At 61.6% G+C, this 109845-nt stretch carries 121 protein-coding genes, 1 tRNA gene, 2 pseudogenes and 1 riboswitch; of the genes and pseudogenes, 69 read left to right on the top strand and 55 right to left on the bottom strand.

Annotation, left to right across the window (positions count from 1 at the left end):
- Positions 1–158: 158 nt before the first annotated feature.
- Positions 159–1007 carry a serine O-acetyltransferase gene (gene cysE / locus NKH03_RS13500; protein ID WP_352968748.1) on the bottom strand — a complete coding sequence of 283 codons (849 nt, stop codon included), beginning with the start codon at positions 1005–1007 and terminating at the stop codon, positions 159–161.
- A 147-nt stretch (positions 1008–1154) separates the two neighbouring features.
- On the opposite strand from cysE, the gene NKH03_RS13505 reads away from it, so the two are divergent.
- Complete coding sequence (locus NKH03_RS13505) at positions 1155–1757, top strand: HD domain-containing protein (RefSeq protein ID WP_352968749.1); 603 nt, start codon at positions 1155–1157, stop codon at positions 1755–1757.
- Between the two features lie 33 nt (positions 1758–1790).
- On the opposite strand, the gene NKH03_RS13510 is transcribed toward NKH03_RS13505, so the two are convergent.
- Genes NKH03_RS13510 through NKH03_RS13520 form a run of 3 tightly spaced genes read right to left on the bottom strand, consistent with a single transcriptional unit; the run spans position 1791 to position 3764 of the window.
- On the bottom strand, positions 1791–2558 hold the full coding sequence (locus tag NKH03_RS13510; protein WP_352877317.1) for an alpha/beta fold hydrolase: 768 nt from the start codon (positions 2556–2558) through the stop codon (positions 1791–1793).
- Positions 2559–2578: 20 nt separating this feature from the next.
- A complete protein-coding gene (locus NKH03_RS13515) occupies positions 2579–3142 on the bottom strand; it encodes a DUF192 domain-containing protein (protein ID WP_352968750.1) in 564 nt (187 codons plus the stop codon).
- Positions 3143–3167: 25 nt separating this feature from the next.
- Positions 3168–3764 (bottom strand): cold-shock protein, encoded by a 597-nt coding sequence (locus tag NKH03_RS13520; protein WP_502910899.1) that lies wholly within the window; start codon positions 3762–3764, stop codon positions 3168–3170.
- Between the two features lie 219 nt (positions 3765–3983).
- Here NKH03_RS13520 and NKH03_RS13525 point away from each other — a divergent pair, with 219 nt between their 5' ends.
- Together NKH03_RS13525 and NKH03_RS13530 are read left to right on the top strand one after the other, a co-directional pair.
- Positions 3984–4424 carry a VOC family protein gene (locus tag NKH03_RS13525; RefSeq protein ID WP_352968751.1) on the top strand — a complete coding sequence of 147 codons (441 nt, stop codon included), beginning with the start codon at positions 3984–3986 and terminating at the stop codon, positions 4422–4424.
- A 130-nt stretch (positions 4425–4554) separates the two neighbouring features.
- Positions 4555–4848 (top strand): DUF2218 domain-containing protein, encoded by a 294-nt coding sequence (locus tag NKH03_RS13530; protein ID WP_352968752.1) that lies wholly within the window; start codon positions 4555–4557, stop codon positions 4846–4848.
- A gap of 5 nt (positions 4849–4853) precedes the next feature.
- Here NKH03_RS13530 and NKH03_RS13535 read toward each other — a convergent pair whose 3' ends face one another.
- Positions 4854–5414 (bottom strand): DUF1697 domain-containing protein, encoded by a 561-nt coding sequence (locus NKH03_RS13535; RefSeq protein WP_352968753.1) that lies wholly within the window; start codon positions 5412–5414, stop codon positions 4854–4856.
- Positions 5411–6667 carry a threonine ammonia-lyase IlvA gene (gene ilvA, locus NKH03_RS13540; protein WP_352864151.1) on the bottom strand — a complete coding sequence of 419 codons (1257 nt, stop codon included), beginning with the start codon at positions 6665–6667 and terminating at the stop codon, positions 5411–5413. The genes NKH03_RS13535 and ilvA overlap by 4 nt, the downstream gene beginning before the upstream one ends.
- 418 nt (positions 6668–7085) lie before the next feature.
- Between ilvA and NKH03_RS13545 the strand changes: the two genes are divergently transcribed.
- Both NKH03_RS13545 and NKH03_RS13550 read left to right on the top strand, forming a co-directional pair.
- Positions 7086–8159, top strand: coding sequence for an alpha/beta hydrolase (locus NKH03_RS13545; RefSeq protein ID WP_352968754.1), 1074 nt, complete (start codon positions 7086–7088; stop codon positions 8157–8159).
- Between the two features lie 143 nt (positions 8160–8302).
- The gene (locus NKH03_RS13550) at positions 8303–9466 is read left to right on the top strand and encodes an alpha/beta hydrolase (RefSeq protein WP_352968755.1); all 1164 of its coding nucleotides are present in this window, start codon (positions 8303–8305) and stop codon (positions 9464–9466) included.
- A gap of 160 nt (positions 9467–9626) precedes the next feature.
- Here NKH03_RS13550 and ade read toward each other — a convergent pair whose 3' ends face one another.
- Complete coding sequence (gene ade / locus NKH03_RS13555; protein ID WP_352968756.1) at positions 9627–11444, bottom strand: adenine deaminase; 1818 nt, start codon at positions 11442–11444, stop codon at positions 9627–9629.
- Between the two features lie 145 nt (positions 11445–11589).
- On the opposite strand from ade, the gene NKH03_RS13560 reads away from it, so the two are divergent.
- Positions 11590–12441 (top strand): alpha/beta fold hydrolase, encoded by an 852-nt coding sequence (locus NKH03_RS13560; RefSeq protein WP_352968757.1) that lies wholly within the window; start codon positions 11590–11592, stop codon positions 12439–12441.
- A 116-nt stretch (positions 12442–12557) separates the two neighbouring features.
- Positions 12558–13223 (top strand): outer membrane protein, encoded by a 666-nt coding sequence (locus NKH03_RS13565; RefSeq protein ID WP_352968758.1) that lies wholly within the window; start codon positions 12558–12560, stop codon positions 13221–13223.
- 547 nt (positions 13224–13770) lie between these two features.
- Here the strand turns inward: NKH03_RS13565 and NKH03_RS13570 are convergent.
- Positions 13771–13856: transfer RNA gene (locus NKH03_RS13570), tRNA-Leu, on the bottom strand.
- A gap of 62 nt (positions 13857–13918) precedes the next feature.
- Positions 13919–14653 (bottom strand): hypothetical protein, encoded by a 735-nt coding sequence (locus NKH03_RS13575; protein ID WP_352968759.1) that lies wholly within the window; start codon positions 14651–14653, stop codon positions 13919–13921.
- Between the two features lie 167 nt (positions 14654–14820).
- On the opposite strand from NKH03_RS13575, the pseudogene NKH03_RS13580 reads away from it, so the two are divergent.
- Positions 14821–15972 (top strand): annotated as a pseudogene (locus tag NKH03_RS13580) (ISAs1 family transposase); the annotation flags it as partial.
- Positions 15973–16060: 88 nt separating this feature from the next.
- On the opposite strand, the gene NKH03_RS13585 reads toward NKH03_RS13580, so the two are convergent.
- The gene (locus tag NKH03_RS13585; protein ID WP_352968760.1) at positions 16061–16750 is read right to left on the bottom strand and encodes a reverse transcriptase domain-containing protein; all 690 of its coding nucleotides are present in this window, start codon (positions 16748–16750) and stop codon (positions 16061–16063) included.
- On the bottom strand, positions 16747–17385 hold the full coding sequence (locus NKH03_RS13590; protein ID WP_352968761.1) for a reverse transcriptase domain-containing protein: 639 nt from the start codon (positions 17383–17385) through the stop codon (positions 16747–16749). The genes NKH03_RS13585 and NKH03_RS13590 overlap by 4 nt, the downstream gene beginning before the upstream one ends.
- A gap of 210 nt (positions 17386–17595) precedes the next feature.
- On the opposite strand from NKH03_RS13590, the gene NKH03_RS13595 reads away from it, so the two are divergent.
- The 11 genes from NKH03_RS13595 to NKH03_RS13645 all read left to right on the top strand — a co-directional run bounded on the left by NKH03_RS13595 (position 17596) and on the right by NKH03_RS13645 (position 25086).
- The gene (locus NKH03_RS13595) at positions 17596–17907 is read left to right on the top strand and encodes a hypothetical protein (RefSeq protein ID WP_352968762.1); all 312 of its coding nucleotides are present in this window, start codon (positions 17596–17598) and stop codon (positions 17905–17907) included.
- A 561-nt stretch (positions 17908–18468) separates the two neighbouring features.
- Positions 18469–18768 carry a hypothetical protein gene (locus NKH03_RS13600; RefSeq protein ID WP_352968763.1) on the top strand — a complete coding sequence of 100 codons (300 nt, stop codon included), beginning with the start codon at positions 18469–18471 and terminating at the stop codon, positions 18766–18768.
- Between the two features lie 238 nt (positions 18769–19006).
- The gene (locus NKH03_RS13605) at positions 19007–19294 is read left to right on the top strand and encodes a hypothetical protein (protein WP_352968764.1); all 288 of its coding nucleotides are present in this window, start codon (positions 19007–19009) and stop codon (positions 19292–19294) included.
- Positions 19291–19542, top strand: a complete 252-nt coding sequence (locus tag NKH03_RS13610) for a hypothetical protein (RefSeq protein WP_352968765.1) — start codon at positions 19291–19293, stop codon at positions 19540–19542. Before NKH03_RS13605 ends, NKH03_RS13610 begins: the two co-directional genes overlap by 4 nt.
- The gene (locus NKH03_RS13615) at positions 19542–20915 is read left to right on the top strand and encodes a primase-helicase family protein (RefSeq protein ID WP_352968766.1); all 1374 of its coding nucleotides are present in this window, start codon (positions 19542–19544) and stop codon (positions 20913–20915) included. Before NKH03_RS13610 ends, NKH03_RS13615 begins: the two co-directional genes overlap by 1 nt.
- A gap of 147 nt (positions 20916–21062) precedes the next feature.
- A complete protein-coding gene (locus tag NKH03_RS13620; RefSeq protein WP_352968767.1) occupies positions 21063–21524 on the top strand; it encodes a hypothetical protein in 462 nt (153 codons plus the stop codon).
- A 284-nt stretch (positions 21525–21808) separates the two neighbouring features.
- Positions 21809–22504, top strand: coding sequence for a class I SAM-dependent methyltransferase (locus NKH03_RS13625; RefSeq protein WP_352968768.1), 696 nt, complete (start codon positions 21809–21811; stop codon positions 22502–22504).
- A 73-nt stretch (positions 22505–22577) separates the two neighbouring features.
- Positions 22578–23141, top strand: coding sequence for a terminase small subunit (locus NKH03_RS13630; RefSeq protein WP_352968769.1), 564 nt, complete (start codon positions 22578–22580; stop codon positions 23139–23141).
- 243 nt (positions 23142–23384) lie between these two features.
- Positions 23385–24146, top strand: coding sequence for a recombinase family protein (locus tag NKH03_RS13635; RefSeq protein ID WP_352968770.1), 762 nt, complete (start codon positions 23385–23387; stop codon positions 24144–24146).
- 31 nt (positions 24147–24177) lie between these two features.
- On the top strand, positions 24178–24438 hold the full coding sequence (locus tag NKH03_RS13640; RefSeq protein WP_352968771.1) for a hypothetical protein: 261 nt from the start codon (positions 24178–24180) through the stop codon (positions 24436–24438).
- A 375-nt stretch (positions 24439–24813) separates the two neighbouring features.
- Positions 24814–25086 carry a hypothetical protein gene (locus tag NKH03_RS13645; protein ID WP_352968772.1) on the top strand — a complete coding sequence of 91 codons (273 nt, stop codon included), beginning with the start codon at positions 24814–24816 and terminating at the stop codon, positions 25084–25086.
- Between the two features lie 436 nt (positions 25087–25522).
- Here NKH03_RS13645 and NKH03_RS13650 read toward each other — a convergent pair whose 3' ends face one another.
- A complete protein-coding gene (locus tag NKH03_RS13650; protein WP_352968773.1) occupies positions 25523–25972 on the bottom strand; it encodes a hypothetical protein in 450 nt (149 codons plus the stop codon).
- A 266-nt stretch (positions 25973–26238) separates the two neighbouring features.
- Positions 26239–26337: riboswitch (SAM-I-IV-variant riboswitch) on the top strand.
- A 34-nt stretch (positions 26338–26371) separates the two neighbouring features.
- Between NKH03_RS13650 and NKH03_RS13655 the strand changes: the two genes are divergently transcribed.
- The 7 genes from NKH03_RS13655 to NKH03_RS13685 all read left to right on the top strand — a co-directional run bounded on the left by NKH03_RS13655 (position 26372) and on the right by NKH03_RS13685 (position 30197).
- Positions 26372–26902, top strand: a complete 531-nt coding sequence (locus NKH03_RS13655) for a hypothetical protein (RefSeq protein WP_352968774.1) — start codon at positions 26372–26374, stop codon at positions 26900–26902.
- Between the two features lie 851 nt (positions 26903–27753).
- Positions 27754–27957: a hypothetical protein gene (locus NKH03_RS13660; RefSeq protein ID WP_352968775.1), complete on the top strand. Its 204-nt coding sequence runs from the start codon at positions 27754–27756 to the stop codon at positions 27955–27957.
- A gap of 90 nt (positions 27958–28047) precedes the next feature.
- On the top strand, positions 28048–28293 hold the full coding sequence (locus tag NKH03_RS13665) for a hypothetical protein (RefSeq protein ID WP_352968776.1): 246 nt from the start codon (positions 28048–28050) through the stop codon (positions 28291–28293).
- 194 nt (positions 28294–28487) lie between these two features.
- On the top strand, positions 28488–28790 hold the full coding sequence (locus tag NKH03_RS13670; RefSeq protein WP_352968777.1) for a helix-turn-helix domain-containing protein: 303 nt from the start codon (positions 28488–28490) through the stop codon (positions 28788–28790).
- A gap of 244 nt (positions 28791–29034) precedes the next feature.
- Positions 29035–29328, top strand: a complete 294-nt coding sequence (locus tag NKH03_RS13675) for a hypothetical protein (protein ID WP_352968778.1) — start codon at positions 29035–29037, stop codon at positions 29326–29328.
- Positions 29329–29498: 170 nt separating this feature from the next.
- Entirely contained in the window at positions 29499–29666 is a 168-nt protein-coding gene (locus NKH03_RS13680) for a hypothetical protein (protein WP_352968779.1), read from the top strand.
- 39 nt (positions 29667–29705) lie between these two features.
- Positions 29706–30197, top strand: coding sequence for a hypothetical protein (locus NKH03_RS13685; protein ID WP_352968780.1), 492 nt, complete (start codon positions 29706–29708; stop codon positions 30195–30197).
- Here NKH03_RS13685 and NKH03_RS13690 read toward each other — a convergent pair.
- The 4 genes from NKH03_RS13690 to NKH03_RS13705 form a co-directional block, all read right to left on the bottom strand.
- Positions 30165–32750 carry an AAA-like domain-containing protein gene (locus tag NKH03_RS13690; protein ID WP_352968781.1) on the bottom strand — a complete coding sequence of 862 codons (2586 nt, stop codon included), beginning with the start codon at positions 32748–32750 and terminating at the stop codon, positions 30165–30167. The genes NKH03_RS13685 and NKH03_RS13690 overlap by 33 nt on opposite strands.
- Positions 32747–34285, bottom strand: coding sequence for an alpha/beta hydrolase (locus tag NKH03_RS13695; RefSeq protein ID WP_352968782.1), 1539 nt, complete (start codon positions 34283–34285; stop codon positions 32747–32749). The genes NKH03_RS13690 and NKH03_RS13695 overlap by 4 nt, the downstream gene beginning before the upstream one ends.
- 459 nt (positions 34286–34744) lie before the next feature.
- Positions 34745–35935: a site-specific integrase gene (locus NKH03_RS13700; protein WP_352968783.1), complete on the bottom strand. Its 1191-nt coding sequence runs from the start codon at positions 35933–35935 to the stop codon at positions 34745–34747.
- Positions 35936–36182: 247 nt separating this feature from the next.
- On the bottom strand, positions 36183–36761 hold the full coding sequence (locus tag NKH03_RS13705; RefSeq protein WP_352968857.1) for an NUDIX domain-containing protein: 579 nt from the start codon (positions 36759–36761) through the stop codon (positions 36183–36185).
- Positions 36762–36918: 157 nt separating this feature from the next.
- Here NKH03_RS13705 and NKH03_RS13710 point away from each other — a divergent pair, with 157 nt between their 5' ends.
- The 4 genes from NKH03_RS13710 to NKH03_RS13725 all read left to right on the top strand — a co-directional run bounded on the left by NKH03_RS13710 (position 36919) and on the right by NKH03_RS13725 (position 39126).
- Complete coding sequence (locus tag NKH03_RS13710) at positions 36919–38022, top strand: NADH:flavin oxidoreductase/NADH oxidase (protein ID WP_352968784.1); 1104 nt, start codon at positions 36919–36921, stop codon at positions 38020–38022.
- A gap of 122 nt (positions 38023–38144) precedes the next feature.
- The gene (locus NKH03_RS13715) at positions 38145–38462 is read left to right on the top strand and encodes an SH3 domain-containing protein (protein WP_352864130.1); all 318 of its coding nucleotides are present in this window, start codon (positions 38145–38147) and stop codon (positions 38460–38462) included.
- Between the two features lie 116 nt (positions 38463–38578).
- Positions 38579–38857 carry a DUF982 domain-containing protein gene (locus tag NKH03_RS13720; protein WP_352629032.1) on the top strand — a complete coding sequence of 93 codons (279 nt, stop codon included), beginning with the start codon at positions 38579–38581 and terminating at the stop codon, positions 38855–38857.
- A gap of 29 nt (positions 38858–38886) precedes the next feature.
- On the top strand, positions 38887–39126 hold the full coding sequence (locus NKH03_RS13725) for a DUF2188 domain-containing protein (protein WP_023759465.1): 240 nt from the start codon (positions 38887–38889) through the stop codon (positions 39124–39126).
- A 439-nt stretch (positions 39127–39565) separates the two neighbouring features.
- Here the strand turns inward: NKH03_RS13725 and NKH03_RS13730 are convergent, their stop codons facing one another.
- Positions 39566–40579 (bottom strand): alpha/beta fold hydrolase, encoded by a 1014-nt coding sequence (locus tag NKH03_RS13730; protein WP_352968785.1) that lies wholly within the window; start codon positions 40577–40579, stop codon positions 39566–39568.
- 230 nt (positions 40580–40809) lie between these two features.
- On the opposite strand from NKH03_RS13730, the gene NKH03_RS13735 reads away from it, so the two are divergent.
- From NKH03_RS13735 to NKH03_RS13770, 8 genes are all read left to right on the top strand, one after another.
- A complete protein-coding gene (locus tag NKH03_RS13735; protein ID WP_352968786.1) occupies positions 40810–41553 on the top strand; it encodes a competence/damage-inducible protein A in 744 nt (247 codons plus the stop codon).
- An 81-nt stretch (positions 41554–41634) separates the two neighbouring features.
- Positions 41635–42468 (top strand): universal stress protein, encoded by an 834-nt coding sequence (locus NKH03_RS13740; protein ID WP_352968787.1) that lies wholly within the window; start codon positions 41635–41637, stop codon positions 42466–42468.
- 257 nt (positions 42469–42725) lie between these two features.
- Entirely contained in the window at positions 42726–43226 is a 501-nt protein-coding gene (gpt, locus tag NKH03_RS13745) for a xanthine phosphoribosyltransferase (RefSeq protein WP_352864113.1), read from the top strand.
- A gap of 209 nt (positions 43227–43435) precedes the next feature.
- Entirely contained in the window at positions 43436–43924 is a 489-nt protein-coding gene (locus NKH03_RS13750; RefSeq protein ID WP_352864110.1) for an NUDIX hydrolase, read from the top strand.
- Between the two features lie 161 nt (positions 43925–44085).
- Positions 44086–44397, top strand: coding sequence for a PilZ domain-containing protein (locus NKH03_RS13755; RefSeq protein WP_352968788.1), 312 nt, complete (start codon positions 44086–44088; stop codon positions 44395–44397).
- Between the two features lie 667 nt (positions 44398–45064).
- Entirely contained in the window at positions 45065–48841 is a 3777-nt protein-coding gene (locus tag NKH03_RS13760; RefSeq protein WP_352968789.1) for a vitamin B12-dependent ribonucleotide reductase, read from the top strand.
- 6 nt (positions 48842–48847) lie between these two features.
- Positions 48848–49048, top strand: a complete 201-nt coding sequence (locus tag NKH03_RS13765; RefSeq protein ID WP_352877290.1) for a type II toxin-antitoxin system HicA family toxin — start codon at positions 48848–48850, stop codon at positions 49046–49048.
- Between the two features lie 4 nt (positions 49049–49052).
- The gene (locus NKH03_RS13770; RefSeq protein WP_352877288.1) at positions 49053–49259 is read left to right on the top strand and encodes a type II toxin-antitoxin system HicB family antitoxin; all 207 of its coding nucleotides are present in this window, start codon (positions 49053–49055) and stop codon (positions 49257–49259) included.
- A 50-nt stretch (positions 49260–49309) separates the two neighbouring features.
- Here the strand turns inward: NKH03_RS13770 and NKH03_RS13775 are convergent, their stop codons facing one another.
- Positions 49310–49927: a hypothetical protein gene (locus tag NKH03_RS13775; protein ID WP_352968790.1), complete on the bottom strand. Its 618-nt coding sequence runs from the start codon at positions 49925–49927 to the stop codon at positions 49310–49312.
- Positions 49920–50441, bottom strand: a complete 522-nt coding sequence (locus tag NKH03_RS13780; RefSeq protein WP_352968791.1) for a hypothetical protein — start codon at positions 50439–50441, stop codon at positions 49920–49922. Before NKH03_RS13780 ends, NKH03_RS13775 begins: the two co-directional genes overlap by 8 nt.
- A gap of 174 nt (positions 50442–50615) precedes the next feature.
- Between NKH03_RS13780 and NKH03_RS13785 the strand changes: the two genes are divergently transcribed.
- Complete coding sequence (locus NKH03_RS13785) at positions 50616–50975, top strand: hypothetical protein (protein ID WP_352864091.1); 360 nt, start codon at positions 50616–50618, stop codon at positions 50973–50975.
- Between the two features lie 294 nt (positions 50976–51269).
- Here the strand turns inward: NKH03_RS13785 and NKH03_RS13790 are convergent, their stop codons facing one another.
- Together NKH03_RS13790 and NKH03_RS13795 are read right to left on the bottom strand one after the other, a co-directional pair.
- A complete protein-coding gene (locus NKH03_RS13790) occupies positions 51270–52235 on the bottom strand; it encodes a DUF3592 domain-containing protein (RefSeq protein WP_352968792.1) in 966 nt (321 codons plus the stop codon).
- Positions 52236–52581: 346 nt separating this feature from the next.
- Complete coding sequence (locus NKH03_RS13795; protein ID WP_502913515.1) at positions 52582–53565, bottom strand: glycoside hydrolase family 25 protein; 984 nt, start codon at positions 53563–53565, stop codon at positions 52582–52584.
- Between NKH03_RS13795 and NKH03_RS13800 the strand changes: the two genes are divergently transcribed.
- Positions 53474–53722 (top strand): hypothetical protein, encoded by a 249-nt coding sequence (locus NKH03_RS13800; RefSeq protein ID WP_352877275.1) that lies wholly within the window; start codon positions 53474–53476, stop codon positions 53720–53722. The genes NKH03_RS13795 and NKH03_RS13800 overlap by 92 nt on opposite strands.
- Before the next feature lie 80 nt (positions 53723–53802).
- On the opposite strand, the gene NKH03_RS13805 is transcribed toward NKH03_RS13800, so the two are convergent.
- The 7 genes and pseudogenes from NKH03_RS13805 to NKH03_RS13835 form a co-directional block, all read right to left on the bottom strand.
- A complete protein-coding gene (locus NKH03_RS13805) occupies positions 53803–54594 on the bottom strand; it encodes a phosphodiester glycosidase family protein (protein ID WP_352968794.1) in 792 nt (263 codons plus the stop codon).
- Between the two features lie 162 nt (positions 54595–54756).
- Positions 54757–54869 (bottom strand): annotated as a pseudogene (locus NKH03_RS13810) (undecaprenyl-diphosphatase); the annotation flags it as partial.
- A 191-nt stretch (positions 54870–55060) separates the two neighbouring features.
- On the bottom strand, positions 55061–55258 hold the full coding sequence (locus NKH03_RS13815; protein WP_352968795.1) for a hypothetical protein: 198 nt from the start codon (positions 55256–55258) through the stop codon (positions 55061–55063).
- A 140-nt stretch (positions 55259–55398) separates the two neighbouring features.
- Complete coding sequence (locus NKH03_RS13820) at positions 55399–55797, bottom strand: GFA family protein (protein WP_352864076.1); 399 nt, start codon at positions 55795–55797, stop codon at positions 55399–55401.
- A 189-nt stretch (positions 55798–55986) separates the two neighbouring features.
- Positions 55987–56943 carry an alpha/beta fold hydrolase gene (locus NKH03_RS13825; protein WP_352968796.1) on the bottom strand — a complete coding sequence of 319 codons (957 nt, stop codon included), beginning with the start codon at positions 56941–56943 and terminating at the stop codon, positions 55987–55989.
- Between the two features lie 57 nt (positions 56944–57000).
- On the bottom strand, positions 57001–57486 hold the full coding sequence (locus NKH03_RS13830; RefSeq protein WP_352877267.1) for an SRPBCC family protein: 486 nt from the start codon (positions 57484–57486) through the stop codon (positions 57001–57003).
- 276 nt (positions 57487–57762) lie between these two features.
- Complete coding sequence (locus tag NKH03_RS13835; protein ID WP_013532091.1) at positions 57763–58011, bottom strand: ParB N-terminal domain-containing protein; 249 nt, start codon at positions 58009–58011, stop codon at positions 57763–57765.
- A 154-nt stretch (positions 58012–58165) separates the two neighbouring features.
- On the opposite strand from NKH03_RS13835, the gene NKH03_RS13840 reads away from it, so the two are divergent.
- Genes NKH03_RS13840 through NKH03_RS13860 form a run of 5 tightly spaced genes read left to right on the top strand, consistent with a single transcriptional unit; the run spans position 58166 to position 63683 of the window.
- Positions 58166–59809 carry a N,N-dimethylformamidase beta subunit family domain-containing protein gene (locus tag NKH03_RS13840; protein ID WP_352968797.1) on the top strand — a complete coding sequence of 548 codons (1644 nt, stop codon included), beginning with the start codon at positions 58166–58168 and terminating at the stop codon, positions 59807–59809.
- Position 59810: 1 nt separating this feature from the next.
- A complete protein-coding gene (locus tag NKH03_RS13845; RefSeq protein WP_352968798.1) occupies positions 59811–61196 on the top strand; it encodes an aminotransferase family protein in 1386 nt (461 codons plus the stop codon).
- A gap of 4 nt (positions 61197–61200) precedes the next feature.
- Complete coding sequence (gene kce / locus NKH03_RS13850; protein ID WP_352968799.1) at positions 61201–62130, top strand: 3,5-dioxohexanoate:acetyl-CoA acetone transferase; 930 nt, start codon at positions 61201–61203, stop codon at positions 62128–62130.
- A 12-nt stretch (positions 62131–62142) separates the two neighbouring features.
- Positions 62143–62658 carry a GNAT family N-acetyltransferase gene (locus NKH03_RS13855; protein WP_352877368.1) on the top strand — a complete coding sequence of 172 codons (516 nt, stop codon included), beginning with the start codon at positions 62143–62145 and terminating at the stop codon, positions 62656–62658.
- Positions 62655–63683: a histone deacetylase family protein gene (locus tag NKH03_RS13860; RefSeq protein WP_352968800.1), complete on the top strand. Its 1029-nt coding sequence runs from the start codon at positions 62655–62657 to the stop codon at positions 63681–63683. The genes NKH03_RS13855 and NKH03_RS13860 overlap by 4 nt, the downstream gene beginning before the upstream one ends.
- 18 nt (positions 63684–63701) lie before the next feature.
- On the opposite strand, the gene NKH03_RS13865 is transcribed toward NKH03_RS13860, so the two are convergent.
- The 3 genes from NKH03_RS13865 to NKH03_RS13875 form a co-directional block, all read right to left on the bottom strand.
- Positions 63702–64967 carry a cysteine desulfurase-like protein gene (locus tag NKH03_RS13865; RefSeq protein WP_352968801.1) on the bottom strand — a complete coding sequence of 422 codons (1266 nt, stop codon included), beginning with the start codon at positions 64965–64967 and terminating at the stop codon, positions 63702–63704.
- Positions 64968–65018: 51 nt separating this feature from the next.
- On the bottom strand, positions 65019–66086 hold the full coding sequence (locus tag NKH03_RS13870; protein WP_352864053.1) for an aldo/keto reductase: 1068 nt from the start codon (positions 66084–66086) through the stop codon (positions 65019–65021).
- Between the two features lie 108 nt (positions 66087–66194).
- A complete protein-coding gene (locus NKH03_RS13875) occupies positions 66195–66668 on the bottom strand; it encodes a hypothetical protein (RefSeq protein WP_056594422.1) in 474 nt (157 codons plus the stop codon).
- 393 nt (positions 66669–67061) lie between these two features.
- Between NKH03_RS13875 and NKH03_RS13880 the strand changes: the two genes are divergently transcribed.
- A complete protein-coding gene (locus tag NKH03_RS13880; RefSeq protein ID WP_352968802.1) occupies positions 67062–67226 on the top strand; it encodes a hypothetical protein in 165 nt (54 codons plus the stop codon).
- 55 nt (positions 67227–67281) lie between these two features.
- Here NKH03_RS13880 and NKH03_RS13885 read toward each other — a convergent pair whose 3' ends face one another.
- Positions 67282–67788, bottom strand: coding sequence for a DUF1993 domain-containing protein (locus tag NKH03_RS13885; protein ID WP_352968803.1), 507 nt, complete (start codon positions 67786–67788; stop codon positions 67282–67284).
- Between the two features lie 137 nt (positions 67789–67925).
- On the opposite strand from NKH03_RS13885, the gene NKH03_RS13890 reads away from it, so the two are divergent.
- Complete coding sequence (locus tag NKH03_RS13890; RefSeq protein WP_352968804.1) at positions 67926–68978, top strand: DUF1176 domain-containing protein; 1053 nt, start codon at positions 67926–67928, stop codon at positions 68976–68978.
- Between the two features lie 45 nt (positions 68979–69023).
- On the opposite strand, the gene NKH03_RS13895 is transcribed toward NKH03_RS13890, so the two are convergent.
- The 8 genes from NKH03_RS13895 to NKH03_RS13930 all read right to left on the bottom strand — a co-directional run bounded on the left by NKH03_RS13895 (position 69024) and on the right by NKH03_RS13930 (position 76814).
- A complete protein-coding gene (locus NKH03_RS13895; RefSeq protein WP_352968805.1) occupies positions 69024–70223 on the bottom strand; it encodes an epoxide hydrolase family protein in 1200 nt (399 codons plus the stop codon).
- A 73-nt stretch (positions 70224–70296) separates the two neighbouring features.
- Positions 70297–71151 carry an alpha/beta hydrolase gene (locus NKH03_RS13900; RefSeq protein WP_502913516.1) on the bottom strand — a complete coding sequence of 285 codons (855 nt, stop codon included), beginning with the start codon at positions 71149–71151 and terminating at the stop codon, positions 70297–70299.
- A 254-nt stretch (positions 71152–71405) separates the two neighbouring features.
- A complete protein-coding gene (locus NKH03_RS13905) occupies positions 71406–73016 on the bottom strand; it encodes an NTP transferase domain-containing protein (RefSeq protein WP_352968806.1) in 1611 nt (536 codons plus the stop codon).
- Entirely contained in the window at positions 73013–73717 is a 705-nt protein-coding gene (locus NKH03_RS13910; RefSeq protein ID WP_352877243.1) for an XdhC family protein, read from the bottom strand. The genes NKH03_RS13905 and NKH03_RS13910 overlap by 4 nt, the downstream gene beginning before the upstream one ends.
- A gap of 6 nt (positions 73718–73723) precedes the next feature.
- Positions 73724–74062, bottom strand: a complete 339-nt coding sequence (locus tag NKH03_RS13915) for an XdhC family protein (protein WP_352877241.1) — start codon at positions 74060–74062, stop codon at positions 73724–73726.
- Between the two features lie 50 nt (positions 74063–74112).
- Complete coding sequence (locus NKH03_RS13920; protein WP_352864034.1) at positions 74113–75357, bottom strand: vWA domain-containing protein; 1245 nt, start codon at positions 75355–75357, stop codon at positions 74113–74115.
- A 3-nt stretch (positions 75358–75360) separates the two neighbouring features.
- Complete coding sequence (locus NKH03_RS13925; protein ID WP_013532114.1) at positions 75361–76290, bottom strand: AAA family ATPase; 930 nt, start codon at positions 76288–76290, stop codon at positions 75361–75363.
- A complete protein-coding gene (locus NKH03_RS13930; RefSeq protein ID WP_352968807.1) occupies positions 76287–76814 on the bottom strand; it encodes a flavin reductase in 528 nt (175 codons plus the stop codon). The genes NKH03_RS13925 and NKH03_RS13930 overlap by 4 nt, the downstream gene beginning before the upstream one ends.
- 180 nt (positions 76815–76994) lie before the next feature.
- On the opposite strand from NKH03_RS13930, the gene NKH03_RS13935 reads away from it, so the two are divergent.
- Both NKH03_RS13935 and NKH03_RS13940 read left to right on the top strand, forming a co-directional pair.
- Positions 76995–78068 (top strand): branched-chain amino acid ABC transporter substrate-binding protein, encoded by a 1074-nt coding sequence (locus NKH03_RS13935; protein WP_352968808.1) that lies wholly within the window; start codon positions 76995–76997, stop codon positions 78066–78068.
- Positions 78068–79093 carry a P1 family peptidase gene (locus tag NKH03_RS13940; protein WP_352968809.1) on the top strand — a complete coding sequence of 342 codons (1026 nt, stop codon included), beginning with the start codon at positions 78068–78070 and terminating at the stop codon, positions 79091–79093. Before NKH03_RS13935 ends, NKH03_RS13940 begins: the two co-directional genes overlap by 1 nt.
- Positions 79094–79107: 14 nt before the next feature.
- On the opposite strand, the gene NKH03_RS13945 is transcribed toward NKH03_RS13940, so the two are convergent.
- Positions 79108–79362 carry a DUF2171 domain-containing protein gene (locus tag NKH03_RS13945; protein ID WP_352968810.1) on the bottom strand — a complete coding sequence of 85 codons (255 nt, stop codon included), beginning with the start codon at positions 79360–79362 and terminating at the stop codon, positions 79108–79110.
- Between the two features lie 134 nt (positions 79363–79496).
- Between NKH03_RS13945 and NKH03_RS13950 the strand changes: the two genes are divergently transcribed.
- The 3 genes from NKH03_RS13950 (at position 79497) to purB (ending at position 82110) form a co-directional block, all read left to right on the top strand.
- A complete protein-coding gene (locus NKH03_RS13950; RefSeq protein WP_352968811.1) occupies positions 79497–80222 on the top strand; it encodes a DUF2259 domain-containing protein in 726 nt (241 codons plus the stop codon).
- Between the two features lie 107 nt (positions 80223–80329).
- Positions 80330–80743: a hypothetical protein gene (locus NKH03_RS13955; RefSeq protein WP_352864023.1), complete on the top strand. Its 414-nt coding sequence runs from the start codon at positions 80330–80332 to the stop codon at positions 80741–80743.
- Between the two features lie 59 nt (positions 80744–80802).
- Positions 80803–82110: an adenylosuccinate lyase gene (gene purB, locus NKH03_RS13960; protein WP_352968812.1), complete on the top strand. Its 1308-nt coding sequence runs from the start codon at positions 80803–80805 to the stop codon at positions 82108–82110.
- A gap of 192 nt (positions 82111–82302) precedes the next feature.
- Here the strand turns inward: purB and NKH03_RS13965 are convergent, their stop codons facing one another.
- Positions 82303–83115 (bottom strand): VOC family protein, encoded by an 813-nt coding sequence (locus NKH03_RS13965; protein WP_352968813.1) that lies wholly within the window; start codon positions 83113–83115, stop codon positions 82303–82305.
- A 237-nt stretch (positions 83116–83352) separates the two neighbouring features.
- On the opposite strand from NKH03_RS13965, the gene NKH03_RS13970 reads away from it, so the two are divergent.
- Complete coding sequence (locus tag NKH03_RS13970) at positions 83353–83907, top strand: RBBP9/YdeN family alpha/beta hydrolase (protein ID WP_352864016.1); 555 nt, start codon at positions 83353–83355, stop codon at positions 83905–83907.
- 6 nt (positions 83908–83913) lie between these two features.
- Here the strand turns inward: NKH03_RS13970 and NKH03_RS13975 are convergent, their stop codons facing one another.
- Together NKH03_RS13975 and NKH03_RS13980 are read right to left on the bottom strand one after the other, a co-directional pair.
- The gene (locus NKH03_RS13975; RefSeq protein ID WP_352968814.1) at positions 83914–84687 is read right to left on the bottom strand and encodes an HpcH/HpaI aldolase family protein; all 774 of its coding nucleotides are present in this window, start codon (positions 84685–84687) and stop codon (positions 83914–83916) included.
- Positions 84688–84857: 170 nt separating this feature from the next.
- Positions 84858–85178: a DUF1476 domain-containing protein gene (locus NKH03_RS13980; RefSeq protein WP_352864012.1), complete on the bottom strand. Its 321-nt coding sequence runs from the start codon at positions 85176–85178 to the stop codon at positions 84858–84860.
- Positions 85179–85453: 275 nt separating this feature from the next.
- Here NKH03_RS13980 and purC point away from each other — a divergent pair, with 275 nt between their 5' ends.
- The 7 genes from purC to NKH03_RS14015 all read left to right on the top strand — a co-directional run bounded on the left by purC (position 85454) and on the right by NKH03_RS14015 (position 89260).
- Positions 85454–86248, top strand: a complete 795-nt coding sequence (gene purC / locus NKH03_RS13985; protein ID WP_352864010.1) for a phosphoribosylaminoimidazolesuccinocarboxamide synthase — start codon at positions 85454–85456, stop codon at positions 86246–86248.
- A gap of 30 nt (positions 86249–86278) precedes the next feature.
- Complete coding sequence (purS, locus tag NKH03_RS13990) at positions 86279–86521, top strand: phosphoribosylformylglycinamidine synthase subunit PurS (RefSeq protein WP_027028126.1); 243 nt, start codon at positions 86279–86281, stop codon at positions 86519–86521.
- Positions 86522–86539: 18 nt separating this feature from the next.
- On the top strand, positions 86540–86794 hold the full coding sequence (locus tag NKH03_RS13995) for a hypothetical protein (RefSeq protein WP_352877218.1): 255 nt from the start codon (positions 86540–86542) through the stop codon (positions 86792–86794).
- Positions 86791–87459: a phosphoribosylformylglycinamidine synthase subunit PurQ gene (gene purQ, locus NKH03_RS14000; RefSeq protein WP_352629143.1), complete on the top strand. Its 669-nt coding sequence runs from the start codon at positions 86791–86793 to the stop codon at positions 87457–87459. Before NKH03_RS13995 ends, purQ begins: the two co-directional genes overlap by 4 nt.
- Before the next feature lie 87 nt (positions 87460–87546).
- Entirely contained in the window at positions 87547–88212 is a 666-nt protein-coding gene (locus NKH03_RS14005) for a glutathione S-transferase family protein (RefSeq protein ID WP_352968815.1), read from the top strand.
- 14 nt (positions 88213–88226) lie between these two features.
- Positions 88227–88616 carry a hypothetical protein gene (locus NKH03_RS14010; protein ID WP_502910904.1) on the top strand — a complete coding sequence of 130 codons (390 nt, stop codon included), beginning with the start codon at positions 88227–88229 and terminating at the stop codon, positions 88614–88616.
- Between the two features lie 2 nt (positions 88617–88618).
- On the top strand, positions 88619–89260 hold the full coding sequence (locus tag NKH03_RS14015; protein WP_352864003.1) for a Pr6Pr family membrane protein: 642 nt from the start codon (positions 88619–88621) through the stop codon (positions 89258–89260).
- Positions 89261–89325: 65 nt separating this feature from the next.
- Here the strand turns inward: NKH03_RS14015 and NKH03_RS14020 are convergent, their stop codons facing one another.
- The gene (locus tag NKH03_RS14020) at positions 89326–89577 is read right to left on the bottom strand and encodes a DUF1127 domain-containing protein (protein ID WP_352864641.1); all 252 of its coding nucleotides are present in this window, start codon (positions 89575–89577) and stop codon (positions 89326–89328) included.
- A 94-nt stretch (positions 89578–89671) separates the two neighbouring features.
- Between NKH03_RS14020 and NKH03_RS14025 the strand changes: the two genes are divergently transcribed.
- Entirely contained in the window at positions 89672–91090 is a 1419-nt protein-coding gene (locus NKH03_RS14025) for an aminotransferase-like domain-containing protein (RefSeq protein WP_352968816.1), read from the top strand.
- Positions 91091–91170: 80 nt separating this feature from the next.
- Here the strand turns inward: NKH03_RS14025 and NKH03_RS14030 are convergent, their stop codons facing one another.
- The gene (locus tag NKH03_RS14030; protein WP_168991916.1) at positions 91171–91335 is read right to left on the bottom strand and encodes a hypothetical protein; all 165 of its coding nucleotides are present in this window, start codon (positions 91333–91335) and stop codon (positions 91171–91173) included.
- A gap of 276 nt (positions 91336–91611) precedes the next feature.
- On the opposite strand from NKH03_RS14030, the gene purL reads away from it, so the two are divergent.
- The 5 genes from purL (at position 91612) to NKH03_RS14055 (ending at position 96657) form a co-directional block, all read left to right on the top strand.
- The gene (purL, locus tag NKH03_RS14035) at positions 91612–93843 is read left to right on the top strand and encodes a phosphoribosylformylglycinamidine synthase subunit PurL (RefSeq protein ID WP_352968817.1); all 2232 of its coding nucleotides are present in this window, start codon (positions 91612–91614) and stop codon (positions 93841–93843) included.
- Positions 93840–94352, top strand: a complete 513-nt coding sequence (locus NKH03_RS14040) for a hypothetical protein (RefSeq protein WP_352968818.1) — start codon at positions 93840–93842, stop codon at positions 94350–94352. The genes purL and NKH03_RS14040 overlap by 4 nt, the downstream gene beginning before the upstream one ends.
- A 133-nt stretch (positions 94353–94485) precedes the next feature.
- On the top strand, positions 94486–94719 hold the full coding sequence (locus NKH03_RS14045) for a BolA/IbaG family iron-sulfur metabolism protein (protein ID WP_006206026.1): 234 nt from the start codon (positions 94486–94488) through the stop codon (positions 94717–94719).
- Positions 94720–94900: 181 nt separating this feature from the next.
- Positions 94901–95236 (top strand): Grx4 family monothiol glutaredoxin, encoded by a 336-nt coding sequence (gene grxD / locus NKH03_RS14050; protein WP_095085430.1) that lies wholly within the window; start codon positions 94901–94903, stop codon positions 95234–95236.
- 158 nt (positions 95237–95394) lie between these two features.
- A complete protein-coding gene (locus NKH03_RS14055; protein WP_352968819.1) occupies positions 95395–96657 on the top strand; it encodes a multidrug effflux MFS transporter in 1263 nt (420 codons plus the stop codon).
- Between the two features lie 53 nt (positions 96658–96710).
- On the opposite strand, the gene NKH03_RS35015 is transcribed toward NKH03_RS14055, so the two are convergent.
- From NKH03_RS35015 to NKH03_RS14090, 7 genes are all read right to left on the bottom strand, one after another.
- Complete coding sequence (locus tag NKH03_RS35015; RefSeq protein WP_502913514.1) at positions 96711–97118, bottom strand: UCP034077 family protein; 408 nt, start codon at positions 97116–97118, stop codon at positions 96711–96713.
- Positions 97119–97199: 81 nt separating this feature from the next.
- Complete coding sequence (locus NKH03_RS14065; RefSeq protein ID WP_352968821.1) at positions 97200–98027, bottom strand: inositol monophosphatase family protein; 828 nt, start codon at positions 98025–98027, stop codon at positions 97200–97202.
- The gene (ttcA, locus tag NKH03_RS14070; RefSeq protein ID WP_352968822.1) at positions 98017–98901 is read right to left on the bottom strand and encodes a tRNA 2-thiocytidine(32) synthetase TtcA; all 885 of its coding nucleotides are present in this window, start codon (positions 98899–98901) and stop codon (positions 98017–98019) included. Before ttcA ends, NKH03_RS14065 begins: the two co-directional genes overlap by 11 nt.
- A gap of 132 nt (positions 98902–99033) precedes the next feature.
- Positions 99034–99651 (bottom strand): 30S ribosomal protein S4, encoded by a 618-nt coding sequence (gene rpsD, locus NKH03_RS14075; RefSeq protein WP_023759539.1) that lies wholly within the window; start codon positions 99649–99651, stop codon positions 99034–99036.
- A gap of 394 nt (positions 99652–100045) precedes the next feature.
- Positions 100046–100234 (bottom strand): DUF3008 family protein, encoded by a 189-nt coding sequence (locus NKH03_RS14080; protein WP_352863986.1) that lies wholly within the window; start codon positions 100232–100234, stop codon positions 100046–100048.
- Positions 100235–100295: 61 nt separating this feature from the next.
- Positions 100296–101084 (bottom strand): glutamate racemase, encoded by a 789-nt coding sequence (gene murI, locus NKH03_RS14085; RefSeq protein WP_352968823.1) that lies wholly within the window; start codon positions 101082–101084, stop codon positions 100296–100298.
- A complete protein-coding gene (locus NKH03_RS14090; protein ID WP_352968824.1) occupies positions 101077–101991 on the bottom strand; it encodes an RNA methyltransferase in 915 nt (304 codons plus the stop codon). Before NKH03_RS14090 ends, murI begins: the two co-directional genes overlap by 8 nt.
- 214 nt (positions 101992–102205) lie before the next feature.
- Between NKH03_RS14090 and NKH03_RS14095 the strand changes: the two genes are divergently transcribed.
- Positions 102206–103417, top strand: a complete 1212-nt coding sequence (locus NKH03_RS14095) for an NADP-dependent isocitrate dehydrogenase (protein ID WP_352968825.1) — start codon at positions 102206–102208, stop codon at positions 103415–103417.
- A gap of 25 nt (positions 103418–103442) precedes the next feature.
- Positions 103443–104069, top strand: coding sequence for a glutathione S-transferase family protein (locus tag NKH03_RS14100; RefSeq protein ID WP_352877192.1), 627 nt, complete (start codon positions 103443–103445; stop codon positions 104067–104069).
- Between the two features lie 423 nt (positions 104070–104492).
- On the opposite strand, the gene alaS is transcribed toward NKH03_RS14100, so the two are convergent.
- A complete protein-coding gene (gene alaS / locus NKH03_RS14105; RefSeq protein ID WP_352968826.1) occupies positions 104493–107159 on the bottom strand; it encodes an alanine--tRNA ligase in 2667 nt (888 codons plus the stop codon).
- A 304-nt stretch (positions 107160–107463) separates the two neighbouring features.
- Positions 107464–108561, bottom strand: coding sequence for a recombinase RecA (recA, locus tag NKH03_RS14110; RefSeq protein ID WP_057145834.1), 1098 nt, complete (start codon positions 108559–108561; stop codon positions 107464–107466).
- 283 nt (positions 108562–108844) lie between these two features.
- On the opposite strand from recA, the gene NKH03_RS14115 reads away from it, so the two are divergent.
- On the top strand, positions 108845–109789 hold the full coding sequence (locus NKH03_RS14115; protein WP_352968827.1) for a carbohydrate kinase family protein: 945 nt from the start codon (positions 108845–108847) through the stop codon (positions 109787–109789).
- The last annotated feature ends 56 nt before the right edge of the window (positions 109790–109845 follow it).

Here is a 109845-nt window from a genome sequence, read left to right on the forward strand (position 1 = left end):
GCGATTGAAACGAAAAGTGGCGGCGTGGGACGACGAATTCCTCGTAAGCGTCATCTCACGATAATTAACTCACCCGATTCCCCTGCCTGATATGAGGAGACAACCACCACTCATGCCCGCGCCGGAATCCGGCAAGCAGGCGGCGGGCCTCGTAAAAATCAGATGTCGAAGCTGACGACCTGATCCATCGACTGCGACGGCAGAAGCTGATCCATCTGGCGCGACGGCTGATCGCAGCCGGTCTCGCCGACGACGCGGGCCGGCACGCCGGCTACCGTCTTGTTGTGCGGCACCGGCGACAGCACCACCGAGCCTGCCGCGATCTTCGAGCAATGGCCGACTTCGATGTTACCGAGGATCTTGGCGCCGGCGCCAATCAGCACGCCGTAGCGGATCTTGGGATGACGGTCGCCGCCGGCCTTGCCGGTACCGCCCAGTGTTACGCCATGCAGGATCGACACATCGTCCTCGATGACCGCGGTCTCGCCGACCACAAGGCCGGTGGCGTGGTCGATGAAGATGCCCTTGCCGATGCGCGCGGCCGGGTTGATGTCGGTCTGGAAGACCGAGGATGAGCGGCTCTGCAGATAAAGGGCGAAATCCTTGCGGCCCTGGTTCCACAGCCAATGCGCCAGCCGATGGGTCTGGATGGCGTGAAAACCCTTGAAATAGAGCACCGGCATGATGAACCGGTCGCACGCCGGATCGCGGTCGTAATAGGCCTGGATGTCGACACGCACGGTTGTCGGCCAGTCCTTGTCATCTGCCAGCATCGACTTGAAGGTCTGGCGGATGAGATCGGAGCCGATGTCCTGATGAGCGAGCCGCTCGGCCAGCCGATGGATGACCGCTTCCTCGAGGCTGTCCTGGTTGAGGATGGTCGAATAGAGGAACGCGGCGAGCAATGGGTCGCGGTTGACAGCCTCCATTGCCTCGTCGCGGATCGAACGCCAGATCGGGTCGACCGGCTTCAATGCGCTGTGTCGGGAAATGCTGATGCTGTTCATCGCCGTCTCGTCCTGCGCCCTGCCGGGCTTGCCTGTTGTGCTTGCCTGTTGTCCGGCCGCACATATAAGCCAGATCATAGCACGATTGAACTCAATTTTCCTTAGTGCATTGTCAAATGGATTTGGTTCGCGGGAATTCAAGCAGCGATGGAAAACGAACCCTTGATAGACGACGCTCTGAAGAGCGAGCTCTCAGCACTCTACCGGGGACCAGGCCGCCATTACCACAACCTTGCCCATATCGAGGCGATGTTGGCTTTGGCGGGTGATTATCGAGCGGCGCTCGGCGACCACGGAGCCGTCGAAGCGGCGATCTGGTTCCACGATGCCATCTATGACAGCAAGGCCAAAGACAACGAGGCGCGAAGTGCCGACCTCGCCGAAAAGAAGCTGGCGGGCCGCGCGGATCCTTCACGCCTGAACCGCATCTCCGCGATGATCGTCGCCACCGCCACACACCAGGTGCCGCCGTTTGACGACGCGACGAGCACACGGGACGCAAGTCTCTTCCTCGATATGGATCTGGCGATCCTCGGTGCCGCGCCGGACGCCTTCGACGCCTATGAGCGCGCCGTGCGGCGCGAGTATCAATGGGTGGAGGAGCCGATGTGGCGGGCCGGGCGCAGTGCGGTGCTGAAGAACTTCCTCGCCCGCCCACACATTTTCCACACGGAGGAGTTCCGGCAACGCTTTGAACGGCAGGCCCGGGAAAACATGACGCGGTCGCTGGCGGCTCTCACCACAGGCTGAGGGCAGTCACGTCCCGCTCCCCTCGCTGTCCGCTCAGAGCGGATTTTCGGCATAGAACTCCAGCACGCGTTGCTTGAAGGTCTTGTCCCCAACGGCCAGCATATGGTCGCGGCCCTCGATGTGAAAGGCCCTGGCGTTCGGCATCAACGCCGCGAGTTCATCGGGCGAGCCGCCAATGTCGTCGGTCGTGCCGACAGCGACCAGCGTCGGCTGGGCGATGCGGGCAATATCCTGCTCGCTCAGCAGTTCGCGCGATTTGGCAATGCAAGCGGCCAATGCACGGCGATCGCTGCGGGTCTGGTCGGCGAAGGCGCGAAACGATCGGCCGCGCGGATGGCTTGTCGCGGCCGGATCATCGGCAAGCAGGGCCGCGGCGATCGGATCCCAATCGCCGACACCATCGATCATGCCGATACCGAGGCCGCCAAAGACCAGCGTCGCCACCTTGTCCGGATCCGACAGTGCCATGAACGCCGCGATGCGCGCGCCCATCGAATAGCCCATGACATGGGCGCGTTGGATGCCGAGATGGCCGAGCAGGGCGGCGGCATCCGAAGCCATCTTGACCGGCGTATAGTCGGCCTCCTCATAACTCTTCGACGACGAACCGTGGCCGCGATTGTCGAAGGCGATAGCGCGGTAACCGGCATCGTTCAGCGTCTTGAACCAGCCGGGCGACACCCAGTTGACATGGTGGTTCGAGGCGAAGCCGTGGATCATGAGCACCGGGTCGCCCTCGCCCGATGCCGGCTGGCGGTCGAGGAAGGCAAGGTCGAAGCCGTCGTGGGTGAAAAGCCGCATCAGCGATCCCGCCTGACCACTCAGCCGCCGCCGCCATTGGGCGCATCGCCATTGTCGGCCGGCGGCATGCCGGGGCCGGATACCGTGCCCACGGCCGGATGGCGCAACAGGTCGCCATATTCGATGCCATTCCTGGCAGCCGTGCCGGCCTTGAGCTCGAGCACGAAGCGCACGGGGACACCGGGCGAAACAACGGCGTCGGATTGCGGCTCGCCGTGCTTGATTGCCCGGATCTTGCCGTCCTGGCCGACAAAGATCAGATCGAGCGGCATCGGCGTGTTGTGCATCCAGAAATTGACCTGCTGCGGCATTTCAAAGACGAACAGCATGCCATGGTCGTCCGCCATGTCCTGGCGATACATCAAACCGGCCTCGCGCTCTCGATCGGTGTCGGCGACTTCAATGGAAAAAGAGCGGTCGCCGCCTTTCGTCACCACGACCAGCGGCGCCGGATCGACCGGAAGGATCATCGCCCGGCTGTCCGCCGAGGTCGGCCGGCCGGAATAGAAGAAGGCGCCTGCGGCGACGATGACGGCAATCACGGCGCATACCACGCCCGCCGTCAGCCAGTTTCTGTGAGCCATTTGAGATCCTCGGCCGGGAATCGTCTTAATGCGAGACCGGCAAGGTCCCCATATCGGGGTGAATTTCGGCGGCCATAAGGCCTTTGTCGCCGCGTCCGAAACGAACCAGCACGACCTGGCCGGGCCGAAGCTCGGTGATGCCGTAACGGCGCAAGGTCTCCATGTGGACGAAGATGTCCTCGGTGCCCTCGCCGCGGGTTAGAAAACCAAAACCCTTGGTGCGGTTGAACCACTTCACCAAGGCGCGTTCGAGACCACTTTCCGGCGTCACCACGATATGGGTGCGCTGCTCCTGCATCTCGGCCGGGTGAACTGCGGTGGTGAGATCCATGGAGAGCACCCGGAAGGCCTGCAACCCGCGGTCGCCATGCTTGACGAGGCAGACCACGCGCGCGCCCTCCAGGGCCGTCTGAAAGCCGTCCTTTCGAAGACATGTCACGTGGAGGAGGATGTCGCCCGAAATGCCGTCATCCGGAAGGATGAAACCGTAGCCCTTGGCCACATCGAACCACTTGATGGCGCCGGCAATTTCGAGCAGGTCGGCGGCGTCGCCGCCTTCGTCACGCTGCCGGGCGTCGCCAAGGGGTCCGTCCCGCCCCATGAAAGAGGCCTTTTCCCCCATAAGAATGCCCCCCTCTTTTCAAGAACACCGCAACTGATTCTTGGCACCAGATTAACACCGCCACTTCCGGTGTGTGCAAGACCTGCCGTGCCTTTTTTCACGGTTCAATGGGGGGAATACCGGATTTGTTCTTTGCCGGCATTGCGCGCTGCCGCACGATTGCCCTTTTACAGGGCCGACCCTATGTTGCACCGCAACGCAATTTGTCGAGGAAATCACATGCGCTATCTGCACACCATGGTCCGCGTCGCCGACGTGGACGCCTCGCTTGACTTCTACTGCAACAAGCTCGGCCTCAAGGAGGTGCGCCGCTACGAAAACGAGCAAGGCCGCTTCACGCTGATCTTCCTCGCCGCGTCGGAAGACGAGCAAAGCGGCATCGCCGACAAGGCGCCGCTGATCGAACTGACCTACAATTGGGATCCGGAAGACTACAAGGGCGGGCGCAATTTCGGCCACCTCGCCTATGAGGTCGACGACATTTACGCCACCTGTCACCATTTGTTGGACAACGGTGTCGTCATCAACCGGCCGCCGCGCGACGGCAATATGGCCTTCGTCAAGTCGCCGGACGGCATCTCGATCGAGCTGCTGCAGAAGGGACCGGCGAAGCCCAAGGCCGAGCCCTGGGCCTCGATGCCGAACACCGGCACCTGGTAGCGATCACGCCATCTTGAGTGGAGCGGCCAGGCGGACAAGCCGGCCGCCTTTGCCGTTTTGATCGAGGCACCTATCTACCTGCCTGTCGTGCCTGCCCGGCAACGCCGGCGCTCACCAGGAGAATTCATTCATGCCGACCAGCCGTGCCGATGTCGCCGCCGAACATGCCAGCCGCTACCTGCTGCAGTTGTGCAAGCACTGGGCGCACAAATTCCCGGTCGAATTCGATCCCACCCACGGCACCATCGATCTCTCGCTCGGCCGCACCGTCATGGATGCCGACGCGACCGCGCTGCATATAACGGTATCAACTGACGAAGCCGGATCGATCGAACGCCTGGAAAGCGTCGTCGCCGATCACATCAAGCGCTTTGCTTTCCGTGAAGAACTGACCTTCGACTGGAAGCCCGCGCCGGCGGCATAAGGACCCTATTTTCCACCGGCCTGAGCGGCCATCTCCAGCAGCGCCCGCACCGAGCGCCAGTTGCGCGCCGTGCCCGGCACTTTCAACGTGCGCGGGATCAGCCCGGCAAACACCGATTTGCCCAGCCCGTCCGGCGCGTGCAGGTACAGCACATCGCCCTTGATCTCGAAGCGTTCGGGGCCGGTGCACTTTTCGGCCAGCCGCGCCACCTCATCGGCGGTCGGCTCGCGCGCCAGCACATAGGCGTGCAGCTTCGTATGGTCCGCGGCCACGTCCGGATAGGGATTTTCGTCCACCAGCCGCTCGAACCATGAGAGATCGCGCACCATGATGCGTGAATGGAAACCCCATTTCTTCTCGAAGGCTTCTTCGAGCTGTTTTGCCAGCGTGACCGCGTCGCCCTTCTTCGCCTTGAACACGGCATTGCCGCTCTGCACATAGGTGGCGACATCGGAGAAGCCGAGACCCTCGAAGAACGACCGCAACTCCGCCATCTTGACGATGCGATTGCCGCCGACATTGATGCCGGAAAACAGCGCGACGAAGATTTTTCCAGCACCGCTCATATGATGAACCCGGCCAATGTCTCGTTGTCGGTGATATCCTGATACTGGACGCCCTCGGCCTCGAAATTCGCCTTGAGCAGGTCGAAATTGCGGCGGTCCTTGGTTTCGATGCCGATCAGCACCGAACCGAAATTACGCGCCGATTTCTTCAGATATTCGAAGCGGGCGATGTCGTCGTCGGGACCGAGCAGTTCGAGGAAGTCGCGCAGCGCGCCCGGCCGCTGGGGGAAGCGGATGATGAAGTATTTCTTCAGGCCCTCGAAGCGCAGCGCCCGTTCCTTGACGTCCGGCAGCCGCTCGAAATCGAAATTGCCGCCCGAAACCACGGCGACAATGGTCTTGCCCCTGATTTCCTTTCTGGAGAAATCCTTCAGCGCATCGATCGCCAGGGCCCCTGCCGGCTCCAGCACGACGCCTTCGACGTTGAGCATCTCGATCATGGTGGCGCAGAGCCGATTTTCCGGGATCAGCCGCACCGTGTCGGCCGGAAAATCCTTGAGATGGCGTAACGGCTCGCGGCCGATCTCGGCCACTGCCGCGCCATCGACGAAATTGTCGACCTTGGCGAGTTTAAGCCGCTTTCCCGCGGCGAGGCTCTCGCGCAGGCTCGGCGCGCCGGCCGGCTCGCAGAAGACGAAGCGCGCTTCCCGGCCCTGATCGGCGAAATAATGGGTGACGCCGGCGGCGAGCCCGCCACCGCCGACCGGCAGCATGATGATATCGGGCATGCGGGCGCCCGGCATCTGGTCCGCGATCTCATAGGCGACGGTCGCCTGGCCCTCGATGATGTCCTTGTGGTCGAAGGGCGGCACCATATGGGCGCCGGAACTTTCGGTGAATTCGAAGGCGGCACGGTAGCAGTCGTCGAAAAAGTCACCAACCAGCCTGATCTCGACGAAATCGCCGCCGAACAGCCTGGTCTTGTCGATCTTCTGCTGCGGTGTCGTCACCGGCATGAACACCACGCCCTTCTTGCCGAAATGGCGGCAGACGAAAGCAAAGCCCTGCGCATGGTTGCCGGCGGACGCGCACACGAACAGTTCGGCCTCGTTGCCCGCCGCCAGCGTCTTGCGGAAGAAGTTGAAGGCGCCGCGGATCTTGTAGGAACGCACCGGCGACAGATCCTCACGCTTCAACAGCACCCGCGCACCTGTCTTTTTCGACAAATAGTCGTTTTCCTGCAGTGGCGTTTCCGGAAAGATCTGGCGGATCGCCGCGGCAGCGGCAGCGACGCGGGAAGAAAAACTGTTCATTGGAAAACACCTCGCGCCGGTTGTCGCCCGCGGACCCTCAATCATCGATCGGACCGCGCAGCCGGCCCCGCCTATTGCATATCCAGCCTCGCGACGCCATTGTCCGGCCATTCATGCCCTTCCGCAACGGGCATTCGTAGAATCCTTGCAAGCACTTGGAGGCGTTTGTTCATGCCGTGTCATCGGTTGGCCTGAATCCATGTCCTTGCCGGAATTCGGCGAGCCGACGGTGATGCCGCTCATTGCGCGCACCACGCATGCGTTCCTCCCGCCATTTTGGCTTTCGCGCAACACTGCGATGGCTGTAGCCGGGCGCTGATCACATTTCGACTGGACACGACTTAGTTCCGCCGCACTCTGCCTGTCCGGGAGGTGGCGGGGGTAGACAGGCCTTTCGGCCGGAGTTGGAATTTCAAGCGTGCCTTTGAACAAGATCTTTGCCGTTGTCCTTGCCTTGCTCGTCGCCGGCTGCGCGGGCTCGCAAACACAGGAACTGCTGGGTAGCGCCATGGTGTCCGCTCCGGTGACGGAGATCGCCGGCAACCACAGCATCTTCATCGCCACGACGCGCAAGAAGTCCGACGATCCAAACAAGGTTTTCGACGGCGAGCGCTCGGCGACGCTTAACTACGCCCGCGTCAACGTCACCGTTCCGGGGACCCATGAGACCGGTCAGATCGAGCGGCGCTCGCGCGGCAAGTCGGATGACCCGGCCAAATATTTCATGGCCTCCGAGGTCGTCGGCTACGACACACAGCCGAAATTCTCCAGCGCCCTCAACGCCGACATCGCCGCGCGTGGCGGCCGCGTCATGGTCTTCGTGCATGGCTACAACACAGGCTTCGACGCCGCCGTCTATCGCCTCACCCAGCTTGTCCACGATTCCGGCTATCCCGGCACGCCCGTGCTGTTTTCCTGGGCATCCGGCGCCAGGACCACCGACTATGTCTACGACAAGGAAAGCGCCAGTGCCGCCCGCGACCAACTGGAAGTGACGCTCAGGATGCTGCAGCAGTCGGGCGCCCGTCGCATCGACATCGTCGCCCATTCAATGGGAACCTGGGTGACCATGGAAACGCTGCGCCAGATGGCCATCAGCGGCGACCGCGATCTCGGCGGCAAACTCGGCGACGTGGTGCTGGCCTCGCCCGACATCGACGTCGACGTGTTCAAGAGCCAGATGCGGCGCTACGGCAAGCCCGACAAGCCGTTCATTCTGCTGTTGTCCGACGACGATCGGGCCCTGAGGCTCTCCGGCCTGATCGCCGGTTCGCGGCCGCGGGTCGGCGACTACAAGGATGCCGCCGACCTTGCTTCCTACGGCGTGACCGTCGTCGACCTCTCCAAGGTCAAGGGAAGCGACAGCTTCAACCATACGAAATTCGCCGACAATCCAATGCTGGTGAAGATGATCGGCCAGCGGCTGCGCGAGGATGACGGCTTTGCCAGCGACCGTGACGTGACCGACCGCATCGGCCTGCTCGGGCAATAGATGCGGTTCCGCGGTTTTCGCCGTGCCTGTTCAGCATCGCGGACGTATAGACTCACTTTGAACTGGACCGCGCCGGCCTCTGGCTCTATCGGAGTAGCCAGCGACGTCATGCGTTTGACGTCCCGCTTTACGGGAGCCAGCGCGTGACCGTGCGTTCGAAGAGTTACCTCGTCGTTGCGATCGCGCTCGCTGTCACCGGCTGCGCCGGCCGGAACACGCATGACCTGCTCAACAGGACTGCTGTCTCGGTGCCCGCTTCCGACATCGCGGCCACGCATGAGATCTTCGTTGCCACGACCCGCCAGAAGGCAATCAAGGATCCGCGACAGGTGTTCGACGGCGATCGCTCGCTGACCACCAGCTTTGCCCGTGTCGACGTCACCGTTCCGAAAAGCCATCAAGTCGGCGCCATCGAGCGGGCCAAGGGATCGGCAAACAGCGCTCCAGCCAAGGACTTCACCGCCAAGGACGTCGCCTTCTACGAAGGCGCGCCGCAATTCGCCAAGGCGGTCGGCGCCGACATCGCCATGCGCGGAGACCGTGCGCTGGTTTTCGTGCACGGCTTCAACAATGGCTTCGATGACGGCATCTATCGGCTGACGCAGATCGCCCACGACACGAAATATCCAGGTACGCCCGTTCTGTTCTCATGGGCGTCGAGTGCCAAGACGACGGGCTATCTCTACGACAGGGATAGTGCAAACGCAGCGCGCGACGATCTTGAAGCAACGCTGAGAATGCTTGCCAAGACCAAGGTGAGAAGCATCGACATTATCGCCCATTCGATGGGGACGTGGTTGACCATGGAGGCGCTGCGGCAACTCGCCATCACCGGCGACCGCGATCTCGGCGGGAAGCTCGGCTATGTCATTCTGGCCTCGCCGGATATCGACGTCGATGTGTTCAAGAAACAGATGATCCGCTACGGCAAGCCGGACAAGCCGTTCGCCATCCTGCTTTCGGGCGACGACCGCGCCTTGAGACTGTCAGGCCTTCTGTCCGGCGACAAACCGCGAGTCGGCGACTATGGCAATGCGGCCGACCTTGCCAGCTATGGCGTATCGGTTGTGGACTTGAGCAAACTGAAGTCTGGCGATCGCCTCAACCACGCCAAATTCGCCGATAACCCGATCCTGGTGCAACTGCTCGGCGACCGGCTGCGAGCACCGGCAGGCCTGGCTTCGGAGGAACCCGACCAGACACAGTTCAACAATATCGGTCAAGGCCTCGGCAAGGCTGTCGGCTCGGTCGCCGAGATCATCATCACCACACCATTCAAGGTGCTGACCATAGCCACCGGCGGCTGAGTACCATCAACAAGCGCCGGGGTATGTTGAGATTCGGGTCAGGCCGAGTCGAGAATGGCGGCTTTCGAGAACCGGAGCGGAGCGTACTTTAAGTACGTGAGCACCGGAAGCGCAGAAAGCCACCATTCGCAGGCCGGCCTCACCCGAATATCGATATACCCTAGACGAAGAGATCGACCTTCTGGAAAGTCGTCACGTCGATCAGCCCGACATCGGAAATCCTGAGTTCGGGAATGACAACCAGCGCCAGCAGCGAGTGCTGCATATAGGCGTTGTTTAGCGAACAGCCCATCTTGCGCATCGCCTCGGTGAGCTTGTCCGCCTTGGCCGCGACGATTTCAGCCCGCTCGTCCGACATCAGCCCGGCGATCGGCATTTCGACCAGGGCCAGTTCCTTGCCCTTGGAGAACAGCACGACGCCGCCGCCGACCTCGCCCAGACGATTCACCGCCAGCGCCATGTCCTGCTTGTTGGTGCCGACGCAGATGATGTGGTGGGCGTCATGCGCCACGCTTGACGCCATGGCGCAGTCGCCCATGTAGCCGAAGCCGGAGACGAAGGCGTTGGTGACGCCGCCCGTGCCTTTGTGGCGCTCGACCAGCGCGATCTGGCAGACATCGTTGCGGCGATCCATGGCGACCAGCCCGTCCTCGACCGGCAGATCGGCCTCCAGTGCCCGCGTCGGCGCCTGGTTCTCGATGACGCCGATGACGCGCACCCGCACCTCGTTGGCGCCCTTGGGAGCGGCGATGTCGAAGTCGTGGGCCTTCAGTTTCTTGCCGAGCTTGACGGTGTTCTTCGCCGTCTTCGGATAATCATAGGCCGGAATGTCGATTTCGAGCTTGCCGCCCTTGGCCAGCCTGACGCCGCGTGCATAGACCTCGTCGATTGCCATTGCGGCGAGATCCGAGACGATCAGCAGGTCGGCCAGCCGCCCCGGCGCGATCGAGCCGATCTCGCGATCCAGTTTGAAATGCTGGGCTGTGTTGAGCGTCGCCATCTGGATCGCCGTCACCGGCTTCAACCCCTGTTGGATGGCGTGGCGCACCACGCGGTCCATATGGCCTTCATGAACCAGCGTGCCGGAATGGCTGTCGTCGGTGCACAGGATGAAGTTGCGCGGGTCGATCCCGCTCTCCGTCACCGCCTTGATCTGCGAGGCAACGTCGTACCAGGCCGAGCCCAGCCGCAGCATCGCCTTCATGCCCTGGCGCACACGGGCAATGGCGTCCTCGGCGCGCGTGCCCTCGTGGTCGTCTTCCGGGCCGCCGGCGACATAGCCATGGAACGGCAGGCCGAGATCGCGCGAGGCATAGTGGCCACCGACCGTCTTGCCTGCCTTGACCGTCGCGGCGATCTCGCCCGACATCACCGGATCGTTGGCGGCGACGCCGGGGAAATTCATCACTTCGCCAAGCCCGATGATGTTCTCCCAGGTCATCGCTTCCGCCACATCGGCGACCGTCAGTTCGGCGCCGGCATGTTCCAGCCCCGGCGCCGAAGGCACGCAAGACGGCATCTGCACATGCACGTTGATGGGCATCGCGACGGCCTCGTCATGCATCAGCCGCACGCCGGGCAGTCCCAGCACATTGGCGATCTCATGCGGGTCGATGAACATCGACGTGGTGCCGTGCGGAATGACAGCCCGACAGAACTCGGTCACCGTCACCATGCCGCTTTCGACATGCATGTGCGCGTCGCAGAGGCCGGGCACCAGATAGCGCCCGCCGGCGTCGACCACCTTGGTGCCCTGGCCGATGGCATGGCTGGCGTTCGGCCCGCAATAGGCGAAGCGCCCGCCGGCAATGGCGATGTCGGTGCCGGCGATGATCTCGCCCGAATGGACATTCACCCAGCGGCCGTTGCGGACGACCAGGTCGGCGGGCTTTCGCCCCATGGCGACATCGACCAGATGTGTCGCCATCTCGGTCCAGGGTTTGGGTTTTGCGGGCCTTGCGGGCTTGGCTTTCGTCATTGGCGATTCCTCGGTTGCGCCCAGTCTCGCAAATGTGGGCGGGCGCCGCCAGAGCCGTCGGTCCAACATCCGACGGCGGCCGGGCTTGTTGACTAATCTGGCCAAAACGCAATGCTATCCGCGGACCGAGCCGTAAGAGGGAAACATGACCCGTTTTTGGAAAGCGTTCGCCATCGTCGTCCTGTTCGCCGCGCCAACCACTTTTGCCGCCGCCGAGGAACGTTGGCAGACCTTGCCGGAGCCCGCGGCCATGCCCGAACCCGATCAGAGCGGATATGCGCCGGTGAACGGCATCCAGATGTACTACGCCGTTTTCGGCGCGGGCGACCCGGTGCTGCTCATCCATGGCGGCCTTGGCCACGCCGACATCTGGGCCAGCCAGGTGGCGACGCTTTCCAAAACGCACAAGGTGATCGTCGCCGACAGCCGTGGCCATGGTCGCTCCACCCGCACCGAGCAGCCTTACGGCTACGACTTGATGGCGTCGGATTATCTCGCGCTGCTCGACTACCTGAAGATCGACAAGACCGCGCTTGTCGGCTGGAGCGATGGCGGCATTATCGGCATCGACATCGCGCTGCATCATTCAGAGCGGCTGACCAGACTCTTTGCGCAAGCGGCCAACGTAACCACCGACGGTGTCGATCCGGGCGTGATGACCAACAAGACCTTTGCCGCCTACATCGACCGCTCCGGCCGCGACTACAAGAGGATGTCGAAAACGCCGGACCAGTATGACGCCTTCGTGGCGCAAATCAGCCATATGTGGGAGAGCGAGCCGGCGTGGACCAAGGAACAGCTCGCCAAGATCACCACGACGACGGCGATCGTTGCCGGCGACCATGATGAGGCGATCAAGCGCGAACACACCGAATACATAGCCTCCGCCATCCCAGGCGCGAAGCTGATCATCCTGCCCAACGCCAGTCATTTCGCCATGCTGCAAGCGCCGGATGAATATAGCCAGGCGGTGCTGGACTTCATCGACGCCAAATAGGGAGATTCTGTGCAGCAACAGGTGAATCACAACTGTTGAACAATGGGATTCCGTTTTGCGACGAAAACGGTTATCGTCCCGGCAGGATTTTCTGAACCGTCATTTCGGAGAACTCGATGCGTCGTTTGACGTTTGCCAGTACCGGCTTTCTTGTCCTCATGTGCGGGTCGGCGTTCGCGGCGGACATCGGTGCCGACGTGCCGATGACCGCGCCCGGCTTCGACTGGACGGGCTATTATGCCGGCCTGCAGGCTGGCTATGGCTGGGGCCAATCCGACATATCAGGAACAGAAGGCGCGCCGTTTTCCATCACGCCCGACATTGACGGCGGGTTCGTCGGCGGCCATGTCGCCGGCCTGTGGCAGTTCGACCAGGCGGTGCTCGGCGCCGAGGCCGAACTCAACTATTCCTCGATCGACGGCACGACGGAATCGGGCCTGGGAAGCACATTCGGCACCGACATCAAATGGTTCGGATCGGTCAACGCCAAGGCCGGCTACGCCGTGGATCGCCTGCTGGTCTACGGCATTGGCGGCGTCGCCTTTGCCGGCATCGAGACGTCGCAAGTCGCTGGTCCGGCGTTCGCCAGCACGCGCACGAATATCGGCTGGACCCTGGGCGCCGGCGTCGATTACGCGCTGACCGACAAGTTCGTCGTCGGCGCGCAATATCGCTACTATGATTTCGGCTCCGAGCACTACGACGTAGCGGAACCCTTTAACGATCGCGATCAGGACGTGAAGCTCAACACGGTCGGTATCAATTTGAGCTACAAGTTCTGAACCAGCCCACTGTTGTGGCGCTGCCGGCCACGACGGAGCTTGCGGAGCTATTTCAAAAGGAATTGGGGCGGCCGACGCTCCCAGTGGGCGGGGGAATGGGTTGGGCCTGGGAGACGCCGGCCTTGGCGGATCAAATCCGCCGCACAAACATCGTACCAATGCCCGCGGCGCCGAAAATTCCGTGATCGCGCCAGTATGGCCAAGCCGCCGGTCTGTTCGCACGTTCGGCCAAGGCCCAAGAACACGACTTGACGGCCTGTGTCTGGCGTCTGAAAAGGGCTGGCCTGCGGACGTGGCGGAATTGGTAGACGCAAGGGACTTAAAAAAGCGGGCCGACGCGACCTCAACAAAATCAAACACATAGCAAATTTGCGCTTCACAAAAGCTGCTGTTTGGTTGCGTCGGCGATTTCAACTATCCTTAGTTGAACGTTCAACTCTTTGTTTTTGCTGATTTGTTTAGCTGCATGGATGCGACTATCCCGCACAAGCGATTATTGCGTCAGGCAAGGGTCAATGTGGGAAATTTTGTGGGAAAAGCCAAGACATGGTGCGGGCGGCGGGACTTGAACCCGCACGGCCTAGGGCCTCCGGATTTTAAGTCCGGTGTGTATACCAATTTCACCACGCCCGCAGACGGTTACAGGTAGGCTGGTCTTCGCAGAAAGGCAATTCCGTCAGACCATCCCTTCACCTTCAATCACCGATGCTTTTATACGCCGACCTAAGTCGCTCCTGAACAGCCCGGTCACCAAAGGCGTATGCGATAAATGACGAAGCCATTACGCATCGGTACGGATAATTGAGGAAGTCTTCTAAAGTGGCATCGTATAGCCGCATCCCAAGTTCGATCCGGAGATGAAATTCTTTTCCATCGTAGGCATCCATGATGTGCTGCGAGTGGCCATGGATGTATCCTGAGTAGGTCTTAAAGATCGCGCTATCGACTTTTTTTGCGGTCGAAGGGTCTGTCGGTGAGATAACCCGAGCGTTGTATGCTTGTATCTTGTCGCGGCGAACCATCCCCCGCTTCTGGGTTGATTTCATCGGTTCGCCGGGAACATCAAACTCCTCCTCCCAAAAGTAGCGTAGATACTCATCGTGAATGTCTTCCTTGGGGTGTCCGAGGAGTGGTGCGGCCATGAACAGGATGTCGTCGTTCGCTTCATCAAGAAGCCTCTTCAGCGCACCGCATTCCATGACATTGCCGAGAGATAAGAGAACGCGAGCAGCATCGAGATTGCTGATAAGGCGAAAGAGCTTGAGCAGAAGAGCTTGCTGAATTGTTTGCTCCTTGTACCTCCATGAAAATCCTTTCGGATGTTCGACTTCTTGAGGTGCAGGCACGCTTTTTCGGAGCTGTTCGAAAGCCGACATCATCTCGCCTACGGCGAAGTCGGTGAGTGAGTTTGCGTCGTCCATCTTACCCATAGGACACCCCAAGAGCATGGAATGCCCCAGTTGTTTCAGATGTAGTTTCACAAAAAAATTTGGAAAGCGGTAGGTGCGTCTCCCCAGGGCTACGAACTCGGGTTAACGCGCTTTTGGGGTTGCGGCTGATCTGATTCCATTGGGTTCCCATGATTCGGAGCCCTGCCATGACCATTACCGCACGCGAAGGTTTCGAGAAGCCACGCCTGAAGGCGCTGTTGGAGCACCTTTCTGCAATCGAAGACCCGCGCGAACCGTGGCGGGTCGCACATCCCCTGCCCGAAGTGCTGTTTGTGGTCGTCTGCGGCACGATCTGCGACTGCGACGACTATGACGGCATCGCCGAATGGGCGGAGGCGCATCTCGATTTCCTGCGCCGCTATATGCCCTACCACCACGGCGTGCCAGGCGGGCGCTGGCTGACCATTCTGATGAACCGCATCAACCCGTCCCTGTTCTCGGCCGCTTTCAGTGCCTGGGTCCGCGAGACCTGGCCGGATAAGCCCGACTTCGTCGCCATCGACGGCAAGACCTCGCGCCGCAGCCACGACAGGAGCGCCGACAAGGCCCCACTGCACCTGGTCTCGGCCTTCGCCACCACCGCGCGCCTCGTACTTGGCCAGGAAGCCGTCACCGACAAGAGCAACGAGATCACCGCCATCCCCATCCTGCTGGAGCGACTGGGCAAGGATGACGGCCTCAAGGGCGCACTCGTCTCCATCGATGCCATCGCCACCAATGCCACCATCGCCACGGCAATCCGCGACGCCGGCGCCGACTACCTGCTCGCCGTCAAGGCCAACCAACCCACCATCAGGAGCGAGATCGAAGCCTATTTCGCCGACGCGCCCGCCGACAGACTCGATCACTCCACCGATCTCGGCAAGGCCCATGGCCGCATCGAGCAGCGCACCGTCACTGTCAGCGGCGAAACCGATTGGCTCTCCGGCACCCGCCGCTTCCCCGGCGAATTGCGCCTGCCCGCCGCCGCTTCGATCGTTCGCGTCGCCGCGCATGTCGAACTCAAGGATCGATGCCGTATCGAGACCAGATATTATATCTCCTCCGCAACGCTCAGCGCACAACAGGCCGCCAATGCCGTGCGCGGCCACTGGATGATCGAGAATGCCCTCCACTGGACGCTCGACGTCGTCTTCAAGGATGACCAGTCGCGCCTTCGTAAAGGGCATGGCGCAAACAACATGGCCATCGTCAGGCACTTCGCCATCAATCTCGTCCGAGCCGTAGCAGACAAGAAATCCATCAAACTCCGCCGCAAACGCGCCGGATGGGACACCAGATATCTCGAGACCCTGCTGGGAGGGCTTTGCCGTTTCGCGGTAGGGACGCAGGTTTCCCTGCGCCCCCCGCACAGATCCGAGCGAGCCCAATTCAGGCACTCGGCTCCTACCTTGGGTGGTTCTCCACGGCGAAGCGCTCGTCGGGCCACGGGTGAAGGATATGCGGGTTGGGAAGCCATGCGCCGGCCAGCTTCGTCATGCGGTCCCAGGTGAAGCCGTCTCGTTGGCTGCGTCGCCGAAGCGTGCGCCGCCACAGATCGGTCACATGGTGCCGGAACGCCGAGAGCGCCCGGCTGTTCGTTGGAACCGCGTAATAGGCGAAGTGGCCTGTCACTATCTGCCTCAGCCATTTCCCCTGTTCGGGGATCGGCCAATGCATGCGCTGCCGTAGCTCCTTCTTGATGTCCTTGAGCTTCGCTCTCACGCGGTCGCGTCGGGTCTTCCTTTTGAGGAGGAAGCGCCCTTGGCGCGATGTTCCGCAGATGAACGTAAACCCCAAGAACGTGAAGGTCTCCGGTTTGCTGAGCCCACGCCCCTTGCGGTCGACCGCCGCGAAGCGGCCGAACTCAATCAGGCGGGTCTTGTCCGGATGGAACGACAGCGCAAACTCCTCAAGCCTCGCGCGCATCGCATCGAGGAAACGACGAGCGTCGCCCTCGCGCTCGAAGCCGACGATTGCATCATCGGCATAGCGCACAATGATCATATCGCCGGTGGCCTCGCGCTGTCGCCAGCGCTGAGCCCAAAGGTCGAAGACATAGTGAAGGTAGATATTGGCCAGCAGCGGCGAAATCACCGACCCTTGACCCGTTCCCTGTCCTCTACAGTCACGATCCCATCTTCGAGAATGCCCGCCTTGAGCCATTTGCGGATCAGGCGGATGATGCGCTTGTCGCCGATCCTATGTTCAACGAAGCGAACCAGCCATTCCTGGCTGACCGCCCCGAAAAAGTTCTGGATGTCGGCGTCTAAAATCCAGTTCACCTTCCGCGTTCTGATTGCTACGCACAGTGCATCCAATGCATCATGCGGTCCTCTTCCGGGTCGGAACCCGTAGGAGAAGCCGCGGAAGTCGCCTTCATAGATGGCGTTGAGCACCATGACGGTTGCCCCTTGGACGATCTTGTCTTCCAGAGCTGCGATCGCCAGCGGCCGCTGCTTTCCATCCGCCTTCGGTATAAACGTCCGGCGAGCTGGTTGCGGTCGGTACGCACCCCGATGAACCCGTTCTTGCAGATCGTTGAGCCGAAGCTCGAGGTCTGCCTCGTAGTCCTGCCACGTCATGCCATCTACCCCGGGAGCGGCCTTGCGCCTGAGCGCATAGAACGCCGTCCGGAGCGTGTCGACATTGATATGGTGGAAGAGCGCGGTGAACCGATCCTTCTTCCTCAGCCTTGCGGCTTTCCGTACGCGGTCCAGCGACTGGGACATGCGAGCCCGGCTCTGTGTCCGGTGCATGTGTTGCTGTTCCGCGTTCCCCTTGGTCCCCGGCCTTGGCTCCACCGGCTCCGCCGCCGGTTGCCCGGCTTTGTTCGTCGGCTTCACAGCTACTATGCCGGAGTCAGACTTCTCTGGATCGTGCATCAGCGGCTACGGCTCCTCGCCTTCCCGTTGCGGACCATCCACCCCGTCTTGGGACGGATGGCCAATCCAGAGATCTCCCGGTTCCCGTACAAGGAGCTTCCGCACATGCCAGGGTCTCAGACCACGCCGGATCGTCCAAGCGCTCGCGAAATCGCGCCCGTCCGTTTTGCCTTCCGCCAGGTTAACGGCGTCGGCATCCGGGATCAGAATCCTTTCGTGGCTCAATGGCTGGCCTATACGCTCCCCTACCGACGCTTCGCCGACATCCTCGCGGAAGCCTGCGCACGGCTCGGGGCCGATGTGGATCGCTACTCCTTCATCGCAGTGGACTCTCACCACCTACTCCTTGCCGGTCTCCCGGCGCACTAACCTGGATTCGAAGCCCTGGGCGTCTCCCACATGTGGGAAATCGTGTGGGAGATTGGTACGAAATCCCCACCCACGTGGGATTTTTGTTGGGTCCTGACGCCGCAAGCCCTTGCAGCGCAAGGGGGTACTTAGCAACGCAAGAAACTTAAAATCCCTCGATCTCTGATCGTACGGGTTCGATTCCCGTCGTCCGCACCATATTGAAGTTATTACATATTTTTAAGTAGGCGGCACTGAAATCACATCCTGTTGTTTGGCTGTGTGGTCCGACATATGGTCCGACTTCGAACAAAGTCATCAACCGGAAATGTGTAGGTTTCCTTCGTGGAAATCGGTTTCGGCTTCTCCGCGCGAACTCTCTTTGGATGCCGGTCAAAAAACTTCGTTTATGGGATTTCGCTTGAAAATTGTTTGGTTTCAAGGACCTGCGCTGTTCGCATATGTACTGTGGCTTAACATATGTGTACTGTGGCTTAACATATTGAAATTGTTGTAGATTTTTCGCCTGAAAAGCATATGATCGTGCGTCAGTAAGTATCAACAGGGAGGAAGGGACGTCTCGTGGTGGTCACAAAATCGCCTATCGCCAAATTGTTCGAGGAACGGATCAGCCATCACGCATCGCGGGGTCTGCATGGCAGGGAAATCTTCGAAGCGCTTGCCATTGACGATGCTTTGCCCGGCCTGTTCGAGGCTGAGGATGTCGCCAACATCCTCGGGATCCAGACCGACAGTCTGAAGCGGCGCAGAAAGGATGGAGAACCGCCGGAATTTATTCGTGTTGGCGGACGGCTGGTCAAATATCCGAAGCCGGCGTTCTGCCTCATGTTGGCTGCCGGCTATCGCAGCGTAGCCGCCTAATAAGAGGCGCGCGGCATCGGATCGCCGGCCACTTTTCACAGCTTGAGCCACAACAGGACGAACGAAATTCGGCCCCGCCGCACGTGCTGCGGTGAGGCCGGGACTTTATCGAATTGCCGGCAGCTTGGCACTGCGCCGGCGGATCAGGTTGCCTTTTCAGGCTGTGAGCACGGCTCGAAGGTTACCTTCCGATTGAAGCGCAGGTCAACTGCCCGGCTCCTGACCGAGGAGGCGTCCGATGCCTGCACCGTTGCCGCTCACAGAGTTGCCGCCGTTTCGCCGCCGCATCGCCCTCCCTCACGGCTACGAGGTCGAGTTCGCCGTCGGCTCCTCCGGCCTGAGCCGCAAGTGGTATCCGACCCGCCCTGTCATCCGCTCAAACCGCGCCCGCCGCCGCCTCCTGTCTGCCTACCGGGAAGCGCGCGCCAATTTCCTGCGCGACGTCGCAACAGGGCTCGGCGGCACCGTTGTCGTGGCCGACACGGAGGGCGCAGTCGATGTCGTCGAGCCGGAGACGCGGCAATGATCGATTTCAAGCCGCCCGACACCGACGTGATGGAAGCTGTGCGGCTTGTGCGGTTTGCGCGCAATGCTCTGCACGCGGCAACGCTGAAGCTCGATGACGCCGGGTACACCTGCGCGGCGCTCGACGACCTCTACTGTGACTGTGCAGGCCTTGTCGCCGATTGGGCTGGGCGCAGGCCCCAACCCGTTCCCGAGCACATTGTCCGCGCGGCTGTCGAATATCGCCACCGGCACGGCAGGAGCTACTGATGACACGTGACGCCGACGAGGATTTCTGGGATCAAGACGAGTTGCAGCCGTGGGAGATTGAGAGCCCGCAAGGGGTGAGGCTTGAAGATTTCTTCGCTTACATGCCGCAACACCGCTTCATCTTCGCCCCGACCCGCGAGTTGTGGCCGGCATCAAGCGTAAACTCTCGTCTGCCGCCGATGATGGAGAATGGAGAGAAACTAAGCGCATCCGCATGGCTTGACCGCCACCAGCCGGTAGAGCAACTAACATGGTTTCCCGGCGAGCCGATGATCATCCGCGACAAGCTGGTCGCTGAAGGCGGGTTCATTGACCGCAGCGGCTCGACCATCTTCAATCTATACCGGCCACCCCGTTTACTGCCGGGGCGACCAGAGCTTGCGGGTCCGTGGCTCGATCACGTCCGTAGGGTCTACCCTGAAGACGCGGAGCACATAATCCGTTGGCTTGCGCACCGCGTGCAGAAGCCGGGGGAGAAGATCAATCATGCGCTGCTGCTCGGTGGCCCCCCCGGAATCGGCAAGGACACTCTTCTGCACCCGGTTGTCTATGCCGTTGGCGCGTGGAATTTCGCCGAGGTGTCACCGCCGCAATTGCTCGGTCGTTTCAATGGCTTTTTCAAAAGCGTCATCCTAAGGGTCAATGAGGCGCGCGACCTCGGCGAAATAGACCGCTATGCCTTCTATGAGCACTGCAAGCCGTTGACGGCGGCTCCGCCGGAGGTGCTGCGCTGCGATGAGAAGAACATTCGTGAGCATAGCGTCCTGAATGTCGTCGGCGTCATCATTACGTCGAACTATCTGACTGACGGATGTTATCTGCCCCCTGATGACCGACGGCACTATGTCGCCTGGTCCAAACTGCCTGCCGCTGGCGAGCCGGGAGCGCTCGACAGCGACTACTTCCAGAGGCTCTATCGTTGGTACGACGAGGGCAGCGGCAACCGGCATGTGGCTGCCTACCTGAGGGAATTTGGTCTATCTGACTTCAATGCCAAGGCACCACCGCCGAAGACTGCCGCATTCTGGGAAATCGTTGACGCAAACCGTAGCTCAGGAGAGAGCGAATTTTCGGACGCCATCGACAAGATGACCGAAGGCAATGGGGGAAGGCCGCCGATCGCCTTCAGTACCGACAAGCTTACCGCGCACCTGCCGGAGCCGCTCGCTACATGGGTGCGAGACCAGAAGAATCGGCGGATTGTCCCGGTAATTCTCGAAAAGATCGGATACGTGCGGGTGCAGAACCCGCACACCGATAATCACCTATGGAAAATCAATCAGCGCAGGCAGGTCGTGTACGGTCTCCGATCCCTGTCGGAAAGAGCCCGGCTTGATGCGGCAATGGATCTCTACAGCAGCGGCGAAGCCTAGCACTGTTGGCACTGGTGGCACTGGTTCTCCAACTCGCGTGTTTTGTATGCGGCGGTACAAATCCGCTGAGATGACAGATCACTGCCACCAGTGCCAGCACTGTCGGATGAGCCGACCCCTTGGAACCCTGCCGACAAGGCCGAGGCGTTGGCCTCCTACGCCCGGCAGGCCGACGACGACACACTGCTGGATTACGCCATGCGGGTGAAGGCGCGGGCGGTCAGGCGGGCCGGTGAACTGCTCAAGGAGTTCGACGCCAGACCGGCCAACGCGGCAAAACAAAGTAACGGCGACGGCACTTTGATTTCCCAGCGTGATGCCGCCGAAGAGGCGGGCATGTCGAAACGCCAACAGGTCACCGCCGTGCGGGTCGCCAACGTGCCGAAGGCCGAGTTCGAGGCGGCAATCGGTGGCAACCATCCGGCAACCCGCCTGTGGCCATCACTAGACGCGCCGCACGTCCCGGATGACCTCTTGATGCATCTGTTCGCCCGCCTGAATAGCCCATTGGCCGAGGCTTCCGACAAAAGGGTTTGTCCGGTTTTATCCGTCTTGCACGCCCGACTACGACAGGTCTTGATAGGCGAACCTAGGAGGAGAGGAAGCTAGGAGGAGGACAGACCATGCCGGAGATCACCACCTCGTCCCTCATGCCGGTCAGCGGGCCGCCCACTGGCTCGCAAAGCAGCCGGTCGGAAGCGTGCCAAATACCTTGCCGACCCTGATGGAGCAGTTCAAGCTCTCGGCGCCGGACGCCATGCGAGCTATCAAGCGCGCCCATGTGTTGCGCGCCGCCTCGGCGCGCAGGCCAGCGCCTTAATGCGACGGGGCGCCAAGACCGTGGCGACAGCCGCGCCGTTGAAGTAAGCTTTCGACCGCAAGAGGAGGTGCACATGCCGTCCGATCAGGAACTCTTCGCGAAAGGGTTAGCGGCCTACCAAAAGGTCGTGAGCTTGAATTACATGGCGCACAAGGAGGTCTATGACATCCTGCGGCAGGTTCTGTTGACCGAAGCTCCTGATCAGTTCGTGTTTCTAGACGTCGCCTGCGGCACCGCCACTGCCTCGGCAGAGGCACTGAAGGGCTCCAATGTCGGGCGCTACATTGGGATCGACATTTCACAGCCATCGCTCGACGTGGCCCGGAAAGCGCTAAGCGACCTACGCTGTCCGGTTGACCTCCGCTGTCAGGATTTCGTTGACGCGTTCGACGCGTGGGACGAACCTGTCGATGTCGTGTGGATTGGCCAGTCCCTTCACCATCTCCGTTACCCAAGTGAAAAGCAGGCCTTGATGCAGCGGGTTCGATCTGTGCTGCCGTGCACCGGGCTGCTCCTGATCTGGGAGCCAACCTGTCTTGAGGGCGAGGACCGCGAAGGGTGGTTTGAACGCTTCGAGCTTTTGCGCCCGGAATGGTCGATGGTTACTGACGAGGAATTTGCTGCCTTTGATAGCCACTGTCGCGCGTCGGATTATGCCGAGACTTCGGCGACATGGATGGCAATGGGGCGCGAGGCAGGTTTCGAGCGGGTAGACGAGCTTCTGACGGTACCGAACCAGTTGGCACGGGTTTATCGATACAGCCACTGACAACGCGGCGAGGGCACCGCCGGTGTTAATCGCTGTGGCGTCAGTCGGGTGACTGCGGTATTCTGACACCACCATGCCGAACTCCAAACTGAACATAAGGCACGAGCGTTTCTGCCACGCCCTTGCCGAGGGCCTCCCCCAGTCCCGCGCCTATATCGAGGCTGGCTATGCGGCGCGCGGCAATGCGGCTGAGGTGGAGGCCTCGAAGATGGTCAGGTTGCCTAAGGTTGCCGCCCGTGTTGCCGAGCTACAGGGCAAAGCAGCAGAGCGGGCCGTCGTCACCATCGAAACCATCGCTCGCCAACTCGATGAGGATCGCCAGCTTGCGCTTCGGGAGAAGCAGGCTAGTGCAGCGGTGGCCGCCACCATGGCATTGGCCAAAATCTACGGGCTTGTCATAGACAAGCAGCAAATCGAGCAGACCGTCAGGAAACCGATGCGCGAGCCGAGCCAGGTCAAGCAGATGACTTTGGAGCAGTGGCAGCGCCGCTTTGCGCCGAAGCTGACAGAGCAGCAGCCCGACGACGGCAACGACGCCGCCGAACCGGAGAAGGCGGAGCCGGAGCGCGAGGTTGGGATCATCGACGCCATCCGGCAGCACAAGGCGAACAGACGGGCGAAGTCGGGTTCGACCTAAGTTGCTTGGACATCGTCGAGAACGCCCCGCAAAGGCACCTCGCGCGGCCATAGACGCCCGCTCGGGGCCGGGCGGAGTTCCGAACCTCTCGAAGGGCTTAGCGCCGCTCCAAAGGCTACCCGGCAGGGTCAACGTCACTGCCCGCTGAGTCCCAGTTGCGACCTTTCTTCCGACCCCGACGACACCTTGTAAAGTTTACATACGAGCGTATACAGTCCTTACAATCATGCAAGGATGTCGCCCATGAAGCCCGCAATCGCCTATCTTCGCGTCTCGACCGACCGTCAGGGCAAGAGCGGCCTCGGCCTCGATGCCCAGCGCCAGTCAATCGCCCGCTTCGTCGAGGCCGAGGGGTTCGAGGTCGTCGGCGAGTTCGTCGACGTCGAAACCGGCAAGGGAGCCGATGCGCTCGCCAAACGGCCACGGCTTTCGGCAGCGTTGGCGGCAGCCAAGCGCAACGGCGGTTGCCCGGTGGTGGTCGCCAAACTGGACCGGCTTTCGCGCGATGTGGCGTTTATCAGCGACCTGATGTCGAAGAAGGTGCCGTTCATCGTCGCCGAGCTTGGCCCCAAGGTCGAAACTTTCATGTTGCACATCTATGCGGCGGTCGCCGAGCAGGAGCGCGCGGTGATCAGCCGGCGCACGAAGGAGGCTCTGGCGGCGGCCAGGGCGCGCGGCACCGTGCTCGGCAGCCCCGACCTTGCCCTCGCTCGGCAAAGGTCGCGGGAGGTTCGCGGGATACAAGCCGACGCCTTCGCGGCCAATATCCTGCCGATCATCCACGACATCCAAGCGAGCGGGGTCAAATCCCTGAGGCAGATCGCGGTGGCGCTCAATGCGCGCGGTATCGCTTCGGCGCGCGGTGGAACGTGGACAGCTGTTCAGGTGACGGACATCATCAATCGCGATGCTCGTTTGAAGTCCAATCCGCATCAGCCAGCTGCTGCTGAGCCGCAAGATGGGGCCGAGCCGGGATCGCGGACACCACTCGGCTCGCGCTGGTAGCAGAGGTCAGGACAACTGAACCGAAAAGCCAATGCCCGGAAGCCCGGAATGGATCGAACAGCTGGACCAGCAGGACATCGCCGACTTTGCCGCCATCCATGGCGAAGAGATCATGGCAAAGGCCGGGCGCGAGCGCGACGCCGATGGCAACTGGAGCGAGGAAGACCTCGCTTGGCTGTGGAAGGTCGGTGCCGAGCGCATCAGCGCTTCCTCCCAAGGTAATTCATGTTGTCCAACCACTGCTGATTGGCACGCTGGGCGACGGTCTGCCTCTCGAACGAATATTCGTTGATTGGGCCGGGCTCGTTCGGCGGCGCGTCGTGAACACGCCGTGGCACCACGCCCCGGTTCATCGGCAGGCGGGGGTGGGGGTGGCTGCAGGGGCCCCTATCCCGGCGCACGGGCCGCGTCTCGGAAACCATCATGACCGGGAAAATCGTGCCGGCTGGATGTCGGCCCGTGATTGCCATGCGCTGCGACATTTTAGCGTTCACATTGTTACACTCTTGTAACTTTACGTGAGACCTGCAATGTGCCGCCCGGCTTCGAAAAGCACCGATAGCCAGCATCTCCACGCTGAGAATTTAGCCGAAATCGGCTTTGGCCGGTCGCGCGGCCTTGCAACCGCGCCTGACGATGGCTGCTCACTAAAACCGGGACAATCCTAATGAAATTACGCCTGACTATCGCCGCGCTTGCGGCAAGCCTTGCAATCACCGGCTGCATGTCAACGGAAGAACTCGCCGCTCGCAATGATCAAATCTGCCGCAGCTACGGCGCTCGGCCCGGCACAGATGCCTATGTCAATTGCCGCGTCGGGCAAGACCAGAGGCGGGTCATGGAGGAGCAAGCTTCGGCGCAACGGCAGATGGCATCTCAGCAGGCATACTGGAATACGGTCACCGCAATGCAGCGGGCCGGCACGACCTTCACCTACTAAGCCCGCCGCTCAATGCTCATAGAAGCGTTCTGTGCCAAGGCACGGATTGGGCAGCTGCGCGCTGTTAATGGATCTTGAAACCGGCGTTGACGAGTATAGCGTCGAAGAAGGCTGGCGAGCCTCTTCGGGCCATGTAGCCGATCCCGTGGCAGGGCCAATGATCGAGGAGAAATCGCAGCAAACGAAGCCCGCGAATACGTTGTCGAAGCCGCTGGCGGCTTCAGACCGCTGACATCGATGCAGCAAGCGCGGAAGGCATGGACGTCCCAAGCATCGCGTGACGGGCCCAACATAATCGACCCCTGCCCGGCCTCCGGCCCAACCCCCTGGACGATCACGGCCCGCCCTTGCTCCAGTCCTGCAGGTCTTCAGGCAGTTCGCCCTCGTCCCACTCATCGGGCAGGTCGAGGCCTGCCCACATAAGGTGGTTCATGGCTCAGTTATTCTTCTCCGGCGGGATCAGCTGGTCGACGCGCGCCCAGCCATCAAGCTGGCGCTGGAGGCAATCTGCTTCCTTGCTGTAGTCGGGCACGTTGCCATCGACACCGCCGGCTTGCCCATAGCACCACATCAGGATCGGCATCCGCTTCTCGACTGGCACGTTCTTCCAGTTGTCCTCCCGAACTTTATTGACCCAAAGTCTGTAGGCCTGCTTTTTGGCCGCCTCCTCGGCGGCGGCTCTGGCAGAGGCCTCATCAGCGGCCTGCTGGACCTTAGCTCTGGCGGCGTCTATGGCGGCCTGCTGGGCGGCGGTCAGGGGCGCGGCCTTGTCGGCAGCGAGGGACTTCATCAGCTTGTCGACGCTGAACTGCGGTGGCACCGGCTCCTCGGCGTGGGCGCTGGCGATAGCGCCAGCGAGCAGCAGGATGGCAAGAACAGTTTTCATGGGGGTCAGTCCTCCTCGTTGTGGGTGGTTTCGTAGTCATCGTTGAGATCGACCTCTCCTCGACTGGGCCGGCTCCTCAACATCGTCCTCATCGGCATAAAACAAATATGCGCAAAACGTCGAGATAGCCCGACGGTCCAGCGCGCCGGGGCAGTCCGGCACCATCAGCCCGATGGGGGGTGGGTGTGGCTGCTCGATTTCAGAGCCCCCAGTCTTCCACCCATGAGGAGAAGGCTTGCCGACGTGCAATCGCTTTGGTAGACCAATCCCTGCATCCAGAGAGGGCCCCGGCCCCGCCAACCAGCTTTGACCGGCAACGGTGGTGAAGACGATGTGGCCCTCAATGGGCAACAGTAGGTCTCAGCCCTCCAGATGCACGTGTGAACTCTGGGGGTTCTTATGCTCTCAAGGCGAGGTTTTCTGATTGGCGCGGGCGGCCTGCTCACAGCGGCATTCGTCAAGCACGCGCGAGCGTTCGTTGGTAGAACTGGCCAGCCCCTGCTCGCGTCCCCGGCGCAGGTCGCCGAGACCATGTGCTGGTATGACAGTGGCGAGCAGGGCTACCTGCTGACTGTCGGTCAATGGACCTTCTGCCCCTCGCCGCCAACATGGCGGGAGTTCTTTATCAGCGAGGGCATCGCACACGAGGCTGAGGTCGAACACAGCGCCATTTGGGAGGAACACGGGGTCGACCCCGGGGATTACGACTACGACGTCGACGGATTTTTCTGGGAGACCTGGTTCGATCTTGAGACGGGTCCGACTGGCAAAGCCTACCGCCTGCTGAAGAAGCTGGACCTAGGCCCAAAGCTCGGGCGCAGGAGCGATGAGCCGCATCTGGTGTTCTGCGAGGGTGACGTCGCCAACGACGACAGCCGGTGGGTCGATGCAAGGGACCAACTCACGCTATCCCTCCTGCAGGTCGGCTGATCGATCTGAAGCTTCCCATCCGCATTACGGAAGGAATTTGAGGGGGCGACATGATAGACGACGAACCGACGCCGACAGCCAGCGCGCGGAGCCCGGGATCATACCTTACACGTGCCGGTACTGCGGCTGGATCACCACGGTGCCAAGCGAGGCCGAGGCACGTCTCTGTATGCGGTGTGTTCGTTTCGAGGGTGACGTGCATCCGGCGATGACCGGAGCGCGGATTGCGGCACACAACGCCCGCATCATGGGCATGATCAAGAAAAAGGACCAAGGCTAGGGCGATCCTGCATAGTGCGTAACATACCTGATCGCCCCGGGGCGGTTGCCCGAAGACGGGGCCGGGGCACGATGTGGGGCCTCCATAATCCGCACGTTTTCGCTTTTTTAAAGCTTTTTGGGAGATTGGCCGCAAGGCTACCGAGGCCGCACTCTTCACCTGTATTGGCATCCGAAGCGGCAGAAATATCCACTTAGGCGTGCCCCGATTGACAGGCCAATCAGAAATGGATGGCGGGACAATTTCCCAAATTCGGCGCTAACGACAGGCCTGAGCCTGTCCACTATAGCTTGTGTTTGCCGCCGGTTTCGCGGGCAAAGGCCGCCACCGAAATGGTAGGCACCGAAGGGATAATCAAAATGAGAAAAATCCTGATCGCCGCACTGTCGATACTTATCCCCGGCTTACACCAAACGGGCCTTTCGTTCGCTACTTGCCTGCCAGCAGAGCATGGACAAGGCCAGCATTGGCTCAGCCGATCAATCCGTCTCATACTAAGATTTCACCGGCAGCTAATCTCGCTGAATTAATACACACGCGGTCTTAGCGACCGCACAAGGGGAAAATACTGATGGCCGTGAAGCACAGCCTCGACTGGAACGGTACCCAGAACATCGTCGTCATTGACAACACCGCTAACGGCGGCCACGTCGAGATGACGCTGGCGGAGTTCGTGAAGCTCGCCGACAAGGTCATCACCAAGACGTTCGAGCCGACCAACCCCGGCTACCGTAAGTCGTTCCGGCTGCTTCCTGCTCTTGCTGCGGCCAGATAGGTGCAGCGGGCCCGCTCCCGGTGCTGACGGTCGACTTCAGCCGCCTGCACCGTCACCTCCCCGCTGCTGAGTGAGGAACAGGCCTGCCACATGACTTACGTCCCGCAGAAACCCACCTCGATGCGCGATGTCGCCGGCTACACGCTAATGCAGCGCGCCCGCGCCACCAACACCAAACGCCCCGGCGGTCGCGATCCACGCGTCGAAATCTGGCACCACGCCTCCGACACGCTGAAGCACGTCGCGCCCAGCTGGATGGCGGCCATCGACTGGGCGAATGCCAATCGGGCAATCCCGAAGCTGACGAAGGTCTGGCCGCATCGCGAGCATGGCTAGCAGCGAGACGAAACCACAATGCTGCGGACACCGCTCGGCTCGCGCTGGTAGCCGGTACGGCAGCTGGACGACCCCGACCTGGCCCGCAGGGGTTTGCCCGAAGGCCGGGGGTGGGTCGAATGTGGGGCCCCTCTTTCCCGCACATTTTCGGATGTTGGGGGTTTATCGACATCCTGATGGGAAGGCCGAGGCTGATGAACGACGTTTTCAAGGAAGTGGCCGCGTTGGTCGACAATTTTGATCGGCGACTGAAGCGCATCGAAAATGATATCGCGCGACTTCTAGAGATCATCGAGCAAATGAAGAAGCCAGCCCCTGATCTTCGTGAACCCGAGAAACTTACCTATAGGCTTTCAGACGTTACCGAGATTACGGGTATCTCTAGGTCAATGCTCTATAAATTGTTTAGCGAAGGCAAACTGCATGCGAGCAAATCGGGAAGGCGCACCTTAATCCTTGCGACCGAGTTGGAGCGGTACTTGCGGGAGGTGTCCTGATCAACGGTGGCCAACGGAGCAACTGCCTCGGCTCATCGGCAAGCTTTGGACCAATTTCCCTGAACTCGCCATCTCCAGAACGCCCAACTTAATGGCTCAGGGCGTTTATGTGCCCACTTCACCACACCTTCTGGGTTCCAATGGCCAACTGACCGCATTGTCAGCAGATAGCATCTGACCATCTCTGCGGCCTGCCACGGCGATGTTATGGTCGGCAGGATCGGCAGCCAGGAGGACATAATCCATGCCCGCGATCACCCGCCGTACTCTTCTCGCGCTGACCGGCGCGGCGGTTGCCGTCGACCCGGTGTCCGCTGAGGTAAGGGTCTCGCCTAAGCTGCAGGCACTGATCGCGGCGCACGAGGCGGCCTATGCAGCATTCCACCGCATTGTTAATCGAGCGGCGAGCAGCAGGGATGACCGCGCTAGAGCTGACCGGAACGAACAGGTGGCGCTGCTGGCCATCTGTGGCCAGCAATCAGCCGAGGCAACCGCCGGGCCAAGGCCGAGTACCTGTTGGCCGTTGAGGACGGGGTGAACTCGACCTGGAAGAGCACATGCAGGCCATCCTGCACTCGATGATGCGGGGCTGAAGGCGCGGGGGATCAGGCGAGCCGGTGAATAGCTGAAGGAGTTCGACGCCAGAGGTCACCGAAAAAATAACGGCGACGGCACTTCTTCCCAGTGGCAGGCCGCGAGGAGGCGGGCATGTCGAAGGATCAGCAGGTTCAGGCGGTGCGGGTCGCCAACATCCCGACAGCCGAGTTTGAGGAGGTGGTCGACGGTCCATCGGCGCCGACCATCACCAAGCTGGCCGAGGGTGGTGAGGCACCCGCACCACCCAGCGCGGCATCGAGAACAACCACCATCCCCTGACCCATCCGCTCAGCACCGCTGCCCGAGACCTATCAGGAGGTGCGCAAGGCGCTCGCCCGGTGCGTCCGCGTCGACGAGTGCAGGCATTGGTCGGCGAAGGCGCAGGCGCTGGCCTCCTATGCCCGGCAGATGAATGACGAGAGCTTGTTTCGGGCGGCGCGGCGCATTCAGGACCGGGCAATGATCCGGTCGGGTGAACTGCTGGCCGAGATCGAGGCGGAGAACGGCAAGCGAACAGACCTCGAACCTATTTCCACGAAGGAAACAGGTTCACCCCGCCAACAAGCCGCGAAGGAAGCCGGGTTCAGCCCGAAGCAGGCCGCCGATGCCATTGCCGCCGCCAGGGTGCTAGCCGACGAGGCTGACGCACTGATCGAGAGCGACGATCTGCCGACCGCTTCAAGGCCACCTCGAGTTGGCACGCACGTCCCCAAGACGGGCGGGCGGTTTGCCCGAAGGCCGGGGGGTGGGTCCGAAGCGAGCCGGGAACCGTTCTGCCTATTTCTCGTCTACGATGACCAGTTCTCCTGAGACTATTTTGTCTCTGACTAGCTTAAATTTTGCAGTGAACTGTTCGCCAGAATGGGGGCTGCGTACGATAACTCGACTATTCCGGCCAAGTTTTCTGGGGTTGGTTTGGGGCAGTACTGTTGCCCGAGGAGTTTGCAATATCGTCTCTCGCAAAACCTGCTGCGCCATCTCAGTAGCCGATTTAATCAAATTCCCGAATTGGGACCCGCTCTCATCCAGCATAGCGCTATGCTCAGCTACGATCGACGTCAGGTACTGGGCGGCTCGCCTTGATCTTGGTCTATCACCAATCTGGCGAGCAGCATTCATATCTTGATATGCCGCGACAAAACCAACAATCGCCCGGTCGGGCGTCACGGTACCCAAGCCAGCACGGATTGCATCCATAATCTCGAACGCCTTTCCAGATTTGTTGCCGGCTACGAGCGCCTGCGCTTGTGTCAGTAGGAACAAAAGGTCTTCATCGGGCAGAAATTGGTCCGAATGTGCTACCCTAAGTGCCAGCGCCATAAATTCCCTTAGCGCCCGCGAACGGAAATGGACCGGTCCGGACTGAGATATTGTGCGAAGTGACTCGAGACGATCATTTAATATTATGGCTTCGTCAGCGTGAACCTTTCTCCAAATGAATGTTGTAAGCCCAGAATGAAGGTCTTCCGGCAACAATTTGATCAAATCCAGAGAAATTCTAACAGAATTAGGCCTCGATCTGTCTATATTAAAACTAGATTTTATAATACGCTCTATCAAATCATCGCGTCCTACCCCCCCAAGCAAAGACATTAGTTCACCAATTCTAACGTCGCTCGAATCTAGGTCTGAGAACGTGTTTATTCTCTTGTCTTTTGTCTCCGCTATGATATCTACTGCTTTCTCCAACAAGAATATATCTTTTGGCTCCTGCCCAAACCTGAACATACGCCCAAGAATTGCCGGTTGCTGTTCTTTTGGGGCTACCGACAGCGCGGTCTTTAGATTTCGTAAGGCCGATACGGTATTTCCTTCGCGGGCCTCGATGGTGGCAAGTGAATATAGGATTGCCGCAAAAATGCGGGTTTCGTCGTCGTCGCCTAACGGCGGCTCACTCGCAATACCGTTGCCAAGTTTGCGCCCTTCCTCCCGACTTTCAGCAGTGTCCTCTGCAGCGAGCGCCGCTATCAAACCGGCCTTTGCAACGTTGGCCGACTTGGTTTCACTGCGTACGACCATGCGGTAGGCTGAGATAGCGGAAATCCTGTCTCCGGAGCGTGCGAGCGCCGTCGCGTAGTGATAAAGCGCTGCCATCGACCGTTCCGCCTCAGATGGACGATCCACAAGGTTCTGAAATTCTAATACAGCTTCGTCGTGCCTGTTAAGGTAGAGCAAGGAGAGTGCTAACTGATACTGGCTGTCGTAAGGCAGTGTGTCGGCGGCCTCGTCCTTGAACGAAGAGATTAATCTGACGGTTTCTGCATAGGCGCCGAGTCGGAATTGATCAGCGGCGACCCTGAGTGGGCCTCTTTCGCGCGCGGCAATTGTTGAGAGCCACTCATCAGACAAAGCCGCGTCTATGATCGGATTCTTTATTACCGGGCGGCCAGCTAAATCATAAGTAGTTATTCCCGATAGATAAAGGGCCGATCTAGTTTTCGGATCGATGTCCTCGACGTTACCCCACCTGATTGAACCTATCGCAGCCCTTACACTGCTGTCTGATTCAGCAAGCACCCTTATGTGGTCAACCGGAGCTCTGTCAAATTGTCGCAGATAAAGCTTTTCTACTACATTGCTCACGTCTTCGACGCTCACTTCGACCTGTCCAAGCCCTATGTCTTCCAGCTCCGAAGTGACATCCCAGGTCATCCTCGGATTGCCGCTCGTAACACGAAAGACTTCTTCAATAACGGAGGAGGTAAAGGCGCACCCGGCGTTGGCCATAAATTTCACAATTTCGCTTTGTGAAAAATCCTTCAAATAAATCTTCTCGCCAATGTTAAAAGGTGAGATACTCCGATCCTTTATAAGCTCCGACGGTTCTGCAACTCCGGCGAGAATATAGGTCAATCTTTCATATTCCGAGTAATTTACCCTAGAAAAATACATGCTACGGATTTGAGAGAAAAGACGATCTGAATACGATGTAGAAACAACTGAATCGATCTCGTCGAATATTATAATCAATTTTCTCGGAAATATCTCCCGCAGAATCTCCAGAAGACTTAGTTCATACTCGCGATGTGGCTCAGCTATCCCCATCTTCCTGATGGCTATAATCGAATTTCTGGTTGCGTTTTGCCACGCGCCCTTTCCGTTAACAATCGAGTCTATCAGGTGACGAAAAAAGGATGATACGTCATCGATCCTAACCGACAGGTCAAAGTATGGGACAACGTCCCCCTCGGCCTCTCGCTTCTTCTTGATGTGCAAGAGGAGATTGGTCTTTCCCATTTGCCGCGCTTCCAGCACATATGGCGGACGCGCCATTGCCAGAACAGTAGATTCCAATTGACGGTCAGCTTCTCGGTCGACGTACAAATGATCAGGAATAATCGCTGACGGACGAAGCTTCTTCAAAACTTGTCCTCCGCTTCCAGTCGCCTAACTCGATCAGGTAGGCTCTCGCCTGTGTCTCTTCGATCGCGCAGGTCACGTAACACATGTTTTACAAATCTCGGCATCCCGTTCGCCGATCGGATGACGCTTTCGTCGTCCTGTGCGCTGAGCGAAATTCCGGTAGGTGGCTTTATCAAGCTCAGCAACCCGCCGACCTCATCTACTTTCCACCGGTTGGCTCTGACGAAGCTGATCCGCTCCCTCACCTTGCTATATCCTGTCGGAATAACCTTGTCAGGGTTGGCTATCGACGTGAAGACAAATCTAACTTGACCACTGAGGGTGTCATCCGAATCAAAATGAGACGTTATATTAACAGCCCCTACAATGAAATCTAATAGCCTACTATCTGTCACAGGTATTTCTTCGACCAAGAAGCATCTCACAGCCACGTTTGAGTTTGAGATTGCGGATTTAAGATCCCAAATCAACGTAGGTATGTCATCGGAGCTTCTGGCGTAGGTTCCTGTCTCCAACGCGATCGCTTCACGAAGAAAAGCCGAAGTCGGGTTTGTGTCTGGTGACAAATAACCACTTAGCATAATATGCTGCAGCTTCCACCCAGAGCGGATCACCATCCGTCTTACAAGGGAAGTCTTACCCACCCCGCTATCACCAGAGATCCAAACGGGAGCACCAAGAGTGGCCCGCAATATATAGTCGTCGTCAGGCCGTTGTAAATAATACTGTTCGTCACTCAGGTGATATATGTCAAATAGCGGATCGGCGATTCGTGCAACCGAATTTCCGTTACTTTTTATAGAAGGAGAGGTTGGCCCCGCTGTGATAAAATTCCTAATAATCTTGTAAGATATGTCGTCATAATTTGATGGCCTAACTATTGAGAAGTGGTCGCACGATGGGATCAGGCTGTGCTTCGGACCGATTAGGGTGGGTAGGGCGCTTTCTGGATACACTACTGCATCCGCCCCGCCGGCTGCGTAATGAATCTCCATTCTTTCGTCGATCTTTAGTAGCTTCCAATCTTCGTTTAGCGAGGCTAACGCGTCGGCATCCGGACTTAGCTGCTTCAAATGACGATTATGCGGACTTAGGAGTTGACCAATGCCGGCCATATCCGAACCGCCGGATGGAGAGGCTAAAAGAAGGGCCTCAATGGCGGGGAGCTCGTTGCCTGCCTTTACTTGGTCCACGATGTACTTGCGTACGACAATTCCGCCCAAGCTATGAGCGACGATCTTAATGCGAGAACGATCAGCGTGGCTTGTTTGAATTGTCGTGCGAAGGCCTGCCGCCAGTTCGGTGATATTGGCGGTGCGTCTAAGGAAGCTGGGAAAATACGTTGATGGAAATTCAAAGGCGTCGATATCCCAGTTGTCTAGATTTTGGTCTCTTTTAACGAGTTCGAAAAGAGGCCCCCAAGTCGTTTTGGGACTTCCAAAAAGCCCGTGGACAAATAGGATCAGGTCGCGATTTTCCGCTGGCGTACTGCGCATTACTGCCGGCGGTTTCGCAAAGCCAAGCCATTTTATCATTTGACCCCACCCCAGGTGCGCAAAGGCTATTCTGCGCTCTGTAAGAATTCAACTCGAAGTTGATGGACTTATAGAGATTCGTGCGAGGATGAAAGTACGCCGGGCTTGCACCCGCGGAGGGTTGCACGACTTGTCTGTTAAGCCGAACGGCCATCCCTTTATCGTGATTTTGCAAGCACGTCGGGGTCGGGTCGATTCCAGCTTAGACCCCTGTGATCATCGGCCAGCCCCAACCCAGCTGGGAGCGGCAAATTTAATGCTTCGCCGTAGGGCTTTGCCTATGGAAGTGTTGCTCGACGAGTCAGATGGGCTAGGGTCCTGACGTCCAAGGCGTGGCTGGAAGCCAATTAAGGCCGTCTGAGTGCGGATTTCCTTGATTGCTAATGGCGGCTCCACAGATGGCCGAAGGCGTTTGTTTGGCCTCGCACACGGCACGCCAAATGGCCGGGCCGGCACGGTTCATGGCAGTTTTTGCAGCGGCGCGGCTGGCTTGCCGAGAACGTTCATTGCATCTGCGGCTTTCTGTGCACCTTGGCGACCGAGCGCCTCGGCTCTTGAAACATAACGATTGGGCATTGCGAGCCCTTTCCACCCGTAAGCCTGTCGCAATTCGAGCAGATCGGCACCGTTGACCGCCGACCACGTTGCCGAGCTATGGCGCAAGACATGCGGCGTGATCCGGTTAATCTCAGCTTCGGCGCAGAGTGCGTCGAGCACGGCGCGAATGCGCTTGTAGGCCATAGGGAACCGCCCGGCACGACCACTAAACACAAACCCAATCCGGTGTTTTTGCCGATCGATGATAGTCGCGGCATCGGTCGAAAGCTGGCGTGCCTGAAAACCGGTTTTCGTCTGGATGTGCGCCGTCAGCCGGGGGAGTTCCACCTCTTCCCATCGCAACAAGCGGGCTTCGGAAACCCGCCAGCCGGAAATGAGCAGGAAGCGGATGAGATCAATCATCGCGTCGTCAGCGGCGCGTTTTTGCAGCACGGCGAGGAACTTGGGTAGGTCTATTTCATCAAGCCATGCTTCGCGCGGCTTTTCCTTGTTGCGCTTGATGCCGACAACGGGGTTGCCGACGCACCAGGCTTTCGCCTTCGCATAATTCATCATGACCGACAGGACAGCCAGCGAGCGGTTAGCGTCGGTCGGGTTGCGCCGTTTCTTGCGTTTGAAGTCCGACACCAGATCGGGCGTGACGGTTGCGATCTTCACGCCCTTGAAAAAGGGCGTCAGATTGCGCCGGATGCGGCCACGGTAGTCTTTTTGCGTGCTGGGTGCCTTCTCTTCGATATGGTCGGTGTCAAAGGCCGTGACCAATGTTTCCCAATTCGGCGCATTTTGTCGGGCTCGACGGATTGCTTTTGGATCGTCACCAGTGCTGACGGCTTTCAAGATGGCGATTGCCTCACAACGTGCGTCTTCGACGGTGAAGATATTCACATCACCAATCACGATGACCTTTCGACCGCTGTTGCCAATGCCCTTGTGTTCAACTTGATAGGTTTTGGTAAGCCCACCACCTGCCATCCGGCGAATGCGTAGCTGGAAGCCGGTAAGCTTCCGGTCGCGGAAGATTGCATTGTTGCGCCCATCGGGAAGACCGGTGCGGCGAACGAAATCGTCGCTGATGAGGGGAAGCCTTGCCATCTGTGGTGGTCCGAGATTTGGTCCGACTTTTGGTCCGACTTTCGTCGTTTTCTGTAGTATACGGTCATGCCGGTTGATGCTGAAAAATACCGTCGAAGGCCTTAGATTACAAGGGATAACGAGAAATAAAGCGGGATGACCGAAAATCGAGATCGAGAGACTTAAAATCCCTCGATCTCTGATCGTACGGGTTCGATTCCCGTCGTCCGCACCAGCGACAATTTTCAGATCGCCGGATAGCCGGCACTCAAGCCGGCATCGGGTTCAGCTTCAAATGCTGAATCAGGATAATGGTCTTGGCATCGATGATACGGCCGTCGGCAATGCCGGCCAGCGCCTCGTCGAGCGGCATTTCCAGAACCTCGATGTCCTCGCCTTCGTCCGCCGCGCCGCCGCCGGCCGAGATGCGATCGGCGGGCGAATAGCGGGCGATGAAGAACCAGAGCCGTTCGGTGACGCTGCCCGGGCTCATATAGGGCGAAAACAACCGCTCCACGTTCCGCAGCCGGTAGCCGAGTTCTTCCTCCGCTTCCTTGCGGATACAGGTTTCCGGATCGTTTTCGTCGAGCAGGCCGGCACAGGCCTCGATCAGCGGCTCGCGGTGGCCGGTGACGTAGGCGGGATAGCGGAACTGGCGCACCAGGAGCACGGTCGAACGCGAGGGATCGTAAGGCAGGATCACCGCGCCGTCGCCGCGATCATAGGTCTGGCGCACCTGCGTCTCCCACTGTCCGTCACGCCGGCGGTAGTCGAGGACGGTCTTCTTCAGGACAGCCCAGTCATCGGAGAGGATTTCCTCCGAACGGATGCGAACGCGATCTTCCATCATGGTCTCCATGCTATCGGGTCGAGGCCTAGCCGCGAACCGGCGTTTCGGCAATGCCCTCAATGATTGGTCCAGAAGCCGGTTCACCGCCTCGTGTCTGGCGTAGACTCGATCGGTTGCCTAAATAGCGGCTAACCCCTCCCCGGAGCCCCTTTTCATGACAACATCGCTTTTCCAGCCGATCACCCTTGACGGCCTTACCTTTCCCAATCGCATCGCTGTCGCGCCTATGTGCCAGTATTCGGCCGAAGACGGTTCGGCCAGCGACTGGCATCTCTACCATTGGATGAACCTTGCCATGTCCGGTGCCGGCATGGTCACGGTCGAGATGACCGATGTCGAGCGGCGCGGACGCATCACGCATGGTTGCCTCGGCCTCTATTCCGAAGACAATGAGGCTGCAGCTCGCCGGGCGCTGGATGCGGCAAGACGCGTCGCCGCTCCGGGCACCAAGTTCGGCTCCCAGCTTGCCCATGCCGGCCGCAAGGCCTCCAATCGCAAGCCGTGGGAGGGCGGCGGACCGCTGCAACCTGATGAGGACCCCTGGCAGACCGTGTCGGCGTCGGCGATCGCCTACGACACCGGCTGGAACGTGCCACGCGCGCTGGAGGAGGAGGAGATCCTGCAGCTCATCGAACGCTTCGCAGACGCGGCAAGGCGGGCCGAACGCGCCGGCTTCGACTTCCTCGAACTGCATGCCGCGCATGGCTATCTGATTTTCCAGTTCCTGTCGCCATTGTCCAACCAGCGCACCGACCGTTGGGGCGGCTCGCTGGAAAACCGCATGCGCCTTGTCGTCGAGATTGCCAAGGCGGTGCGCAAGGCAACGCCAAGACTGATGCTCGGCGCGCGGCTGTCGGTGAAGGATTGGGTCGATGGCGGCTTCGACGTCGAGGACGCGATCGAAGTGGCGAAAGCACTCAAGGACGCGGGCGTCGCCTATCTCTGCTGCTCGAGCGGCGGCAATTCGCCGTTGCAGAAATTGCCCACCGGCCCTGGCTACCAGGTGCATCTGGCGGAGGCCGTGCGCAAGGGTGCCGGTATTCCGACCCGCGCGGTTGGCCTGATCGACGATCCGAAGCAGGCCGAAGCGATCGTTGCCGACGGCCGTGCCGACATGGTGGCGCTGGCACGCGCCTTCCTGGCCGATCCGCGCTGGGGATGGCGTGCGGCGGCGACGTTCAGCGAGACAATCCACCCGGCGCCGCAGCTTGCGCGATCGGTGACCACCATGCAGCACTGGATGAAGGCGGCGGGCTGATCGGCCCGTTCTCCCGATACCGGCGACCCCTGGCTTTGGACAGTTGCCCCGCTTCAATTCTCGCCGCAAGCTGTTACGTTGGGTGAGGCTGCGGCGGGCGTGGTCGGGCTTGGGAGGAAATCATGGCGTTCAAGGCATTCTTGCCGGTTGCGGCGCTGACCGTTGTGGCCGGACTTTGGATCGGCACGTCGACGCCGGCCGGCGCACAATATTGCGAGGGCACGGTGCACGGCCTGTCCGGCCGCTACAATCTATCGACCGGCAGCGGCTTTCTTGCCGTGCGGACACGGCCGAACTCGTCGTCGCGCATGATCGGCCAGTTGTTCAATGGCGATCATACCGAGATCTTCGACCGACGCGGCAACTGGTATCAGGTCGAAATCGGCGGCAGGACCGGCTGGGCAAACGCACGCTGGCTGCGCAACGACTGCGGCTACTGAGCGGCTGTTTTCGAGTCGCTCCCGGTCGGATGGCAGCCTCCAAACAGGCTCTGAGACGTTTGGGCGCACGCTGAAGGCCACGTTTGCAACCAAATTGGCTGCTTTGCGTTGCGGCCATGATGGACAACAAACCTTTTGAAGTGCCGGTCGTCGTCGAACTTGGGCACGTCGGCAAATATCGCCATATCCGCAGCGCCCAGGAGGCGGCGGAATGCCTGATGACCGTGTGGCCGCTCAATCGCGGCCCGCGCCATCGTGATGCCCTCGACACTTGCCTCAAAGTGCTGGAAGGTTATCGTTCGACAGCGGATGCGCGCCGGGCGCTGATTGAAGCCGCCAAGGAATCGGAAGTTCTGGTGCCCGACGACAAACTGCCCGACGACCGGCTGCACTGAGCGGACGGACCTTTCAACCGGAGGTTTTCATGGCGAAGCTGACTTATAAGATCGTCGAGCATGACGGCGGTTGGGCCTACAAGGTCGGAGCGACGTTCTCGGAGACGTTTCCCACCCATCAGGACGCATTGCGCGCCGCCGAAATCGCTTCGGCCGAGCAACGGATCGCCGGAGCCACGGACGGCATCCAGTACGAGGATGCCGATGGCGAATGGCATGAGGAACTGGCCGACGGCCGGGATCGGCCTCAGACAGAGGTTTCCGACTAGTTTGGGATCTACAGTCAGTTTTTGGCATTGAGCGGGACGCCGGCCGCGGACGTCCGGAGAGGAAACGCTCCGCGGCCAGCAACCGCCGCGTGGCCCTATTTGCCGCAGTACCGATCGTTGACGTTCAGCCAGCCCGGCATTGGCGTCTGGACCGGGCGTGTGATCGGCACATGGGCCAATCCCGCCGGTATTGCCCAAAGTGTTCAACCCGGAGCCATCCGCACTGATACTACCGGTGGTGTTGGGATCGACAGTCGTCCGGTCTTCATTGCCGAACAACCACCAGCTATGGTTTGGAATAGTTGCTATCCGACGACGGCGCCATCGCCGCTGTGGCAAGACCGATCGTCAGGACGGATGCTGCGAGTAGTTTTGTGTACATTTTGAATTACTCCATATCTTCGTCGTCTTGGGTGCGACACGGGGTAAAACCCGGCATTCAGCCGAATGGTTCCTCGAAATTGTTGTGAAGCCGGTTTGATGTCGGCTTGGAAAACGCACGTGCCGCAAGGCGTTTGATGAAGGCAATGACCCGGTCCGGCTCGCTGAATTGAGGCATGTGGCCGAGGCCGTCGACAGATTCGAAATCAAGTGTTTCGATCTTGCCCTGCATTGGCTCGCCGTGGGTACGGATATCGATGACGCGGTCGGCCGTTCCGAAGAGAATGCCGGCCGGCATGACGATCTCGCCATAGCGCTGCTCGATGCGGCCGAGATCTTGCTCGACCGCGACGACATCGGAGGACGTGGCGTAGAAATGGGTTGGCCTCAGCCCGAGCCATCCACCTGCGTCGACCATGTAGTCGGCAGGAAAAACCCGCGGCGCGAAGATGAATTCCATTGTCGGCCGCGCATATCGGAGACTTGTCGGTATCGCCATGGTGTAAGCCATGATCCAGCGCAGCGGGCGTGAGGGGATATAGAGCAAGCCGGACTTTTCGCGCATGCCGGCTTCCAGATGGGTCAATGGCGCCAAAAGCGCGATGCCGGAAATCGCCTCGGGATGCTCCACGGCCAGGGTCAGCGCGACGGCGCCGCCCAGCGAGTGACCGACCACCAGCGGCCTTTCCAGCCCCAGGGCTTCAATGAAGCGTCGCACGATCTCGGCCTGTTCGGGCAGCCGACCCGTGGCGCCGCGCGCCCGCACCGAATAGCCCGACCCCGGTCGATCGAGCGCGATCAACCGGTAGCCCGGACCGAACCGTTCGAACAGAGTGTGCCGGAAATGATGGAGCTGGGCGCCAAGCCCGTGCACGAAGACGATCGGTCGCCCCTCGCCCTGATCGACATAGTGGATGCGGTTGCCGTCGACCTCGATGAATTTTCCGACCGGCGGCACCAGCCTTTCAGCCTTGGCGGCGATCCACAGCGTCGCCAGCACCAGACTGGCGATCCCCAGGACCGCCAGCAGGAACAGCGTGCCCAGAAGCCATGACAGAATCGGCAAGATCATTGTTCACCGGACCAGAACCCGCATGAGCTTAGCTTCCTCCGATCCAGGTGCAACCTTCCGTCGAAACGGCGAGCGCGAAGGTCGTCCGTTTCGACGGTCGACTTTTGTGACGCGGCACCCTGTCCGGTTGGCAATGGATATCTCGGGGGCGGATTGTTCACCGTTCCGGCGGCATTGCGGCCGCCGCCGCGCCGCGCTATCTCAGGCCACCCGTCATACCGGAGCCTCCCATGCCTGAAATCGTGACCGCCGCCATGCTCGTCATCGGCGATGAGATTCTATCCGGCCGAACCAAGGACAAGAACATCGGTCATCTCGCCGATATCATGACGGCGATCGGCATCGACCTGAAGGAGGTGCGCATCGTCCCGGACGAGGAAGACGAGATCATTGCCGCGGTGAATGCCGTGCGCGCCCGTTACACTTATGTGTTCACCACCGGCGGCATTGGCCCGACGCATGACGACATCACGGCCGATTCCATTTCCAAGGCTTTCGGCGTGCCTTGCGAGTACGATGCCAAGGCCTATGCACTGCTGGGGGCAAGTTACGCCGCGCGCGGCATCGAATACACGGAGGCCCGCAAACGCATGGCACGGATGCCACGTGGTGCCGATCTCATCGACAACCCGGTGTCCGTTGCACCCGGCTTCCGTATCGGCAACGTCCATGTCATGGCCGGTGTGCCGTCGATCTTCCAGGCCATGCTCGACAATGTCGTGCCGACGCTAAAGGCCGGCACGAAAATGCTGTCGGCAACCGTGCCCTGCCCATTCGGCGAAGGCCTTATCGGCGGGCCGCTTGGCGATATCCAGAAAGCGCATCCGGACACGATCATCGGCTCCTATCCGAAATATGGCGACGGCAAGTTCTGGACCGAACTGGTGGTGCGTGCCCGCAACCAGGAGGCCCTGGATGCCGCGCGTACCGATGTCGAGGCAATGGTGGCCGGGTTCGCCAGCAATCCCGGCTGATCTGGTCCAGACCGGAACCAAGCACGACTCTGCAACGTTTCCTAGGCACGAGTTCGGTAGCTCGTAGATTGAGGGATTATCATGCGCTTCAAAACCATCGTCGCCATTCTGCAGAACGAGCAGGACGCGGAGCGCGTGCTCGACTGCGCCATTCCTCTCGCCACCCGGTTCCAGAGCCATCTGATCGGTATCCACGCCGAAACGCTTCCCGTGCCCTACACCTCGGCCACGGGCTTTCCGGACACTGAATTCCTGCAGGTTTCGGCCGACATGAACCGCGAGCGTGCCGAAAAACTGCAGGCGACTTTCCTCAGACGTATCGAGGATTCCGGCCTGTCCTTCGAGTGGCGAAGCCTGGAGAGCTTTTCGGGCGACAGTGCGCTGACCGGGATTTCGAGCGTGCGCGCCGCTGACCTGATCATTGCGGCGCAGCGCGAAACGGGCGGTGACCCGAGCGCTGATGTCGACACGCTGGTCTATGATGCCGGCCGGCCGGTGCTGGTGGTGCCGCATGAGGGTCCGCTGATCACCACCTTCAAACACGTGCTGCTCGCCTGGAACGGCAGCAAGGAGGCGGCGCGCGCCGCTTTCGACGCGCTGCCCTTCATCATCGAAGCCGAGAAGACCGAGATATTGGTCATCGATCCGCCTGAAGCGCTCGACGACAGCGCGGAGGCCGCCGGCGCCGAAATCGCGTCAGCGCTGTCGCGCCACGGCGCCACCGTCAGCGTCTCGCTGCAGCAGTCGGGAGGCAATTCGATCGACGACATCATCCAGACCAGGATCGCGGAGACCGGCGCCGATCTGCTGGTGCTCGGCGCCTACAGCCACTCCTGGCTGCGACAACTTCTGTTCGGCGGCGTGACGCGCAGTGTGCTGCGCACCGCGCCGGTAGCAGCCTTCCTGTCGCGTTGACGCATGTCGCGCAGGTCGCGGGTTTTGAGACAACGACATGCAGACTTGGAGCGGATCGCATGCATCTGTTTCGATGCGACGCGTTTGAAGTCCACCGCGATCGCTCAGGCCTGCGCTTGCCAAGGCCCCTGCTCTTGCCAAGACCCCTGCTCTTGCCAAGGCCCATGCTCTTGCCAAGATGGGGGCTTTCCAGCTAATTCCGCGCGCATTCCCCTGTTTTCTTGCGCGCGATCCCCGCGTGCTGCGGAGTGCGCGACATGTCCCTTCCCGAAAAAGCCTTTCCGGTCTCCTGGGACCAGTTCCATCGTGACGCCCGGGCGCTCGCCTGGCGGCTTGCCGGCGCCAACAAGGGGCAGTGGAAAGCGATCGTCTGCATCACGCGAGGCGGGCTGGTCCCCGCGGCGATCATCTCGCGCGAACTCGGCATCCGCGTCATCGAGACGGTCTGCGTCGCCTCCTATCACGACTATACCAGCCAGGGGCAACTGCAGGTGCTGAAAGAGATCACGCCGGCCTTGCTGGCCGACGATGGCGCCGGCGTGCTGATCATCGACGACCTGACCGATACCGGCAAGACGGCGGGCATCGTGCGCGCGATGATGCCGAAGGCGCATTTCGCCACCGTCTACGCCAAGCCGAAAGGCCGGCCGCTGATCGATACTTTTGTCACCGAAGTCAGCCAGGACACCTGGATCTATTTTCCGTGGGACATGGGCTTCACCTACCAGAAGCCGATCGCCGACGACCACGCCAGCTGATTCGCAACAACCTGGCTGTTACAGATCAGCAGCTTGCACGGGCATTATTTGCTTTCGCGAATAGCCCGGCAGGCCGGATATTTTGCGAAATCGACGTCTATTGGCGGAAATCGGCCGGACGAATGAAATTTTTTACTTTTATTGCCGACAATTAGCCCTAAGATTCGTGAGACGGCAAACGATTCCGGAGGCTGGGGCTAGCTTCTTCGATGTTGACGAGGCCAACGACGCACAATCATCTGGCCGAAAGGGTCCGACGGCTCTTCGGCACGGCGCCGTGCCGCCTTCAGGTCGCCGCCCTGCCCTGGCGCGATGCCGGAAACGGTGTCGAGATCATGCTGATCACCAGCCGCGATACCGGCCGCTGGGTGTTGCCAAAGGGTTGGCCCGAGGCCAGGGAGCCGCTCTGCGAGGCCGCGGCGCGCGAAGCCGCCGAGGAAGCCGGGCTGCGGGGGAGTATCTCTCATCTCGAAGCCGGCCGCTACTTCTACGCCAAGGTGCTGGCTTCCGGCGAAGAAGTGCCGTGCGAGGTCCTGGTGTTCCCGCTGCACGTCGACAAGATCGCCGACCGCTGGAAGGAAAAACACTCCCGCACCCGCAAATGGGTCAGTTCCAGCGAAGCCGTGCGCATGATCAACGAACCCGACCTTTGCCAGATCATCGCCTATTTCTGCGCCGACCCGCACAGCTTCCCCTGACGCGACATTGAGCGGCGGCATCGTGCTGCTGCAAACCGGATCGGTTTGCAAGGGCAAGCGGAACGGTTTTTTCAAAGGCGAGACACGCTGCGCCGCGCCTCAACGTGAATGCTTTGCTAAGGAATCAAGGGTACGATTCGGCAGCTCTGGTATTTTCATCGATGGCGAACCCCGCAAATCCAATTCCGAACGAGTCCGGCGAGCCCCAGCGCGAGCATCGTCCGCGCGTGCTCAAGGGCGGATCGATCATCACCGGAATTTCGAATTCGGAAGTCGGTTGCACGCTGCGCAATCAGCACGAAGGCGGCGCCGAACTGAAGATACCACTCGAAGCCCGGGTTCCCGATCGCTTCCTTCTCTATGTGCCGCTCGACGGCGTTGCCTATCGGTGCGAGGTTCGCTGGCGGCGCAATGACCGCCTTGGCGTGCAGTTCACCGGCACCGAGCCAAAGCCCCGGCTGCACTACGGCTGATCCTGTCGGAACCTGGGGGCAAGCGTGTGCCTCAGCCGCGAGCCCTGGCAATAGTGTGAACATCGCCGCATCCACGTTTCCCATTGGGCGGCAAATTGCGATCGCCGCGCCGGCTTTCTATCCCCGTTATCCACATATGTGACACACAAGATGTTGGGGTCACAAAAGCTACGCAAACGAATCCTTGACGGCGCAAAACGAGTCGCCTTTTATAGGCCATGCGCTTCTGTTGAGAGTGCGACCGGAAAGTTCTGAGCCCGGTCTTTTTCCCGGATTATGTGCGTTTTTGCTCGCATTTCCGCCCGTTTACGAGGCCGGCGGAAGCGTTGGAATTGTGGGGCGATTGGGGACAATTGGGACAATTGTCAGGCTTGAATAAATTGTCTGTTAACACTATATTTAGTGTTTGCAGGTACGTTCGACGCTAGATAGTGTGAATTTCCCTCAAGTGAGGGAATCGAAAAAATCAGTTTTGAGGGACCCGTGGGTTCGTCGGCGCGTTGGACAGTTACTTCGCAAGGAGTTTTGACCAGCAGGGCCGGCGGAGATCGCGAAATAGAGAGCCGGCCGTTTTCGAACGCCGGCAGACGGCGGACATGCGTGTTTCGCATTGGGGGCAGAAATCCCCTGACGAAAGCGCTATATATAGACAAAAGGGACCGGACCAATGCGCATCGAGCGTCGTTTCACCAAGCCAGGACAATCCGCCTATGCGGAGATCGAATTCCGCAAGGCGCTTTCGGAGATCAAGAATCCGGATGGTTCGGTGGTGTTCCGCTTGGACAACATCGATGTGCCGGCGCAGTTCTCCCAGGTCGCCGCCGACATCCTGGCGCAAAAGTATTTCCGCAAGGCCGGTGTCCCCGCACGCCTGAAGAAGATCGAGGAGAACGACGTCCCCTCCTTCCTGTGGCGCTCCGTCGCCGACGAGGCGGAACTTGCCAAACTGCCGGAAGCCGAGCGCTACGGTTCCGAGATCGACGCCCGCCAGGTCTTCGACCGGCTGGCAGGCACCTGGACCTATTGGGGCTGGAAAGGCGGCTACTTCAAGTCGTCGGAGGAAGACGCGCGCGCCTTCCGGGACGAGCTTGCCTACATGCTGGCCACCCAGCGCGTGGCGCCGAATTCGCCGCAATGGTTTAACACCGGCCTGCATTGGGCCTATGGCATCGACGGCCCGAGCCAGGGCCACTTCTATGTCGACCCGTTCACCGGCAAGCTGACCAAGTCGAAGTCCTCCTACGAGCATCCGCAGCCGCATGCCTGCTTCATCCAGGGCGTGCAGGACGACCTCGTCAACGAGGGCGGCATCATGGACCTTTGGGTGCGTGAAGCGCGTCTGTTCAAATACGGCTCCGGCACCGGCTCCAACTTCTCACTGCTGCGCGGCGAAGGCGAAAAGCTGTCGGGCGGCGGCCGCTCGTCTGGCCTGATGAGCTTCCTCAAGATCGGCGACCGCGCGGCGGGCGCCATCAAGTCGGGCGGCACGACGCGGCGCGCCGCGAAAATGGTCATCGTTGATGCCGACCACCCCGATATCGAGGAATTCATAGACTGGAAGGTCAATGAAGAGCAGAAGGTCGCCTCGCTGGTGACCGGCTCCAAGATCGTCAAGAAGCATCTCGAAGCGATCATGAAGGCCTGCGTCAATTGCGAGGGCAATGGCGACGACTGCTTCGATCCGTCGATCAACTCCGCGCTGAAGCGCGAGATCAAGGCGGCCAAGAAATCCGCCGTGCCGGAGAACTACATCTACCGCGTCATCCAGTTCGCCAAGCAGGGCTACTCGTCGATGTCGTTCAAGACTTACGACACCGACTGGGATTCGGATGCCTACCTCACGGTTTCGGGCCAGAACTCCAACAATTCGGTGTCGCTGAAGGACGACTTCCTGCGCGCTGTCGAGGACGATGCCGACTGGCACCTGACCGCCCGTAAGGACGGCAAGGTGCTGAAGACGCTGAAGGCACGGGACCTGTGGGAAAAGATCGGCTACGCCGCCTGGGCATCGGCCGATCCGGGTCTGCACTTCAACACGACGATGAACGACTGGCACACCTGCGCTTCCGCCGGTGCGATCCGGGCGTCCAATCCGTGCTCGGAATACATGTTCCTCGACGACACGGCCTGCAACCTGGCCTCGATCAATCTGCTGCCCTACCGCAATGCCGACGGCACCATCGACATCGCCGCTTACGAGCACACCGTACGGCTGTGGACCATCGTGCTGGAAATCTCGGTCATGATGGCGCAGTTCCCGTCGAAGGAGATCGCCAAGCAGTCCTATGAATACCGCACGCTCGGCCTCGGCTATGCCAATATCGGCGGCCTGCTGATGACCTCGGGCATTCCCTACGATTCCGACGAGGGCCGCGCCATCTGCGCCGCCCTCACCGCGATCATGACCGGTGTCGCCTATGCCACGTCGGCTGAGATGGCCGGCGAGCTTGGCGCCTTCGCCGATTACGACCGCAACGCCCAGAACATGCTGCGCGTCATGCGCAACCACCGCCGTGCCGCCTATGGCGAGAAGCAGGGCTATGAGAAGCTCGCGGTCAACCCCGTGCCGCTGGTTGCTTCCGACCTGAAGCAGCAGGAGCTTGCCACCCACGCCAAGGCTGCCTGGGACCGCGCCATCGAGCTTGGCGAGGAGCATGGCTACCGCAATGCGCAAGCGACCGTGATCGCGCCGACCGGCACGATCGGCCTGGTGATGGATTGCGACACCACCGGCATCGAGCCCGATTTCGCGCTGGTCAAGTTCAAGAAGCTGGCCGGCGGCGGCTACTTCAAGATCATCAACCGCGCCGTGCCGGAAGCGCTGCGCACGCTCGGCTACTCCGAGGCCCAGATCGGCGAGATGGAGGCCTATGCGGTCGGCCACGGCAATCTCAACCAGGCGCCGGCCATCAACCCCGGCGCGCTCAAGGCCAAGGGTTTCACCGACGACAAGATCGCCGCGCTCAATGCGGCGCTGAAGTCGGCCTTCGACATCAAGTTCGTCTTCAACCAGTGGACGCTCGGCGCCGACTGGGTGAAGGAGACGTTCGGCTTCACCGACGAGCAGCTCAACGACTTTTCATTCGAGATCCTGCCGGCGCTGGGCTTCTCCAGGAAGGACATCGAGGCCGCCAACATCCATGTCTGCGGTGCGATGACGCTGGAAGGCGCGCCCTTCCTCAAGCCCGAACACCTCGCCGTGTTCGACTGCGCCAGCCCGTGCGGCAAGATCGGCAAGCGCTCGCTGTCGATCAACAGCCACATCCAGATGATGGCGGCGGCACAGCCCTTCATCTCCGGCGCCATCTCCAAGACCATCAACATGCCCAACGATGCCACGGTGGAAGACGCCAAGGGCGCCTACATGCTGTCGTGGAAGCTGGCGCTGAAGGCTAACGCGCTCTACCGCGACGGCTCGAAGCTGTCGCAGCCGCTCAACTCCTCGCTGCTCGCCGATGTCGAGGACGATGAGGACGAAGCTCTCGAGCAGCTGATCGCCGCACCGGCGGCGGCGCGCGCGGCACAGATCACCGAGCGGATCGTCGAGCGCATCATCGAGCGCGTGTCGCGCGAGCAGGAAAAGCTGCCCGGCCGCCGCAAGGGCTATACGCAGAAGGCCAAGATCGGTGGCAACACCATCTTCCTGCGCACCGGCGAATATGACGATGGCCGCCTCGGTGAGATCTTCATCGACATGAACAAGGAAGGCGCGACCCTGCGTGGCCTTCTCAACAACTTCGCCATCGCCATCTCGCTCGGCCTGCAGTACGGCGTGCCGCTCGACGAATATGTGCACGCCTTCACCTTCACCAAATTCGAGCCGGCCGGCATGGTGCAGGGCAACGACGCCATCAAGAGCGCGACGTCGATCCTCGACTACGTGTTCCGCGAACTGGCGATCTCCTATCTCGGCCGCAACGACCTCGCCCATGTCGACCAGTCGGACTTTTCCAACACCGCACTTGGCCGCGGCATCAGCGAAGGCAAGACGGACGCGGTCTCCAAGGGCCTGACCCGTGGCGCCTCGCCGGTGAAGCTGGTGTCGCGCGTCAGCGGCAACGATCCGAAAGGCTTTGCGGCACCCTCGGGCGCCCCTGCCCGCTCGGTGCCGACAGCCTTCTCCGGCTCCAACGTGCTGGCGCTGAAACCAGCCAGCGACGAAGCGGTCGCCTACAAGCGCGACTATGAGGAGCGAGCGAAGGAACTGGCCGAGGACATCACCTTCGAGGAAGCGGCTGCATCCGACGCCACGGCAGGCTTGTTCACCGATGCCGCGGCCCTTGAGGCGGCCGAAGCCAAGAAACTCGCCAACGACCGCCGCGCCAAATCGCTGCTCCAGGGCTACACCGGCAATTCCTGCTCCGAGTGCCAGAATTTTACCATGGTGCGGAACGGGACTTGTGAGAAGTGCGACACGTGTGGTTCGACGAGCGGGTGCAGCTGAGAGCTGATGCCGCCTCGGCTTACGGTTCGCGAAGTCATTCGCCTGCTGGAGGCCGACGGCTGGTATCTGGTTGCAACCAAGGGCAGTCATCGCCAATATAAGCACAAGATCAAAGCCGGCCGCGTCACCGTGGCCGGCAAGCCGTCTGAAGAGGTTGCACAGGGAACACTGAACAGCATCCTCAAGCAGTCTGGTTTGAAGGAGTGATGGCATGCGCTACGCGGTAGTGATTGAAAAAGCGGGTGATAATTTCTCCGCCTATGTGCCGGACCTCCCCGGCTGCATCGCGACCGGTGCGACCGTACCTGAGGTGGAAACCGAGATTCGCGACGCAATCCGCTTTCACATCGAAGGTTTGCGCGCCGATGGGCTGGACGTGCCCAAGGGTGTCAGCCTCGCGGAATACGTAGAGGCATAGAAGGCAGACCACATAGCCCAATCAATCCGGATTGGACTTGGTCTCGGTACCTACCCCGCCGGCAACACGTACAGCGTCTGCTCGTCAAACAGCGGCTCGTCCTGGCCTATTCGCACGAACAGCAGCTTGCGCGCCTCACCCGGCACCTCGAAATACTGGATGCCATCCGGCATTTCGCCCCAGTCGCCGCAGGGCGGCTCTGGAACCTCGTTGGGGTCGGCAACCGCTTTCAGTTCTTTCGCGTAGGCCGCGTCGGGGCTGAATGTGTAGCGCTTGATGCCGGCGGGAACTGTGCCCTCGGTGTAAGGCGCCAGCACGCAGCGCGCGCTGACGGTCTTGTCGGTCTTTTGCAGGAACAGACGCTGCAAGGCGGCCTCGGCGGTTTCGCCTGATATGATGTCGAAGACCTCGATAAGAGGGTCGGCCGCGCCGCCATCGCTGTATTTGATGGCAAGGGCATTGCCGGCGAATTCGAAGTGGATCTGGCGGAAGCCGAAATCGCAGCGCTGCACCCAGGCGGCGAGCCCGACACTCCTGTCGGACAGCCTTTCCCAGACGCATTTGTCAATGAGCGGGCGCGACGGCGCCGGCTCGCCCGCCACGGCGGATATCGTCGTGGATGCAAGCAGGGCGCTGACCCAGATGATCGATTTCATGGCACTATTCATCGTTGCATCCTGTCAAAGTGAAGGCATCCCAGGCCGAACCATCGGGATTGGCATTGGCGAAATCAGCCAATTCGCTGAAGGCCACACCGAAATCGGGTAAAAGCAGCCCTTTCGGCGCCGCTGTCGCTTCGCGCGAATTCAACTGCTCGGCGCCGCCGCCGGTCAAGGCATAGACTTGGCCCTGCCATATCCTGCACAGCCCGCTGCCATCCTGCAGGCCCGCTTCGCGGTCGTCGTCTGTGCAGGTGTGGCGGATGGTGCCGAGCGGAAAGGAATTCCTGCCGTTGGTCCAGGTGATGTCGGCCGACAGGCTTGTGCCGGTGTTGGGCACGGTCAGTGAAAACACCTGCGCCGTCAGCGCCGCCGGCTCGTTGGCGAGCGGCCGAAATTGCATTACGGCACCCGAGCGCGGTTCCCGATAGGTGGCGTGGCTCAGAAGGCATTCTTTTGCGTCCGCTGCTTGCATCGGACCGAGCAGCCCCAGGAAAACCAAGGCCAGTTTGCGGGTGATCATTAGATGTCTCTGGGAAAGCGTTGCCTGGGTACTCCCGCACAGTCGCATCATCCGTGCAAAAGCATAAGCGAAATCCGGAACGGCAGCGTTTGTCCACGCCTGGACGAAACGTATCCCGTATCGTTCCCAACAGTCTGTATGGTCGAGCGCAACAACGAAGGAGAAAACCCGGTGATGCGGCGCTTTATGACGACGATGACGATGTCCGCATTCGCGGCTGGCCCTGCGATGGCGGCGGCGCCCTATGTCGGAGCATGGTCCAGCGACCGGCTGAACTGCAGTGCGACCGCCGACGTCCAAAGCCAGACTGTGTTCACCGTGGATCGGGCGTCGCTGTCGCTTCCCGAATTCGGCTGCGAGCACGCGACCTTCCGCAAAACCGCCACCGGCTGGGTGGTGCATGCCAGCCAGTGCTACGGGTCGGACCCGTCACTGGAGGAGCCGTTCACGCGCGTCATCCGTATCGTCAAGCATGGCGCCACGGTGCGGTTCACCTGGCATGGCTTCGACAGCGGGCCCCTCGTCCGCTGCTGAAGGCATCCGGCGCCTCACACCAGCAGGGCGATCGCTTGTGGCGGAGACCAATTGTTGAAGTCGGCGCCGCCCCTCATCGCCCTGCCGGGCACTTCTCCCCGTATAGTGACGGGGAGAAGTGGCCGGCCGCAACTCGGCACCCATTCTGCAACGCTGGAGATTGGCGAAATCCGTCGCGAAAGCGTCCTTCTCCCCGTCACTATACGGGGAGAAGATGCCGGCAGGCAGATGAGGGGCGGCGCCAACGTCCGGAAAAGGTTGGGGTACGAATCCGAACCCGAAGCGATTGCCCGCTCACACCAGCCCGACCAGAAACGCGGCGCCGCCGAGAAAGCCAACCGAACAGACCCACAGCATCCATAGCCCGCGCACCCGGCATTCGAGCACCGCCGAGGCGGGGTTAGCGGGGTCATAGTGCACGTCGACCTTGCCGCCGTCGACATACTGTCGTGCCTGACCGCCGACGAGGCTAGGCAGCGAAGCCGTCACGGTGGCGCCGAAGGTCACGCGATCGGCACTGTAGCGCTGGCCGGCGACGCCATAGGAGTAGACGATCCGCGATTTGAAGACGGTGCGCCAGCGTCGATAGCCTGAATGGCTTCGCAGCGTCTGCAAGCCTGACGCGTCGATGCGGCCGGCCGCGACCGGCCATTTTGCCGCCTGCTCGGCCAACGATTTCTGGGCGAAACCCATGCGCAGGACAAACAGGCCCATGAACAGCAGCAGCGCTCCCGCGCCGAGATTCTGCGGCTTGGGCAGATGCGGCCCGATAGCCTCCAGGACGCCCCCGACGGAAAACACCAGTACAACCGCGCCGATCACCAACCCTGCCGAAAGCTGCACCATGAACTTGAAGGCGCCGTCCGGCATGGTGCGCTCGATCACGGCTTTGCCCGGATCGGCCGGATTGTAGAAGACGGTCACTTCCGCGCCGCGAGGAAACTGCGCAAGGGTTTCGGCGACTTCGAAATTCCCCAAATTCTCCTTCACGCTGTAGCGCGAGCTTTGAAATTTCTTGCCGCCGACCTTGTATTCAAAGGTGATCGCCGGAAAATTGCGCATTTCGGTGGTATCGGTGCTGTCCGAGCCAACGCCCGAGCGCCTCACTTCACGGGCCTCGACGCGCGAGGAGATGATCTTTCCCGGCGCCGGCGACCAGCGGCTGAGCGCCTTCACCTCTCGCCATTTCAGGAAGGTGATGAGCGACAGCATGCCCGCGACCACGCAGGCAAAGCCGACAAGCATAATCTTGAGTTCCAACTCGTCTCCCCCCAGGAGTGCAGGAACCTGCACATAGACAGCAAGGCTGCGGCAATGTCTTGTTTATTCGCGAAGCCGCCTCTCCAGAAAGGAAAAGACTGTCTTCCGTTGATCCAGATCAACGCACACGCACCGCTCATGCTGTCTCCTCGATATCAATCGAAGGGAGAACCAACGTGTCGACTTACGACCTCATGGTTATCACCGCAGTGCTAGTCTGTTTCGGGTCATTCTCTGCAGTCCTGGCCTATGCCACCTTCGATGAATCGCGTCGGCGGCCACGCAGATAAGAGCAGCGCAAACAGCAACAGCCGCGCGCGAAGGACGCCGGGCCTGATCGGCTGCTTCAGTTGGCGTCGGCGACGGAGATCCGGCCACCGGCCCAGGCGCGCCATTGCCGTTCATCGCCGTGGAAGACGTTGAGGTCGATGCGGCCGGTGACGCCATGCGACAGGCCGGAGCCGGAATACTGCCAGAACAGCCATTTGCGGTCGGGGTAGACCTTTGATGGGTGTCGCGCCACGGCCCGCAACCAGAACGGATAGTCGAGGAAGGCGCCGCGCAGGTTGTCGCGGTAGAAATCGGGCGCGGTGTAGATGATGGGCCGCTGGCCGTAATGGCGCTCCAGCCTGTCCATGAACACCTGCATCTTCTCCAGCACCTTTTCACGCGACGGCCGCCGCTTGCAGCTGGACTCGCCGTTCCACTCGACGTCGATCACCGGCGGCAGAGCGCCTTCGACCCTGGGCACGTTGCGGATAAACCAGTCGGCCTGCTCGCCGGCCGTACGGCACCAATAGAAAAAGTGATAGGCGCCGCGCTTCAGGCCGGCGGCGTCGGCATTGCGCCAGTTCCTGGTGAACATCGGATCGAGGTGGTCACCACCGTCGGTCGCCTTGATGTAGGCGAAGTTGGCGCCCTGAGCGCGCAGCTTGTTCCAGTTGACGTTGCCCTGCCAGCGCGAGACGTCGACGCCGTGCACGGCAAGGTAACGGGGCGAAGCCTTGCCGAAATTGATCGGCTTGGCATCACGAAATCCATAGCGCGTAAGCGGCCCGGCAAGCATCGGAGGCGCCGCGCGGCTGAGCAGCCTCGGCGGCGATACCAGGGCCGCTGGCTCGATTGAGGGCTCGACGCTGTCCGACGGATCAGGCGCAGAAAGTGCCACCGTCTCTTCCTCCGCCAGTCCGAAAGGCCGCGGACTTTCGTCGACCGGCGCCATTTCGACGCTCGGCGCCTTGCTGGCCATTGCCCGCGGCACCGCCGCGATAGGCGCCGGCGGCCGTATCACGGAACTGGTGGTTTCGCTCGACGGCTTCTGCAAATCCAAAGCGTCGACGCCGGCTGTCGACGTGCAGCCGGCAAGGCATAGCGATGCGATCAAGAAACTGATGGCGCCCGAAATCCGCATCTGGACCTGTACTCAAAACACAACAGACCGAGGGCAAAACGACAGCCAACGGACAAACCGGATCAGTTATGAATGAGAAATTACCAATAAAGTTTGAATCAAAGATTATTTGCCCGAGCGAGGGTTCCAAGCGGGGTCGGGAAGCGACCTCGGGCGCTAGCCGTTCTTCCTGAATACCCCAATCATCGGCCCCAAATTCCAGTAGTCGTCATTGCGGCCGACGGCCGGTGCAAACAGGCTGGATATCGTGCCGTCGAGGAACAGCGCATTGTTGCAGCCGAGCGCGTCGCGGAAAAGACGGGCGAAGGCATGGAAGGTCACCGTGCCGTTCGAAATCGCGAAGACCGCGACGCCGTCCTTGCGCACCCCGACACCGTCGCGGGTTTTGCGCGAGGTGCCGTCGGCCTGGAATTTCGGATGCAGCTTACCGTCGATCACCAGCATCGGCCCGGATTGGGTCGCATAGTCGACGGGCGGACGCCTTTTCACAAAATCCTTGGTGGCGCGGACCGCCGCCTTGCCGTCGCGCATGTAGAAAATGCCATTCGGCTGCAGGGAAAAATTGCCGCTTCCCGACCCGGTCTTCACAGAAGCCATTTCCTGGCCCTGCTCGACATACAGACCGACCGGCGCGAGGTTCGGGTGATACATGCCGGCATTGATGCCGAACAGCATCGTGCGCCCGGCCGCCCGCTGCGAGGCAGCGAGATTGTGCAGCGACTGAAACGGCTTGCCCGCCGGATCCTTCCAGAACAGCTCGACCTGATATCGTTTCGGATCAACCTCGCAAACGAGATAGCTGGTCGCCTCGAAGACTAAGTCCCGGCATGGCGGCAGCGAGGCAACCCATTGGCCAAACCCCATGCCGAGTGCCGCCGCCGACGGCAGCGCGCCCTTGGCCAGCGCCAGCAGCAACGGCACCGATTGCAGAAGGGTGAAGAAATCCATGCGCGTGCTGGAATCCAGATTCGGGGTCCAGTACGGATATAGCCCGTTTCAAGCGATACTGCCCATCGCCACGCTCAGCAATAGGACGACGCCGAGCACCCCCGCGATAGATGACAAACGGCCAGGCCGAGAAATGCTCCAGCACACGCATCAGGCCCCTTGGGCGGTCGAGGAAATCGGCAGCAGTTCGGTGATGCCTTGCACGACGCCGAGGAACGCCACCTTGGCAGGCCGACGAAGCCCGTGTCCAGGCCTTGAGTGCAGATGTCGGCCAATGTCGAATTCCATGCATGAGAGATCGGGTTTGCGCGGACCGACCAGTCGAGATCAATCCCGGGCAAGCCTTATCGTCATGGGCCAGATAATCAATTTTACGGATTTGTAAGCTGATGCGCCGGCATGCGCGCGATTGAAAACCGACCCAGCTTGGGCCGGTCTGAGATTCACTGGGAAAATTGCAACGCGATTACGGGCAGAGCCAGAGTTTCTGGCATGCCCTGGCGATCACATGAGCCGGCGGAACAACGGGCTCATCGACGGAAGGCCGGCGAACCCGTTCGAGCAGCATGCGCACCTGTTCGGGGCGCACACGGTCGCGCTCCATCACAAGCAGGACCATCGGATCGTTCAAAAGCTCGTCCAGGGTGGTGATGCTGTCGTTCATCCGTCGTCTCCTCGAATGCCGTACCCGCGACCCATAAATAGGGAGACAATGATGGCCCGCCAATGACGCTTTGCCGGCTATCTCGTGTTGATTTGGATTAAATTTTGTTCAGGCTAGTGCCCTCCGTTCCGAAGAAAAAACTAGCCTGGCGGCGGGGCGCCTTCGTACTGCGGCAGGCCGTCATCGAGCACCAGCCAGGGCTGCTTCGAGGCCGTGAAAATATGCATTTGCGGCTTGAAAACGGTGGGGTCGTCGAGCGAACCGGTGGTGATGCCGATAATCCCCGCGGAATCACGCCGGGAAAACATCGTCGTGCCGCAGTTCGGGCAAAAGCCGCGCTTGAGGTCCGGCGAGGAGTTTACCGTCGCCAGCGGCCCGTCGACCGTCAAATCGTCGATGCGAAACAGCACACGTGCGTTGAAGGCGGCGCCGATCGCCTTCTGGCAAACGCGGCAGTGGCAAATGCGCTCATTGATCGGGGCCGCGTCCGCGCGGTAGCGCACCGCCTTGCACAGGCATCCGCCCTCATATCTTGCCATTGTCTGGATCCATTGGTGGGAGAGAATAGGGGCAAGTTAGTGGCGGGACCGTTTGGGTCAATTGAAAAGCTTTGATACAACGTCATCGCTTATGCTGATGCGGGCGGCCATGACGCCGGACATCGAAACCATCGTAATGACCGCGTGAAAATCCGCCGACTGCCGCTAGACAGCCGGCGGTTTGGGCGGTCATTCCGTTTCGCCGACCACCTCGTCCCAGGTCTTCACCTTGGTCTCGCCATTGAGGAAAGGCAGGGCCGCGGCCGTCAGTTCCGGGGCGAAGAAGACGTCGTAGTGGGTGCGGTTGGGCAGGATCGCCAGCCGGTTCTGCGACAGGTTCTCGCGCATCCAGCCGGCGTCCTTCAGCCCGCCGCCGAGCATCTGGTAAAACTTGATCTCATGCTCGGGCTTGTACATATCGCTGTCGCCATAGGCCAGCATGACCGGCATCTTCAGCTTGGCGACGTCGGCCGAGTAGTCGTAGTTCTGGCGCATGAAATTGCCAAGCGCGTCGAGCAGTTTCGGGAAATCGTCTGGATGTGGCGCCACCGCGACATAGGATTTGTACATCGGCGTGTCCTTCATGAACTTAGCCGCGGCCGCGCTCACCTGCGCCTGCTGCGGGCGCATCTCGTCATAGAAACCGTCGGCCGCATAGCCGGTGGATACCAGCACGAGGCGGCGCACCGCTTCGGGATGCTGGACAGCAAGACGGAATGCGACGCCGCCGCCCAGGGAATACCCCATGACGTCGATCTTGTCGTAGCCGAGCGCCTTGACGATGGCGGCCATGTCGTCGCCCATCGCCTCCAGGCTGAACGGCCGATCGCCGAGTGCCGTGCGGCCATGGCCCTGCAGGTCGACGCCGATGACGGTGCGGTTTTCGGCAAGTTTCGGCAGGATCGGCGCGAACATATCCGTGGTGCCAAGACCGCCATGCAGCAGAAGCAGCGGCTCGCCCTTGCCATAGATGGCATAATAATAGTTCAGGCCGTTGATCGGCAGCAGGCCGGACTTTTCCGGCTTCGGCAGTGCATTCGTTTCAGTCGTCATGGCGGATTTTGTCTCCTCTGCATTGGTGGTGCCCGGGCAGCCAACGAGTGCTGCGACCGAAGCAAAAATGGCGAAAAACAGGGTTTTGAGCATATCAATCTCCTCTCCTGCCGATATCAAAGCGTCATGCCGATCAAGGCGTTTGGCCGATCAAAGAGTTTTAGCGAGTTCTTCGAGCTGGTCGGTGCACTGTCCCCAACCCTCGTGGAAACCCATCTTCTCATGCTGTTCGCGGTCTGCGACGCTCCAGTGCCTGACCCGAGCGATGTAGCGGGTCTTGCCGTTGCCCTCGTCCTCGAAGGTCAGCACCACGGTCATGAACGGCTTTTCCGATGGCTCCCAAGCCTCTGTGTAGGCGTCGGTGAAGACGATCTTCTTGCCGGGAACGACTTCAAGGAAAACACCAGGGTTGGGGAATTCGTTGCCGTCCGGGCTAGCCATGACGACAAGGCTCGAGCCGCCGCTGCGCACATCCATCTCGGCGCGCGGCGTCGTCCATGGCTTTGGCGAGAACCATCGCGTGACCAGCTTCGGATCGGTCCAGCAGCGGTACACGTTCTCGCGCGGCGCATCGATGATGCGAGCCAGGACCAGTTCGCGGTCGTTGGCGGGAGCGATGTCGAGCTTGGTGGTCATGAAGATGTCCTCGGCTGTCGGTTTGATCTGGCTTCCGTCCCAAGGACGAGCCGATGAACCGCAAGCCGACACCGCCGGCGAAAAAATGTCAGCACCGTCTCCATTGGCCCGAGGCGTCACCCAACTTCGTCATCCTCGGGTCTGCGCCGCGTCGCTGCGCTCCTTGGCTCCGCCCGTGGATGACGAAGCGATGGGCGCGTTTCCGCCAATCGCCGGGGCATTCAACTTATTAAGGCAGCATATTTGATCCAGAAACTGGGTGTTCTTGTCGACGTGTCAGTGACGCTTGGCTTGCACCAGATAGGCCTCGATCTCGGTCTCGCCGAGCCACTTGGCCGCTTCCAGCCGATGCAGGCCTTCGACGAGGATATGGCGCTTGCCGTCATGGCGAACCTGGATCGGCGTCTTCATGCCGTTTTCCAGAATGTCCTCGGCCAGATGGCGGACGGTCTCGGGATGCAGCGTCTTCTTGCGCGCCGTCGGCACGTAGATCTCGTCGACCTTGACCTTTTGCACTCTGAGCATGCCGATCCCCATGGCGGAAACGCCGCCTCCCCTGAGATAGTCCGTTTGATGGAGGCGGCCAAGGGTGCGGCTAACGAATGCTGGCCCGATCGTTTCCATTTGACGCTGGACCGGCAGATCGCCGAAATGGCGGCCTCGAACTTCTCCGGTGTTCATGACCCATTTGCCGACCGAGTTTCCCGATTTCGGACTGACGCCGGAGCAGCGCCGGCACGCGGTGCGCGGCCATTACTACGAGTGGCCTGGCATGGATGGCGAGCGCGGCGAGATCTGGTGCTACAGCGACCGGTTTTCCTATCGCGCCGGCGAGACGGTGGCGTTGCATGTCAGTTCGACGGCCTCGCGGTTCAATATCGCAATCGTCCGCGACGGCGGCACGGAGACCAAAGTGTTCGAGCAGGCAGGCATTGCGGCACGCTGGCAGGACACGCCCGACCAATGTTCGGCCGAAGGCTGCGGCTGGGATGCGTCCTTCGAATTCCGCGTCGAGGCGGACTGGCCGTCCGGAGCCTACCGGGTGACGCTGACCGCCGATGGCCGTGATGGCAAGCCGATCCAATGCCACCATCTGTTCATCGTCAGCCCACAGCCAGGCCCCAAACCCGGCCGTGTGCTGCAGGTGGCGGCGACGGGCACCTGGCTCGCCTACAACACTTGGGGCGGCTCCAACCACTACCAGGGCATCACCGGGCCGGACCGCAACCAGTATTCGCCCATCGTGTCGACGCAGCGCCCATGGTGCCGTGGCTTCGTGGTGCTGCCGAAGGACGCGCCACGCGTGCCGCTGGAAGTCGCCGTGCCGCCGAAGACGGTGCCGCGTTATCCGCACATGGAATGGGCGCTCGCCACCGGCCATTCGAAGAAATACGCTTCGTCGGGCTGGGCCAGCTATGACAGCCACTTCTTCCGCTTCGCCGAACGGGCCGGCTATGAGGTCGATCTCGCCAGCCAGCATGATTTGCACTTTTCGCCCGAGATTCTCGACGGCTACGACTGCGCCGTCTTCGTCGGCCATGACGAATACTGGACCTGGGAGATGCGCGATGCCGTCGACAATTATGTCGGGCGCGGTGGCCATGCGGCGCGCTTTGCCGGCAATTTCATGTGGCAGACGCGGCTCGAGGACGAAGGTCGCCGGCAGGTCTGCTACAAATATCGCTCGCGTGCCGAAGACCCGGCCTATCTCCCAGGCGGCGACGTCACCCGCGCCACCAATTCCTGGGAAGCGCCGGAAATCGGCCGGCCGGGTTCGGCGACCTTCGGGCTCAATGCGACGCGCGGGGTCTATACCGGCTGGGGCGGTTGCGCGCCGCGCGGCGTGCGTGGCTTTCCGGTCTACCGGCCCGAGCACTGGGCCTTCGCCGGCACTGGCATCTACTACGGTGACCTGCTGGGCGCCGACAGCCATGTCTACGGCTATGAGGTCGACGGGCTCGACTTCGAGATACGCGGCGGCCTGCCCTATCCCACGGCCAAAAGCGGCGCACCTGATGGCCTCCAGGTTCTCGCCGTCGGAATGGCCAGCCAGGTCGAGGAAAGCGCCGATATCCCGATCGAGGACCAGTTCCTCACCGACGAGGATGGGCGCTTCACCGCCGAAACGCTGTTTGGCGAGGCGAGCGACGCCAATCTGGAAAAAGTCAAACGGGGCAATGGCATGATCGTCAACTTCCCGCGCGGCAAGGGCGAGGTGTTCCACGCCGGAAGCTGCGAATGGGTCGCAGGCCTGCTAAGACAGGACCCGATGGTCGAACGCGTCACAAAAAATGTCCTCGATCGTTACCTCGGAAAGTCCTGACATGTCGAAAACCCAGACCGCCGCTCAAGACACCGAAGCTCGGCGAGAATCGCACCTGTTCTATCTGTCCAGCCTGCGCCGGCCGCTGATCGACCGCGCCGAAGGCATCTACATGTGGACGCAGGACGGCCGCCGCTTCATCGACGGATCGAGCGGCCCGATGGTCGCCAATATCGGCCATTCCAACCGCAACGTGCTGGATGCCATGAAGCGGCAGATGGACCGCGCCACCTTCGCCTATCGGCTGCATTTCGAGAACGAGCCGGCGGAGGAGCTTGCGCGGGAACTCGCCGGCAAGCTGCCGGAAGGCATGGACCGCATCTTCTTCGTCTCGGGCGGCTCGGAGGCGACAGAATCCTGCCTCAAGCTTGCGCGGCAATGGGCCGTCGCCACCGGCCAGGCCAGCCGCTGGAAGGTGATCACGCGCTTCCCCTCCTATCATGGCGGCACGCTGGGTTCGCTCTCGATTACCGGCGACGATGCACTTGCCGAAACTTTCGAGCCGATGATGCGGGTGATGCCGACCGTGCCGGCGCCGAACGCCTGGCGCGACCGCGACAATCTTTCGATGGAACAGCGCGGCATTCGATATGCCGACATGCTGGAGGAGAAGATCCTGGCCGAAGGGCCGGAGAGCGTGGTCGCCTTCATCATGGAGCCGATCGGCGGTGCGGCGACCGTGGCCCTGGTCGCGCCTGACAGCTACTATCCGCGCATCCGCCAGATCTGCGACCGCTACGGCATCCTGCTCATCCACGACGAAGTGATGAGCGGCGCCGGCCGCACCGGAAAATTCCTCGGCGGCGATCACTGGAACTGCAAGCCCGACATCGTCGCGCTGTCCAAGGGACTTGGCTCGGGCTATGTGCCGCTTGGCGCGCTGGCGGCACCGATGCGGCTGGTGCAGCCGCTGCTCGCCTCGGGCGGCTTCCAGCACGGCCACACCTACGCCGGCAATCCGCTGGCCTGCGCCGCAGGGCTTGCGGTGCTCGGTGAAATGGACCGGCTTGACCTGATCGCCAATGCGGCTGCCATGGGCGACGTGCTGATGGACGGGCTGAAGAGGCTGGCGAAACGGTTTCCATTCATCGCCGACGTGCGCGGCAAGGGCCTGCTCACCGGCGCCCAGATGGTTGCCGATCCCGAGACGCTCCGACCGATGGACCAGACCAGGAAGGCCACGCAGCGGCTGCTCGACCTCGCCTATGAACGCGGGCTGATCATCTATGGCCGCAGGGTCAAGGGCGGCGTCGACGGCGACAATTTCATGGTCGCGCCGCCGATGATCGTCACCAGGGAGCAGGTCGGCGAGATCGTCTCCATCATCGGCGACTCGCTGGACGTTCTCGCTTCCGAGCTCGACCTGCCGGTCGAAGGTCGGGGGTAGAAGAATGGCGCCGAGAAAGGTCATCATCACCTGCGCCGTCACCGGCTCGGTCCACACGCCGTCTATGTCGCCCTATCTGCCGGTGACGCCGGACCAGATCGCCACCGACGCGATCGCCGCGGCCGAAGCCGGCGCTTCGATCCTGCATCTGCACGCCCGCGACCCCAGGGATGGCCGCCCAACCGCCGATCCGGATGTCTACATGCAGTTCCTGCCGCGCATCAAGCAGGCGACGGATGCGGTGATCAACATCACCACGGGCGGCTCGTCGCTGATGACGCTGGATCAGCGGCTAGCTGCACCGCTCAGGACCGAGCCGGAGATGTGCTCCCTCAACATGGGCTCGATGAATTTCGCGCTGTTTCCCATGCTCGACAAGCCACGGGAATGGCAGCACGAATGGGAGCCCAAGCTGCTGGAAGCGACGCGGGACACCATCTTCAAGAACACCTTCGCCGATATGGAAGGCGTGCTGGAGAGGCTGGGCAAGGGCTGCGGCACGCGCTTCGAATTCGAGTGCTACGATGTCGGCCATCTCTACTCGCTGGCGCATTTCCGCGACCGGGGCCTGGTGTCGGGACCGCTGTTCATCCAGTTCGTGCTGGGCATATTGGGTGGCATCGGCGCCGACCCTGACAATCTCGTCCACATGAAGCGCATCGCAGACAAATTGTTCGGCGACAGCTACCAGTTCTCGGTGCTGGCCGCCGGCCGCAATCAGATGCCGCTGATCTCGATCGCAGCAGCCATGGGCGGTAATGTCCGTGTCGGGCTGGAGGACAGTCTTTATGACGGCCGCCAGCTGGCGAAATCCAATGCCGGCCAGGTGCGCCGCATCCGTGGCATTCTCGACGGGCTCTCGCTGGAGGTCGCCACGCCCGCCGAAGCGCGCGACATGCTGGCCCTCAAGGGCGGCGACCGGGTGGCGTTTTGAGAGACGACCGTGATCAATCCATCAGCCAATGACGTCCGGCTTCGCCCCGGAACCCTTGATGACGCCGAAACCATCCATGCCGCACTCTTGCGCCTCGGCACCCATATCGGCGCGCATGAGGAGATCACGTCCACCGCTGATGATCTCCGCCGCTACGGCTTTGGCGAAAAGCCAGCTTTCTCGACGTTGATCGCCGAGGTCGGCGGCGAGTTCGCCGGTCTCTGCCTGTATTTCCCGATCTTTTCGACCTGGATGGGGCGGCCTGGCGTCTATGTGCAGGACCTCTATGTCGAGGACCGTTTTCGCGGCCGCAAGATCGGCGAGCGGCTGCTGCGGCACGTTGCGGCGCGGTGCCGGAAAGAGGGCGGCGCCTATCTCAGACTGTCCGTCGACACCGACAATGAGGGCGCCAAGGTCTTTTATGAAAGGCTGGGCATCGCCTGGTCGAGCTATGAGCAGACGCAGAAGATCATCGGCGAGGCCTTCTTTGCCTTCGCCGACGCGACCGAGAATGGGGAGCAGGAATGAAAGCCTTCTACGCCGAGGAGCAGAAGCGCCACGACCCCAAGGCATTTCTTTCGAGCGGTGCGGCGCAGCCCAATCCGGAAAAGCCGGAGCGCGTCGAGAGATTGCTAGCCGGCGCAAAATCCGCAGGCTGCACGATCGAGCGGCCGCGCAATCATGGGCTCGGCCCGGTCGCGGCGGTGCATACACCGGAATATCTGCATTTCCTCGAACATATCCACGCTCGCTGGCAGCGCATCGAGGGCGCGTCGGCCGAAGTGATCCCCAACATCCACCCGATCGCGCGCAACGGCTCCTATCCGGCCTCGGCGGTCGGTCAGGCCGGCTACCACATGGCCGATACCGCTTGCCCGATCTCGGGCGAGACATGGCAGAGCGCGCTGTGGAGCGCCTGGAGCGCGGTCGAAGCCGCCGAGGCGGTGATATCAGGCGCACCGGCCGCCTACGCGCTGTGCCGCCCGCCCGGCCATCACGCCTTTGCCGATGTCGCCGGCGGCTTCTGTTTCATCAACAACTCGGCCGTCGCCGCGCAGGTCTTGCGCAAGCAGGCGGCGCGGGTAACGATCCTCGATGTCGACCTGCATCACGGCAACGGCACGCAAGGCATCTTCTATTCACGGCCTGATGTTCTCACCGTCTCGCTGCATGCCGATCCGGTGCGCTTCTATCCGTTCTTCTGGGGCCACGCCGACGAGCGCGGCGAAGGGCCTGGCCTCGGCTACAATTTCAACCTGCCGCTGCTGCGCAAATCCACTGATGCGGCGTTTCTGGAATCGCTAGAGGTGGCGTTCCAGCGCATCCGTGCCTTTTCGCCCGACGCGCTGGTCGTGGCGCTCGGCCTCGACGCGTTCGAGGGCGACCCGTTCGGCGGACTTGCGGTGACGACACCGGGCTTCTCGCGCATCGGCGAGGCCATCGCAAAGCTCGGCCTGCCGACGGTCATCGTCCAGGAAGGCGGTTATCTCTGCGATGAGCTCGGCGACAATCTCACCGCCTTCCTCACCGGCTTCGGCGGCAAGGCGCGGTGATTTTGCCCTGACAGTGCGTCAGGAGCGCTGTTGTCTGAGCATCGCAATCACCCGATGCACGCTCTCCAGCGTCTCGTCGATTTCGGCAGATGTGTTGTAGTGGGCGATGCCGATGCGCACGACGCCTTGCTCGGCCGGAATGCCGAGCTGGTGGACGATCTCCCAGGCATAGTTGTGGCCGGACCACAGGAAGATGTTTTCGGCGTTCATCTGCCGCACGATCGTTTCGGGCACGATGCCGTCGACCGTGAAGGACACGGTCGGCACGCGATCGCCAAGCTGCTTCGGATCGGTGATGCCGTGGATGGTCAAGCCCCCGATATCGGACAGGCCATCGACCAGCCGTTGCGCCAGCGGGTTCTCGTAGGCGGTCGAGACGTCGAACGCCTTGGCGATCTTCCGCCTTCTCGAACCGCCCTCGCCCGCAGCGGCGCCGAGATCGGCAAAGTAATCGACGGCGGCGGTGAGGCCGGCCATCAGCTCGATCTGCGGCGTGCCCAGTTCAAACCGCTCCGGCAGGTCATTGGACGAGCAACGGCACTTGTAAGGTTTCAGACCATCGATGACGTCGCGCCGGCCCCACAATATGCCCATATGCGGACCGAAGAATTTGTAGGCCGAGCAGATCAGGAAATCGCAGCCGATGTCCTGCACGTCGATCAAGCCGTGCGGAGCGAACTGCACGGCGTCGACATAGACAATGGCGCCGGCATTCCTGGAGATGGCGGTCAGCGCCTTCACCCGGTTGATCGAGCCGGTCAGGTTGCTGGCGTAGTTCAACGCGACCAGCCGGGTCCTATCCGTAAGCAGCGGGGCCAGCGTCGCCTCTTCGACCTGCCAGCTCTTTTCGTCGAACGGCAGCCAGCGCACGACGAGGCCGAGGTCCTCGGCCAGTTGCAGCCAGGGTGAGACGTTGCCCTCGTGGTCCATGCGGGTGAGGATGATCTCGTCGCCAGGCTGCATCGTCCGGCCAAGCGTGCGCGACATGTGATAGGTCAGCGTCGTCATGTTGGCGCCGATTATGATCTCCTCGGTGCTTGCGGCGCCAAGGAAATCGGCCATTGCCGCGTGCGCCTCGTCGACGACGGCCTGCGCGGCAACCGTCGTTTCGAAATAGCCGCCGAGATTAGCATTGGTGGTCAGGAGACAGCGCGACACGGCGTCCGCGACGGCTTGCGGCACCTGCGTGCCGGCAGGGTTGTCGAGATAGATGCGGCGGCGGCCCTTATCGGTCAAGGAAAGAGCCGGAAACTTTTGACGCACTGTCTCGACCGGAAAATTCATTGTCGCCCGCTCCCTTGGAATTATCGAGTATTCGGCCACATCCGATCCCGTTCAGGGACAGGGATTGCCGACCCGCTGGTGGATCGCATCCACCGCCTTCTGCATCTCCTCGGTCCAGACGACATCGACGGAAGACAGCGCCATGTCGAGCTGCGAAATGGTCGTCGCGCCGACGATGTTGGAGGTGACGAAGGGCCGACTTGAGACATAGGCATTGGCAAACAATGCCGGCTCTAGGCCAAAGGAGCGCGCCAACTCATTGTATTCGAGCTGGGCTTCGGCGGCACCTGGTGTCTCGTAGCGCTGGCCGCGGTTGAACAGTTGCGAACGCGACCCCTGCGGACGCGCGCCATGGTCGTATTTGCCGGTGAGGTAGCCTTGCGCCAGCGGCGAATAGGGGAGCAGCGACACCTGCTCGCGCTCGCAGACCTCGGCGAGGTTCACCTCGAAGGTGCGGTTGACGAGATTGTAGGCGTTCTGGATCGACGCGACGCGCGGGCCGATACCCTTGTCAGCCTCGGCAAGGAACCGCATCACGCCCCAGGAACTCTCGTTCGACAGGCCGAAATGGCGGATCTTTCCCACCTTCACCAGTTCGTCGAACACGGCGAGCGTCTCGGCGATCGGTGTTTCGTCGGCCGGCGCGCCCACAGAATCGGCGCGCGGCGATACGGCGCCGACGCGCGTCGGATTGGCGCCCCAGGGAATGTCCCGCTCCGGCCAATGGATCTGGTAGAGGTCGATGTAGTCGGTGCCGAGCTTGGCCAGCGATTTCTCGATGGCGTCAAAAATATCGGCGCGCACCAATTGCGATGGCCTGTCGCCGCGAAACCACCGGTTGGCCGTGCGGCCGACGACCTTGGAGGCAAGGATCACCTTGTCGCGGTTGCGGTTGGCTTTCATCCAGCTGCCGATGATCTTTTCGGTCCACCCTTGCGTCTCCGCCTTGGGCGGGATCGGGTAGAGTTCGGCGGTGTCGATGAAATTGACGCCGCGCGAGAAAGCCAGGTCCATCTGGGCGTGGCCTTCGGCCTCTGTGTTCTGCTGGCCCCAGGTCATGGAGCCCAGGCAGATTTGGCTAACAAGAAGATCGGTCCGACCGAGACGGCGTTTGTGCATGGGATTCTGCTCCGGAGGAAAAGCGTGCGCGGCAGCGCGGGGAGGAAGTCCCAAAGCAGAGGCGCTCTCCAAGCCTCGCCAGACCGACTTTTGCGTGAACAAGCTACGTTAGCGGCGAGCACCGGCCAGCGCGCGGCGCTTGGCCTCGTCGATCAGCATGTTGGCCACCTGCATGCGGATCATGGCGCGCTGGCGCAGATGCGGTGCGACACGGTCGGGATGATTGGCGAAGGCAAAGCTGCGGCGCATGCGGCTGAAATCGGCGACCTGCTTGGGCTGATTGAGGCCAAGTTCGACGGCGATGGATTCCGGATCGATCGGCGGCAGCTTCTCCTCGGGCTTTGGCTCTTCGCCGGCGAGAGCCAGTTTGGCATGATCGAGCAAGGCGGCGAATTCGGTCGCCAGATCAGCACCCGCCTCGCGATATTCGGTGGCAAAGCCGCTGCCAGAAACCTTGATGCGGCCGGAATGGAGTTCATCGGCCACCGAGAGATAGTCGAACGGGATGGATGGACGCGCACCGGCCTCCTCGCCCTCGATCCCGTCGCCCTTGTCGGAAGCGACGAAGAGGTCGTCGAGCAACGAAGCGAAATCCCGCTTGGTGCCAGTCGCGATGTCAGCCTCCTCCTTGCCAGACTATCCGGGTGTCGAAGCATAGAATCGGCTCGTTAAAAATGCATGCCATCGATCTTAACGAATTTAGCATTGCCTGGATTGATGCTCGGACACCGCAATCCCGGACAAAAAGCCGGAACGCACTTTCATGCATCCGGAATTCGCCAGGAGTGGCGAGGAAAAACCGGCCATGTAGCCAGCATTCGAGCCTGCGGGGCTCGCCGTGCAAAAGTTTCAGTCCGTTGCAAAATATGGCCGAAGAAATCACCAGCACATGGCTGGCATGCAAATGCTGCACTGCACAATTGTCACGATTCACCTATATTGGCGGCCGTGGAGGACCAACCAGGGGCTTGAATTATGGGTTTCTTCATTGAAATGTTCGCCCGGCCGCGGCCGCAGGAGCATCTGAGATACCGATCCGCGCTCGCACTGCTCCATGCGATGAGCAATGCCGACCGCGCCGACATCGGTATCAAACCGGCCGACTTTCCACGCATTGCCCGCGAAATGTCCATTCGTTAGGCGTATACCGTCGCGAGATGTCCCGGCCTCCACGGGACATCTCGAAACTCAATCCTCAACGCGCTCCCAGGAACGTCGCCTTGCCCAGCGGCACGCCGTTGTGGCGAAGGATGTCGTAAGCCGTGGTGAGGTGAAAATAGAAGTTGGGCATGGCCACATGCAGCAGATACTGCATGCCGGGCATCGAGCTTTCGCGTCCGCCAAGCTTCAGTTCGATGATCTTGTCATCCGAACCGTCGAACTCGTCCGCCGAGAATGTCGCCAGAAGGTCCAGGGTCTTCGTGATGCGCGCCTGGACATCGGCGAAACTCGCCTCGTTGTCCTCGTATCTGGGCACCTCGCGGCCGGCGAGCCGCGACGGCGCACCCTTGGCATGGTCGGTGGCGATCTGCACCTGCCGGGTCAGAGCATACATGTCGGGCGCCAGCCGCGACGTCAAAAACACCTGCGGGTCGATCTTGCGGTCAATCGCATTCTGTTCGGCGGTCGCAAGCACATTGGAAAGTGCTTTCAGCCTGACTGAGAACACAGGCACGGATGCCTCATACATCGATATGGTCACGTCAAATCTCCTGTCCGGCCGAACGCCGGCGGATGCGACGTAGCGCCTTCGCGCACGATTCTTCAAGACCGCCGAACCAGCGCCACCACGTTGCCGCAATCGCCATAGTAGACTCTCCTATCGAGCGGAGATTCCCGATGAGACGCGCCCTTTTCGCAGCGACTGCCTTTCTCTCCCTTGCCCCGATCGGCCAGACGGCATTGGCCGCCGAAGATGCGCCCGAAGCGCCCTATATCGACGACAGGTCGAGCGCCGAGGCGGTCGTCCGCTCGCTCTACAGCGCCATCAACCGGCATGAATTCGCCCGCGCCTGGGGCTATTTCGGCGATACGAAGCCGGCAAAGGATTTCGACAGTTTCGTCAAGGGCTATGACGGGACCGACAAGGTCGAGGTCGAGACCGGGGCCGTTTCGGACGAAGGTGCAGCCGGCAGCATTTTCTACAACGTCCCCGTCGCCATCCGCGCCACCGACAAGACCGGCGGCGAGAAGGTCTTTGCCGGCTGCTATACGCTGCGCCAGGTGAATGCGCAGATCCAGGCGGCGCCACCCTTCGATCCGATCCATATCGAAAAAGGCGCGCTGAAACCCTCCACCGCTGATTTCGAGGAGGCGCTGCCGCCAAGCTGCGGCGACGGGCCGCCACCGCCGAAGAAGGACACGGCACTGGAGCAGGCCAGGAAGGCCTTTCTGGCGACCTATGGCGACCAGTGCGACAAGCAGTTCCTGGCCAATGAGCCGGAGGGCTTTTCGATCAAATACAAGGACAGGAATGCGCAGCCCGGCGATCCTGACAAGGAAACGCGGCTGTTTCATTTTTCGTGTTCGGCCGCCGCCTACAATGAAAGCTCGGTCTACTACATGACGGATGAGGTGGACGGCGTGCGGCAATTGCAGTTCGCCGAACCGGAGACCGATATCCGCTACGAGAACAACGACAGTGACGGCAAGCTGTTGAGCGTGACGGTGATCGGCTTCCACACCACGGGATGGGCCACCAATTCCGACTATGACCCGGACGCCCATACGATCACCACGTTCAACAAATGGCGCGGCATCGGCGATGCCTCCGACTCCGGCACATATCTGTTCCGCAACGGTGATTTTTCGCTGGTCCAGTACGACGTCGATGCGTCCTATGACGGCGAGGAAAATCCGCAGACGGTTGTCGACTACAACACCGCGCCGTAGGGAAGACTCAAATCAAGAACGCCGCGTTCGACCCGTCCTTCGCTTTCACCTTCTCGTTTCAGGCCGCGAACGCATCGGCCGAAAGAAGGCGCGAATGTCCTGGACCAGAAGATTCGGTTCCTCCAGCGCAGCGAAATGGCCGCCTCGCGGCATCGGCGTCCATCGCTGCACGTCGAAGACCCTCGCCACCCAGGAGCGCGGCGGCATTGGCAACTCGCGGGGGAAAAGCGCTACCCCAAGCGGCGGCGAAACGCGCTCCAGAGCCTTGAACGCAAGAGGGGAGAGCCGATTCTCCTTGTAGAGCCGCAAGGACGAGGTGAGCGCATTGGTGAACCAGTAGAGAGAAACGTCCGTAAGGAGCGCGTCCATGCCAAAGGCGCGTTCCACGTCACCGTCGCAATCGCTCCAGGAACGGAACTTTTCGATCATCCAGGCCGCGAGACCGACCGGCGAGTCAGTCAGCGCATAAGCGAGCGTCTGAGGCTTCGTGCCCTGCAGATGGGCATAGGCACCCTCCGTAGCCGTCCAGGCCGCAGCCTTGTCCAGAAAGGCCTGTTCCTCAACGGTGACAGGTGGCTGAGCTGCACCCAAGGGTGGCCGATAGCTCCCGGGAATGTAATTGACGTGGACGCCAAGCACATTTTCAGGAAGGAGCCGCGCCATCCAGGCGGAGACGCCCGCGCCGATGTCGCCGCCCTGGCAAGCGAAGCGGTCATAGCCGAGCCCGCACATCAACTGCACCCATAGCTCCGCGATGCGGCCGGAGTGGAAGCCTGGTTCCGTCGGCGCCTGCGAGAAGCCGTATCCGGGCAAGGAGGGAACCACGACGTGGAAAGCGTCGGCTGGGTCACCACCATGGGCAGATGGGTCCGTCAGCAATGGAATGATGTGTTCCATTTCGATGAAGGAACCGGGCCAGCCATGCGTGATGATCAGCGGCAGCGGCGCCGGTCCGGTGCCTGGCTGGTGGACAAAATGGACGTCCAGGTTGTTCACCCTAGCCAGATATTGCGGCAGCCGGTTCAGCCGCGCCTCTTGCGCTCTCCAGTCGAAGCGATCTCGCCAGTAATCCGCAAGGCGCCCCATGAACGGCAGGTCGGCCCCATCGTTCCAGCCTGTTTCGTTTAGAGAAACTGGCCATCGCGTTGCGTGAAGACGGTCCTGGAGATCCTCAAGTTGTTCGTTCGGAATCTGGATATTGAAGGGGCGAACGTCCATCGTCGTGCTTCCGAGCTGTTGGATCATATCAGCCTACACCAGCAAGAGGATATCGGCCGAGCAATGACCGCCAAACCCACTGCACTTTGGCCGATATACATCAGGGCGCCTTCGACAGCATCCAGTTGAGCGTGCCGCGCCAGTCGATCATGCGGATCGGCGTGCCATGGGTGCCGGTCTCGAAACGGACGAAACGCGTCGGATAGGGATAGGCTTTCGATCTGGCGATGATCGAGCGGAAGAAGGCTTCCTGCTTTTCCACCGGGAAAACCACGTCATGGCTGCCTTGACCGAAGAAGATCGGGACATGGCGCCGGAAGGCGGGGCTTGCCAGGAAACTCTCGTCCCATAGCGAACCGAGCAGCAGCAGCCCGTTGATGCGCCGGCCGGTATCGTTGCGGGCGGCAAGCTTCCAGCACAGGGCGCCGCCCATCGAGCCACAGGCGACGAAGATCTTCGCGCCCGGCGATTGCTCGGCATAGTGATTGATCAGGGCCGCGACCTGCGCCGCGCCGGTGTCGCCGAAATCGGAAAAGTCCGGACTGAGATAGAGGCCGCCATTGCCGGCCATCAGGTTCTTGAGCCGGTTGAAATTACCGCCGAAGGTGAAGTCGTCGACGCCCTGCTTGCGGCTGCCGCCCTGCCCGTGCAGGTAAAGCACGATGATGCCGGCGCCCTCGGTCTTGCCGACGGCAATATGCCTGACATCGCCGGCATCGGTCTTCAAGAGCAGATCCTGCTGCACCTTGCGAACGCCGGTGTCGGTGTATTGGGCGTGCACCCGGCGCTCCGGGACCTGGTCACGCTGGTTGATGTCGCGCATCTCGCGATAGTCGATGACGGTGTAGGCGCCATTGGTGTCGGACGACAGCGTGGCCGGATAGGCGAAGAGATCGTCCTTGAAGGGCTTTAGCTCGAGAGCGGTGGCGTAACCGGCAGAAAACAAGAAAAATATCGAAATCAGAAAGGCATGGAGCGTGACCGCCCCCCTCTGACCTGCCGGCCATCTCCCCCTCAAGGGGAGAGATTGGATGCGCCTTTGGCTTTCGCCAATCTCCAAAGTTGCAAGATGGACGCCGCCATCGAAGCTGCCGATCTCTCCCCTTGAGGGGGAGATGGCCGGCAGGCCAGAGGGGGGTAAAAGCGCAAACGCAGAGGGAAGGAAGCGAGTAGCCATGCCCAAGGCATGCGTAATTCGGCTTGGGTTTGTCAATCCTGCAGCACGCCGCCGGCGCCTTCCAGCGCCTCGCGTGTGTCGACATCGACAGACGCCGCCGTACCGATCTCGACATCGATGACATCGAGCCCTTCGGTCTCGACCAGATGGCGTGCGCCGGTATCGCCTTCGAGATGGGCGATCGCCGGGAATAGCGAACGCGGCAAAAGCACCGGGTTGCCGCGTTTGCCATTATGTGAGGCGCGGACCACCGAATTGCCGCCGGCCTTGCGGAAGGCATCGATCAACCTGTCGAGGTCATCGGACGCGATACCCGGCATGTCGCCGAGAACGATCATTACACCGGCGGAGTCTTCCGGCAGATAGGCAATGCCGGTTTTCAGCGAGGTGGACAGGCCTTCGCTAAAATCGGGATTGTCGGCGAAGGTCACGTCGAGGCCCGCCAGCGCCGCGCGCACCCGCTCGCGCTGGTGGCCGGTGACGACAATCGTGTTAGACGCCTTCGAGCCGAACGCCCGCTCGGCGGTGCGGCGCACCAGCGGCTTGCCATCGAACAGCGCCAGCAGCTTGTTCGGTCCACCCATGCGGCTCGACCGGCCAGCCGCTAGCAGCACGATGCCGACCTTAAGCTGGCTTTTGGCCGGCAGCGGTTCGCGCGGCTGCGGCCGCGTCGGGATTTCCATCAGCAGCCCGCCGACCCCCATGCCGGCGATATCCTTGGCGGTCACATCAAGGCCGGCGATCAACCGATCCAGCACCCAGTCGAAGCCGTTCTCCTTGGGGCTGCGGGCGCAGCCGGGCGCGCCGATGACGCGCTTGCCATCAAGTGTGCCGAGCACCAGCAGATTGCCGGGATCGACCGGCATGCCCGCGCGGATGACAGTACCGCCCGCCCTCTCGATGGCGGCTGGAACGACATCGGCGAAATCGCTCATTGCCGAGGCGCCGAAGATCACCACCATGTCGTTGTCGCGCGCCAGGGAGGCCGCGGCTTCCGCCACCGGTGCGATTTCATGCGGCGTACGGCGCTCCGCCGTCAGCCTGCCGCCCGTGCGCGCCAGCCGGGCCTCGGTGACGCGCAGCGTCTTGTCGAGCACTCCAGGCTTGATGCCCGGCAGAACCGTCTGGATGACGCCGACACGCACCGCCTGGTAGGCATTGACGGCAAAGATCTCGCCGCCCGCGCAAATTTTTGTCGCGGCGTCGACCAGGGCTGAACTGACCGCGAACGGAATAATCTTCACCGTCGCGACCATCTGGCCTTTCTCGACCGGCGCATGCTGCGCCAACGTGGCGATGGTGATGGCCGGATCTATGGCATTGATGGCGTCAACCATCGCGGCATCGACCGTGAAGATGCCCGACGCGCTGGCATGGAGATTGACCCGCCCGGTCGCGGCCGACCTGGCCTCGATGCCGCGAAAGGCCATGCTGTCAGCGATCGCCTGCGCGGCGGCATCCTCGCTGAGGTCGTCGGCGGCCAGCACGGCCGCAACGACCTCAGAAATACCGGCGGCCCGCAGCAGCACCACGTCTTCGGCGTTCAGCCTATGCGCCTTGCGGAAGCGGCGTTCACCAGCGGTGGTGGCATGCGCCAGCACCGCGCCTTCAGCCGCCTCGATCGGGATCGATCCGAACTTCACGCTGCCGCGCCTTTGGCTTCCACACCGCGCGAACGGAAGGCGTGGATCGCTTGCGCCAGCACCGCAACTGCGATCTCAGCCGGGCTGGCAGCACCTATGTCGAGTCCGATCGGCGCATGAATACGGGCGATCTGGTCGGCGGTTGCGCCCAGCGCCAGCAGGCGCTCGACACGCTTGGCATGCGTCTTCCTGCTGCCGAGCGCTCCGACATAGAAACAGTTGGCGTCGAGCGCGGCCTTCAGGGCGAAATCATCGATCTTCGGATCATGGGTGACGGCGGCCAGCGCCGTGTAGCTGTCGAGCGGCTGGCGCTTCAGCACATCCTCCGGCCATTCGGCATGGAGCGCCACGTCGGGAAAGCGATCCGGGGTGGCGAAAGCGGTGCGGGGATCGATGATCTCCACGGGGTAGCCGGCGATTTTCGCCATCGGCGCCAGCGCCTGGCTGATATGGACAGCGCCAATGACGACCAGACGCGGCTGTGGCAGGTGCGCATTGAGAAAGAAGGTTCGCCCCTCGGCTTCGACCGAACCGGAATTGCCAGTGCGGAACGTCCTGGCGATCGCGGCGCCGAGATCGCCGGCGACCTGATCGCCCTCGCGCACGATGCGGTCGCGGCCATCACCGAGATCGGTGACAAGGATCGCCGCGCGGCGGGCGCGGCGTTCGGCGTTCAAAGTTTTTAAGGCATAGGGATCCATCCGAGATCAACCCAGTCTTTCCACATACACCTTGATGCGGCCGCCACAGGACAGGCCGACCTGCCAGGCGGCTTCATCGGCAACGCCGAATTCCAGCATTCTTGCCTTGCCGCTGTCGATGACGTCGATGGCTTCCGTCACCACAGCGCCTTCGACGCAGCCGCCCGAGACGGAGCCGTGGAAATTGCCGTCCGCATCGATGACCAGATGGCTGCCTACGGGACGAGGCGCCGATCCCCAGGTCTCGACCACTGTCGCGATGGCCACGTCCTTGCCGTCCTTCATCCAGCCCTCCGCGATGATCAGGGGGTCGCGGGCCTCATCCAGATAAATGCTGTCGCTCATCGTTGCTTCTCTCAGGGTCTGTTTTTCCTAAAGAACTGGCGAACATATGGCTATGCGGCGTGCCTCGCGCCAGCTTCCAGCCATCGGCGCGGATCAACGGATTGTGCCGACTTCTTGTCCAGCGACGCGCAGAGATCGGCCAGCGCATCGAGATTGTGCACCGAGCGAAACTCGTCGACATGCGGCAGCATCGCCTTGACGCCGCGGGCGCGCGCCTGGAAACCGTCGAAGCGCAGCAGCGGGTTCAGCCAGATCAGCCGCCGGCAGGATTTGTGCAGGCGCTCCATTTCCTCCGACAGTCCGGCGACATCGTCGCGCTCCAGTCCGTCGGTGATCAGAAGCACGACCGCGCCCTGCCCCAGCACGCGCCGCGACCATATCAGGTTGAACTCGGCCAGCGTGTCGCCGATGCGGGTGCCTCCCGACCAGTCCCTGACCGCCGTCGAACAATCGGCAAGGGCGGCATCGGGGTCGCGATGACGCATCTGCCGGGTCAGGTTGGTGAGCCGGGTGCCGAAAACGAACGTGTGCACACGCCGGCGTTTTTCCGTCAGCGCATGCAGGAAATGCAGGAAAATGCGCGTGTACTGGCTCATCGAGCCGGAAATGTCGGCCAGCACAACCAGCGGCGGATGAACCTCGCGAGCTGAGCGGAATTTCGGCAGGATCAGTTCACCGCCGGTGCGCGCCGCTGAGCGCATCATGGCGCGCGGATCGACGCGACGGCCATGCGCATCGGCCTTGAAACGCCGCGTCCGCACCATGTCGAAAGGCAGCCGCAACTGGGCGATCGCCTTCTTGGCGTCAGCCATCTCGGCCGCATTCATCTGGGCAAAGTCCTTGCCGCGCAGCACCTCATTGCCGGAAAAAGTGAAGCGGGCGTCGACCTCGATCTCGGGAATTTCCTGGGCCGGCTGGTTCTTCTGATGGCCTTCGAACATCGCCTGGCTGACACGGTTCTCGGCGGCGCGCGGCTTCTGCTTCTCCCTGACATCAGGCGCCACCGGCGAAAACATCGCCAGCATCTTTTCAATCAGCTCGCGCGATTTCCAGAACAGCCGGAAGGCTTCGTCGAAAGTGGCGTGGTCCTCGTGCCGCGACACCAGCACGGCGTGCAGCGTCCAGTAGAAATCATCCCGCGAGCCGATGCCGGCGACCAGCACCGCCTCGATGGCGTCCTTGACCGAAGCCGGCCCGACCCTCATGCCGGACTTGCGCAGAATGCGGGCGAAATAGACGATGTTGTCGGCGATCCGCCCGTCGGCCTTCGCTTCTTTCGGCTCCTGGTTCGGCATCGCCTACTCCGCTGCCGAAAGCTCGGCCTTCACCTCGTTGAGGATGCGCCGGCCTTCGCCCTGTTCGATACGGGCAATGTCGTCCTGATATTTCAGCAGCACGCCGATCGTGTCGGAGACGGTTTCAGGATCGAGCGCCACCTTGTCGAGCTCGGTCAGCGCGCCGGCCCAGTCGATGGTCTCGGCGACACCCGGCACCTTGAACAGCTCGATCTGGCGCAGCTTCTGGATGAAGGAGACCACTTCGGCCGAAAGCCGTTGATTGGCTTGCGGCACCTTGCGGCGCACGATTTCCAGCTCGCGCTCGGCATTGGGATAGTCGACCCAGTGATAGAGGCAGCGCCGCTTCAGCGCGTCGTGGATCTCGCGGGTGCGGTTGGTGGTGATGATGACGATCGGCGGCTCTTCCGCCTTGATGGTGCCGAGTTCAGGCACCGTGACCTGGAAGTCGGACAGGATTTCGAGCAGGAAGGCTTCGAAGGCCTCGTCGGTGCGGTCGAGCTCGTCGATCAAAAAGACCGGAGCAGCCCCCGCCTTGCCGGTCAGCGCATCGAGCACCGGGCGGCGGATCAGGTATTTTTCGGAGAAGACGTTGCGCTCCATGGCGGAGCGCTCGACCTTGCCGGCCGCCTCCTCCATGCGGATCTCGATCATCTGCGCGGCATAGTTCCACTCATAGACGGCAGACGAGACGTCGAGGCCTTCATAGCACTGCAGGCGGATCAGCCGGCGGCCGAGCGCCTGCGCCAGCACCTTGGCGATCTCGGTCTTGCCGACGCCGGCCTCGCCCTCGAGGAACAGCGGCCGCTTCATGCGCAACGACAGGAACAGCACGGTCGCCAGCGACCGGTCCGCCACATAGTCCGCGCCGGTCAAGAGATCGAGCGTCTCGTCGATCGTCCGCGGCGCGGCGCGCGGTTTCAGCTCGGTCATTCTTTCTCCGTGAACGCCGGCGCTCCGCTTTCCAGAACGTGGTAGCCGCGAGCGTGGTAGATCAGCGGCCGCAAATTATCGCCCATCCGCAGGCCTGTCACCTTGCCAAAAAGCACACGATGGGTGGCGAGGTCCTTGGTGTCGATCAGTTCGCAGTCGAACACGGCGAGCGCGCCCTTCAGCGTCGGCGCGCCAGTCGAGATCACGTCCCATTCGCCGAGCGCGAAACGCTCCTCGACCGGCAGGCCGGTCATGCCGGAAAACCCGACCGACAGCGGCTCCTGATGAGAAGCCAGGGTGTTCAAGGCAAATCTTCCGTTTTTTACGAATGGCTCATTCTTGGGATTTTCACGGTTGAGGCAGACCAGAATGGTTGGGGGCGTGTCCGAGACGGAACAGGCCGCGATCACCGTCGCGCCGCGCTTGCCGGCCGGCCCATCGGTGGTGACAACATGGACATGGCCGGCAAAATGGCTCATCGCGTCGCGGTAGGCCTGCGGCCCAATGTCGTTCTTCTTCAGCACCGTATATTTTCCATGGTCAGGATCCCACCGACATATATGGCCATACATAGCCCGCCACAAGCGAAGTGCTTGAGCCATATCCCGAAATTCGCGTGTTGCACCAAGGTCGGGCAGCCTTTAGGTCTTGGCGGCAAGTAGTGCCAGCAGCATAAGACGGGCACAGAGGACCTCATCGCTCGAATGCGACCCAGGACAAGAACAATAGCGGCGCTGTTCTGGCTGTTTCTGGCCAGTGGTGCGAATGCCCAGACGCTGGTGATCGGCGTCTCAGCGCCCCTGTCTGGACCATCGGCCATTCTCGGCAAGCAGATCGAGGCCGGCACCGGTCAGGCGGCCGAAGCGAACGGCATGGAACTCAAGATCGTGGATGACGCCTGTACCGCCGACGGCGGCGCTGCCGCGGCCAGGGAATTCGTCGCGGCCAAGGTCAATGTCGTGGTCGGATTCCTGTGCACCGAGGCGATCGAGGCGGCGATGCCGATCCTGAAGGATGCCGCCGTTCCAGTCATTACCATTGGCGTGCGAACCGAAAGCCTGACCGACCGCCGCGCCAAGACCGGCTGGCCGGTCTTTCGCCTCGGGCCACGCGGCGACGATGAGCGCAACGCCGTCGCCTCCACCCTCACCCGTCTGTGGCAAAACGAGTTGTTCGCCGTCATCGACGACGGCACCATCTATGGCCGCGAAATCGCCGAGACGTTGCGGGCGGCGGCCGAGCAGGCAGCGCTGAAACCGGTATTCGTCGACACGTTCCGGCCACAACTCGACAACCAGATCGGCATGATCGGCCGGCTGAAGAAAGCCGGCGCCACTCATGTGTTCGCCGGCGGCGACGGTGACGACATAGCCATCATGGGCCGCGATGCCGCACGGCTACAGGCGGGCATCGTCCTTGCCGGCGGCGAGAACCTCCGCACACCGCTCGGCGATGTGCCTTATGCCGTGGGCACATTGATGATCGCACCGCCGGAATGGGCCGAAGTCGCCGACCCCAAAGTATTGTCGGCCTTTGCCACGCAGAAGGTCGTGCCTGACGGTTATACGCTGCCCGCCTACGCGGCGGTCGAGATCGCCAAGGCGGCGTCAGGCTTTTCCGAAGCCTCGGGCAAGCCGCTGACCGAGGCCCTGACCGGACAGGACTTCACCACAGCGATCGGGCCGATCCGCTTTGATGCAAAAGGCGACCTCAGCCAGAGCCCCTACCGCGTCTTCCGATTCGACGGCACGCGCTTTGCTCCCCTGGAAAGCAACTGATGTTTCGCACCGGCCCGCGCAACCTGATCACCGACGTCGCCGGCCTGCGCGTCGGCAACGCGTCCGACGCCAGGCTGAAGTCCGGCGTCACGACCGTGCTCTGCGATGGACCGACGGTGGCCGGTGTCCAGATCCTGGGCGGCGCGCCGGGCACCCGTGAGACCGACCTGCTCGAACCGCACAATTCGGTCGATGTGGTGCACGCCGTGGTGCTTTCGGGCGGTTCGGCTTTCGGCCTCGACGCGGCATCGGGCGTGCAGGCGGCGCTGCGTGAACGCGGCATCGGCCTTGAGGTCGGTGGCTTTCGCGTGCCGATCGTGCCGTCGGCGATCCTGTTCGACCTGCGCAATGGCGGCGACAAGGACTGGGGCCTTTATCCACCCTACCGCGAGCTTGGCTATGAAGCAGCGCAAAAGGCCGCTGCCGATTTCGAGCTCGGCACCATCGGCGCCGGCACGGGTGCGCTGACTTCGGGGTTGAAGGGCGGCCTCGGCTCGGCTTCGACGCTGCTGGACAGTGGCATAACCATCGGTGCGCTGGCCGGCGTCAATCCGACCGGCTCGGTGACCATAACCCGAACCCGCCATTTCTGGGCGGCGCCGTTCGAAATCGGCGACGAATTCGGCGGGCTTGGCTATCCCTCGCCGATGCCGGACGACGCGAAGCGGATCCTGCTGAAATACCGCGACAAGCATGTGGGCAGACAGACGGAGGCCGGCGGCAACACCACCGTCGCCGTCATCGCCACGGACGCGGTTCTCACCAAGGCTGCCGCAAAGCGCCTGGCAATCTCGGCGCATGACGGCTTCGTGCGCGCCATCTGGCCGACGCACACGCCGGCCGATGGCGACCTGGTATTCGCGCTGGCAACAGGGACGAGCGGCATCGAACTCACCGCCGACGCGGCAATCGACCTCTATGCCGCGGCCGGCGCCACGATGGCGCGCGCCATCAGCCGCGGCGTGTTTTCCGCGACGCCGGCCGAAAACGATCTGTTTCCGGTCTGGTCATCGCGTTTGGGATAGACAGAGGCCCTCGATCATACCCGATCGGACTTTTCTTCCTCGAAGGTCACCGCGACATCGGAATTCGCGGACAGCCACACCTTGTTGCCCTCGACCTCCGCAATCAGGCTCACGGGAACATAATGGTGATGGCCCCTGTGAGTACCCTCGCCGCTATCGGCCTTGGTCAGCTTGATGCGCTGGCCGTCGACCTTGTCGACGGTGCCGACATGCACGCCATCGGCGCCGACGACTTCCATATGCTCACGAATTTTGCTGGTGTCGGTCATGGTGGTTCTCCATTGGGACTGCCGACGATAACAAATGACGGGCCGATTGGATGCATCGGCTTTCGCACCGCACGACGTTTTGATTTCGTCGTGGTAGGGGATTGAGACGATCGCGGCTGAGGGTGAAGAAACCGATGCGAATGCTCTTTCTGTTTGCCGTTTGCTTGCTTGGACAGTTTGCGACATCGATGACTGCCCGTGCCGGCGACGTCGCCCAACTTGAAATCCTGGGCTTCACCAAGGACGGCGGCGTCTTCGCTTTCGAGGAATATGGCGTGCAGGACGGATCGGGCTTTCCCTATGCCAACCGCTATTATATCGACACCAGCACCGACAGCTTTCTCAAGGGCACCCCGATCCGGGTCCGGCTCGAAGACGAGAACGCCCAGCTGGATGCGGCGCGCCTTCAGGCCCGGCAAAAGGGCGAAGCCATTGTCGGTCAGGCCGAGCTGAGCGCCAACCGCGGCATAACAGCGGGTTTCAACCCGGTGACCGAGCTTTCGGCCGATCCGCACCGGATGGCTGTCAACCCGCGCCCGATCTTCTCAGCCGTCGACCAACCACTCGAGTTCCGCCTGGACGAGATGGGCATGAACAACACCGAAGGCTGCGAAAGCCAGGGCGAAATCAACGGCTTTCGCTTGCTGCGTATCGAAGCGCAGGATGGCGGCGCCACCAAGCTGCTGCATGAGGACAAGGCGATACCGAAAAGCCGGGGTTGCCCGAACGGCTATCGCATCGGCGCCGTGCAAACCTTTTCAATGGACAGTCTGAGCGCCTACGCGGTGCTGATCGCGGTGCGCCAATACGGCTTCGAGGGACCGGACTTTCGCTGGATCGCGGTGACCGGCCGCCTGTGACATCCCCTGTTCAATCCGCTAGGCGCGACCGCGCCCTGAGCCGCCTTCGCCGCGCGATACCGGAACTTCGCATCGCATTTTTCGGCGCCTTGTTATGGGCGGTGACGATGGGGGCCAGCGCGCTCGTCACCCTGTTCTTGGACAACTGGGAGACCCCGGCGAAAATCCGCATTGTCACCTTGCTTTTCGCTGTGGGAGCTGGGCTGGCCTTTCCGATTGGCCTGTTTGCCGCGAAGCTGGTCTCGCAGGGCAGGCGCTGGGAAGTCGCCTTCGCGGCGGCGTTCGTGTGCCTCACCGCCGCGACGGTCGGCCTGACCGCTGGGCTGTTTGCGCTGCAGTACCGCTCCTACTATGCGGAGTGGCATGCACCTGCCTTTACCTACACCTGGGCCCTCCAGTTCGTCTTCACGACGTTGATTGCGCTCTACCAGTTCGTCGTGCTGGGCATCCGGCTCTACTTTCCGCTTGGTTTCGTGGCCCTGTTTGCCGCGAGCGTCTGGTTTGCGCGCCAGCGGCGTTGAGCATTTTGCTCGCCTCTGTTAGGACGCGGGCAAACCTCTCGATACGTCAGGACTGACCGATGATCCCTCGCTATTCCCGGCCGGAAATGGTCGCCATCTGGTCGCCCGAGACCCGGTTCCGCATCTGGTTCGAGATCGAAGCCTATGCGTGCGACGCACTGGCGGAACTCGGCGTCATCCCCAAGGAAGCCGCAAAAACCATCTGGGAAAAGGGCGGTGCTGCGAAATTCGATGTCGAGGCGATCGACGAGATCGAGCGCGTCACCAAGCATGACGTCATTGCCTTCCTCACCCATCTTGCCGAATTCGTCGGGCCGGACGCCCGCTTCATCCACCAGGGCATGACCTCGTCTGACGTGCTCGACACCTGCTTTGCCGTGCAGCTTACCCGCGCCAGCGACATCCTGCTCGCCGACATCGATGGCCTGCTCGCGGCCCTCAAGCGCCGCGCGTTCGAGCACAAGGACACCGTCACCATCGGCCGCAGCCACGGCATCCATGCCGAGCCGACCACCTTCGGCGTCAAGCTGGCGCAGGCCTATGCCGAGTTCTCGCGCTGCCGCGAGCGGCTGGTGCATGCGCGCGAAGACATCGCCACCTGCGCGATATCGGGCGCGGTCGGCACCTTCGCCAACATCGACCCCTATGTCGAGGAACATGTGGCGGCAAAGCTCGGCCTGAAGCCGGAGCCGGTGTCGACGCAAGTGATCCCCCGCGACCGCCACGCCATGTTCTTCGCCACGCTGGGCGTCATCGCCTCGTCGATCGAACGGCTATCGATCGAGATCCGGCATCTGCAGCGCACCGAAGTGCTGGAAGCGGAGGAGTATTTTTCGCCGGGCCAGAAAGGCTCTTCGGCAATGCCGCACAAGCGCAACCCGGTGCTGACCGAAAACCTCACCGGCCTTGCCCGCATGGTGCGCTCCATGGCACTGCCGGCGATGGAGAATGTGGCGCTCTGGCACGAGCGCGACATCTCGCACTCCTCAGTCGAGCGCATGATCGGGCCGGACGCCACGGTGACGCTCGATTTCGCGCTGTCACGATTGACCGGCGTCATCGACAAGCTGCTTGTCTATCCCGACAACATGCTGAAGAACATGAACAAGTTCCGCGGTCTCGTGCATTCGCAGCGCGTCATGCTGGCGCTGACGCAGGCCGGCCTGTCGCGCGAAGACTCCTACCGGCTGGTGCAGCGCAACGCCATGAAGGTATGGGAGCAAGGCGCTGATTTCCTTGAAGAATTGCTCGCCGACAAGGAAGTGACCGCAGCGCTACCGGAAGCTGAAATCCGCGAGAAATTCGACCTAGGCTATCACACCAAGCACGTCGACACGATCTTCAAGCGGGTGTTCGGCGAAGCCTGAGACGAGCTTTCCTTCTCCCCGTCACTATACGGGGAGAAGGTGCCGGCAGGCGGTTGAGGGGCAGCGCTGACTTTAGCGACGATCGCGCCCATTCAGGCTTTGACAATTTCACGACCTTGGCGCTGCCCCTCATTGCCCTGCCGGGCATTTCTCCCCGTATAGTGACGGGGAGAAAGACGCGCTCGATGGCGATCAGGCTTTGCCGGGAACAGTCCTGATGACCGTGCCCCAGGGATCTTCGCGGGTTATCGGGCTGGTCACATTGTCCGAACGCATTTCGACCCAGGCCAGACCGGATCTGCTCGGATCGCGGCGGCCGGCGCCCGAACTCTGCCAGGCGTTGGCGCCGATGTGGTGGTGATAGCCGCCGGAGGACAGGAACACCGCCTGGCCGCCATATTTGGCCACCGTGTCGAAGCCGAATTCCTGGTTCCACCAGGCCTCGGCGTCTTCCGGCCGGCCCACCCGCAGGTGGACATGGCCGACGATGCTGTTTTCCGGCGCGCCCTGCCAGCCGACGTCACCCGCCGGCACTTCGGCAACGACCGACGGAATGTTCAGCCGCTCTGTCGCCATGGCAATCTTGTCGCCATTCCACTTCCAGTCCTGCGGACGGCGGTCGGCATAGATCTCGATGCCGTTGCCTTCGGGGTCGGTCAGGTACAGCGCCTCGCTGACCAGATGGTCGGAAGCCCCTTCGATGGTGATCTTGCCGGCGATGGCGTGGTTGATCCAGCGGCCGAGATCGGCGCGGCTGGGCAGCAGGAAGGCGGTGTGGAACAGGCCGGCGCCGCGCGGATCATCCGGCTTGGCCGAAGCATCTGCCTCGATGACCAGCAACGGACGGTTGGCTGCGCCCAGCGTGATCGCGCCGTCGGCACGGCTCAATTCCCGCAAGCCGACGACGCTACGATAGTAGGCCGCGAGGCTTTCAGGGTCGCGCGCTTTCAACCCAACGCGGGCAACGCTGACCGGCGTGGTGGCGGCAAAGGGCAGTTCACTCATCAAATGCTCCGTTCGACCGGCCTGCGGTGAAGCTCCCAAGGCAAAAAATCCGCGCCGCCAATCATTGTACGCCGTGTCAGGGTTTCCGCACACGGCTGTTTCTTTTCCTGACCACAGATCGTCCATCGGCATCGTTCACACAAGACGCGAAGAAGCGAACATCGTGTTCACTATTATGATCAAGAGCGCTGTTCATGACCCGTTGCACGAAGCGACGCGGCTCGCTATCTCAGCGCCATGAAAGTCAAGGAAGCAGATATTCTCATCGTGCCGGGCTACACCAATTCCGGCCCTGACCATTGGCAGAGCCGCTGGCAGTCGAAGCTGTCGACGGCGCGCAGGGTTGAGCAGGCGGAGTGGTCGAAGCCGGTGCGCGACGACTGGACGGACAATGTTGCCAAGGCGGTCAACGAGGCCGAGAGGCCGGTCGTACTGGTGGCGCACTCGCTCGGCGTCGCCACGGCGGTGCAAGCCATCCCGCGGTTCCGCAAGCAGGTCGCCGGGGCCTTCTTCGTGGCGCCGCCCGATGTCGCCAATCCCGAGATCAGGCCGAGGCACCTGATGACCTTCGGCCCCTACCCGCGCGAGCCGCTGCCCTTTCCGTCCATCGTGATCGCCAGCCGCAACGATCCGTTCTGCGCCTTCGATGTCGCCGAGGACATTGCCCGAGCATGGGGTTCGCTGTTCGTCGATGCCGGCGAGACGGGTCACCTCAACGCGGATTCGGGCTTTGGTCCGTGGCCCGAAGGCTCGATGACCTTCGCCAAATTCCTGACGGACCTGAAGGCCTGAGCTTCCTCAGGAGCCGATCGAATCCCTGACGCTGTTGATCAGGGCTTTTGCACCGAGCCCGATCAGCGCGTGTTCCGAACCCATGGCCAGCAGGCGGTAGCCCATCGACACGACACGGCCTGCAATTGCCGGGTCGACAACATAGATCGCCGCATGTTTGCCGGCCTTGCGGGTGCGCTCGGCGACCGACGCCACTGTCTCCATCATGCATTCCAGCGTCGAATCGACCGTGGAGCCATTGCTCCAGGCGATCGAGAAATCCGACGGGCCGAGGAAAATACCGTCGATGCCGGGCGTGTCGAGAATGCCATCGAGCGCATCGAGGGCCGCGCGCGTCTCGACCATGGCGAAGGCCACTGTGCGCTGGTTGCTGTCGCGCAGCCATTCCGCCTGGTCGCCCTTGCCGTGGCGTGGAAAAGCGTAGGTTGGGCCCCAGGAACGCTCGCCGAGCGGCGGGTATTTCATGGCGGCGGCGAACAGTTTGGCGTCAGCCACCGAATTGACCATCGGCGCGATGACCGCCTCGGCGCCAAAATCGAGCGCGCGGCTTGCCATGTCGAAACGGCCGACGGGAATGCGCACCAGCGCCGGCTTGCCGGCAGCGAGCACCGGCACCAGCCCACGCAGCACGCTGTCCTCGTGATGGCCGCCATGCTGCATGTCGAGCGTGACCGCATCAAAACCCTGCTTGGCGACGATTTCGACGGTCAGGGCATCCGGCACGCCGGACCATGCGGTGAACAGCGTTTCATCGGCCGCAAGACGGGACTTCAGGGACATCTGATCGCTTCCTTGTTAATGTCGGCAGTTTCAGCCGGAAACCGCGGCAAAGGCAAAGAAAAACCGCCCGGATAGACCGGGCGGTCGATTGGTCCAGTCATTCTTTGGTCTGTCGCAGGGTCTTCGTCGCAAAACCGTAGGACACTTTTGCGGAACCTGCTTCGGCCGGATCAGGTGTTCTTGATCTCCTCGATCGCCTGCGCCATCAACTCGTCCATGGTGCGGCGGATCTGATGGTCCGACTGGTCTACGCCGGCCGCATCGAAATCCTTGCGGATCTTGCGGAACACGTCGTGGTCGCCGGCTTCCTCGATGTCGGAAACAACCACTTCCCTGGCATAGGCGTCGGCGTCGGTGCCGGACTTTCCGAGCTTTTCGGCGGCCCACAGGCCGAGCGCCTTGTTGCGACGCGCCGCGGCCTTGAACCGAAGTTCCTCGTCGAAAGCAAACTTGCGCTCAAAGCCCTCTTCGCGGTCTTTCATGCTGCTCATGGCGTCCCTCCGGGTCAAATTCGATTCGTTGGCGGTGGATATGTGTGTTGCTAAAGCACAAACCAAAAGGTCGCGGGCCGGTCAATACGCTTCGTTGCATGCTGCGCTGCGGCATTTCAGTCCCGAAAGCGGTTGATTGGAAGGATTTGCCGATTGAGCAAATGTTGCGATTGGGATAGACCCGGCATTGAACCCTACCGTAGCCGCACTATTTCAGGCAGACGGACAGGAAATGGTCTGATACCGCCTGTCCGGAACCCCAGAGAAAAAATCAGATGAAAAATCGCCGCCGCATTTATGAAGGCAAGGCCAAGATCCTCTATGAGGGACCCGAGCCGGGTACGCTCATCCAGTTCTTCAAGGACGACGCAACCGCGTTCAACAAGAAGAAGCATGAAGTCGTCGACGGCAAGGGTGTGCTCAACAACCGTATTTCCGAACACATCTTCAACCACCTCAACCGCATGGGCATCCCGACCCACTTCATCCGCCGGCTCAACATGCGCGAGCAGCTGATCAAGGAAGTCGAGATCATTCCGCTCGAAATCGTCGTGCGTAACGTCGCCGCCGGTTCGCTGTCCAAGCGCCTCGGCATCGAGGAAGGCACCGTTTTGCCGCGTTCGATCATCGAATTCTACTACAAGGCAGACGCGCTCGACGATCCGATGGTGTCGGAAGAGCACATCACCGCGTTCGGCTGGGCGAGCCCGCAGGAGATCGACGACGTCATGGCGCTGGCCATCCGCGTCAACGACTTCCTCTCCGGCCTGTTCATGGGCGTCGGCATCCAGCTCGTCGACTTCAAGATCGAATGCGGCCGCCTGTTCGAGGGCGACATGATGCGCATTGTCGTCGCCGACGAGATTTCGCCGGATTCCTGCCGCCTGTGGGACGTGGCGACACATGACAAGCTCGACAAGGACCGCTTCCGCCGCGACATGGGCGGCCTCGTCGAAGCCTATCAGGAAGTTGCCCGCCGCCTCGGTATCATGAACGAGAACGAGCCGCCGCGCCCGACCGGTCCGGTGCTTGTCGCCTCGACCGAAGGCATCAAAGGCAAGCCGCACTAAGACCGACATTCGAATAGGAGCATGTCCAGCGTGATCAAAGCCCGCATTACCGTCACCCTCAAGAACGGCGTGCTCGACCCGCAAGGCAAGGCGATCGAACATGCCCTGTCCGGATTGGGCTTCGGCGGTGTCGGTGCGGTGCGGCAGGGCAAGGTGTTCGACGTCGAACTGGCGGAAAGCGACAAGGCCAAGGCCGAGGCCGATCTCAAGGCCATGTGCGACAAGCTGCTGGCGAACACGGTGATTGAGAACTATAGTGTGACGCTTACCTGAGGTTGTACCGGAGGCGCTATGGCGGAAGTCACGAATGAATTGATGTTCGAGCTTCTCAAGCGTGTGCATCACGACATCGGCGAGCTTCGTCAGGACGTTTCCGAGACGAAACGGGAATTGAATGTGATGCGGGGCCACATGGTGGCCACGCAAAGCGATATCCATAACGTCTATGGCATTCTCACCCGTCAGGATGAGCGCCTTGAACGCATAGATAGACGTCTTGATCTGCGAGAACTCGCCGAAGCACAGAGGCCTTACGAACCCAAATGAAATCAGCCGTCGTCCTCCTGCCTGGCCTCAACCGAGACCGCGACATGATCGCGGCGCTGACCAAGATTTCTGGAAAGCCGCCGGTCACGGTCTGGCAGACCGATACCGAAATCCCCGATGTCGACCTGATCGCCATTCCCGGCGGTTTTTCCTTCGGCGATTATCTGCGCTGCGGCGCGATCGCGGCGCGCATGCCGGTCATGCGGGCGGTGGCCGAAAAGGCAGCCGCGGGCGTGACGGTCATCGGCGTCTGCAACGGTTTCCAGATCCTGGTCGAGGCCGGCCTGCTGCCGGGCGCCTTGATGCGCAACACCTCACTGAAGTTCGTCTGCCGGCAAGTGAAGCTTGAGATCACCAACGCCAACACCATGTTCACCCGCCGCTACCAGCCAGGCCAGATCATCCGCACGCCGGTTGCGCATCATGACGGCAATTATTTCGCCGACGCCGACACGCTTGCCCGTCTCGAAGGCGAAGGCCAGGTGGTGTTCCGCTACGCGGACGGCACCAATCCCAACGGCTCGATCAACGACATTGCCGGCATCATCAACGACCGCGGCAATGTGCTCGGCCTGATGCCGCACCCGGAAAACCTGATCGAAGCAGCCCATGGCGGTACCGACGGCCGTGGACTGTTCGAAAGTGCGCTTGGCATTGCGGCCTGAAATCATCTAGGCGAGCGTCTTGAAAACAGCCGGACATTCCTGTCTCTTTGTCGAGGCAAGTCCGCTTTATGGGGGAGAAAAACGGTCATGAAACTCTATTCGCGGCCGTTGTCGCCCTATTCGTCGATCGTGCGGGCGCTGGCCTACATCAAGGACGTGCCGCTCAAGATCATCGCGCCACCGCCCGGCTTTCCCATTCCGGAACAATTTCGCGCCATCTCGCCGATGAACCGGATTCCGGTGCTGATCACCGGCTCTGGCGAAACGATCGTCGAATCGGTGGTTATCGCCGAGTATCTCGAAGAACGGTTTCCGGAACCGGCGCTGCTGCCGCCCGACTCCAAGGACCGCGCGCTGGTGCGCATGTTCGCCCGCATCACCGATCTCGATGTGCTGACCCCGATGATGAAGCTTTTCGAGCTTCATTCCATGCCGAAGCGAAACAGTGCCGAGATCGACGCCCAGTTCGTCCGCTTGCACCATGGACTGGCGGCGATCGAGGAGCGCATGGCGCAAGGGCCCTTCGCGCTCGGTGACGACATCAGTTTCGCCGATGCCTGGCTGACGCCGACGCGGTTCATCTTCAACAATTTCCGCGCCATGACAGGACGCCACGACCTGCTCGATGCCTATCCCAAATTCGACGCCTATGAGCAGATCGCCTCGCAGCATCCGGCATTGTCGCGGGTCTGGGGCGAGATGACCGACGGCCTAGAGAACTTTCTGTCCGAGCTTGAGATGGGGGCCGCTTGACCAGGAACAAGACGATGGCGCTGGTTGCCGCCGCGGGTTTCGCGCTGGCATCCTGCCAATCGACCCCGAAAAGCACGCCGGTCCCGTCAGGCAAAAGTGCGGCGTTGCTGGCCATGGAACAAGTGGCGATATCAGCCCATAAATGCTGGATCGCCAGCAAGGACCCGGCCTTCAAGCAGTATCAGATGGCCAATGAACTGAATTCGTTCAGCGGCACGCCGCGTTTCCTGCTGGTGCCGGCCAAGCACTATGGCGGCAAACCGTTGCTGGTCGTACAGGCGCAAGGCAATTCAAGCCGCGTCGACGTGTTCGGGCCGCTGATGAACGATCCGCTCGGCGCCCGCATCGGCTCGGACATCGCCCGCTGGCAAGCCGGCAATCCGGCCTGCGCCGCGACCGCCTAGCCATGGGCCGCTTTCTGCGGATAGCGGGTCTGGTCATTGGCCTGGCCGGGCTCATCCTGCAGTTCTGCATCAGCATTCCGGCGTCGATGGAAGCAGGCCGCGGCCTGCTCGGCTCCATCATTTTCGTTCTCAGCTTCTTCACCATCCTGACCAACATCGGCGCCGTGCTGGTGTACACCTCGCTGCTGTCGTCCACCGGCTATGCATGGCTGCCGGCCTTCGCCGGGACGCGGATGCGGGCTGGCGTTGCCGTTTCGATCGCGCTGGTCTTCATCATCTACGCCACGGTTCTGGCACAGCTTTGGCAGCCGCGAGGACTGTTCCTGTTCTCCGACGTCCTGCTGCATTATGTGACGCCGGTGCTGTTCGTGCTGTGGTGGCTGATATCAGGCGCCGACGGTCGGACGCGGTGGAGCGACATTTCCTGGTGGGTGCTCTATCCCGTCGCCTATCTGATCTATGCGCTGGCGCGGGCGCCGCTTGCCGGCGAGGTGCCCTACCCGTTCCTAGACGTCGCCAAGAACGGCGCGGCCAGCGTCGCCATCTCAGCGGCGGCCATCACCGGACTTTTTATCGTGCTGGGCGTGGTCGCCATCCTTGCGGATCATGGCGTTGCGCGCACCAGGGCATCGAGCGTCCGTTAGGGCTATGCGGATCTTCGATCGGTCCGCATTTCCTTTTTGGACCATGGTCTTCCCCAAAAACCGGGTCAGTCCCAGAACGGCCTGATACTCTCGCGGTGGGCATCGCAGCGCGAGACGCCGATATCCTTGAGTTGGTCATCGGTCATTTCCAGCAGCGCCAACCTGCTGCGCCGACGCTCCAGCAGATGATCGATCGATTTTGCCAGCGACCTGACCACGCGCACCAGACGGCTGACAAAACCGCTTTGGCCCGATGGGCGTGCCGATTGGCCTGACGATTCGGCTCTCGAATGACGGATTGTAGCGATTGTATTCATTTTCTCTCTACCGGAATTCCAAATTGCACCCGTTTTTGACGCAATACTGATATGTATTGACTCATAATTCGGCGCAATATACAAAATTGTCACCATGACAAATTGGCTTCCAGATCTCACCGCCGGCTCCGGCCCGCTTTATCAGCGCCTGGCGGATTCGATCGAAACGGATATCGATCGGGGCGTGATCGATGCCGGAGCAAAGCTGCCGCCGCAACGCGACCTCGCCTACGACATCGGCACCACCGTCGGCACGGTCGGCCGGGCCTATCAATTGCTGCGCGAGCGCGGGCTGGTGAGCGGCGAAGTCGGGCGTGGAACCTATGTTCTCGGCCAGCGCGCCGATGGCGCGAAGCCGAATTTTCCGGCGCCGGACGCCGGCGGCGAAGGCACTCGCCATATCGATGCACCGCGCGGCAAACTGCGTTTCGACAGCACGGCAGCGGCATACGTCGGTCAGGGCGCTGATATCGCCGATGTCCTGTCGCGCACGGCACAGGACCATCCGCATGAGATTTCAAGCTACACGCGAGATTTCCCCGACCGCTGGTACGAAGCCGGCGCCCGCTGGCTGTCGCGCAATTCGTTTCGCCCAAATGCCGACGCCATCGTCCCGACGCTCGGCACCCACGCCGCGGTGATGGCGGCAATCGCAGCGCTGACCACGCCCGGCGATTATGTCGCCTTCGAGCACCTCACCTACTCGCAGATTTCCCGTAGCGCCGGGCTGATCGGCCGGCGCACCGCGCTGGTGGCGTCTGACGACGAGGGCCTCGACCCGCAGGATTTCGAGCGCGTCTGCGCGCAAAAGCATCCCAGGATGATCTTCCTGATGCCGACGGCGCAAAACCCGACGCTGGTGACCTTGTCGGCGGCGCGCCGCGAAGCAATCGCGCGTGTCGCACGCGAATACAATGTCGTCCTCATCGAGGACGATCTCTACGGCAATTTGACCGACGATCCGACACCGTTGCTGGCCGAATATGCCCCTGAACGCACCATCGTCGCCGGTGGCCTGTCGAAGTCGGTCGCGGCGGGTGTGCGCGGCGGCTGGCTTTCCTGCCCGCCTGCCTATCGTCACCGCATCCGCGTCGCCCACAAGATGATGACCGGCGGCATGCCCTTCCTGCTGGCGGAGGTGAATACAAGGCTGGTGCTGTCGGGCCAGGCGGACGAGATACGCGGGCGCAGCATCGCCGAAATCCGCGCCCGCATAGCGATCGTGCGCGAGACTTTGGCGGGCTTCGCGTTCAAGTCACATGACAGGGTGCCCTTTGTCTGGCTGACCCTGCCCGACCCCTGGCTCTCCGGCACCTTCAAGAACGCCTGCCTTGAGCATGGCGTGCTGATCGACGACGAGGACGAGTTCAAGGCCGGCCGTTCCGAGCAGGTTTTCCATGGCGTTCGCTTCGGCGTTTCGCAACCACGGCAGCGCAAGGACATCGCCGAAGGCGTTGCGGTGATACGGCGACTTCTCGAGGAAGGCCGTGCCGGCTACGACAGCTTCTCCTGAGCCAGCTCGCGACTGACGCGCCCTTCATTTCTGAAGCGCCGGCTTGGCGCAGAGCAGCCCGTAAAACCTAGCTCTCAGGATCAGCCCTCTGCCTTGAAGTTCTTGGCTTCCTTCTCGGCCTTGTCTTTCCCGTGCTTCTCGGCCAGCTCCTTGGCCTGCCCAGGCGAAACGTCGGTGGTCTCCGCGATATGCATAGCCTCCTTGTCCGAGAGGCGATTGTCTTTCTTGCCTTGCTTGGTGGCCATGGTCCAAATCTCCTGATTGGTTGGAGACCTAACGGCCGGGATGTCATCCCGTTCCCCAATGGCGGTGAAGAAGCCTCTCGCGAACAGATACAATGTTCCCCCACGACTGCCGCTACGCGCGGATCGATGGCCGGACCAAAGCCGCGATCTCGTCGCACCCGTCATCGCCTTGTAGCTTTCCGTTGTTTTTCAGCATCCGATGGGTGTATTGGCTCCCAAGCTTGCGATAAGACGGGACTCAAAATCCCAACGCGCCCCGGATAAAAATCGCCGCCCATGACCATTTCCAATTCCGTGCCGATCACCCCCGAGCTCATCGCCGCGCACGGGCTGAAGCCCGACGAGTATCAGCGCATCCTCGACCTCGTTGGCCGCGAGCCGAGCTTTACCGAACTTGGCATCTTCTCGGCGATGTGGAACGAGCACTGCTCCTACAAATCCTCGAAGAAGTGGCTGCGCACGCTGCCGACCACCGGCCCGCAGGTGATCCAGGGTCCGGGCGAGAATGCCGGCGTGGTCGACATCGGCGACGGCGAATGCGTCGTCTTCAAGATGGAGAGCCACAACCACCCATCCTACATCGAGCCCTACCAGGGTGCGGCGACCGGCGTCGGCGGCATATTGCGCGACGTGTTCACCATGGGCGCGCGGCCGATCGCGGCGATGAATGCACTGCGCTTCGGCGCGCCTGACCATCCCAAAACGCGGCATCTGGTCAGCGGCGTGGTTTCCGGCGTCGGCGGCTATGGCAACGCCTTCGGCGTGCCGACGGTCGGCGGCGAGGTCAATTTCGACGCCCGCTACAACGGCAACATCCTGGTCAACGCTTTCGCGGCCGGCATAGCCAAGACAGACGCTATCTTCCTGTCCGAGGCCAAGGGCGTCGGCCTGCCGGTAGTCTATCTCGGCGCCAAGACCGGCCGCGACGGCGTCGGCGGCGCCACGATGGCTTCGGCTGAATTCGACGACAAGATCGACGAGAAGCGCCCGACCGTGCAGGTCGGCGACCCTTTCACCGAAAAGTGCCTGCTGGAAGCGTGCCTCGAACTGATGGCCTCGGGCGCCGTCATCGCCATCCAGGACATGGGTGCGGCCGGCCTCACCTGCTCGGCGGTCGAGATGGGCGCCAAGGGCGATCTCGGCATCGAGCTCGATCTCGACAAGGTGCCGGTGCGCGAAGAGCGCATGAGCGCCTACGAAATGATGCTTTCGGAAAGCCAGGAGCGCATGCTGATGGTGCTGCGCCCCGAGAAGGAAAAGGAAGCCGAGGCGATCTTCCACAAATGGGGGCTCGACTTCGCCATCGTCGGCAAGACCACCGACGATCTGCGCTTCCGCGTCCTGCACCAGGGCGATGAGGTCGCCGACCTGCCGATCAAGGATCTCGGCGACAAGGCGCCTGAGTACGACAGGCCGTGGGTCGAGCCGAAGAAGCCGGCGCCGCTGGCCGCCAATGACGTCCCGCAGGCCGATGTTGCCGATGCGCTCCTGAAGCTGCTCGGCGGACCGGATCTTTCCTCGCGCCGCTGGGTCTGGGAGCAATACGACACGCTGATCCAGGGCAATTCGCTGCAGCTTCCCGGCGGCGATGCCGGTGTGGTGCGCGTCGAAGGTCATCCCACCAAGGCGCTCGCTTTCTCGTCCGACGTGACGCCGCGCTACTGCGAGGCCGACCCCTATGAGGGCGGCAAGCAGGCGGTGGCTGAATGCTGGCGCAATTTGACCGCCACCGGCGCCCTGCCGCTGGCCGCCACCGACAATCTCAATTTCGGCAATCCGGAACGGCCCGAGATCATGGGGCAATTGGTCGGCGCGGTGAAAGGCATAGGCGAGGCCTGCCGGGCGCTCGGCTTTCCGATCGTCTCCGGCAACGTCTCGCTCTACAACGAGACCAACGGCCAGGGCATTCTGCCGACGCCGACCATCGGCGGCGTCGGCCTGATCGCTGACTGGTCGAAGATGGTGCGGACCGGCTTTGCCGCGCAAGGCCAGATGATCCTGCTGGTCGGCGCGCCGGCCTCCTGGGGAACGCATCTCGGCCAGTCGGTCTATTTCAGGGACATCCACGGCCGCACGGATGGCCCGCCGCCGCCGGTCGACCTCGATCATGAAAGGCGCGTCGGTGACCATGTGCGCGCGCTCATCGCGTCCGGCATCGTCACGGCGGCGCATGACGTGTCCGATGGCGGCATCGCCGTGGCTTTGGCCGAAATGGCGATGGCGTCCGGCATCGGCGCGACTGTCCCAGGACTTGTCGGCACCGATCCAATCCCGGTCTGGTTCGGTGAGGATCAGGGCCGTTATCTCCTGACGCTGTCGATCGACCCGCATGGCGAAGAATGGGACGCCATCCGCAAGCAGCAGAGCGAACTCGGCATCTTCGCGCCGTGGATCGGTTCGACCGGCGGCAGCGCGCTGAAGCTTGGCGAGGCGCGGGCAATCCCTGTCGATGAATTGACCGCGGCACACGAAGGCTGGTTCCCCCGCTTCATGGACCAGGCCAGTTGACCGGACTGGCTGCCCGGGCGCTGCTTGCAGTCGTCTTCTGGCCGTCGCTGTTCTTCTTCTGGTTCCTTGGGCCGTTCGTCTTTTTCCTGCTGTCGACGACCTCAAGCGAGGTTTGCCCCCAGCTGGAAACGCGCGCGCAGTTTCTTGCCGCGGCCAATGGCGCCATCCCGATGCTCGTCGCGCAAAACCTCATCTACGCGATCCCGATCGTCTGCCTGGTGCTTTGGGGCCGCCTTTTCCCGGATCCGGAACGGGCGAGGCATATCGTCACCTGCATCAAGCTTTTTGCTTGCGCGGCCGTCATAGGGGCGCTGTGGGAGTACGGCTCCTCGCTGATCTGCGACGGCTACGGCCAACCGTTCTTCTCGCCGCTCTGGCAGATGACGAGTTATCTTCCCATTGTCGGCCTGGTTATCTACGTTCCCCTCTATGTGCTGGCCTTCAGCCTTGGCCGCGCCTTCTCGACACGCGAGGACGTTGTCGAGGATGAAGCAAGCCCACCGGCCTAGGTCTTCCCTGTGGTTCTCGGACCGTCTTGCCTTTGGCGGGACAGAACGGCTTCAATCCGGACCGGAAAGGCTTTAGGCTCGCCCGACTCTCATCTCATGGCCGGCTACCGGCCGCTCGAAACAGGATTTAGCCATGGCAATGGATGCTCACGACATCGAAAAACTGATCAAGGAAGGCATTCCGGACGCCAAGGTGACAATTCGCGATCTTGCCGGTGATGGCGACCATTATGCTGCCGAGGTGGTGGCCGAAAGCTTTCGGGGAAAAAGCCGCGTGCAGCAGCACCAGATGGTCTATGACGCGCTGAAGGGCAATATGGGCGGCGTGCTGCACGCGCTGGCGCTACAGACCAGCGTTCCCGACTGACCCGCACCGGAACAACCGCAACCACGCGAATCAGTGTCGAGAGAACTGCTTGGCCCAACACAGCCCATCCTTTGCGCCATTTCAGCCACGGCACGGCTAAAGTCTTGTTTCGGGCAATCGTTGGGTTTATTTGAAGGGAAATGTTTCGAGCCTGACTTCCACAGGCGGGAAAGGATATTCCATGAGCGGTATCAACGACTACATCGACAACGAAGTGAAGGGCAACGACGTCGTCCTTTTCATGAAGGGCACGCCCGGTTTCCCGCAATGCGGATTTTCCGGCCAGGTCGTCCAGATCCTCGACTATATCGGCGCCGACTACAAAGGCGTCGACGTGCTGACTTCGGCCGAACTGCGCCAGGGCATCAAGGAATATTCCAACTGGCCGACGATCCCGCAGCTCTACGTCAAGGGTGAATTCGTCGGCGGCTGCGATATCATCCGCGAGATGTTCCAGGCGGGCGAACTCCAGACATTCCTTGTCGAAAAGGGCGTCGGCGTCAAAGGCGCCGCCTGACCGCTATTTTTCGTGCATGTCGTCTGCCTAACTGCCGCACACGTGCATGAAACGCCAGGGCAGCCCACCTCGGCAATTTTTATGTCCTGTATGCAGGACCGAGACGAGCCAATGCGCCGGCCCGCCGGCGCATTTTCGTTTTAAAGATCGGACTTGCCGTGGACCAGCAAAAATCAGCGCCGCAATCGGTACTGCCCATTCCACGCTGGGAGTTCATCGCGCTGTGCGCCGCGCTGATGGCGCTGAACTCGCTGGCCATCGACATCATGCTGCCGGCTCTGCAGCAGATCGGCGCCTCGCTCGGCGTCGAGAACGAAAACCACCGGCAATATGTAATCACCGCCTATATTCTGGGCTTCGGCGGCGGCCAGCTGTTCTTTGGGCCGATCTCGGATCGCTTCGGCCGTCGCGCGCCGCTGGTCGCCGGGCTGGTGGTCTATGTCGCCGCGGCCGCGGCGGCCGCCGTTGCACCCAGCTTTGAAACACTGCTCTTGTGCCGGGCCGTGCAAGGCATTGGTGCTGCCGCGACCCGCGTCATCGCCGTCTCGATCGTGCGCGATACATTCGACGGCCGGCGCATGGCCGAGGTGATGTCACTGATCTTCATGGTGTTCATGGCGATTCCGGTCATTGCTCCCGGCATCGGCCAGTTCATCATGCTGTTTGCGACCTGGCACTGGATCTTCGTCACCATGGCCGTCGGTGCGCTTATTGTCTCGGCTTGGTCGCTGCTGCGCCTGCCTGAAACATTGCATCCCGAACATCGCCGGCCGCTGACCATCAACTCCATCCTTGGCGGGTTTCGCATCGTGCTCACCAACCGCATTGCAATCTGCTATGCCTTCGCCAGCACCTTCATTTTCGGCGCCATGTTCGGCTTCATCGCCTCGGCGCAGCAGATCTATGTCGACATATTCAATGTCGGCGAGATGTTCCCGGTCATCTTCGCCGGGGTTGCCGGCGTGCTTGCTTTCTCCAATTTTCTGAACTCGCGCCTTGTCGGCCGCATCGGCATGCGCCGCCTGTCGCAGAGCGCGCTTCTGCTGTTCCTGGTCATCAGCCTTGCCTGGCTGGTCATTTCGCTGGAAATGAAGATGCCGCTCTGGCTGTTCATCACCTTCTTTGCCTGCGCCATGCTCCCGTTTGGCGCGCTCGGCGCGAATTTCAACGCGTTGGCCATGGAGCCGCTCGGCCAACTGGCCGGCACGGCGTCGTCCATCCTGGGTTTCATGCAGACTTTTCTCGGCGGCATTCTCGGCACGCTGATCGGTCAGGCTTTCAACGGCACGGTGACGCCGCTGGCCGCCGGCTTCTGCAGCGTCTCGGTCGCGGCGCTGCTGATGATCTTCATCGCCGAGCGCGGCAAGATGTTCCAGCCGCAGAACCCACCCGTTTCAGGGCACATCACCGATTTGCACTGAATTGTCGTTTTTGTGCGTTTCGTCGTCCCGGGGCCACTTTTGGGCGACATGCATCAGGACGCACCTTCATGGGCCGCGGTGAAGCGAGGGGCAAGCATACGGCCCGCGATGGCTCCGCCCATGCTGTCCGAAAAAGGCAATGGCAGAGCCTCGTCGAGTGCCTTGAGGATTGACGCCACGAAGGCCCGGCTGAGCTGGGGATCGGTCCCCAGCTCGGAATATGTGGCGCGAGGCTTGCCAATCAGCGTGCCGTTGCGGCGAAGCGAGAACCGCAGCGTCAGCGACATGCCGGCGGTTCCAGGTGGCGGCTTCCAACAAGCATAAATAGCATCCGACATCTCTTTTATCGTGTCGACGGGATCGGAACTGCGACAGCTGCGCTCTTGCGATCTTGCTTCGTAGGAGCCGGCAGACAAGGCGGCGGCAAGAACCGCCGCGACAATTGCGAACCGAGGTTTCATTCGAGAGCCTCCGGATCTGCGTGAGATTGCATCGCTCTTTCGCTGGCACCGCCGATTCAAAGCACTGGCTAGGAAATGATCCTATTGCGCCCAAAGCTCACGGCGCAATTCGTGCCAGCTTTCGCGATCGGGCGCGACAAGCAGGCCGCCGCCGACATGCGAGGGCAGATAGGCGCTGCCGTCGAAGCGCGCGGCATGACCTCCAGCCTCGGCATGGATCAGCACGCCAGCCAAATGGTCCCATGGCATCAGCTTGTTGTAGACGACGAAATGGGCATGACCGCTGGCCAGCAGGCGATATTCGTGCGCGGCGCAGCGATAGGCGAATTGCGACAGGATCTTCGTCTGGTTGCGCGCCAGCCGCGACCGCTCGGGCTCGGGCATATACTGCCAGGAGACCGAGCCGGTCATTTCCGAGATCGGCGCGGGTGCGGCGACATGCACCTTCTCGATGCTGCCATGCGCATGCCGGATATAACTGCCGGCGCCCCTGGCGCCGATCAGCCAGTCCTTGCCGACGGGATCGTGGATGATGCCGGCAACAGTCTCGCCCTTGACCACGACCGCCAGCATGACGCCGAACAGCGGCACGCCGGAGGCGAAGTTGAAAGTGCCGTCCACCGGGTCGATGACGAAAGCCAGATCGGCATCGCCCAGACCATCAAGCAGTGCCGGATTGTCGGAACAGGCCTCCTCGCCGACGACCATCGCCTGGGGATAACGCTCGCGCAGCCGCGCGGTGATGAGCCGCTCGGCATTGACGTCGGCTTCCGTCACCAAGTCGGCGGCCGAGGTCTTCTGGCGGATGTCGCCCTCGCCCAGCCGGCGAAAGCGCGGCATGATTTCTGCCAGTGCCGCCTCGGCCAGAATGCCGGCCAGCCAGTCGATCGCGGTGTCGTCAAATGTCATCGGCTTGCCTTGTGCTGAGTGTCTCATTGAGCGCGGCGAAATCGAACAGCCTTCTGTCGAGCAGATGCGATGGCCTGCTGTTCGACAGCGCGCGCAGCATCGTGTCCTTGCGGCCGGGCATGCGCTTTTCGATGTCCTCGAGCATGGCCTTCATGGCGTTGCGCTGGAGACCTTCCTGGCTGCCGCAGAGATCGCAGGGAATGATCGGGAATTGCATCGCGGCAGCGAATTTTTCGAGGTCGACCTCGGCGCAGTAGCTCAGCGGCCGCAGCACCATGACGTCGCCGTCGTCGTTGAGCAGCTTTGGCGGCATGGCGGCGAGACGGCCGCCATGGAACAGGTTCATGAAGAAGGTCTCGAGAATGTCCTCGCGATGATGGCCGAGCACCAGCGCCGAGCACCCCTCCTCGCGCGCGATGCGATAGAGATGGCCGCGCCTGAGCCGCGAACACAGCGAGCAATAGGTGCTGCCCGCGGGCAGCTTGTCGGTGACGACGGAATAGGTGTCCTGATATTCGATCCGGTGCGCAATGCCGTATTTGTCGAGATAGTCCGGCAGGATATGTTTGGGGAAATTCGGCTGGCCCTGATCGAGATTGCAGGCCAGAAGATCGACCGGCAGCAGCCCGCGCCATTTGAGGTCGAGCAGAACGGCGAGTAGACCGTAGGAATCCTTGCCGCCCGACAGCGCTACCAGCCAGCGCTGGCCGGGCTTCACCATCGAGAAATCCTCGATTGCCTGTCGGGTCAGCCGCAGCAGCCGCTTGCGCAATTTGTTGAACTCGACCGAGGACGGCACATCGGCAAACAGCGGATGGAAGCCGCCCTCGATGTCGGCTGGTTCAAGCGATTCGGCGTCTGGCAGCATGTTCATGGCGTCAGTTCCAAAACCCGGGAGCAACGACGGTTCGGCACTTCGTTGCGCCCGGGATTAGCGGACATGGCCGACAAAGAAAAGGCCGCCTCGATGGGCGGCCTTTGAATGGTATCGCAAAACGCGCCCGTTTTAGCGCGAATAGAATTCGACGACCAGGTTCGGTTCCATCTGCACGGCGAACGGAACGTCCGCCAGGCCGGGGATGCGCGAGAAGGTCGCGACCATCTTGTTGTGATCGGCTTCGATATAGTCCGGCACGTCGCGCTCGGCGAGACCGACCGCTTCCAGAACGATGACCAACTGCTTCGACTTTTCGCGGACTTCGACGACGTCGCCCGGCTTGCAGCGGTACGAGCCGATGTTGACGCGCTTGCCGTTGACGTTGACGTGGCCGTGGTTGACGAACTGGCGGGCGGCGAAAATGGTCGGCACGAACTTGGCGCGGTAGACGACCGCGTCGAGACGCGACTCGAGCAGGCCGATCAGGTTCTCCGAGGTGTCGCCCTTGCGGCGGTCCGCCTCTTCATAGACCTTGCGGAACTGCTTTTCCGAAACGTCGCCATAGTGACCCTTCAGCTTCTGCTTGGCGCGCAGCTGCAGGCCGAAATCGGAAAGCTTGCCCTTGCGGCGCTGGCCATGCTGGCCGGGGCCGTATTCACGCTTGTTGACCGGGGACTTCGGGCGACCCCAGATGTTTTCGCCAAGACGGCGGTCGATCTTGTACTTCGCGGATTCGCGCTTGCTCATCGCATTCCCTTTTTCATAACAACACACCCGGAACCTCATGGTCCGGGTGAAGGAAACGCGCCCTCCTCTGGCCTCCGTTTTCGAGACCTGACAGGATTTTCCCACGCAACGCGGCGGAAAACCCACGGGACACGTCAGTTCAAACAAGATAGTAGAATTGAGTTTCCACGCATCTTGCGCACATAAAGAAAACCACCGGGCGTTGCGGCCCGGTGTTGGCGCGCTGATTAAACGGAGATTTAGCCGGTGTCAAGCTTGCGGCTAGGCTTCCGGTTCGGCTCAGGCGACCACGTTTCAAAGGCCGCGGCTTTAGCTGCGGGCTTTTTTGGCTCCGTCTCGCGTTCCCGCGAACGACCTTGTCGTCCTGGTCATCCCCGCGAAGGGTTGCCTGACGTCAATGCTTCGACTTCTTTTCCGGCAGGCCCTTGCGCTTCGTCTCGGCGAATTCCTCGAGCTGCTTTTCGCTCATCGATTCGTACATTCCCTTGGAAGCGCCTTTGAGTTCGCCCTTCTTCGTCTCGCCGCGCTTGGCCGACAGAGCGGCGCCAGCGGCTTTCTGCTGGGCTTTCGAGGTGGATGGCATGGCTGTTTCTCCCTTTATTGCCTGAGGGGAAAACGCAACGAGCCAACCAATGTTCCGGATATCAGGCGACCGTCAGGCCAAAGCCCTGCATGAGCCGGCTGGTGGCGAAGTCCATCTTGCCGGAGGTGAAGACGGCAATGTCAGGCTCACCCACCGGCAGCGGCCCGTCGACCGGTGCAAGCAGCGACATGGCGCGACGGGCGATCGCTTCGGCCGGGTCGATCCAATCGACCGGCCAGGGCGCGGTCTTGCGCATGCGATTGGCCAGGAACGGATAGTGCGTGCAGCCGAGCACGACGATATCGGTGCGGGCGCCGTCCTTCTCGACAAAGCATGGCGCGATCTCCTGGCGCACAATCTCCTCGTCGACGAACCCCTCGCGCATGTAAATCTCGGCCAGCGGCGCCAGCCGGTCCGAGCCGACGAGCCGCACGTGGCATTTCTGCGCCCATTTGCTGATCAGGTCGCGCGTGTATTGACGCTTGACCGTGCCGGGCGTCGCCAGCACCGAGACCAGCCCGGAGCGCGTGCGCTCCGCCGCCGGCTTGATCGCCGGCACCGTGCCGACAAAGGGATGGCCCGGGAATTTCTCGCGCAGCGCGTCGATCACCAGCGTCGACGCGGTGTTGCAGGGGATGACCGAAATCTCGGGCTGGAATTTTTCCAGCAGCGCGCCGAACAGGCCGAGGATATGGGCGTTGAGGGCCGGCTCCTCCCAGGCGCCATAGGGGAAAGCGGCGTCGTCGGCGACATAGACGAAGCGGCGATCGGGCATCAGCACGCGCGCCTCGCGCAGCACGGTGAGCCCGCCTATGCCCGAATCGAACATCAGGATCGGCCGCTCAGTCATTGTCGGTTCCCTTTCCGCCGAGCGGCGGTATGTCGTCGTCCTTGCCGGTATCAGCCAGGCGATTGCCTTCCGCCTTGCGGGCGCGCGCGGCGGCCGCGGGCAATCGTCTTGGATCGTCACCCGGGGAACCATCGCCGCGCGGCATCGCCGGCGAAAATCGGTCGAGCGACGAGATGATGCCGCGCAGCACCTTGAGCTCCGGTTCGGCAAATCCGGGACGTGTCAGCACAGCGCGCAGATTGTCCACCATCTTCGGCTTCTTCGGGGCCGGCCGGAAATAGCCGCGCGCTTCCAAGGCGCCTTCGAGATAGGCGAACAGGCCGTGCAGTTCTTCCTTGCTCGCCGGCTTCATATTCGGGCCGGAAAAATTGGTCTTGGTCTCGTCTTCCAAGCCTGACTTCATCCATTCATAGGACATCAGCAGCGCGGCCTGGGCGATGTTGAGCGAGGAGAAATCAGGATCCACCGGGAAGGTCACGATCTCGTCGGCAAGGCCGACCTCGTCATTGTAGAGGCCGAAGCGTTCGCGTCCGAACAGGATGCCGGTGCGCTGGCCCATTGCGTGACGGGCCCGCAGCATCCTGCCCGCTTCCACCGGCCCGCGCACGGCTTTGAAGCCGTCGCGCTGCCTGGCCGTGGTGGCGAAAACAAAGTTCAGGTCGGCGAGCGCGGAGGCCAGATCGTCGAAGACGGTGACGGCATCGATGACATGATCGGCGCGACTGGCCGCCGCGCGTGCCTTCTCGCTCGGCCAACCGTCACGAGGGTTGACGAGACGCAGCTCCGACAGACCGAAATTGGCCATGGCGCGAGCGACCATGCCGATGTTCTCGCCGAGCTGCGGCTCGACGAGGATGATCGCCGGGCCGACGGCTGCAGTGTTATCGCGATCTTCGATGATGGGCATGATTGTCAATGAACTGCTGTTTGCGGCATTTCAGCGTCCCTGCCATATTCGGCCGCGAAAATGAAGCATTCGCAAATGACGGCGGTCGTGCCTCACATTCGTGACCGATCGCCGTTTGCGCGGTCAAAAACGCTTTGATATACGGGCGGCATCCCCCGGCCGAACGCGATGCGGGCAAGGCCATCCCATTTCCCAGCAACGAGGCATTTTTTCCATGGCGAAAATAAAGGTGGCGAACCCGGTCGTCGAACTCGACGGCGACGAGATGACCCGCATCATCTGGCAGTTCATCAAGGACAAGCTGATCCACCCCTACCTCGACCTGAAGCTCGAATATTACGACCTCGGTATCGAGCATCGCGACGCCACCAATGACCAGGTGACCATCGATTCGGCCAACGCCATCAAGAAATACGGCGTCGGCGTGAAATGCGCGACCATCACGCCCGACGAGCAGCGCGTCGAGGAATTCAAGCTGAAGAAGATGTGGAAGTCGCCGAACGGCACTATCCGCAACATCCTCGGCGGCACGATCTTCCGCGAACCGATCATCATGAAGAACGTGCCGCGCCTGGTGCCCGGCTGGACCAAGCCAATCATCGTCGGCCGCCACGCCTTCGGCGACCAGTACCGCGCCACCGATTTCCGCTTTCCCGGCAAGGGCAAGCTGACGATCAAGTTCGTCGGCGAGGACGGCAAGGTGATCGAGCATGACGTGTACGACGCGCCCGGCGCCGGTGTCGCCATGGCCATGTACAATCTCGACGACTCGATCCGCGAATTCGCCCGCGCCTCGCTGAATTACGGCCTGCTGCGCAACTATCCGGTCTATCTGTCGACCAAGAACACCATCCTCAAGGCCTATGACGGCCGCTTCAAGGACATTTTCCAGGAGGTCTACGAGGCCGAATTCGAAGCCGAGTTCAAGTCGAAGAAGCTGTGGTACGAGCATCGCCTGATCGACGACATGGTGGCTTCCAGCCTGAAATGGTCGGGCGGCTATGTCTGGGCCTGCAAGAACTATGACGGCGACGTCCAGTCCGACACGGTGGCGCAAGGTTTTGGCTCGCTCGGCCTGATGACCTCGGTGCTGATGACGCCGGACGGCAAGACGGTGGAAGCCGAAGCCGCGCACGGCACCGTCACCCGCCACTATCGCCAGCACCAGAAGGGCGAGGAAACCTCGACCAATTCGATCGCCTCGATCTTCGCCTGGACGCGAGGCCTCGCCCACCGCGCCAAGCTCGACGACAATGCCGAGTTGAAGCGTTTCTCCGAAACGCTGGAAAGGGTCTGCATCCAGACGGTCGAATCCGGGCTCATGACCAAGGACTTGTCGCTGCTGATCGGCCCCGACCAGCCCTGGCTTTCGACCACCGGTTTCCTAGACAAGATAGACGAGAACCTGCAGAAGGCGATGGCCTGACCTGTCGAGGTCCAGGAGGGCTAGCATGAGCAAGCCCATCGTCTACGGGGCGGACTACAGCGTCTATGTGCGCATCGTCCGCCTCGTGCTCGCGGAAAAAGGCGTCGACCACGAGCTTGTGCCGGTCGATGTCTTTGCCACTGATGGCATTCCTGCCTGGTATTTCGAGCACCACCCCTTCGGTCGCATCCCGGCCTTCGAGCATGAAGGCTTTCGGCTCTTCGAGACGAGTGCGATCGCCAGATATGTAGACGAATCATTTGACGGGCCGAGCTTGCAGCCGAGGGAGCCTCGCCGCCGCGCAACCATGAACCAGATCATCGGCATGCTCGACGCCTATGCCTACAGGTCGATGGTCTGGGATGTCGCCGTCGAGCGGCTGGAGAAAGAAGCGCCCGACGAGGCGCTGATCGCCAGCGGGCTTTCGCAGGCAAGCAAAGCGCTTCAGACGCTTGCCTCGCTGAAAGCGCCGGGGCCGTGGCAGCTGGGCGACCAACTGACCCTGGCCGATCTGCATGCGGCGCCGATCATTGGCCATTTCGTCAAGGTCAGTGAAGGGCAAAGCCTGCTCGCTGAATTTCCGACGATCCAGGCTTGGTGGGAGCGGATTTCAGCTCGTCCAAGCTTTGTCAGAACCGAAAAGACCGAGTGATCTTCGGTTTCGCCGTACCCATGTGGCGCTGGCCGCGATCTCTGCGGCTACCCTTCAACACTGGCAATTAGCGAAATCGTGCGCGAAAGCGCCCTTCTCCCCGTTCACGGCAGGGCTATCGCATATGAATTCTTGCGAAGAAGAACCCCCACCCTAACCCTCCCCACAAGGGGGAGGGAACGCTGCCGCGTGCCTTTAATTCCTCTTGGCGCCGAAAAGACAGGCGATCCTCCTGGGTCAGCGCCAACGGAAGTCTCCCTCCCCCTTGTGGGGAGGGGTTAGGGGTGGGGGTCCGTGCCGGGCAGACATCTGACGAATTCCATATGCGTTAGCCCTGCCGTTCACGGGAAGAAGATGGCGGCAGCCAGATGAGGGGCAGCACCACCCAGCAAAGATAGGGCTCCCCGCCGTGAGGGCCGTGAGTCAGGCGGCTTCGAGTGCAGCCCTTACCGCCGCAATCGCATCATTGGCCCTGGACGCATCCGGGCCGCCGGCCTGCGCCATGTCGGGCCGGCCGCCGCCGCCCTGCCCGCCCAACGCGGCGGAGGCCACGCGCACCAGATCGACAGCGCTGAAACGGCCGACGAGATCGTCGGTGACGGCGACCACGACGCTCGCCTTGTTGTCCTCGCCGGCGCCGACGAAGACGACGACGCCGGAGCCGAGCGAAGTCTTGCCGGCATCGGCCAGCGGCTTCAGATCCTTCGGCGAGACCCCGGAGACTGCCTTGCCCAGGAAGCCGACACCGGCCACCGTCTCGTTCTCGACCGGCGCACCAGGGGCCGCGCCCCCGCCCAGCGCCAGCTTCTTGCGCGCTTCGGTCAGTTCCTTTTCGAGCTTCTTGCGCTCCTCGAGCAGCGTCTCGACACGCGCCGGCACGTCGGCCGGCGAGATCTTCAGCGTCGCGGCAACCGTTTTCAAACGCCGGTCCTGCTCGTCGAGATGCCTGCGCGCGGCCTCGCCGGTCAGCGCCTCGATGCGGCGCACGCCGGCGGCGACCGCGCTGTCCGACACGACACGCACCAGACCGATGTCGCCGGTCGCCCTGACATGCGTGCCGCCGCAAAGCTCGACCGAATAGGGCCGGTTGGCCTTGGCGCCATGCACGCCGGTGCCCATCGAAACGACGCGCACTTCGTCACCATACTTCTCACCAAACAGCGCCATGGCGCCTTCGGCAATGGCGTCATCCACCGACATCAGGCGCGTGTTCACCGGGCCGTTCTGCACGACGATCTCGTTGGCCATGCGCTCGACCTCTTCGAGATCCTCCGGTGAAATGGGCTTGTTGTGCGAGATGTCGAAGCGCAGACGCTCCGGCGCGACCAGCGAGCCCTTCTGCGCGACATGGCTGCCCAGCACCTCACGCAGCGCCTCATGGATCAGATGCGTCGCGGAATGGTTCGCGCGCAGTCTGGACCGGCGCGCATGGTCGACCTTCAACTCGACCGCCGTGCCTGTCTTGACCGTGCCGCTGGCCACCTTGCCGATATGGACAAACAGCCCATCGGCCTTCTTCTGCGTATCGGAGATCTCGATCGAGAATCCTTCACCCGAGATGACGCCGGTGTCGCCCATCTGGCCACCGGATTCGGCATAGAACGGCGTCTGGTTGACGACGATCGCCACCGCATCGCCCTTGCCGGCGCTGTCGATGGTCGTGCCGTCCCTGACCAGCGCCTGGATGATGCCTTCGGCCTGCTCGGTCTCGTAGCCGAGGAATTCGGTGGCGCCCGCCTTCTCGCGCACCGAAAACCAGACGGTCTCGGTGGCCGCATCGCCGGAGCCAGCCCAATGCTTGCGCGCCTCGGCCTTCTGCTGCTCCATGGCATTGGTAAAGCCGGCAAGATCGACCGAGATGCTGCGCTGGCGCAGCGCGTCCTGCGTCAGGTCGAGCGGGAAGCCGTACGTGTCATAGAGCTTGAAGGCCGTCTCGCCGTCCAGCATGTCGCCGGCATGCAGCATTTCCGTCGCCTCCGAAAGCAGTCCGAGGCCGCGCACCAGCGTCTTGCGGAACCTGGTCTCCTCGAGCTTCAGCGTCTCGGTGATCAACTGTTCGCCGCGCACCAGTTCCGGATAGGCCTGGCCCATCTCGCGCACCAGCGCCGGAACCAGGCGCCACATCAGGGGATCGCGAGCACCGAGCAGCTGCGCATGGCGCATGGCGCGGCGCATGATGCGGCGCAGGACATAGCCGCGGCCTTCGTTTGACGGCAGCACGCCATCGGCCACCAGGAAAGAGGACGAGCGCAGGTGGTCGGCAATGACACGGAAGGACGCGACCGTCTCCTTGCCGGGACCATGCCCGATGGCGGACGAGGCCGCCTCGATCAGATGACGGAACAGATCGGTCTCGAAGACGCTTTCCACGCCTTGCAGGATGGACGCCATGCGCTCCAGGCCCATGCCGGTGTCGATCGAGGGGCGCGGCAGGTCGATGCGTTCCTCCTTCGTCACCTGTTCATACTGCATGAAGACCAGGTTCCAGAATTCGAGGAAACGGTCGCCGTCCTCCTCAGGGCTGCCGGGAGGTCCGCCCCAGATGTGTTCACCGCGGTCGATGAAGATCTCAGAGCATGGCCCGCACGGTCCGGTGTCGCCCATCGCCCAGAAATTGTCCGAGGTCGCGATGCGGATGATGCGGTCATCGGAAAACCCGGCGATCTTCTTCCAGAAGCCGGCTGCCTCGTCATCCGTGTGATAGACGGTGACCAGCAGCTTGTCCTTGTTCAGCCCGAATTCCTTGGTGATCAGGTTCCAGGCTAGTTCGATGGCGCGCTCCTTGAAGTAGTCGCCAAAGGAGAAATTGCCGAGCATCTCGAAGAAGGTCAGATGGCGCGCGGTATAGCCGACATTATCGAGGTCGTTATGCTTGCCGCCGGCGCGAACGCTCTTCTGGGCGGTCGAGGCGCGCGAATAGGGCCGCTTCTCCAGGCCGGTGAAGACGTTCTTGAACTGCACCATGCCGGCGTTGGTGAACATCAGCGTCGGGTCGTTGCGCGGCACAAGCGGGCTCGACGCGACGATCTCGTGACCCTCCTTGCGAAAGTAGTCGAGAAATGTCGACCGGATTTCGTTCACGCCACTCATGAATGCTGCCTTTTCGAGAGAGCCGCCGGCAAACCGGCGGAAATGGGCTCTGCGTTTTAGAAGATAGACTTTTTAGAAGATAGACTTGGCCTTTTAGCCGCCGCGCTTCACCCTGTCCAGAAACACGGAATTGGTCCAACCACGGCCTTTGCCGGCTGTCCGAGCCAGGCCCAATTCCCCGCCAAAACGCAAAACCGCCGGCGCTAGGCCGGCGGTTCAAAACGCAATAACTCGGAACTCGATTACATAAGCCTGAGATAATAGAGCGAGATTATGGCCGAACTCCGGCCATCGCCCGGGGCTCTCACATCGCGCCGGATTCCTCCTCGAAACCGTCGTCGCCACCTTCGGAGCCGCCATTCTCAAGGAATTTCTCGGCGATCAGCCCGGCATTCTGCCTGAGCGCCAATTCGATCTCGCGCGCGGTGTCGGGATTGTCGCGCAGGAACAGCTTGGCATTCTCGCGGCCCTGGCCGAGACGCTGCGAATTGTAGGAGAACCAGGCGCCCGACTTCTCGACCACGCCGGCCTTGACGCCGAGATCGACCAGTTCACCGGTCTTGGACACGCCTTCTCCATACATGATGTCGAACTCGACCACCTTGAAGGGCGGCGCCAGCTTGTTCTTGACCACCTTGACGCGGGTCTGGTTGCCGACGACCTCGTCGCGGTCCTTGACCGAGCCGATGCGGCGGATGTCGAGGCGCACCGAAGCGTAGAATTTCAGCGCATTGCCGCCGGTCGTGGTCTCGGGCGAACCGAACATGACGCCGATCTTCATGCGGATCTGGTTGATGAAGATGACCATGGTGTTGGAACGCGAGATCGAAGCGGTCAGCTTGCGCAGCGCCTGGCTCATCAGGCGGGCCTGCAGGCCAGGCAGAGAATCGCCCATCTCGCCTTCGATTTCGGCGCGTGGCGTCAGCGCCGCCACCGAATCGACCACCAGCACGTCGATGGCGCCGGAACGCACCAGCGTGTCGCAGATTTCCAGCGCCTGCTCACCGGTGTCGGGCTGCGAGATCAGGAGGTTCTCCAGATCGACGCCAAGCTTGCGGGCATAGACCGGATCGAGCGCGTGCTCGGCATCGACGAAGGCGCAGATGCCGCCCTTCTTCTGGGCTTCGGCCACGGTGTGCAGCGCCAGCGTCGTCTTGCCCGAGCTTTCCGGCCCGTAGATCTCGACGATGCGGCCGCGCGGCAGGCCACCGACGCCAAGCGCGATGTCGAGGCCAAGCGAGCCGGTCGGCACCGTTTCGATCTCGACGACTTGCTCGTTCGCGCCGAGCCGCATGATCGAGCCTTTGCCGAAAGCCCGCTCGATTTGCGACAGCGCCGCATCCAGAGCCTTTGATTTGTCCACCGCTTTGTCCTCTACCAGCCGCAAAGAATTCTGAGCCATGATACATCACCCCTTGGTCGTCAATGAAGGCCGGACAATCCGTAATCCCTGCCAATTTGTACCTTTTTTGTTCTCGTTTGGCAAGAGGGGTCAAATATCTGAAAAACAATCAATATCCAGATTTGTTCTTTTTTTGTCTCACGATTTAGCTTCACGACGTCTAACGCATTGGGGCCAGGCGGCTCGATTGTTTCGATCCGCCGAATCGCTACCTTTGCATGCGAAGCGCCGTCACGCAGTCTAGCGCTTGTGCGACCGGAATAACAAAGGTGATATCGCCGGCATGCTGAAATCCACGAAAATACTGGCCGTAGGCGGCGCCCATATCGATCGGCGCGGCCAGGTATCAGGTCCCTACGTGCCGGCTGCTTCCAATCCCGGCACGATGCGCGAGGATGTCGGCGGCGGCGTTTTCAACGCGCTGCGCAGCGCAGTTCGCCGTGGCGTGTCCGCGTCGCTGCTGTCGGTGCGCGGCGGCGATGCCGCTGCCGATGCCGTTTCACGAGCCATCGCCGAGGCAGGCATTACCGACCTGTCCGCGGTGTTCCTCGACCGCACCACGCCGAGCTATACGGCGCTGATCGACAACGAGGGCGAACTGATCGTCGGCTTCGCCGACATGGCGCTCTATGACCTGGCGTTCCCCAAGCAGATCAGGCGCTCCAGGGTCCGGGAGGTGATCGCTGCCGCCGACGCCGTCTTCTGCGACGCCAATCTGCCGACGACGGCACTGGAGCGGCTGGTTTCGCTTGCGGCCGGCAAACCCGTCTTCGCCATTGCCATTTCGCCGGCCAAGATCGTGCGTTTGAAGCCGGTGCTCGGCAATCTGGCCGTCGTCTTCATGAACCGGCGCGAAGCGATCGCACTGGCGGACCTGGACGTGGCAACTTCCCCGCAAGACATCGTCGCCGGGCTGAGACGCGCGGGGCTCAAGAGCGGCGTGGTGACGGCGGGCGGCAGTGCCATGCTGGGCTTCGATGACGCCGGCGCCTTCTCGATCCTGCCGCCGCCGCCAAGGAGGATAGCCGACGTCACCGGCGCAGGCGATGCGCTGGCGGGGGCAACGGTCGCTGCCTTGCTGCACGGCCTGCCGTTGCGGGTGGCCCTGCGCGAGGGCATTGCAGCAGCGACGCTTGCCATCGAAAGCGCCAACGCCGTTCCGGATTTCACCGCGGCGACCTTCGCGGAGGCACTGGCCCTTGTGCCGGATGCGCAGGAAGTGGCATGAGACCGGCAAATTCATAGTGCCGGAGTTTTTCGCGCGCCCAAGTGGATGCGCTTCAT

Origin of the sequence: Mesorhizobium sp. M1406, from assembly GCF_040317555.1 — a bacterium.
Lineage (GTDB): Bacteria > Pseudomonadota > Alphaproteobacteria > Rhizobiales > Rhizobiaceae > Mesorhizobium.

Coding starts and splice junctions, on each gene's coding strand:
- gpt (WP_352864113.1), top strand. CDS start 42,726: ATGTCCCTTCCCGAAAAAGCCTTTCCGGTCTCCTGGGACCAGTTCCAT.
- NKH03_RS13975 (WP_352968814.1), bottom strand. CDS start 84,687: ATGTCCCTGAAGTCCCGTCTTGCGGCCGATGAAACGCTGTTCACCGCA.
- NKH03_RS13780 (WP_352968791.1), bottom strand. CDS start 50,441: ATGATCACCCGCAAACTGGCCTTGGTTTTCCTGGGGCTGCTCGGTCCG.
- NKH03_RS13670 (WP_352968777.1), top strand. CDS start 28,488: ATGAACGACGTTTTCAAGGAAGTGGCCGCGTTGGTCGACAATTTTGAT.
- NKH03_RS13845 (WP_352968798.1), top strand. CDS start 59,811: ATGTCGAAAACCCAGACCGCCGCTCAAGACACCGAAGCTCGGCGAGAA.
- purB (WP_352968812.1), top strand. CDS start 80,803: ATGATCCCTCGCTATTCCCGGCCGGAAATGGTCGCCATCTGGTCGCCC.
- NKH03_RS14090 (WP_352968824.1), bottom strand. CDS start 101,991: ATGCCCATCATCGAAGATCGCGATAACACTGCAGCCGTCGGCCCGGCG.
- NKH03_RS13505 (WP_352968749.1), top strand. CDS start 1,155: ATGGAAAACGAACCCTTGATAGACGACGCTCTGAAGAGCGAGCTCTCA.
- recA (WP_057145834.1), bottom strand. CDS start 108,561: ATGGCTCAGAATTCTTTGCGGCTGGTAGAGGACAAAGCGGTGGACAAA.
- NKH03_RS14025 (WP_352968816.1), top strand. CDS start 89,672: ATGACAAATTGGCTTCCAGATCTCACCGCCGGCTCCGGCCCGCTTTAT.
- NKH03_RS13615 (WP_352968766.1), top strand. CDS start 19,542: ATGACACGTGACGCCGACGAGGATTTCTGGGATCAAGACGAGTTGCAG.
- NKH03_RS13715 (WP_352864130.1), top strand. CDS start 38,145: ATGGCGTTCAAGGCATTCTTGCCGGTTGCGGCGCTGACCGTTGTGGCC.
- NKH03_RS13785 (WP_352864091.1), top strand. CDS start 50,616: ATGCGGCGCTTTATGACGACGATGACGATGTCCGCATTCGCGGCTGGC.
- NKH03_RS14015 (WP_352864003.1), top strand. CDS start 88,619: ATGGGCCGCTTTCTGCGGATAGCGGGTCTGGTCATTGGCCTGGCCGGG.
- NKH03_RS13590 (WP_352968761.1), bottom strand. CDS start 17,385: ATGTCCCAGTCGCTGGACCGCGTACGGAAAGCCGCAAGGCTGAGGAAG.
- NKH03_RS13770 (WP_352877288.1), top strand. CDS start 49,053: ATGCGCTACGCGGTAGTGATTGAAAAAGCGGGTGATAATTTCTCCGCC.
- purC (WP_352864010.1), top strand. CDS start 85,454: ATGAAAAATCGCCGCCGCATTTATGAAGGCAAGGCCAAGATCCTCTAT.
- NKH03_RS13700 (WP_352968783.1), bottom strand. CDS start 35,935: ATGGCAAGGCTTCCCCTCATCAGCGACGATTTCGTTCGCCGCACCGGT.
- NKH03_RS13995 (WP_352877218.1), top strand. CDS start 86,540: ATGGCGGAAGTCACGAATGAATTGATGTTCGAGCTTCTCAAGCGTGTG.
- purQ (WP_352629143.1), top strand. CDS start 86,791: ATGAAATCAGCCGTCGTCCTCCTGCCTGGCCTCAACCGAGACCGCGAC.
- NKH03_RS13760 (WP_352968789.1), top strand. CDS start 45,065: ATGCGCATCGAGCGTCGTTTCACCAAGCCAGGACAATCCGCCTATGCG.
- NKH03_RS13945 (WP_352968810.1), bottom strand. CDS start 79,362: ATGACCGACACCAGCAAAATTCGTGAGCATATGGAAGTCGTCGGCGCC.
- NKH03_RS13735 (WP_352968786.1), top strand. CDS start 40,810: ATGCCTGAAATCGTGACCGCCGCCATGCTCGTCATCGGCGATGAGATT.
- NKH03_RS13725 (WP_023759465.1), top strand. CDS start 38,887: ATGGCGAAGCTGACTTATAAGATCGTCGAGCATGACGGCGGTTGGGCC.
- NKH03_RS14010 (WP_502910904.1), top strand. CDS start 88,227: ATGGCGCTGGTTGCCGCCGCGGGTTTCGCGCTGGCATCCTGCCAATCG.
- NKH03_RS13920 (WP_352864034.1), bottom strand. CDS start 75,357: ATGCCGAACCAGGAGCCGAAAGAAGCGAAGGCCGACGGGCGGATCGCC.
- NKH03_RS13825 (WP_352968796.1), bottom strand. CDS start 56,943: ATGCTCAAAACCCTGTTTTTCGCCATTTTTGCTTCGGTCGCAGCACTC.
- NKH03_RS13640 (WP_352968771.1), top strand. CDS start 24,178: ATGCCCGGAAGCCCGGAATGGATCGAACAGCTGGACCAGCAGGACATC.
- NKH03_RS13940 (WP_352968809.1), top strand. CDS start 78,068: ATGTTTCGCACCGGCCCGCGCAACCTGATCACCGACGTCGCCGGCCTG.
- alaS (WP_352968826.1), bottom strand. CDS start 107,159: ATGAGTGGCGTGAACGAAATCCGGTCGACATTTCTCGACTACTTTCGC.
- NKH03_RS13970 (WP_352864016.1), top strand. CDS start 83,353: ATGAAAGTCAAGGAAGCAGATATTCTCATCGTGCCGGGCTACACCAAT.
- rpsD (WP_023759539.1), bottom strand. CDS start 99,651: ATGAGCAAGCGCGAATCCGCGAAGTACAAGATCGACCGCCGTCTTGGC.
- NKH03_RS13530 (WP_352968752.1), top strand. CDS start 4,555: ATGCCGACCAGCCGTGCCGATGTCGCCGCCGAACATGCCAGCCGCTAC.
- NKH03_RS13605 (WP_352968764.1), top strand. CDS start 19,007: ATGCCTGCACCGTTGCCGCTCACAGAGTTGCCGCCGTTTCGCCGCCGC.
- NKH03_RS13820 (WP_352864076.1), bottom strand. CDS start 55,797: ATGGCAAGATATGAGGGCGGATGCCTGTGCAAGGCGGTGCGCTACCGC.
- NKH03_RS13880 (WP_352968802.1), top strand. CDS start 67,062: ATGGGTTTCTTCATTGAAATGTTCGCCCGGCCGCGGCCGCAGGAGCAT.
- NKH03_RS13565 (WP_352968758.1), top strand. CDS start 12,558: ATGCGTCGTTTGACGTTTGCCAGTACCGGCTTTCTTGTCCTCATGTGC.
- NKH03_RS13635 (WP_352968770.1), top strand. CDS start 23,385: ATGAAGCCCGCAATCGCCTATCTTCGCGTCTCGACCGACCGTCAGGGC.
- NKH03_RS13890 (WP_352968804.1), top strand. CDS start 67,926: ATGAGACGCGCCCTTTTCGCAGCGACTGCCTTTCTCTCCCTTGCCCCG.
- NKH03_RS13520 (WP_502910899.1), bottom strand. CDS start 3,764: ATGGGGGAAAAGGCCTCTTTCATGGGGCGGGACGGACCCCTTGGCGAC.
- NKH03_RS13575 (WP_352968759.1), bottom strand. CDS start 14,653: ATGGGTAAGATGGACGACGCAAACTCACTCACCGACTTCGCCGTAGGC.
- NKH03_RS13835 (WP_013532091.1), bottom strand. CDS start 58,011: ATGCTCAGAGTGCAAAAGGTCAAGGTCGACGAGATCTACGTGCCGACG.
- NKH03_RS35015 (WP_502913514.1), bottom strand. CDS start 97,118: ATGAAACCTCGGTTCGCAATTGTCGCGGCGGTTCTTGCCGCCGCCTTG.
- NKH03_RS13705 (WP_352968857.1), bottom strand. CDS start 36,761: ATGGAAGATCGCGTTCGCATCCGTTCGGAGGAAATCCTCTCCGATGAC.
- NKH03_RS13865 (WP_352968801.1), bottom strand. CDS start 64,967: ATGAATTTTCCGGTCGAGACAGTGCGTCAAAAGTTTCCGGCTCTTTCC.
- NKH03_RS13750 (WP_352864110.1), top strand. CDS start 43,436: ATGTTGACGAGGCCAACGACGCACAATCATCTGGCCGAAAGGGTCCGA.
- NKH03_RS13630 (WP_352968769.1), top strand. CDS start 22,578: ATGCCGAACTCCAAACTGAACATAAGGCACGAGCGTTTCTGCCACGCC.
- NKH03_RS13710 (WP_352968784.1), top strand. CDS start 36,919: ATGACAACATCGCTTTTCCAGCCGATCACCCTTGACGGCCTTACCTTT.
- NKH03_RS13665 (WP_352968776.1), top strand. CDS start 28,048: ATGACTTACGTCCCGCAGAAACCCACCTCGATGCGCGATGTCGCCGGC.
- NKH03_RS13830 (WP_352877267.1), bottom strand. CDS start 57,486: ATGACCACCAAGCTCGACATCGCTCCCGCCAACGACCGCGAACTGGTC.
- NKH03_RS14100 (WP_352877192.1), top strand. CDS start 103,443: ATGAGCAAGCCCATCGTCTACGGGGCGGACTACAGCGTCTATGTGCGC.
- NKH03_RS13655 (WP_352968774.1), top strand. CDS start 26,372: ATGCTCTCAAGGCGAGGTTTTCTGATTGGCGCGGGCGGCCTGCTCACA.
- NKH03_RS13515 (WP_352968750.1), bottom strand. CDS start 3,142: ATGGCTCACAGAAACTGGCTGACGGCGGGCGTGGTATGCGCCGTGATT.
- NKH03_RS14020 (WP_352864641.1), bottom strand. CDS start 89,577: ATGAATACAATCGCTACAATCCGTCATTCGAGAGCCGAATCGTCAGGC.
- NKH03_RS13765 (WP_352877290.1), top strand. CDS start 48,848: ATGCCGCCTCGGCTTACGGTTCGCGAAGTCATTCGCCTGCTGGAGGCC.
- NKH03_RS13840 (WP_352968797.1), top strand. CDS start 58,166: ATGACCCATTTGCCGACCGAGTTTCCCGATTTCGGACTGACGCCGGAG.
- NKH03_RS13610 (WP_352968765.1), top strand. CDS start 19,291: ATGATCGATTTCAAGCCGCCCGACACCGACGTGATGGAAGCTGTGCGG.
- NKH03_RS13625 (WP_352968768.1), top strand. CDS start 21,809: ATGCCGTCCGATCAGGAACTCTTCGCGAAAGGGTTAGCGGCCTACCAA.
- NKH03_RS14005 (WP_352968815.1), top strand. CDS start 87,547: ATGAAACTCTATTCGCGGCCGTTGTCGCCCTATTCGTCGATCGTGCGG.
- NKH03_RS13675 (WP_352968778.1), top strand. CDS start 29,035: ATGCCCGCGATCACCCGCCGTACTCTTCTCGCGCTGACCGGCGCGGCG.
- NKH03_RS13910 (WP_352877243.1), bottom strand. CDS start 73,717: ATGGATCCCTATGCCTTAAAAACTTTGAACGCCGAACGCCGCGCCCGC.
- NKH03_RS14045 (WP_006206026.1), top strand. CDS start 94,486: ATGGCAATGGATGCTCACGACATCGAAAAACTGATCAAGGAAGGCATT.
- NKH03_RS14065 (WP_352968821.1), bottom strand. CDS start 98,027: ATGACATTTGACGACACCGCGATCGACTGGCTGGCCGGCATTCTGGCC.
- NKH03_RS13805 (WP_352968794.1), bottom strand. CDS start 54,594: ATGGATTTCTTCACCCTTCTGCAATCGGTGCCGTTGCTGCTGGCGCTG.
- NKH03_RS13695 (WP_352968782.1), bottom strand. CDS start 34,285: ATGATAAAATGGCTTGGCTTTGCGAAACCGCCGGCAGTAATGCGCAGT.
- NKH03_RS14095 (WP_352968825.1), top strand. CDS start 102,206: ATGGCGAAAATAAAGGTGGCGAACCCGGTCGTCGAACTCGACGGCGAC.
- NKH03_RS13950 (WP_352968811.1), top strand. CDS start 79,497: ATGCGAATGCTCTTTCTGTTTGCCGTTTGCTTGCTTGGACAGTTTGCG.
- NKH03_RS13525 (WP_352968751.1), top strand. CDS start 3,984: ATGCGCTATCTGCACACCATGGTCCGCGTCGCCGACGTGGACGCCTCG.
- NKH03_RS13510 (WP_352877317.1), bottom strand. CDS start 2,558: ATGCGGCTTTTCACCCACGACGGCTTCGACCTTGCCTTCCTCGACCGC.
- purL (WP_352968817.1), top strand. CDS start 91,612: ATGACCATTTCCAATTCCGTGCCGATCACCCCCGAGCTCATCGCCGCG.
- NKH03_RS13595 (WP_352968762.1), top strand. CDS start 17,596: ATGGCCAATCCAGAGATCTCCCGGTTCCCGTACAAGGAGCTTCCGCAC.
- NKH03_RS13660 (WP_352968775.1), top strand. CDS start 27,754: ATGGCCGTGAAGCACAGCCTCGACTGGAACGGTACCCAGAACATCGTC.
- NKH03_RS13775 (WP_352968790.1), bottom strand. CDS start 49,927: ATGAATAGTGCCATGAAATCGATCATCTGGGTCAGCGCCCTGCTTGCA.
- grxD (WP_095085430.1), top strand. CDS start 94,901: ATGAGCGGTATCAACGACTACATCGACAACGAAGTGAAGGGCAACGAC.
- NKH03_RS13965 (WP_352968813.1), bottom strand. CDS start 83,115: ATGAGTGAACTGCCCTTTGCCGCCACCACGCCGGTCAGCGTTGCCCGC.
- NKH03_RS13680 (WP_352968779.1), top strand. CDS start 29,499: ATGTCGAAGGATCAGCAGGTTCAGGCGGTGCGGGTCGCCAACATCCCG.
- NKH03_RS13535 (WP_352968753.1), bottom strand. CDS start 5,414: ATGAGCGGTGCTGGAAAAATCTTCGTCGCGCTGTTTTCCGGCATCAAT.
- NKH03_RS13740 (WP_352968787.1), top strand. CDS start 41,635: ATGCGCTTCAAAACCATCGTCGCCATTCTGCAGAACGAGCAGGACGCG.
- NKH03_RS13915 (WP_352877241.1), bottom strand. CDS start 74,062: ATGAGCGACAGCATTTATCTGGATGAGGCCCGCGACCCCCTGATCATC.
- NKH03_RS13925 (WP_013532114.1), bottom strand. CDS start 76,290: ATGACCGAGCTGAAACCGCGCGCCGCGCCGCGGACGATCGACGAGACG.
- NKH03_RS14080 (WP_352863986.1), bottom strand. CDS start 100,234: ATGCCATCCACCTCGAAAGCCCAGCAGAAAGCCGCTGGCGCCGCTCTG.
- NKH03_RS13955 (WP_352864023.1), top strand. CDS start 80,330: ATGGGGGCCAGCGCGCTCGTCACCCTGTTCTTGGACAACTGGGAGACC.
- ttcA (WP_352968822.1), bottom strand. CDS start 98,901: ATGAACATGCTGCCAGACGCCGAATCGCTTGAACCAGCCGACATCGAG.
- NKH03_RS13895 (WP_352968805.1), bottom strand. CDS start 70,223: ATGATCCAACAGCTCGGAAGCACGACGATGGACGTTCGCCCCTTCAAT.
- NKH03_RS13755 (WP_352968788.1), top strand. CDS start 44,086: ATGGCGAACCCCGCAAATCCAATTCCGAACGAGTCCGGCGAGCCCCAG.
- NKH03_RS13650 (WP_352968773.1), bottom strand. CDS start 25,972: ATGAAAACTGTTCTTGCCATCCTGCTGCTCGCTGGCGCTATCGCCAGC.
- ade (WP_352968756.1), bottom strand. CDS start 11,444: ATGACGAAAGCCAAGCCCGCAAGGCCCGCAAAACCCAAACCCTGGACC.
- NKH03_RS13730 (WP_352968785.1), bottom strand. CDS start 40,579: ATGATCTTGCCGATTCTGTCATGGCTTCTGGGCACGCTGTTCCTGCTG.
- NKH03_RS13815 (WP_352968795.1), bottom strand. CDS start 55,258: ATGAACGACAGCATCACCACCCTGGACGAGCTTTTGAACGATCCGATG.
- NKH03_RS13980 (WP_352864012.1), bottom strand. CDS start 85,178: ATGAGCAGCATGAAAGACCGCGAAGAGGGCTTTGAGCGCAAGTTTGCT.
- cysE (WP_352968748.1), bottom strand. CDS start 1,007: ATGAACAGCATCAGCATTTCCCGACACAGCGCATTGAAGCCGGTCGAC.
- kce (WP_352968799.1), top strand. CDS start 61,201: ATGGCGCCGAGAAAGGTCATCATCACCTGCGCCGTCACCGGCTCGGTC.
- NKH03_RS14030 (WP_168991916.1), bottom strand. CDS start 91,335: ATGGCCACCAAGCAAGGCAAGAAAGACAATCGCCTCTCGGACAAGGAG.
- NKH03_RS14115 (WP_352968827.1), top strand. CDS start 108,845: ATGCTGAAATCCACGAAAATACTGGCCGTAGGCGGCGCCCATATCGAT.
- ilvA (WP_352864151.1), bottom strand. CDS start 6,667: ATGAACAGTTTTTCTTCCCGCGTCGCTGCCGCTGCCGCGGCGATCCGC.
- murI (WP_352968823.1), bottom strand. CDS start 101,084: ATGACTGAGCGGCCGATCCTGATGTTCGATTCGGGCATAGGCGGGCTC.
- NKH03_RS13645 (WP_352968772.1), top strand. CDS start 24,814: ATGAAATTACGCCTGACTATCGCCGCGCTTGCGGCAAGCCTTGCAATC.
- NKH03_RS13870 (WP_352864053.1), bottom strand. CDS start 66,086: ATGCACAAACGCCGTCTCGGTCGGACCGATCTTCTTGTTAGCCAAATC.
- NKH03_RS13560 (WP_352968757.1), top strand. CDS start 11,590: ATGACCCGTTTTTGGAAAGCGTTCGCCATCGTCGTCCTGTTCGCCGCG.
- NKH03_RS13935 (WP_352968808.1), top strand. CDS start 76,995: ATGCGACCCAGGACAAGAACAATAGCGGCGCTGTTCTGGCTGTTTCTG.
- NKH03_RS13860 (WP_352968800.1), top strand. CDS start 62,655: ATGAAAGCCTTCTACGCCGAGGAGCAGAAGCGCCACGACCCCAAGGCA.
- NKH03_RS13720 (WP_352629032.1), top strand. CDS start 38,579: ATGATGGACAACAAACCTTTTGAAGTGCCGGTCGTCGTCGAACTTGGG.